99 protein-coding genes, 1 pseudogene and 3 riboswitches (1 of these 103 cut by a window edge) are annotated in these 113,017 nt (G+C 73.2%); of the genes and pseudogenes, 53 read left to right on the top strand and 47 right to left on the bottom strand.

All coding sequences use genetic code 11. The annotated features are described in order from the left end of the window. Positions 1–462, top strand: partial view of a hypothetical protein gene (locus ACGFN2_RS25070; RefSeq protein ID WP_393364076.1) — the 3' portion only. It extends 615 nt beyond the left edge of the window; 462 of the gene's 1,077 nt are visible here — the last part of the coding sequence; its start codon lies off the left edge, out of view; its stop codon occupies positions 460–462. A gap of 112 nt (positions 463–574) precedes the next feature. Here the strand turns inward: ACGFN2_RS25070 and ACGFN2_RS25065 are convergent, their stop codons facing one another. Beyond that, positions 575–1,162 carry a nucleoside deaminase gene (locus tag ACGFN2_RS25065; RefSeq protein WP_393364073.1) on the bottom strand — a complete coding sequence of 196 codons (588 nt, stop codon included), beginning with the start codon at positions 1,160–1,162 and terminating at the stop codon, positions 575–577. A 75-nt stretch (positions 1,163–1,237) separates the two neighbouring features. Here ACGFN2_RS25065 and ACGFN2_RS25060 point away from each other — a divergent pair, with 75 nt between their 5' ends. The 5 genes from ACGFN2_RS25060 (at position 1,238) to ACGFN2_RS25040 (ending at position 6,913) form a co-directional block, all read left to right on the top strand. Beyond that, complete coding sequence (locus ACGFN2_RS25060; RefSeq protein WP_393364071.1) at positions 1,238–2,227, top strand: antibiotic biosynthesis monooxygenase; 990 nt, start codon at positions 1,238–1,240, stop codon at positions 2,225–2,227. Between the two features lie 10 nt (positions 2,228–2,237). Beyond that, positions 2,238–3,635, top strand: a complete 1,398-nt coding sequence (locus ACGFN2_RS25055) for an FAD-binding oxidoreductase (protein WP_393364068.1) — start codon at positions 2,238–2,240, stop codon at positions 3,633–3,635. 72 nt (positions 3,636–3,707) lie between these two features. After that, entirely contained in the window at positions 3,708–5,255 is a 1,548-nt protein-coding gene (locus ACGFN2_RS25050) for an ATP-dependent DNA ligase (RefSeq protein ID WP_393364065.1), read from the top strand. Positions 5,256–5,260: 5 nt separating this feature from the next. After that, positions 5,261–5,734 (top strand): NUDIX domain-containing protein, encoded by a 474-nt coding sequence (locus ACGFN2_RS25045; RefSeq protein WP_393364062.1) that lies wholly within the window; start codon positions 5,261–5,263, stop codon positions 5,732–5,734. A 165-nt stretch (positions 5,735–5,899) separates the two neighbouring features. Continuing rightward, the gene (locus tag ACGFN2_RS25040; RefSeq protein ID WP_362603486.1) at positions 5,900–6,913 is read left to right on the top strand and encodes a winged helix-turn-helix domain-containing protein; all 1,014 of its coding nucleotides are present in this window, start codon (positions 5,900–5,902) and stop codon (positions 6,911–6,913) included. A 27-nt stretch (positions 6,914–6,940) separates the two neighbouring features. Here the strand turns inward: ACGFN2_RS25040 and ACGFN2_RS25035 are convergent, their stop codons facing one another. From ACGFN2_RS25035 to ACGFN2_RS25010, 6 genes are all read right to left on the bottom strand, one after another. Beyond that, complete coding sequence (locus ACGFN2_RS25035) at positions 6,941–8,416, bottom strand: membrane-associated oxidoreductase (protein ID WP_393364058.1); 1,476 nt, start codon at positions 8,414–8,416, stop codon at positions 6,941–6,943. 132 nt (positions 8,417–8,548) lie between these two features. Further along, positions 8,549–9,541: a zinc-dependent alcohol dehydrogenase family protein gene (locus ACGFN2_RS25030; protein ID WP_393364055.1), complete on the bottom strand. Its 993-nt coding sequence runs from the start codon at positions 9,539–9,541 to the stop codon at positions 8,549–8,551. Further along, positions 9,538–10,413, bottom strand: coding sequence for a carbohydrate ABC transporter permease (locus ACGFN2_RS25025; protein ID WP_393364052.1), 876 nt, complete (start codon positions 10,411–10,413; stop codon positions 9,538–9,540). The genes ACGFN2_RS25030 and ACGFN2_RS25025 overlap by 4 nt, the downstream gene beginning before the upstream one ends. Next, positions 10,410–11,393 carry a carbohydrate ABC transporter permease gene (locus ACGFN2_RS25020; protein WP_393364049.1) on the bottom strand — a complete coding sequence of 328 codons (984 nt, stop codon included), beginning with the start codon at positions 11,391–11,393 and terminating at the stop codon, positions 10,410–10,412. Before ACGFN2_RS25020 ends, ACGFN2_RS25025 begins: the two co-directional genes overlap by 4 nt. After that, positions 11,374–12,789 (bottom strand): ABC transporter substrate-binding protein, encoded by a 1,416-nt coding sequence (locus ACGFN2_RS25015; protein ID WP_393364046.1) that lies wholly within the window; start codon positions 12,787–12,789, stop codon positions 11,374–11,376. Before ACGFN2_RS25015 ends, ACGFN2_RS25020 begins: the two co-directional genes overlap by 20 nt. 168 nt (positions 12,790–12,957) lie before the next feature. Next, complete coding sequence (locus tag ACGFN2_RS25010) at positions 12,958–13,719, bottom strand: DeoR/GlpR family DNA-binding transcription regulator (protein ID WP_362603475.1); 762 nt, start codon at positions 13,717–13,719, stop codon at positions 12,958–12,960. Positions 13,720–14,038: 319 nt separating this feature from the next. Here ACGFN2_RS25010 and ACGFN2_RS25005 point away from each other — a divergent pair, with 319 nt between their 5' ends. Continuing rightward, entirely contained in the window at positions 14,039–14,461 is a 423-nt protein-coding gene (locus ACGFN2_RS25005; protein WP_362603474.1) for an STAS domain-containing protein, read from the top strand. Positions 14,462–14,513: 52 nt separating this feature from the next. On the opposite strand, the gene ACGFN2_RS25000 is transcribed toward ACGFN2_RS25005, so the two are convergent. After that, on the bottom strand, positions 14,514–15,263 hold the full coding sequence (locus ACGFN2_RS25000; RefSeq protein WP_362603472.1) for a hypothetical protein: 750 nt from the start codon (positions 15,261–15,263) through the stop codon (positions 14,514–14,516). Positions 15,264–15,265: 2 nt separating this feature from the next. Then, on the bottom strand, positions 15,266–15,910 hold the full coding sequence (locus tag ACGFN2_RS24995; protein ID WP_362603470.1) for a sigma factor-like helix-turn-helix DNA-binding protein: 645 nt from the start codon (positions 15,908–15,910) through the stop codon (positions 15,266–15,268). A gap of 381 nt (positions 15,911–16,291) precedes the next feature. Between ACGFN2_RS24995 and ACGFN2_RS24990 the strand changes: the two genes are divergently transcribed. Further along, positions 16,292–17,110, top strand: a complete 819-nt coding sequence (locus tag ACGFN2_RS24990; protein WP_362603468.1) for an SAM-dependent methyltransferase — start codon at positions 16,292–16,294, stop codon at positions 17,108–17,110. Positions 17,111–17,131: 21 nt separating this feature from the next. Here the strand turns inward: ACGFN2_RS24990 and dhaM are convergent, their stop codons facing one another. The 4 genes from dhaM to ACGFN2_RS24970 form a co-directional block, all read right to left on the bottom strand. Then, positions 17,132–17,557, bottom strand: a complete 426-nt coding sequence (gene dhaM, locus ACGFN2_RS24985; protein WP_393364041.1) for a dihydroxyacetone kinase phosphoryl donor subunit DhaM — start codon at positions 17,555–17,557, stop codon at positions 17,132–17,134. Further along, positions 17,554–18,150, bottom strand: a complete 597-nt coding sequence (dhaL, locus tag ACGFN2_RS24980) for a dihydroxyacetone kinase subunit DhaL (protein WP_362603590.1) — start codon at positions 18,148–18,150, stop codon at positions 17,554–17,556. Before dhaL ends, dhaM begins: the two co-directional genes overlap by 4 nt. 87 nt (positions 18,151–18,237) lie before the next feature. After that, positions 18,238–19,230 carry a dihydroxyacetone kinase subunit DhaK gene (dhaK, locus tag ACGFN2_RS24975; protein ID WP_362603464.1) on the bottom strand — a complete coding sequence of 331 codons (993 nt, stop codon included), beginning with the start codon at positions 19,228–19,230 and terminating at the stop codon, positions 18,238–18,240. A 144-nt stretch (positions 19,231–19,374) separates the two neighbouring features. Continuing rightward, complete coding sequence (locus ACGFN2_RS24970) at positions 19,375–19,941, bottom strand: TetR/AcrR family transcriptional regulator (RefSeq protein ID WP_393364038.1); 567 nt, start codon at positions 19,939–19,941, stop codon at positions 19,375–19,377. A gap of 192 nt (positions 19,942–20,133) precedes the next feature. Here ACGFN2_RS24970 and ACGFN2_RS24965 point away from each other — a divergent pair, with 192 nt between their 5' ends. Then, on the top strand, positions 20,134–20,925 hold the full coding sequence (locus tag ACGFN2_RS24965; protein WP_393364035.1) for an SDR family NAD(P)-dependent oxidoreductase: 792 nt from the start codon (positions 20,134–20,136) through the stop codon (positions 20,923–20,925). A 126-nt stretch (positions 20,926–21,051) separates the two neighbouring features. Here ACGFN2_RS24965 and cycA read toward each other — a convergent pair whose 3' ends face one another. Continuing rightward, entirely contained in the window at positions 21,052–22,527 is a 1,476-nt protein-coding gene (cycA, locus tag ACGFN2_RS24960) for a D-serine/D-alanine/glycine transporter (RefSeq protein WP_393364032.1), read from the bottom strand. 275 nt (positions 22,528–22,802) lie between these two features. Continuing rightward, a riboswitch (glycine riboswitch) is annotated at positions 22,803–22,894 on the bottom strand. After that, positions 22,895–22,991, bottom strand: a riboswitch (glycine riboswitch). It abuts the riboswitch before it with no gap. A 356-nt stretch (positions 22,992–23,347) separates the two neighbouring features. After that, positions 23,348–23,443: riboswitch (glycine riboswitch) on the top strand. Positions 23,444–23,593: 150 nt separating this feature from the next. On the opposite strand from cycA, the gene gcvP reads away from it, so the two are divergent. The 5 genes from gcvP to lpdA all read left to right on the top strand — a co-directional run bounded on the left by gcvP (position 23,594) and on the right by lpdA (position 31,557). Then, entirely contained in the window at positions 23,594–26,452 is a 2,859-nt protein-coding gene (gene gcvP / locus ACGFN2_RS24955; protein ID WP_393364029.1) for an aminomethyl-transferring glycine dehydrogenase, read from the top strand. Between the two features lie 60 nt (positions 26,453–26,512). After that, the gene (gene lipA / locus ACGFN2_RS24950; RefSeq protein WP_393364026.1) at positions 26,513–27,463 is read left to right on the top strand and encodes a lipoyl synthase; all 951 of its coding nucleotides are present in this window, start codon (positions 26,513–26,515) and stop codon (positions 27,461–27,463) included. Between the two features lie 70 nt (positions 27,464–27,533). Beyond that, positions 27,534–28,931 carry an L-serine ammonia-lyase gene (locus tag ACGFN2_RS24945; protein WP_393364023.1) on the top strand — a complete coding sequence of 466 codons (1,398 nt, stop codon included), beginning with the start codon at positions 27,534–27,536 and terminating at the stop codon, positions 28,929–28,931. A 20-nt stretch (positions 28,932–28,951) separates the two neighbouring features. Further along, positions 28,952–30,079: a serine hydroxymethyltransferase gene (locus ACGFN2_RS24940; RefSeq protein WP_393364020.1), complete on the top strand. Its 1,128-nt coding sequence runs from the start codon at positions 28,952–28,954 to the stop codon at positions 30,077–30,079. Continuing rightward, positions 30,076–31,557, top strand: coding sequence for a dihydrolipoyl dehydrogenase (lpdA, locus tag ACGFN2_RS24935; protein ID WP_393364017.1), 1,482 nt, complete (start codon positions 30,076–30,078; stop codon positions 31,555–31,557). The genes ACGFN2_RS24940 and lpdA overlap by 4 nt, the downstream gene beginning before the upstream one ends. An 82-nt stretch (positions 31,558–31,639) precedes the next feature. On the opposite strand, the gene ACGFN2_RS24930 is transcribed toward lpdA, so the two are convergent. Beyond that, entirely contained in the window at positions 31,640–32,128 is a 489-nt protein-coding gene (locus tag ACGFN2_RS24930; protein WP_362603446.1) for a hypothetical protein, read from the bottom strand. Between the two features lie 190 nt (positions 32,129–32,318). Here ACGFN2_RS24930 and ACGFN2_RS24925 point away from each other — a divergent pair. After that, positions 32,319–32,555, top strand: a pseudogene (locus ACGFN2_RS24925) (SDR family NAD(P)-dependent oxidoreductase); the annotation flags it as partial. Here ACGFN2_RS24925 and ACGFN2_RS24920 read toward each other — a convergent pair. Continuing rightward, complete coding sequence (locus tag ACGFN2_RS24920; protein ID WP_393364014.1) at positions 32,536–32,772, bottom strand: DUF6193 family natural product biosynthesis protein; 237 nt, start codon at positions 32,770–32,772, stop codon at positions 32,536–32,538. The pseudogene ACGFN2_RS24925 and the gene ACGFN2_RS24920 sit on opposite strands and share 20 nt — an antisense overlap. A gap of 145 nt (positions 32,773–32,917) precedes the next feature. On the opposite strand from ACGFN2_RS24920, the gene ACGFN2_RS24915 reads away from it, so the two are divergent. The 3 genes from ACGFN2_RS24915 (at position 32,918) to ACGFN2_RS24905 (ending at position 37,473) form a co-directional block, all read left to right on the top strand. Further along, positions 32,918–35,239 carry a CDP-glycerol glycerophosphotransferase family protein gene (locus ACGFN2_RS24915; RefSeq protein WP_393364011.1) on the top strand — a complete coding sequence of 774 codons (2,322 nt, stop codon included), beginning with the start codon at positions 32,918–32,920 and terminating at the stop codon, positions 35,237–35,239. Positions 35,240–35,346: 107 nt separating this feature from the next. After that, positions 35,347–35,682, top strand: a complete 336-nt coding sequence (locus ACGFN2_RS24910; RefSeq protein ID WP_362603440.1) for a hypothetical protein — start codon at positions 35,347–35,349, stop codon at positions 35,680–35,682. A 138-nt stretch (positions 35,683–35,820) separates the two neighbouring features. Next, the gene (locus tag ACGFN2_RS24905; RefSeq protein ID WP_393364007.1) at positions 35,821–37,473 is read left to right on the top strand and encodes a phytoene desaturase family protein; all 1,653 of its coding nucleotides are present in this window, start codon (positions 35,821–35,823) and stop codon (positions 37,471–37,473) included. A 47-nt stretch (positions 37,474–37,520) separates the two neighbouring features. Here ACGFN2_RS24905 and ACGFN2_RS24900 read toward each other — a convergent pair whose 3' ends face one another. Next, positions 37,521–39,650 (bottom strand): SpoIIE family protein phosphatase, encoded by a 2,130-nt coding sequence (locus ACGFN2_RS24900; protein ID WP_393364004.1) that lies wholly within the window; start codon positions 39,648–39,650, stop codon positions 37,521–37,523. A gap of 268 nt (positions 39,651–39,918) precedes the next feature. Between ACGFN2_RS24900 and ACGFN2_RS24895 the strand changes: the two genes are divergently transcribed. The 9 genes from ACGFN2_RS24895 (at position 39,919) to ACGFN2_RS24855 (ending at position 44,140) form a co-directional block, all read left to right on the top strand. Then, positions 39,919–40,341 carry a gas vesicle protein gene (locus tag ACGFN2_RS24895; protein WP_362603434.1) on the top strand — a complete coding sequence of 141 codons (423 nt, stop codon included), beginning with the start codon at positions 39,919–39,921 and terminating at the stop codon, positions 40,339–40,341. Positions 40,342–40,427: 86 nt separating this feature from the next. Beyond that, positions 40,428–40,883, top strand: a complete 456-nt coding sequence (locus ACGFN2_RS24890; RefSeq protein ID WP_393364001.1) for a gas vesicle structural protein GvpA — start codon at positions 40,428–40,430, stop codon at positions 40,881–40,883. Between the two features lie 3 nt (positions 40,884–40,886). Continuing rightward, positions 40,887–41,600, top strand: a complete 714-nt coding sequence (locus tag ACGFN2_RS24885) for a GvpL/GvpF family gas vesicle protein (protein ID WP_393363998.1) — start codon at positions 40,887–40,889, stop codon at positions 41,598–41,600. Between the two features lie 9 nt (positions 41,601–41,609). Continuing rightward, positions 41,610–41,861, top strand: a complete 252-nt coding sequence (locus tag ACGFN2_RS24880) for a gas vesicle protein GvpG (protein WP_362603427.1) — start codon at positions 41,610–41,612, stop codon at positions 41,859–41,861. Positions 41,862–41,936: 75 nt separating this feature from the next. Continuing rightward, positions 41,937–42,497 (top strand): gas vesicle protein, encoded by a 561-nt coding sequence (locus ACGFN2_RS24875; protein WP_393363995.1) that lies wholly within the window; start codon positions 41,937–41,939, stop codon positions 42,495–42,497. Continuing rightward, complete coding sequence (locus ACGFN2_RS24870) at positions 42,494–43,309, top strand: GvpL/GvpF family gas vesicle protein (protein ID WP_393363993.1); 816 nt, start codon at positions 42,494–42,496, stop codon at positions 43,307–43,309. The genes ACGFN2_RS24875 and ACGFN2_RS24870 overlap by 4 nt, the downstream gene beginning before the upstream one ends. Beyond that, positions 43,306–43,554 (top strand): gas vesicle protein, encoded by a 249-nt coding sequence (locus ACGFN2_RS24865; RefSeq protein WP_362603421.1) that lies wholly within the window; start codon positions 43,306–43,308, stop codon positions 43,552–43,554. The genes ACGFN2_RS24870 and ACGFN2_RS24865 overlap by 4 nt, the downstream gene beginning before the upstream one ends. Further along, positions 43,544–43,954: a gas vesicle protein K gene (locus ACGFN2_RS24860; RefSeq protein ID WP_362603418.1), complete on the top strand. Its 411-nt coding sequence runs from the start codon at positions 43,544–43,546 to the stop codon at positions 43,952–43,954. The genes ACGFN2_RS24865 and ACGFN2_RS24860 overlap by 11 nt, the downstream gene beginning before the upstream one ends. A gap of 12 nt (positions 43,955–43,966) precedes the next feature. Beyond that, positions 43,967–44,140, top strand: a complete 174-nt coding sequence (locus tag ACGFN2_RS24855) for a CsbD family protein (RefSeq protein ID WP_362603416.1) — start codon at positions 43,967–43,969, stop codon at positions 44,138–44,140. A 62-nt stretch (positions 44,141–44,202) separates the two neighbouring features. Here the strand turns inward: ACGFN2_RS24855 and ACGFN2_RS24850 are convergent, their stop codons facing one another. From ACGFN2_RS24850 to ACGFN2_RS24835, 4 genes are all read right to left on the bottom strand, one after another. Continuing rightward, complete coding sequence (locus ACGFN2_RS24850) at positions 44,203–45,171, bottom strand: SDR family NAD(P)-dependent oxidoreductase (RefSeq protein WP_393363988.1); 969 nt, start codon at positions 45,169–45,171, stop codon at positions 44,203–44,205. 270 nt (positions 45,172–45,441) lie between these two features. Further along, on the bottom strand, positions 45,442–46,305 hold the full coding sequence (locus ACGFN2_RS24845) for a Rieske (2Fe-2S) protein (RefSeq protein ID WP_362603410.1): 864 nt from the start codon (positions 46,303–46,305) through the stop codon (positions 45,442–45,444). Continuing rightward, on the bottom strand, positions 46,302–47,336 hold the full coding sequence (locus tag ACGFN2_RS24840) for an SRPBCC family protein (RefSeq protein ID WP_393363984.1): 1,035 nt from the start codon (positions 47,334–47,336) through the stop codon (positions 46,302–46,304). The genes ACGFN2_RS24845 and ACGFN2_RS24840 overlap by 4 nt, the downstream gene beginning before the upstream one ends. A gap of 6 nt (positions 47,337–47,342) precedes the next feature. Further along, on the bottom strand, positions 47,343–48,233 hold the full coding sequence (locus ACGFN2_RS24835; protein ID WP_393363981.1) for a histone protein: 891 nt from the start codon (positions 48,231–48,233) through the stop codon (positions 47,343–47,345). A 348-nt stretch (positions 48,234–48,581) separates the two neighbouring features. Here ACGFN2_RS24835 and ACGFN2_RS24830 point away from each other — a divergent pair, with 348 nt between their 5' ends. After that, positions 48,582–50,108 (top strand): alpha/beta hydrolase, encoded by a 1,527-nt coding sequence (locus ACGFN2_RS24830; RefSeq protein ID WP_393363978.1) that lies wholly within the window; start codon positions 48,582–48,584, stop codon positions 50,106–50,108. An 80-nt stretch (positions 50,109–50,188) separates the two neighbouring features. Here ACGFN2_RS24830 and ACGFN2_RS24825 read toward each other — a convergent pair whose 3' ends face one another. From ACGFN2_RS24825 to ACGFN2_RS24805, 5 genes are all read right to left on the bottom strand, one after another. After that, complete coding sequence (locus ACGFN2_RS24825) at positions 50,189–50,416, bottom strand: DUF6458 family protein (RefSeq protein WP_327227699.1); 228 nt, start codon at positions 50,414–50,416, stop codon at positions 50,189–50,191. A gap of 125 nt (positions 50,417–50,541) precedes the next feature. Then, the gene (locus tag ACGFN2_RS24820; RefSeq protein ID WP_393363973.1) at positions 50,542–51,519 is read right to left on the bottom strand and encodes a Ku protein; all 978 of its coding nucleotides are present in this window, start codon (positions 51,517–51,519) and stop codon (positions 50,542–50,544) included. A gap of 141 nt (positions 51,520–51,660) precedes the next feature. After that, positions 51,661–53,052, bottom strand: coding sequence for a DUF2252 domain-containing protein (locus tag ACGFN2_RS24815; protein WP_393363970.1), 1,392 nt, complete (start codon positions 53,050–53,052; stop codon positions 51,661–51,663). 20 nt (positions 53,053–53,072) lie between these two features. After that, positions 53,073–53,471 carry a hypothetical protein gene (locus ACGFN2_RS24810; RefSeq protein WP_362603394.1) on the bottom strand — a complete coding sequence of 133 codons (399 nt, stop codon included), beginning with the start codon at positions 53,469–53,471 and terminating at the stop codon, positions 53,073–53,075. A gap of 97 nt (positions 53,472–53,568) precedes the next feature. Then, on the bottom strand, positions 53,569–54,408 hold the full coding sequence (locus ACGFN2_RS24805) for a hypothetical protein (protein ID WP_393363967.1): 840 nt from the start codon (positions 54,406–54,408) through the stop codon (positions 53,569–53,571). Between the two features lie 796 nt (positions 54,409–55,204). On the opposite strand from ACGFN2_RS24805, the gene ACGFN2_RS24800 reads away from it, so the two are divergent. Further along, positions 55,205–55,864 (top strand): endonuclease, encoded by a 660-nt coding sequence (locus tag ACGFN2_RS24800; protein ID WP_393363964.1) that lies wholly within the window; start codon positions 55,205–55,207, stop codon positions 55,862–55,864. 141 nt (positions 55,865–56,005) lie between these two features. Here the strand turns inward: ACGFN2_RS24800 and ACGFN2_RS24795 are convergent, their stop codons facing one another. The 13 genes from ACGFN2_RS24795 to ACGFN2_RS24735 form a co-directional block, all read right to left on the bottom strand. Next, complete coding sequence (locus tag ACGFN2_RS24795) at positions 56,006–56,215, bottom strand: hypothetical protein (RefSeq protein ID WP_362603385.1); 210 nt, start codon at positions 56,213–56,215, stop codon at positions 56,006–56,008. 168 nt (positions 56,216–56,383) lie between these two features. Continuing rightward, positions 56,384–60,643 carry a molybdopterin-dependent oxidoreductase gene (locus tag ACGFN2_RS24790; protein ID WP_393363961.1) on the bottom strand — a complete coding sequence of 1,420 codons (4,260 nt, stop codon included), beginning with the start codon at positions 60,641–60,643 and terminating at the stop codon, positions 56,384–56,386. A gap of 140 nt (positions 60,644–60,783) precedes the next feature. Next, the gene (locus ACGFN2_RS24785) at positions 60,784–62,016 is read right to left on the bottom strand and encodes an NAD(P)/FAD-dependent oxidoreductase (protein WP_393363958.1); all 1,233 of its coding nucleotides are present in this window, start codon (positions 62,014–62,016) and stop codon (positions 60,784–60,786) included. An 86-nt stretch (positions 62,017–62,102) separates the two neighbouring features. Beyond that, positions 62,103–62,873 carry an HpcH/HpaI aldolase/citrate lyase family protein gene (locus ACGFN2_RS24780; RefSeq protein WP_393363955.1) on the bottom strand — a complete coding sequence of 257 codons (771 nt, stop codon included), beginning with the start codon at positions 62,871–62,873 and terminating at the stop codon, positions 62,103–62,105. Position 62,874: 1 nt separating this feature from the next. Beyond that, a complete protein-coding gene (locus ACGFN2_RS24775; RefSeq protein WP_393363952.1) occupies positions 62,875–64,122 on the bottom strand; it encodes a type III PLP-dependent enzyme in 1,248 nt (415 codons plus the stop codon). Then, positions 64,119–65,900: an IucA/IucC family protein gene (locus tag ACGFN2_RS24770; RefSeq protein WP_393363949.1), complete on the bottom strand. Its 1,782-nt coding sequence runs from the start codon at positions 65,898–65,900 to the stop codon at positions 64,119–64,121. Before ACGFN2_RS24770 ends, ACGFN2_RS24775 begins: the two co-directional genes overlap by 4 nt. Continuing rightward, entirely contained in the window at positions 65,888–67,195 is a 1,308-nt protein-coding gene (locus tag ACGFN2_RS24765) for an MFS transporter (RefSeq protein ID WP_393363946.1), read from the bottom strand. The genes ACGFN2_RS24770 and ACGFN2_RS24765 overlap by 13 nt, the downstream gene beginning before the upstream one ends. After that, positions 67,195–68,991 (bottom strand): IucA/IucC family protein, encoded by a 1,797-nt coding sequence (locus tag ACGFN2_RS24760; protein WP_393363943.1) that lies wholly within the window; start codon positions 68,989–68,991, stop codon positions 67,195–67,197. The genes ACGFN2_RS24765 and ACGFN2_RS24760 overlap by 1 nt, the downstream gene beginning before the upstream one ends. Then, on the bottom strand, positions 68,988–70,178 hold the full coding sequence (locus ACGFN2_RS24755) for an acetyl-CoA carboxylase biotin carboxylase subunit family protein (RefSeq protein WP_393363940.1): 1,191 nt from the start codon (positions 70,176–70,178) through the stop codon (positions 68,988–68,990). The genes ACGFN2_RS24760 and ACGFN2_RS24755 overlap by 4 nt, the downstream gene beginning before the upstream one ends. A gap of 110 nt (positions 70,179–70,288) precedes the next feature. Next, positions 70,289–71,299 (bottom strand): iron-siderophore ABC transporter substrate-binding protein, encoded by a 1,011-nt coding sequence (locus ACGFN2_RS24750; protein ID WP_362603360.1) that lies wholly within the window; start codon positions 71,297–71,299, stop codon positions 70,289–70,291. Between the two features lie 69 nt (positions 71,300–71,368). After that, on the bottom strand, positions 71,369–72,178 hold the full coding sequence (locus ACGFN2_RS24745; protein ID WP_362603357.1) for an ABC transporter ATP-binding protein: 810 nt from the start codon (positions 72,176–72,178) through the stop codon (positions 71,369–71,371). Next, positions 72,175–73,245, bottom strand: a complete 1,071-nt coding sequence (locus ACGFN2_RS24740) for a FecCD family ABC transporter permease (RefSeq protein ID WP_393363937.1) — start codon at positions 73,243–73,245, stop codon at positions 72,175–72,177. The genes ACGFN2_RS24745 and ACGFN2_RS24740 overlap by 4 nt, the downstream gene beginning before the upstream one ends. Then, a complete protein-coding gene (locus tag ACGFN2_RS24735) occupies positions 73,242–74,252 on the bottom strand; it encodes a FecCD family ABC transporter permease (protein WP_393363934.1) in 1,011 nt (336 codons plus the stop codon). Before ACGFN2_RS24735 ends, ACGFN2_RS24740 begins: the two co-directional genes overlap by 4 nt. Positions 74,253–74,591: 339 nt before the next feature. Between ACGFN2_RS24735 and ACGFN2_RS24730 the strand changes: the two genes are divergently transcribed. The 6 genes from ACGFN2_RS24730 (at position 74,592) to ACGFN2_RS24705 (ending at position 81,888) form a co-directional block, all read left to right on the top strand. Continuing rightward, on the top strand, positions 74,592–75,776 hold the full coding sequence (locus tag ACGFN2_RS24730) for an FAD-dependent oxidoreductase (RefSeq protein ID WP_393363931.1): 1,185 nt from the start codon (positions 74,592–74,594) through the stop codon (positions 75,774–75,776). Between the two features lie 144 nt (positions 75,777–75,920). Then, positions 75,921–76,685, top strand: a complete 765-nt coding sequence (locus tag ACGFN2_RS24725; RefSeq protein WP_393363928.1) for a VOC family protein — start codon at positions 75,921–75,923, stop codon at positions 76,683–76,685. A 198-nt stretch (positions 76,686–76,883) separates the two neighbouring features. Next, positions 76,884–77,327 carry an SH3 domain-containing protein gene (locus ACGFN2_RS24720; RefSeq protein ID WP_362603343.1) on the top strand — a complete coding sequence of 148 codons (444 nt, stop codon included), beginning with the start codon at positions 76,884–76,886 and terminating at the stop codon, positions 77,325–77,327. 232 nt (positions 77,328–77,559) lie between these two features. Beyond that, positions 77,560–78,777: an acyl-CoA dehydrogenase family protein gene (locus tag ACGFN2_RS24715; protein ID WP_393363925.1), complete on the top strand. Its 1,218-nt coding sequence runs from the start codon at positions 77,560–77,562 to the stop codon at positions 78,775–78,777. A gap of 19 nt (positions 78,778–78,796) precedes the next feature. Continuing rightward, on the top strand, positions 78,797–79,717 hold the full coding sequence (locus ACGFN2_RS24710; RefSeq protein WP_362603337.1) for an oxygenase MpaB family protein: 921 nt from the start codon (positions 78,797–78,799) through the stop codon (positions 79,715–79,717). Between the two features lie 35 nt (positions 79,718–79,752). Continuing rightward, positions 79,753–81,888, top strand: a complete 2,136-nt coding sequence (locus tag ACGFN2_RS24705; protein ID WP_393363922.1) for a tetratricopeptide repeat protein — start codon at positions 79,753–79,755, stop codon at positions 81,886–81,888. Positions 81,889–81,900: 12 nt separating this feature from the next. Here the strand turns inward: ACGFN2_RS24705 and ACGFN2_RS24700 are convergent, their stop codons facing one another. Further along, positions 81,901–83,205, bottom strand: a complete 1,305-nt coding sequence (locus ACGFN2_RS24700) for a glycoside hydrolase family 27 protein (protein ID WP_393363919.1) — start codon at positions 83,203–83,205, stop codon at positions 81,901–81,903. A gap of 182 nt (positions 83,206–83,387) precedes the next feature. Between ACGFN2_RS24700 and ACGFN2_RS24695 the strand changes: the two genes are divergently transcribed. The 6 genes from ACGFN2_RS24695 to ACGFN2_RS24670 all read left to right on the top strand — a co-directional run bounded on the left by ACGFN2_RS24695 (position 83,388) and on the right by ACGFN2_RS24670 (position 91,463). Continuing rightward, positions 83,388–84,950 carry a phytoene desaturase family protein gene (locus tag ACGFN2_RS24695; protein ID WP_393363916.1) on the top strand — a complete coding sequence of 521 codons (1,563 nt, stop codon included), beginning with the start codon at positions 83,388–83,390 and terminating at the stop codon, positions 84,948–84,950. Between the two features lie 277 nt (positions 84,951–85,227). Beyond that, on the top strand, positions 85,228–86,331 hold the full coding sequence (locus ACGFN2_RS24690) for an NAD(P)H-dependent flavin oxidoreductase (protein ID WP_393363913.1): 1,104 nt from the start codon (positions 85,228–85,230) through the stop codon (positions 86,329–86,331). 19 nt (positions 86,332–86,350) lie between these two features. Further along, complete coding sequence (locus ACGFN2_RS24685) at positions 86,351–87,910, top strand: acyl-CoA synthetase (protein ID WP_393363910.1); 1,560 nt, start codon at positions 86,351–86,353, stop codon at positions 87,908–87,910. 91 nt (positions 87,911–88,001) lie between these two features. Then, entirely contained in the window at positions 88,002–89,561 is a 1,560-nt protein-coding gene (locus tag ACGFN2_RS24680) for a fatty acyl-CoA synthetase (RefSeq protein WP_393363907.1), read from the top strand. Between the two features lie 112 nt (positions 89,562–89,673). Further along, positions 89,674–90,474 (top strand): VOC family protein, encoded by an 801-nt coding sequence (locus ACGFN2_RS24675; protein ID WP_362603316.1) that lies wholly within the window; start codon positions 89,674–89,676, stop codon positions 90,472–90,474. Positions 90,475–90,623: 149 nt separating this feature from the next. Then, positions 90,624–91,463 carry an alpha/beta fold hydrolase gene (locus ACGFN2_RS24670; RefSeq protein ID WP_393363904.1) on the top strand — a complete coding sequence of 280 codons (840 nt, stop codon included), beginning with the start codon at positions 90,624–90,626 and terminating at the stop codon, positions 91,461–91,463. Between the two features lie 11 nt (positions 91,464–91,474). Here the strand turns inward: ACGFN2_RS24670 and paaK are convergent, their stop codons facing one another. Continuing rightward, positions 91,475–92,791: a phenylacetate--CoA ligase PaaK gene (gene paaK, locus ACGFN2_RS24665; protein ID WP_393363901.1), complete on the bottom strand. Its 1,317-nt coding sequence runs from the start codon at positions 92,789–92,791 to the stop codon at positions 91,475–91,477. Positions 92,792–92,912: 121 nt separating this feature from the next. On the opposite strand from paaK, the gene ACGFN2_RS24660 reads away from it, so the two are divergent. Both ACGFN2_RS24660 and ACGFN2_RS24655 read left to right on the top strand, forming a co-directional pair. After that, complete coding sequence (locus ACGFN2_RS24660) at positions 92,913–93,611, top strand: alpha/beta fold hydrolase (RefSeq protein WP_393363898.1); 699 nt, start codon at positions 92,913–92,915, stop codon at positions 93,609–93,611. A gap of 106 nt (positions 93,612–93,717) precedes the next feature. Next, positions 93,718–94,374, top strand: a complete 657-nt coding sequence (locus tag ACGFN2_RS24655; RefSeq protein WP_393363895.1) for a chorismate mutase — start codon at positions 93,718–93,720, stop codon at positions 94,372–94,374. Positions 94,375–94,482: 108 nt separating this feature from the next. On the opposite strand, the gene ACGFN2_RS24650 is transcribed toward ACGFN2_RS24655, so the two are convergent. Further along, a complete protein-coding gene (locus tag ACGFN2_RS24650; RefSeq protein WP_393363892.1) occupies positions 94,483–96,111 on the bottom strand; it encodes an acyl-CoA synthetase in 1,629 nt (542 codons plus the stop codon). A 207-nt stretch (positions 96,112–96,318) separates the two neighbouring features. Here ACGFN2_RS24650 and ACGFN2_RS24645 point away from each other — a divergent pair, with 207 nt between their 5' ends. The 5 genes from ACGFN2_RS24645 (at position 96,319) to ACGFN2_RS24625 (ending at position 100,675) form a co-directional block, all read left to right on the top strand. Continuing rightward, entirely contained in the window at positions 96,319–97,119 is an 801-nt protein-coding gene (locus tag ACGFN2_RS24645; protein WP_393363889.1) for a crotonase/enoyl-CoA hydratase family protein, read from the top strand. A 15-nt stretch (positions 97,120–97,134) separates the two neighbouring features. Next, positions 97,135–98,082, top strand: coding sequence for a Zn-ribbon domain-containing OB-fold protein (locus tag ACGFN2_RS24640; RefSeq protein WP_393363886.1), 948 nt, complete (start codon positions 97,135–97,137; stop codon positions 98,080–98,082). Next, entirely contained in the window at positions 98,082–99,131 is a 1,050-nt protein-coding gene (locus tag ACGFN2_RS24635; protein WP_362603292.1) for a thiolase domain-containing protein, read from the top strand. The genes ACGFN2_RS24640 and ACGFN2_RS24635 overlap by 1 nt, the downstream gene beginning before the upstream one ends. Next, positions 99,131–100,297 carry a thiolase domain-containing protein gene (locus tag ACGFN2_RS24630; protein WP_362603289.1) on the top strand — a complete coding sequence of 389 codons (1,167 nt, stop codon included), beginning with the start codon at positions 99,131–99,133 and terminating at the stop codon, positions 100,295–100,297. Before ACGFN2_RS24635 ends, ACGFN2_RS24630 begins: the two co-directional genes overlap by 1 nt. 138 nt (positions 100,298–100,435) lie before the next feature. Then, positions 100,436–100,675 carry a DUF397 domain-containing protein gene (locus ACGFN2_RS24625; protein WP_362603287.1) on the top strand — a complete coding sequence of 80 codons (240 nt, stop codon included), beginning with the start codon at positions 100,436–100,438 and terminating at the stop codon, positions 100,673–100,675. 91 nt (positions 100,676–100,766) lie between these two features. Here the strand turns inward: ACGFN2_RS24625 and ACGFN2_RS24620 are convergent, their stop codons facing one another. Together ACGFN2_RS24620 and ACGFN2_RS24615 are read right to left on the bottom strand one after the other, a co-directional pair. Then, entirely contained in the window at positions 100,767–101,507 is a 741-nt protein-coding gene (locus ACGFN2_RS24620; protein ID WP_393363882.1) for a leucine-rich repeat domain-containing protein, read from the bottom strand. A gap of 35 nt (positions 101,508–101,542) precedes the next feature. Then, on the bottom strand, positions 101,543–102,277 hold the full coding sequence (locus tag ACGFN2_RS24615; RefSeq protein WP_393363880.1) for a maleylpyruvate isomerase family mycothiol-dependent enzyme: 735 nt from the start codon (positions 102,275–102,277) through the stop codon (positions 101,543–101,545). A gap of 202 nt (positions 102,278–102,479) precedes the next feature. Between ACGFN2_RS24615 and ACGFN2_RS24610 the strand changes: the two genes are divergently transcribed. The 3 genes from ACGFN2_RS24610 (at position 102,480) to ACGFN2_RS24600 (ending at position 104,092) form a co-directional block, all read left to right on the top strand. Continuing rightward, a complete protein-coding gene (locus ACGFN2_RS24610) occupies positions 102,480–103,088 on the top strand; it encodes a CGNR zinc finger domain-containing protein (RefSeq protein WP_362603278.1) in 609 nt (202 codons plus the stop codon). A 9-nt stretch (positions 103,089–103,097) separates the two neighbouring features. Further along, on the top strand, positions 103,098–103,493 hold the full coding sequence (locus tag ACGFN2_RS24605) for an ACT domain-containing protein (protein ID WP_393363876.1): 396 nt from the start codon (positions 103,098–103,100) through the stop codon (positions 103,491–103,493). A gap of 98 nt (positions 103,494–103,591) precedes the next feature. After that, the gene (locus ACGFN2_RS24600) at positions 103,592–104,092 is read left to right on the top strand and encodes a hypothetical protein (RefSeq protein WP_393363874.1); all 501 of its coding nucleotides are present in this window, start codon (positions 103,592–103,594) and stop codon (positions 104,090–104,092) included. Between the two features lie 87 nt (positions 104,093–104,179). Here the strand turns inward: ACGFN2_RS24600 and ACGFN2_RS24595 are convergent, their stop codons facing one another. After that, positions 104,180–106,183 (bottom strand): N-acetylmuramoyl-L-alanine amidase, encoded by a 2,004-nt coding sequence (locus ACGFN2_RS24595; protein WP_393363871.1) that lies wholly within the window; start codon positions 106,181–106,183, stop codon positions 104,180–104,182. A 334-nt stretch (positions 106,184–106,517) separates the two neighbouring features. After that, positions 106,518–107,654 carry an aminoglycoside phosphotransferase family protein gene (locus ACGFN2_RS24590; RefSeq protein WP_362603266.1) on the bottom strand — a complete coding sequence of 379 codons (1,137 nt, stop codon included), beginning with the start codon at positions 107,652–107,654 and terminating at the stop codon, positions 106,518–106,520. Positions 107,655–107,939: 285 nt separating this feature from the next. Between ACGFN2_RS24590 and ACGFN2_RS24585 the strand changes: the two genes are divergently transcribed. Continuing rightward, positions 107,940–109,469: a hypothetical protein gene (locus tag ACGFN2_RS24585; RefSeq protein WP_393363868.1), complete on the top strand. Its 1,530-nt coding sequence runs from the start codon at positions 107,940–107,942 to the stop codon at positions 109,467–109,469. Between the two features lie 173 nt (positions 109,470–109,642). Here the strand turns inward: ACGFN2_RS24585 and ACGFN2_RS24580 are convergent, their stop codons facing one another. After that, positions 109,643–111,091 carry a PP2C family protein-serine/threonine phosphatase gene (locus ACGFN2_RS24580; RefSeq protein ID WP_393363865.1) on the bottom strand — a complete coding sequence of 483 codons (1,449 nt, stop codon included), beginning with the start codon at positions 111,089–111,091 and terminating at the stop codon, positions 109,643–109,645. A gap of 311 nt (positions 111,092–111,402) precedes the next feature. Here ACGFN2_RS24580 and ACGFN2_RS24575 point away from each other — a divergent pair, with 311 nt between their 5' ends. Next, entirely contained in the window at positions 111,403–112,809 is a 1,407-nt protein-coding gene (locus ACGFN2_RS24575) for a HEAT repeat domain-containing protein (protein ID WP_393363862.1), read from the top strand. Positions 112,810–113,017 lie beyond the last annotated feature (208 nt).

Raw genomic sequence — 113,017 nt, 5'->3', positions numbered from 1 at the left:
CTCGACGAGGTCAAGGCGCTGCGCGACTGGCTCGTGCACCCGGACGTGGGCATCGCCCTCGACCCGGAGTGGGAGATGGGCCCCGACGAGGTGCCGGGCGACACCTACGGGCACACCGACGGCCATGAACTGACGAAGGTCGCCCGCTATCTGTCCGGGCTGGTCGAGAAGCACGACCTGCCCGAGAAGCCGCTGGTCTTCCACCAGGTCGCCACGTCCGTCGTGGGCAAGCAGTCGGCGCTCCGCCCGCAGCCCGGGGTCGCGCTGATCAAGAGCGCCGACGGCATCGGCTCGCCCGGCCTCAAGCGCGGCACCTGGCACGAGCTGGTCGACGACCTGCCCGACGGCCTGCACACCGGTTTCAAGCTCTTCTACGAGGAGGACGCCGAGGGCAGCCGCCTCATGACGCCGAAGGAGGTGCTGGCCCTCCGTCCGCAGCCGGAGTACGTGATGTACGAGTGAGCCGCCCGGAGCGCTTCGGGTCCGGACGGCTCGGGCGCCGGGCGGGGCGGCGGCCCGCCGCACGACGGTCACCGGTCCGCCCGCGGTGCGCGCGGCGGCCGGTGATGCTCCGTCAGTACGGGTGCTTGTCGGGCCGGTTGGTCCATGCCGCGTAGGCGGTGGCGCCCAGCTCGGGGTAGATCTGTGCGATCTTGATCCGCCGCTCGTCGAGGGGCCGCTGGAAGTCCTCGTACTGGAACGTGTCGTCGAAGCCGATCCGCGCGGTGTCCGCCAGGTCGCAGCTGTAGTACACCGCGTCGATCCGCGACCAGTAGATGGCGCTCATGCACATCGGGCAGGGCGCGCCGCTGATGTAGATCGAGCATCCCTGGAGCATCCGGGCGCGCTCCGCCACCGGGTCCGGTGACCCCTCGGGCCGGGGGACGTATTCGAGCGTGCTCTCGTTCTGGTGCTCCACGGCGATGGACGGCGCCTCGGGGTTGAGGACCTGGATGGCTTTCCGGATCGTCTCCACCTCGGCGTGCGCGGTGGGGTCGCCGGTCAGCAGCACGCGGTTCTGTCCACGGGCGACGATGTCCCCGTTGCGCGTGAGCACCGCGCCGAACGGGCCGCCCCAGCCGTTCTCCACGGATTCCGTGGCCAGCCGTACGGCCTCTGCGAGGAGTTCTTTGTCTTCCATCACGGACTCTCCGATCGGCATGGATTCCTCTGCGGAACGGATGGATAAAGATGCCCAATTTGCCCCGTAATTCCCTTATGTACTAGGCTACTCGATGTGAGTGCCCGTGCAAGCCGTGGCTCCACGGCCGTCAACGCCACCGTCGTGACCTCGCAGAAGGTGCACGAGGGCCGGGCCGACGAGTACCAGCACTGGCAGGAAAGAACGAATCAGGCAGCCCGCGAATTCGAGGGTTTTGTGGGCGCCGAGGTATATCCGCCCGGCGCTGGTGAACCCAATGAATGGGTGACCGTATTCCGCTTTTCCGCCATGGATTACCTGACCGCCTGGCTGGATTCGGACGTACGCCACGCGTTGCTGGACGAAGCGCGCGGACTGTTCGAGGGGTCCCCCACGCAGGAGGTGCTCCAGGGCGGCAGCCCCGCCCGGCAACTGGCTCCCGAGGTGGTCACGGCCGTGATCTCCCACGAGGTCAAGCCGGGCTGTGAACAGGGATTCCTGAACTGGCAGGAGAAGACGCTCCGGGAGCAGGAGAAGGCACCCGGCTTCATGGGCTCCGAACTCTTCGAGCCGGTGGCGGGTGTGCAGAGCAACTGGGTCGTCGTCTTCCGGTTCGAGACGCGGGCGTACCTCGACGACTGGCTCGCCTCCGACGTCCGCACCACGCTGTTGGAGGAGGGGAGCAAGTACTTCACCTCCTACGACGTGCGCAAGGTCGGCTCCTCGTTCAGCGGCTGGTTCCGGTTCGACCACGGCGAGGACCGGAGCGCCCCGCCCAACTGGAAACAGGCGATGGCCGTTCTGCTGGCGCTCTATCCGACGGTGATGGTGCTCAACCTCACCGTCGGATACGGCCTGGAGAAGCTCGACATCCGCGAGTACATCGGCCTGTTCCTCTCCAACGTGCTCAGCGTCAGCGCGCTGACCTGGCTGCTGATGCCCACGGTGAACCGGCTGCTCGCCTTCTGGCTGGTGCCCGCCCGGGTCCGCACCCGCCGGACGCAGGTGCTGGGGACCGCCCTGGTGGTGTTCTGCTACGCGGTGTTCATCGGTGTCTTCGGCCTGATCACCGGTCAGATCTTCTGAGGAGGCCGTGATGCGCCCACGGGCACCGGGAGCGGCGGCGGACGCCGAGGGCACGCTGATCCGGCGGGACGACCCCGGCTACGAGGACACCCGGACCGGCGCGGTGTGGAACGAGGTCACGCCCCGGCGGTTCCCCGCGTTCCTGGCGCGGGCTGCCACGGAGGCGGACGTGGTGCACACCGTCACCTGGGCCCGTGCCCGGGGACTGCGGGTCGCGATCCGCTCCGGCGGGCACAACTGGTCCGGCTCCCCCCTCCGCGACGGGGGCCTGCTGCTCGACCTCGCCGGGCTCCGGCAGTGCGCCGTCACCCCCGCGCACGGCACCGAACCGGCGACCGCCACGGTGGGCCCCGCCGTCACCGGCCAAGACCTGGTCGCCGCCCTCACCCCGCACGACCTCGCCTTCCCCGTCGGCCACTGCCCCACGGTGGCGGTCGGCGGATTCCTGCTCAGCGGCGGCCTCGGCTGGAACTCCCGCGCCTGGGGCGCGTCCTGCGCCGACGTACGGGAGATCCGGGCCGTCACGGCCGACGGGCGGACGGTCACCTGCAGCGACACCGAGCACCCTGACCTCTTCTGGGCCGCCCGGGGCGCCGGACCGGGCTTCTGCGCCGCCGTCACCGGCTTCCGCCTCGCCCTGCACCCCCACCCCGCCTCGGTCATGACCACCTCCCTCACCTTCCCGTCGGCCGATGTGGCCCGGGTGACGGACTGGGCGGAGCCGCTCGCGCGCCGCCTCCCGCCGTACGTCGAGACGGCCTTCGTCCTCGCGGCCTCCGGTCCGCCGGCCGCCGGTGCCGGGCGCGGGCCCCGGATCACGGTCGGTGCCACCGCGTTCGCCGCGACGGAACGGGAGGCCCGCCGGGCGCTGGAGCCGTTCGCCGACTGCCCCTTCGGGGAGTGCGCCGTCAGCCGGCGGCTGCCCGCCCCGGTGTCGTTCGCCGGGCTGCACGAGGGCGCGGCAGCGATCTGGCCCCCCGCGCACCGGTACGCGGCGGACACCCTGTGGTCGCCGGAGAGCCACACCACCCAGCTGACCCGGATCGCCGACGCGGTCGCCCACGCCCCCTCCGGGAAGTCCCTGGTGCTCTCGCCCGTCCAGCCCGTCTCCCAGGAGCCCGCGCTGCTGCGGAACATGGCCTTCGCCCCGCTCGGCGCCTCCTACCTCGTGTGCTACGCCGTCTGGGACGACCCCGCCGACGACCGGGCCAACGCCCGCTGGCTGCGGGACGCCATGGCCGCGGCGGACCCGCGGGACGACGGCGGCCACTACATCGCCGAGACGGACCTGGAGGCCGGTGCCGCACGGGCCCGGCGCTCCTACACCCCCGCCACCTGGGACCGGCTGCAGGAGATCAAGGCCCAGTGGGACCCGGAAAACCTCTTCCACTCGTACCTCGCCCCGTGACGGGACGGGACGCGGCACGGTTCCCGCCCGCTCGGGGGAGCGGGAACCGTGCCACGGGGGCACCATGGCCCTATGCTGCTGGCGCAACTCGCACAGGTGTCGGGGGAGGTCGCCGCGACATCGGCGCGTTCGCGGAAGACTGCGCTGCTGGCCGGGCTGTTCCGGGCCGCGGCGCCGGAGGACGTCCCGGTGGTCATCCCCTACCTCGCCGGGCGGCTGCCCCAGGGGCGGATCGGGGTCGGCTGGAGCGTGCTGCGCGAGCCGGTGCCGCCCGCCGGCGCCGCCACGCTGACCGTCCGTGACGTCGACGCCGCGCTGACCGCCTTGGCACGCGTCTCCGGAGCCGGGGCGCAGGGGGAGCGGCGCCGCCGCGTCCGGGAGCTGCTGGCCGCGGCGACGGCGGAGGAACAGCGGTTCCTGACCGGCCTGCTCACCGGCGAGGTACGGCAGGGCGCGCTGGACGCCCTCGCGGCCGAGGGGCTCGCCGCCGCGACCGGGGTGCCCCCGGCGGACGTACGGCGGGCCGTGATGCTGGCGGGATCGCTGCCGGACGTGGCGCGGGCCCTGCTCGCCGGGGGAGCGCCGGCGCTCGCGGAGTTCCGGCTCACCGTCGGCCGGCCCGTCGGGCCGATGCTCGCCCACAGCGCCGCGTCGGTCGCCGAGGCCGTCGACCGGCTCGGCGCCTGCGCCGTGGAGGAGAAGCTCGACGGCATCCGCGTCCAGGTGCACCGCGACGGACCGGACGTCCGCATCCACACCCGCACCCTGGACGAGGTCACCGACCGGCTGCCCGAGGTCACCGCGGTCGCCCGGGACCTGCCGGCCACCCGCTTCATCCTCGACGGCGAGGTCATCGCCCTGGACGGTAGGGGCCGGCCGGTGCCGTTCCAGCGGGTCGCGGGACGGTTCGGCTCGCGGGTGGACGTCTCCGCCGCGCGGGCCGCGCTGCCGCTGTCCCCGGTCTTCTTCGACCTGCTCGCGGTCGACGGCCGGGACCTGCTCGAACTCTCCGGCGAGCAGCGGCACGCGGAGCTGGCCCGGCTGGTTCCCGAACCGCTGCGGGTGCGCCGCCGGGTGGTCGCCGACCCGGCCGACCCGGCTGCCCGCGCCGCCGTGCAGGAGTTCTGGGCCGAGACGCTGCGCCGGGGCCACGAGGGCGTGGTGGTCAAGGCGCTGGACGCCCCCTACAGCGCGGGCCGCCGCGGCGCCGCCTGGCTGAAGGTCAAACCCGTGCACACCCTGGACCTGGTGGTGCTGGCCGCCGAGTGGGGACACGGCCGCCGCACCGGGAAGCTGTCCAACCTCCACCTCGGCGCGCGGGCGGCGGACGGCGGCTTCGTCATGCTGGGCAAGACCTTCAAGGGCCTCACCGACGCCACCCTCGGCTGGCAGACCGAGCGGCTCAGGGAACTCGCGGTGGCGGACGACGGCCATGTCGTGACGGTGCGTCCGGAACTCGTCGTCGAGATCGCCTACGACGGGCTGCAGACCTCCTCGCGCTACCCGGCGGGGGTGACCCTGCGCTTCGCACGGGTGGTGCGCTACCGGGAGGACAAGACGGCGGCCGAGGCGGACACCGTCGAGACGGTGCTCACCGCGCACGACGGCGGGGCGGCGTAGCCGCCGTGGCCGGGAAGCGCAGCGCCGGACTGCTGCTGTACCGGAGCACGCCGGCCGGAGTCGAGGTGCTGCTGGCACACATGGGCGGGCCGTTGTGGGAGCGGCGGGACGCGGCGGCGTGGTCGGTGCCCAAGGGCGAGTACGTACCGCCGGAGGAGGCATGGGACGCGGCCCGGCGGGAGTTCGAGGAGGAGCTGGGCCTGCTGCCGCCGGAGGGGTCGTGTCTCCCGCTGGGCGAGGCGCGGCAGGCGAGCGGCAAGGTGGTCACCGTCTGGGCCGTCGAGAGCGACCTCGACCCGGAGCGGGTGGTGCCCGGCACCTTCGAGATGGAGTGGCCGCGCGGGTCCGGGATGCGCGGCACCTTCCCGGAGATCGACCGGGTGGCCTGGTTCGCGCCGCACGAGGCACGGGAACGGCTGGTGGCGGGGCAGCGGGTGTTCCTGGAGCGGCTGGCGGAGCGGCTCGCCGCCGCGGACTGACCGCGGGCGCCGCGCGCTCCCCGGCTTCACCACCCGCGCAGGCGACGTGCCACCGGCCGCCCTGGACACCTCCGTTCCGCACCGGCAGTCTGGCGGCGGGGCCGTTCGACCCGGCCCCGAACGGGGGCCCTGGCGACAGGGTCATGAGCATGCCGCGGGGGCCGCATGTTACGTCTGCACTTCGAGGACCGGGATCTCGCACGGGTACAGATAGCCGCCGAACCCGATCCGCTCTGGGAGACGGTGCTCGCCCTGCACCACGTCGCGACCGCCGGGCGCGGAGTGCCGGTGTACGGCGCCTGGTGCGCCCGGGCCCGCAGCGAACTGGACGCCCGGGGGCTGACCCGCGCCGCCCGGCTGATCAGTGCGCTGGCCCCGGCCGACGCCCGCTACTTCCCGGACTTCCTCACCCCCGACGCGGCCCGCGACGGGCTGGCCGCCGGTCTCGCGGCGCTGCGGGACACCTCCCCGGTCCGGCTGACGGCGGAGTCCGCGCGGGCCGCGCTGCCGGACCGGCTCCCGCGCTGGACCGCCGCGCTGACCGCCGGGAGCCGGGAGCCGCTCGACGAACTGGCCCGCGCGTTCCGGGAGGTGCACCGCGCGGTGATCGCGCCCGACTGGACGGAGGCGGCCGCCACGGTCGACTCCGACCGCGGCACCCGTGCCCGCATCCTCTGCCGGAACGGGGTCGACGCCCTGCTCAACAGCCTCCGCCCCGCGCTCCGTTGGGAGCCTCCGGTGCTGCACGTCGACTATCCCCAGGACCGCGATCTGCGGCTGGGCGGCCGGGGACTGCGGCTGATCCCCTCGCACTTCTGCTGGGGCAGACCCATCGCCCTCGCCGACCCCGCACTGCCGCCGGTCCTGGTCTACCCCGTGGAACACTCCACCGCCTGGGCGCCGGCCGCCACCCGCAGCTGTCATCCGCAGGCGCTGTCCACCCTCCTGGGCCGCACCCGCGCCCGCATCCTCGCCGCGCTCGACGCGCCGACCACCACCGGCGAACTGGCCCGCCGCCTACGGGTCTCCGCCCCCTCCGCCAGCGAGCACGTGAGCGCCCTGCGCGAGGCCAACCTGGCCCGCAGCCGCCGCGACGGGGGCTCGGTCGTCCACGCCCTCACCCCGCTCGGCACGGCCCTGCTGCACGGCGAACTCGCCCCCGTCCGCCTGCCGCACTGAGAGGTCCCGGGGCGGCGGGGGACTCCGCTACTGGCGGGCCAGGGAGCGGGTGATGCCCGTCGCGATCGTCGTGGCCAGCGTCCAGCCCGTGACGACCAGCAGATACGAGAGCCACTGGTACCACCCCCGCGGCGCGAAGGCCCCCTCCTGCCCGAAACCGATGATCGGCATCAGCAGGTCGAGGGTGTAGAAGAACGGGTTGAAGTCGGGAGCCTCGTCGGTCTTCAGCGGGCGCGGCGGGTGCAGGGCGAAGGCGAGGGCACCGACGAGCAACAGGGCCAGCAGCCAGCCGGCGGCGCGCATCGGACGGAAGCCGTAGCCCACCGTGGCGTCCTGAAGGTGACCCCAGACCTTGGCGTACCAGGGCAGGGTGCGGCGGTGGCGGCGGAGCTTGGCCAACAGGACGGTGCGGGCGGCGGCTTCGTCCCCGGCCGTGCGGTAGGCGCCGGCGAGCTGCTCGTACGAGTACGACACATAGCCCGCGCGCTCGCGCTCCAGCACCGGCAGCCGTTCCTCGGCGGGGAGGTGCGGGAGCAGCGAGCCATAGGTGAGCCGGTCGAGCTTGACCTCGTCCGGCCAGACCTCCGGCGGGACGTACAGCACGTCGAACTGGGCGCGGCGCAGATTGACCGTGCCCACCACGGGCTGCGCCTCGCGCAGCCACATCTCGCCCGCGACACAGCTGCTGACGCGTAACGCGACCCCGCCCGGGTTGGCGAGGGCGGCGTAGGCGAAGTTGAGCTGGCCACCGATCCGGGCACCGCGCAGGTCGACCCGGCCGTGCGCCCGCAGCCGCATCGCGTGCACGTCGGTGCCGACGCCGAGCGTCTGGGCCTCCAGCGCGTGACCGCCGGGGGCGGTGAGCCGTGCGTCGTCGAGCGTGACCTGACCGCCGACGGTGGCGCCGTTCAGGCGGATCTCGCCGTGGGTGACCAGGCCGGGCGCCCAGAGGTCGGTGCCGATGCCGGCGTGGTTCAGCTGGAGAACGGGTTCCCCGGGCGGCTCCGCGCGGGCCGGATCACCGAAGTGGGCCCCGTTCGCGAAGACCGCACCGGAGATCTGCGCCCCGGCCAGCCGCACCGGCCCCTTGACACGGCAACAGGTCAGGCGCAGCACGCCGTCGACGTGGAGGTGTCCGGCCGTGAGCCCCGGCAGGACCGAGTCGTTCAGCGCCAGGATGCGCAGCTGCGCGCCGTACAGCTCCGGCGTCTCCTCGAAGTAGCAGGACCGCAGCCGCACCGGGTGCGCGACCTCGCCGTACTTGAGGTTCAGCTCCCCGGTGATACGGGCGCCCCACAGCTTCAGGCCCGCTATCTCGCCGTCCCGTGACGGCCCGTTGAGCAGCAGCACCCGGAGCACCGCGGCGCGCACGGTCCGCTCGGGGCCCCAGCCGGCGCCGTCGGCGGGGTCTTCGCCGGCGTCCGCCCGGAAGTCGACGCCCTCGCCGAGGGGGAAGGCCTGCCAGACGCGGTGTTCCGCCGGGGTCAGCTCGGTGATCTCCACCGGCCGGATGCTGTCGCGCGGGTGTATGTACTGTCAACCAAGAACCGGGAGGCCAGGGCTGCTTCGGGCTCCCGCGCCCCTCGCCGGAGCCGCGCGCCGGGGCGGTCCGCCGAGGACCGCCCCGGGCCGCGCTCATGGCCGTACGAGGATCTTCCGCCCCTCGCCGGCCCGGAAGCGGCCCAGTGCCTCCGCGTACCGGTCCAGCGGGAGCCGGTCGCTGATGAAGACCTCCGGGTCCAGGGCGCCCGCCGCGAAGAGTTCCGCGGCGCGTTCGTAGCTGTGCAGGACGGCCATCGAGCCGGTGATGGTGATCTCCTGGTTGTAGATGCGGTAGGGCTCGATGGTGGCGCGCGCCGCGTAGTCGGCGACGCCGAACTGGAGGAAGGTGCCGCCCCTGCCGACCCGTCCCAGGGCGTCCTGGATGGCGCGTTCGTTGCCGGTGGCGTCGATCACCACGTCCCAGCCGCGCGGGCGGTCCAGCTCGTCGGCGGAACCGGCCGCGTTGCTGCAGCCCAGGGTGCGGGCGGTAGCCAGCCGCTGCGGGTTGATGTCGACGACGTCGACCCCGGCCGCGCCGGTGCGCTTGGCGAGTTCGAGCATCATCAGGCCCATGGTGCCGGAGCCGTAGATGAGCACCCGGGTGCCCAGCTGCTGGGAGCGCAGGATGTCGTAGCCGCGTACGGCGCAGGAGAGCGGCTCGATCAGCGCCGCGTCCTCGGTGCGGATGTGATCGGGCAGCTTGACGCAGTTCCCGACGGGGGCCACGGCGAACTCGGCGGCGCCGCCCGCCGTGGTCACGCCGATGGCGGCCCAGCGCTCACAGAGGTTGTTGCGGCCGATGCGGCAGTAGTGGCACTCGAAGCAGTAGAGGGACGGGTCGACGGCCACCCGGTCGCCCTCGGTGAGTTCGGTGACGGCGCTGCCGGTCGCCACGACCGTACCGGCGAACTCGTGGCCCGGCACGACCGGCAGGGTGGGCGCGAACTCGCCCTGGAGGATGTGCAGATCGGTGCCGCACAGCCCGCAGGCGGCGACCGAGACCACGACCTCGCGGGGGCCGGGCGCCGGGTCGTCGACGGTGGTGACCTCGACCGTGCCGGGGGCGCTGATCACTGCGGCTTTCATTTCACGGCTCCAAGCGACAGGCCCTGGACGAGTTTGTCCTGGGCGGCGAACCCGGCGACGATCACCGGGAGGGAGATGACGGTGGCGGCGGCGCACACCTTGGCCAGGAACAGGCCCTGGCTGGTCACGAGTCCGGTCAGGAACACCGGCGAGGTACCGGCCACGATGCCGGTCAGGACCCGGGCGAACAGCAGCTCGTTCCAGCTGAAGATGAAGGAGATCAGGGCGGTGGCCGCGATGCCCGGCATGGCGACCGGCGCCACGATCCGGGTCAGCGTGGTCGTCAGCCCCGCCCCGTCGATCGAGGCGGCCTCCAGCATCTCCACCGGGACCTCGGCGAGGAACGAACGCATCATCCACACCGCGATCGGCAGGTTCATCGAGGTGTAGAGCAGCACCAGCAGCCAGATGCTGTCGAGCATCCCGGTGTTCTGCGCGACGAGGTAGACCGGCAGCAGCCCGGCCACCAGCGGCAGCATCTTGGTGGACAGGAAGAAGAAGAGGACATCGCTCCACTTGCGCACCGGCTTGATGGCGAGGGCGTAGGCGGCGGGCACCGCCAGCAGCAGCACCAGCAGGGTGGAGACGACGGACGCGGTCAGCGAGTTGACCAGCGGCGGCCAGGGGCTGACGCCGCTGCCCGCGCCGAAGAACTCGCGGTAGCCGTGCAGGCTCAGCCCGGCGCCGACGCTCGGCGGGTTGGTCGCCGCGTCCGTCTCGCTGTGGAAGGACGTCAGCACCATCCAGGCGACGGGCAGGAAGAAGCCGATCCCGCACAGCCAGGCCGTCAGGCCCAGCAGGGTGCCGGTGCGGCGCCGGCGCCGGGCGGCGGGGGAACCGGGGCGGCGCGGGGCCAGGGGAGCGCGGTTCATTTCGTGACCTCCTCGCGCAGCAGGGACGAGACGGTGCGCAGCGCGAAGGTCGCCACCAGCAGCGAGCACAGCACCACGACGACGCCCTGTGCGGACGCCCGTCCGTAGTCATGGGCCTGATAGAAGGTCTGGTAGATGGTGTACGGCAGGTTGGCCGTGCCCAGGCCGCCGGACGTGATGGTGAACACCGCGTCGAAGTTCTGCACCACGTACACCGTGCCCAGCAGCGCGGCCAGTTCGAGGTAGCGGCGCAGGTGCGGCAGGGTCAGATAGCGGAAGATGTCGAAGGCGGAGGCGCCGTCCATCCGGGCCGCCTCGATGGCGTCGGTGGCCCGGCTCTGGAGTCCGGCCAGCAGGATCAGCATCATGAACGGCGTCCACTGCCAGATCAGCGACACCTCCACCGCGGCCAGCGGGGAGTCGGTCATCCAGTCCGGCTGCGGCGGGTCGTCGCTGCCGAACAGCCGCCAGATCCAGGTCAGCGAGCCGTTGAGCAGCCCGTACGAGGCGTTGTACAGCGCGTGCTTCCACAACAGCGCGGAGGCGACGGGGACGACCAGGAACGGCGTGATGAGCAGCGTGCGGACGATGCCGCGGCCGCGGAAGCCCCGGTCGAGCAGCAGCGCCAGAACCAGCCCGAGCAGCAGGCTGACCAGCACCACGGTGACCGTCAGCAGCACCGTCGTGCCCACCGAGGCGCGCATCGCGGGATCGGTGAAGACGGCCCGGTAGTTGTCGAGGGCGGCGAAGCCGCGGTTCTCGGGGGCCAGGGCGTTCCAGCGGGTGAAGGAGATCACCACGGTCGCCACGAACGGGAGCTGGGTGACGATGATCAGGAAGACCAGTGCGGGAAGCAGCGGGGCGCGGCGGGCCCAGTTCCTCGCCCGTTCGGAGCGGCGGGCGCGGGCCGCGGGGCCGCCACCGCGGGGTGTGGCGGTCACCTCGGCCGCGGGGGCCGGCTCAGTGGTCGGTATAGGCATCGGACACCTCCTGCGCCGGTCGCCGGCTGTTCCTCAGGGCTTCGGACACGCTCTGCTTCCCGGCGATGGCCGAGCTGATCTCGTGGGAGACCTTGGTGCCCAGGTCGGCGAACTCGGGAATGCCGAGGAACTGGATGCCGGGGGCCGGGCGCCGCTGTACGCCGGGGTCGTCCGGCCGGGCCGAGCGGATGGCCCGCTCGGTCGGTCCGGCGAACGCCCCGGACGCCTTGACGTAGGCCGGGTCGCGGTAGAGGGAGGCCCGCTTCCCGCCGGGCACCCTCGACCAGCCCAGCTCGCGGCCCACCAGCCGCTCGTAGCCCTTGCCGGAGGCCCAGCGGATGAACTTCCAGGCCGCTTCCTGGTGCGTACTGGCCTTCTGCACGCCCCACGCCCAGGTGTAGAGCCAGCCCGCGTCCCGGGTCCGCTCCACCGGTGCCGGTGCGTAGCCGACCTTGCCCGCGACCTTGGAGTCGGCGCTCTCCAGCGAACCGGCGCCGGCCGTCGCGTCGTACCACATGGCGACCTTGCCCTGCTGCATGTCGTTGAGGCACTCGGTGTAGCCGGCCTGCGGGGCGCCCGCCTCCCCGTGCCTGCGGACCAGGTCCACGTAGAACCGGGTGGCCCGGGTGAACTCCGGGCTGTCGACCTGCTGTTTCCAGTCCTTGGTGAACCAGGTCCCCCCGAAGGTGTTCACCACGGTCGTCAGCGGGGCGCCCAGCTGCCCCCAGCCCGGCTGGCCGCGCAGACAGATCCCCTTCATGCCCTTCCGGAACCCGTCCAACTTCGCGGCCAGGGCGGCCACCTGGTGCCAGGTGGGCCGGGCGGGCATGGTCAGCCCGGCCTGCTGGAGCAGGTCCTTGCGGTACATCAGGAACGAGGACTCGCCGTAGAAGGGCTCCGCGTAGACCTTGCCGTCGGCGGCCGTGAGGGAGGAGCGGACCGGCGCGAGGATGTCGTCCTGGTCGAACTCGCGGTCCTCGGCGGCACGGGAGCCCAGCTCGGCCAGCCAGCCGTTGCGGGCGTAGATCGGCGTCTCGTAGTTGCTGACGCTCGCCACGTCGTACTGCCCGGCCTGGCTGGAGAAGTCCTGGCTCATCTTGTCGCGCAGGTCGTCCTCCGGCAGCACGGTGAAGTTGACCTTGATGCCGGTCTCCTTGGTGAAGTGCTCGGCGGTGAGCCGCTGCAGATCCACCATCTGCGGGTTGTTGACCATCAGGACATTGATGCTGTCGCGGCTCTCGTTGCCCGCGTCGCCGGCGCCGCGGTAACAGCCGGCGGTGGACAGCGCGAGGGCCACGGCGAGGGCGGTCAGCGCTGCGGAGCGGCCGCCGCGGCCTGGTCCGGGGGGTCGTGCTCTCACGGCTCGTACCTTTCTGGGGACAAGGGGGGCGTGCATGTCCGGCGAATGCCGCACAAGCGGCGGTTCCGGGGCGTACGGCGCCGTCTCGCGGGTACGCCGGGGAACCGTCCGACGGCCGGCGGTGCGGGCCCGGCCTTCGGCGGTCTGCTGTGGGGGATGTGGTGCCGCGGTGCGGGGCCGGTCGTCCGGCGGCCCCGGCCGCGGTCAGACCCGGAGCACCTGCGGCCCCAGGAGCGAGTAGCGATGCGCCTCCGGCGCGGACAGCCCCGCGTCGGTGACGATCGTGTCGAAATCACGTACCTCGGCGAAGCGGCAGAAGCTGCTGGCGCCGAACTTGCTGTGCACCCCGACCAGCACCCGCCGCCGCGAGGAGCGGACGGCCTGCTCCTTCACCTCCGCGACCGCCGGGTCCGGGGTGGTCAGGCCGTGCTCCCGGGAGACGCCGTTCGCCCCCAGGAAGGCCAGATCGATCACGAAGCGGGCGCACATGTCCCGGGCCCAGGAGCCCACCGTGGCCTGCGTCCCGGCGCGGACCCGGCCGCCGGCCAGCAGGACGGTGGTCGATTCGGACGCCGCGACCAGCGAGGCGGTCCGCAGCGAGGCGGTGAGCACGGTCAGCGGGCGGTCGGTGGGCAGCAGCGTGGCGACCAGCTCGGGGGTGTAGCCCTCGTCGACGAACACCGTCTCGGCCTCGCCGACCAGCGCCGCGGCCGCCGCCGCGATCCGGCGCTTCTCATCCACCTGCTGGGTCTCCCGCCGGGCCAGCGTGGTCTCGAAACCGGCGCTCTCGACCGGATACGCCGCGCCGTGCGTCCGCCGTACCAGGCCCCGGCGCTCCAGGTCGCTCAGATCGCGCCGGACGGTCTCCCGGGCGACCCCGAACTCCGCCGCGGCCCCGGCGACCTCGACCCGGCCGGACTGCCGGGCGAGCGCGAGGATGCGGTGCTGGCGTTCCTCGGCCCTCATGGCTCACTCCTGCCGCTTCCTGGTGGTTTCCGGTCTGCGTTCGGTCACGGAGCTGCCCGTTTCCGCCCGCATCAGGTTTATAGCAACCGGGGCGGCGCGCAATGCCGCCCGTCACAGCAGAAAACCTGACCGTTTCTGCCCGCTCCTGGGCGCTGTCAGCCTGGCTCTCTGCACGAACGGGTGCCCGTACGGGCGCTGCGGCGGGTCCGTTCGGGCACCGCGGGCCGGGGCTCCGTGCGGGGCGGTGTCCGGGCCGGCGGTCGTGCGCCGGCCGGCCACCGCGGTGGTGCAGCCGGCCGGGGCGCTTAGTCTGGACGGCATGAGCTCGGAGATGCGGTCGTTGGCGGTCACTGCGATCGTGCAGGCGGAGGAGTGCGCGGTGCTGCGCGTGAGCGGAGAACTGGACCTCCGCACCGAGCAGGCGTTCCTCGCCGAGGCACGGGAGGTGGTCTCGGCCGGGCACCGCTTTCTGGTGCTCGACCTGACCGCGCTGCGCTTCTGCGACTCGCGGGGACTGAGCTGCCTGCTCGCCCTGGAATGGCTCTGCCGGCGCCTGGAGGGCAGGCTCCTGCTGGCCTCGCTCGGCGTACGGATGCTGCGGCTGCTGGTCGGCACCCAGTCGCTCAACGTCTTCTCCTGCTACCCCACCGTCGGCCATGCGCTGACCGCGGTCCCCGACGCCAGCCGCCCGGCCTGGCCGCCCGCCGTGGACGAGCCGCCCGCCGACCCCACCGACCTCTGAGGACGGCGGGCACCGGGCGGTCCACAGGACCCCGCGGGCGCGCGAGGGGTGACTACTCGGCCCGGCCGAGGTCCTGGACGAGCGTGGGGGAGGGGCGCGGGATCTCGCCGAAGTCCTCGTCGTCGCCGTCCACGACGAGACGGTTGATCACATGCTCCAGCGCGGACGGCAGGGTCGGGGCGAGCCCGCTGTGCCACTGGACCAGGAGGTTGTGCCGGGCCGCGTCCGGCAGCAGCTGCTTCTCGTCGAACGCGGCCACCGAGCGGCGCTCCTCGTCCGGCGCGTGGGCGGCCTGCTCCCGCCAGTAGGCGGCGTCGCGGTACTCCCCGTTGCGGCGGTGCGAGAGGTACAGGCAGTAGGCGGCCGTCCGGCTGCCGGCGCCGGCCCCGAAGTGCCACCAGAAGTGCGCCGCGTCGGTACGCCCGGTGATGTGCAGCAGACAGGCGAAGACCAGCGCGCCCTCGGGGTCGATGTGATGGTCGTCGACCAGCCGCTCCAGGCTCGCCGCTGCCGCCGCGGCGTTCACCACCAGCGCACAGGCCAGCTGCAGCTCCTGGGTGGCCTCGTCCCGGGCGCTGGGATACGGGCTGGGCGCGCCGCGGCCGTCCCGGACCGGCCGCACCGCCGTCCGCGGGCCGTCCGCCGCCGTCCCCGCGCACAGGGACGCGCCGAGGCCGCCGAGCGCGCCCGCGTCGTCGAGGTCGCGGAACCCGGCCAGATCGTCGATGCCGGACACCGCGGCGGCCGCGCTGAGCAGCGTCTCCACGGTCTCCCGGCGGTCGGTGGGACGGGTGTGCCACATGGTCAGTTCCCCCTTGCGTTTCCCTGGTCGATGCCGAGCGCGGCGGCGAGCTTGCGCTTGCCCCGGCTCGCGTAGGAGCGGACGGTGACCTCGTCGACGCCGAGGAGGGCACCGATCTGCGCGTCGCTGTATCCGATGACATGGCGCAGCACGATCACGTCGCACTGCCGCTCCGGCAGCCGGGCGATGGCTGCGTACAGCCCCAACTGGCCTTCCAGCATGGCGAACTGCTGCTGGCACTCGCGCAGCAGCGCATGGGTGACGACCGCGAAGGCGGCGGTCTCGGTGAGCGCGGTGGGCTGGTGGTGGTCGTAGAGCCACTCCACCACGCGTTCCTTGAGGACCGACCAGGCGTACGCCTCCACCGACGCCTGCCGCAGCGCATGCGGCCACAGCCGGCCGAGCTGCCCGTAGGCCGCCCGGGTGACCTCACGGGCCGCGGCCTCGCTGCCCGTGTGCAGATAGGCGTACGTCAGCCACTTCCGCGCATGGGTGGCCAGGAACGCCTCGAAGGTGATCGACAGCCGGTGGTCGAGCGGGTCCGACGGAGAGGGCGGGAGCGCACCGCGGGGGAGTGGGGCTAACTCCGCGGTGCGGACATGCGCCGGAGCGCACGCGGGTAGCGGTCGGTCCCGGTCTGCACTCACGAGCCGTCCTCGTTCCGTTTGACGTGCACCGAGCCGGACGCCGAGGCGCCGCGGGCAGCGGGAGAGCGGTTGCTCTCACCTTCCAATGAACCGGAAAACGACCCCGTTTGTGGCATCGGTGGGGCAAAAATCTGCCGCTGCGTATTCATATGACTACGCATGACCGTGGCATGTGACCCGTCCTGACGGTGGCGCGGCGCGGCGTCGCGGCCTTCTCCGGCGCGCACCGGCCCGTCCCGGGACATTCGGGGCATCGCCCGCCAACAACCGCGCGTGTGGCGGCATTTGGTGCGCTATCCGGAGCGCGCGGCTCACGGAACGGGCATCATGGTGCGCGGGGGAGGCGCCGGGCCGGATGCCGAATCGGGGAGGCAACGCACGATGACCGAGCACGATTCCGTGGTGGACTTACGGCTGGACCGGGCCCACTCGTCCCGGATCTACGACTACTTCCTGGGCGGCAAGACCAACTTCCTCGCCGACCGGATGGCCGCCGGAAGCGTGCTGGGAGTCTTCCCCGCCGCGCTGGTCGCCGCCCGCATCAACCGCGAGTTCATGCACCGCGCCACCCGCGTCCTCGCCGCGTCCGGGCTGCGGCAGTTCCTCGACATCGGCACCGGCATCCCGACCCCGCCGAACCTCCACGACATCGCCCAGGGCCTCGCCCCCGACGCCCGGGTGGTCTACACCGACAACGACCCGATCGTCCTCGCGCACGCCGCGGCCCTGCTGATCGGCACCGCCGAGGGCCGCACGGCGTACGTCCAGGCCGACGTCAACGACCCCGCGGGCATCCTCGCCGCGCCGCAGCTCCTCGACACCCTCGATCTGACCCGCCCGGTCGCGCTCAGCCTGAACGCGCTGATGCACTTCGTCCCCGACGACGGCGAGGACCGCGCCCACACCATCGTCGAGACCCTCAAGGCCGCGCTGCCCAGCGGCAGCGCCCTGGCGCTGAGCCATGCCACACCGGACTTCAGCCCCGAGGCGATGCGGCAGATCATCGAGATCTACGGCGATGCGGGCACCCGGCTCCAGTTCCGCTCCCGCGCCGAGATCCTGCGCTTCTTCGACGGCTGGGAACTGCTGGAGCCGGGCCTCACGCTCTCCCACCAGTGGCGCCCCGACCGCCCCGAGGACGCCACCCATGTGACCGACGCGGAGGCCGCCTGTTACGCGGGCGTGGCCCGCAAACCCTGACGGCCCCAGCGCGCGGCGGCCTCACTCCTTGCGGTAGCCGTAGGCCTCCCCGGCCGCCGCCGCGACCGCGTCCAGATCCGCACCGGCCGCCGCGGTCACCACCGCGGCCACCGCGCCCTCCACGAACGGCGCGTCCACCAGCCGTGCGCCCTCAGGGAGTTCGTCCCCCTCGGCGATCAGTGCCTTCACGGTCAGGACGGCGCTGCCCAGGTCGACCAGGATCGCCACCCCCGCACCGCGGTCCACCGTCCGCGCCGCCTCGGTGATCAGCTCCGCGCTCGTGCCGAGCCCGCCGTCCGGGGTGCCGCCCGCGGCGGCCACCGGCACCGTGTCACCGCCGCCGGCCAGCCCGGTCGCCAGCGTCGCCACCGACTCCGCGACCGGCCCGCTGTGCGACACCAGCACCACCCCGACCGGCACGGCCCCGCCCGTCGTCGCCGCGCTCACTTCGCCACCTCCGCGAGGGCCGCGAACAGCAGCGCCGAGGACGTCGCCCCCGGGTCCTGGTGCCCGATACTGCGTTCCCCGAGGTAGCTGGCCCGGCCCTTCCTGGCCTGCATCGGCACGGTCGCCAGCGCACCCTCCCCGGCCGCCGCGGCCGCCGCGTCGAAGGACTCCGCCAGCGCCGCCACGGCCGGCGTCAGCGCGTCGAGCATCGTCTTGTCGCCCGGCGCCGAACCGCCGAGCTGCCCCACCGCGGCCACCCCGGCGGCCAGCGCCGCGCGCAGTTCCTCCACCGAGGGCTGCGGCGCGTCGCCCAGCGTCTTGCCGGACCGCCGCAGCAGCGTCCCGTAGAGCGGTCCGGACGCCCCGCCCACGCTGGAGATCAACTGCCGTCCGGCGGCGGTCAGCACGGCGCCGGGCGTCACCGGCGGCTCCGCCTCCAGCGTCGTGACCACGGCAGCGAAGCCACGCTGCATGTTCCTTCCGTGGTCGGCGTCACCGATGGGGGAGTCCAGCTCGGTGAGCCGGTCGGCCTCCCGGTCGATGACGGCGGCCGCCGCCGTCATCCAGCGTACGAAGAACGCGGCATCCAGCACCGTTTCGGACACGGGCTACTCTCCTTGGTTGTTCAGGCACTGAGCAAGAAAGCGACAGGGGCAGGGGATACGGGAACGGCGGAGCGCTCACCGCCCCCAGCGGAGCCCCGCCGTCTGCACGGGCGCGTCCCACAGCCGCAGCAGCTCCCCGTCGACCTGGCACAGCGTCACCGAGCAGCCCGCCATGTCCAGCGACGTCACGTAGTTCCCGACGAGCGTACGGGCCACCGCCACGCCCCGCTCGTCGAGCACCCGGCGGACCTCCGCGTTGAAGCCGTACAGCTCCAGCAGCGGCGTCGCCCCCATGCCGTTGACCAGTACCAGCACCGGCAGCCGCGGGTCGAGATCCTCCAGGATCGCGTCCACCGCGAAGTCGGCGATCTCGTGCGAGGTCATCATGGCCCGGCGCTCCCGCCCCGGCTCGCCGTGAATCCCGACCCCCAACTCCAGCTCCCCGGCCGGGAGATCGAACGTCGGGCTGCCCTTCGCCGGGGTCGTACAGGGGCTCAGCGCCACTCCGAAGCTGCGGGACGAGGCCACCACCTGCCGGGCCAGGGCCTCCACCCGCTCCAGTGGCATGCCCTCCTCGGCCGCGGCGCCGGCGATCTTCTCCACGAACAGGGTCGCCCCGGTGCCGCGCCGCCCCGCCGTGAACGTCGAGTCGGTCACCGCGACATCGTCATCGATGAGCACGCTGGCGACCTGCACTCCCTCGTCCTCCGCCAGCTCCGCCGCCATCTGGAAGTTGAGCACGTCCCCGGTGTAGTTCTTCACGAGGAACAGCACGCCATGGCCGCTGTCCACGGCCGCCGCCGCCCGCACCATCTGATCGGGCACCGGCGAGGTGAAGACCTCACCCGGGCAGGCGGCGTCCAGCATGCCCGGTCCGACGAACCCGCCGTGCAGCGGCTCGTGCCCGCTGCCGCCGCCGGACACCAGCGCCACCTTCTCCGCCACCGGCGCGTCCCGCCGCACGATCACCCGGTTCTCGGCATCCACCACCAGCTCGGGATGCGCCGCGGCCATCCCCCGCAGCGCATCGGTGACCACGGTCTCGGCTACGTTGATCAGCATCTTCACGGGTACCTCCGGGTGGGATTTGCAGCCGGGTCTCTGCCCTGTGTTCTACCAGGTGAGAGTCCGTTTGTCTGGTGTCGATCTTGACCGGAGCAGTCACCGCCGACCGGAGCGCGAACGGCGTACCCGGAGCCCGGCCCCCGGGGGTCAGGACTGCTGTGCCCCGCGCGCCAGCAGCATCAGGGCGTCGACGAGTTCCTCGGCGGGCCGGCCGGTGGCGAGGCTGCGCAGCTGCAGCCCGAAGACCATGGCGACGGCGCTGCTCGCCAGCCGTTCGGCGTCCGGGACCCCGAGGCCGGCGAAGATCCGGGTGACCAGCTGGTCGTATGCGGCGAAGGACTCGGTGGCGGCGGTACGCAGCCGCTCGTCACGGCCGGCCTGGATGTAGAGCTCGAAGGGGGCGAGGTGCCTGCTGTCGGTCTGTGTGCACCCGGCGACCTGGCTGACGGTGGCGGACGCCCGGTCGATGTCCATCCCGTCGGTCTGGCACTGGTCGGCGAGTTCGGTGAAGCGCCGGGTCTCCTCCGCGACGAAGTGCAGCAGGCTCTCCCGCAGCATCTCGTGCTGGGTCGCGAAGTGGTACGTGACCGAGCCGAGCGAGACCTGAGCCTCCTTGGCGATCCGCCGGTTGGTGACCGCGGCGATGCCGTCCTCACCGATGATGCGCAGGACGGCGTCGATGATGCTCTGCCGGGTTCCGGGGGACTTGGCCATGGCAGTCATTGTGCCAGCGGCTTCCGCCCGGCACGGCGGGAGGGCGGGGGCCGCTCTGACCAGCGCGGATCGCCCGCCGGCCGGGTCGTCGGCGCCGACGCGGCCAGCGGGTCCGGCGGCATCCGCTGTTGACACGGTCGCCCCTCCTCCATACTGTTCGTTCGAACGAACAGTTTTCTGGAGGCTCGTCCCATGCGCATCGCAGGATCAACCGTTCTCCTGACCGGGGCCGTAGGCGGCATCGGTCAGGCACTCGCCCGTGAACTGGCAGCCCAGGGAGCCAAGTTGGTGCTTTCCGGGCGCCGTCCCGATGCCCTGGAGGCGCTCGCCGGGGAACTCGGCGCCCGCGCGGTCACCGCCGATCTCGCCGACCCGGACCAGGTCGAGCAGCTCGCCGAGGCCTGCCCCGACACCGACATCCTGATCGCCAACGCCGCGCTGCCCTCCTCGGGGGCGCTCCTGGACTACACGCCCGAGCAGATCGACCGCGCGCTGACGGTGAACCTGCGGGCCCCCGTCATGCTGACCCGCGCGCTCGTCCCCCGGATGACCGAGCGGGGCCGGGGCCATATCGCCCTCGTCGGCTCGATCTCCGGGAAGGCCGCCACCAAGTACTCCTCGCTCTACAGCGCCGCCAAGTTCGGGCTGCGCGGCTTCGGGCTCTCCCTCCGCCAGGACCTGCACGGTACGGGGGTGGGTGTCTCCGTGGTCCAGCCCGGCGCCGTCAGCGAGGCGGGCATGTTCGCCGTCACGGGCGCCACGCCGCCGGCCGGCGTGCGCATGGTCTCCCCGGGCCAGGTGGTGGCGGGGGTGATCCGGGCCGTCGAGCGCGATCTGTGCGAAGTCAACGTGGCGCCGGTGGAGTTGAAGGTGCTCAGCGCCATCGCCGGGCAGTTCCCCGGCTTCGCGGAGAAGGTGCAGCGCGGCTCCGGCGCCGAGCGCACCATCAACCAGGTCGTGGCGGCCCAGCGGGAACGGCGGTAGCCGGGGGCCGGTACGCGCGGTGAAGGGGCCGTCGGCCGCGCGCCGTTCATGAAGACGCCCGGCCGGGAATCCCGGCCGGGCGTCTTCGCGGATTCCCCCGGAATCCCTGGCTCTGCGGTGGCCGGGTCAGTCCTGCCGTGCGCCGTCGCGGAGTGCGGCACGGAAGGCCGCCGCACGCGCGGAATGGTGCGGGCGGCGGCGGAGGCAGGCCCAGGCGACGCCGAGGACGACGAACCACACCGGCGTCACCACCAGGGCCCGCAGGGTGTCGGCCTCCTGGGTCAGTGCCCAGATGAGGAACGCGAAGAACGCGAGCACGACGTAGCACATGACGATGCCGCCGGGCATCTTGAACGCCGAGGCCTCGTGCAGGTGCGGACGGCGCCTGCGGTACACGAGGTAGCTGATCAGGATGATCGACCAGACGAAGATGAACAGCACGGCGGACACGGTGGTCACCAGGGTGAAGGCCTCGATGATCGAGTCGTCCATGGCGACCATCACCACACCGGCGAGCAGAAAGATCCCGGACAGGAGCAGGGCGTTGGCCGGTACCTTCCTGGAGGTGAGCCTGCCGAAGCGCCCCGGGGCGTCGCCCTCCTGGGCCAGCCCGTACACCATCCGGGAGGTGGAGTAGATGCCCGAGTTCGCCGACGAGGCGGCCGAGGTCAGCACCACGAAGTTGATCAGCGAGGCGGCGATCCCCAGACCGGCAAGGGTGAACATCACGACGAACGGGCTGCGGTCCGCGCTGATCTCGCGCCAGGGCGTCACCGAAATGATCACGGCCAGCGCGACGACGTAGAACAGCATCACGCGCACCGGGATCGAGTTGATCGCCTTGGGCAGGTTCCGTTCCGGGTTCTCCGCCTCGGCCGCCGTGGTGCCGACCAGTTCGATGCCGACGAAGGCGAAGGTCGCGATCTGGAATCCCGCGACGAACCCCATGGGGCCGGTGGGGAAGAACCCGCCGTCGTTCCAGAGGTTGGAGAAGCTCGCCGCCGCCCCACCGGGCGCCTGGAAGTGACTGAACACCATGACCAGCCCGACGACGATCAGCGCCACGATCGCGACGATCTTGATCAGCGCGAACCAGAACTCGGTCTCGCCGAAGGCCTTCACGGTGGGCAGGTTCAGGGCGATCAGCAGGACGACGGCGGCCAGCGCCGGTATCCACAGCGGCAGATCGTGCCACCAGTAGGCCACGTACCCGGAGATGGCGATGACGTCGGCGATGCCGGTGACGATCCAGCAGAACCAGTACGTCCAGCCGGTGAAGAAGCCGGCCCACGGGCCCAGCAGGTCGGCCGCGAAGTCGGCGAAGGACTTGTAGCGCAGGTTGGACAGCAGCAGCTCGCCCATCGCCCGCATCACGAAGAAGAGCATCACGCCGATGATCATGTAGACGAAGATCACCGAGGGCCCGGCCAGCGAGATGGTCTTGCCCGAGCCCATGAACAGGCCGGTGCCGATCGCCCCGCCGATCGCGATGAGCTGGATGTGCCGGTTGGACAGCTGGCGGGAGAGGTGCTGCTCACCCTCGGGCGGGGGTGTGGAGCCGGCCGGCGTGGTGGTCAGGCCGGTGTCACTGTGTTCAGGCATGGGTGAACCTCGCGGATCTCAAGCCCCGTGCGGGCACGGGACAGGGGGTCTCTCGGAGCATGACCACGCGCCCCAGGGGCGTGCGGCAGGGGCTGCGCGCGCAGACGCGGCAGCCGAACTGAAGGGTGTCAGTACGCTGAACGGGCCCACACAGAAGCCTGACCGTCAGCCCGGGAGCCGGCAGGCGGGTGGCGGTCGGGGGAGAGCGGCAGGAGAGCCATCAGGGGCTCCTCGAATGTCGAGCACGGGCAGGGGCCCGTGCGGCCGAGTGAGCCTCCCCCTCTGTCATGAGCCTGAGAGCTTCGCCGCGCTCAGGGCGCGGCTTGCACCGTCGGCGAGGCGCGTCGGCGCCTGCTTTCCAGAGTTGCCTGCCCGAGCGGTAGGGATGCCTGAGAGTTTCCGGGGAGGTGTTGCTCCTTCGGCGACCGGGTCTGGCTGATCCAGTGCTCTCCCGCTCCGGGGTGAACGGCGATGTGCGGTGAGGCTAGGGCCCCCTCAGCGGCCGGTCAAGGGACCGGCCGAAGGCTGGACGCTACTCCTGGGTAGCGCGGCGCTTCCCCGTAGGGGACGGCGTTTGTGCAGCTCACGGCCTCGCTTCCGGGACCGCCAGGTTACCGGCAGGTCCGTCGGCAGACCCTTGACGGCTGTGTTCCGGTGCCCGTACGTTGCCTCGGGAAAGATCCGGCAGCGTCTGCTCTGCTGACGGTTCCGCGGCGGGAGAGCCCACGTCGGGTGACGACGTGGCGCCGGAGGAGCACCTCCTCCCCGGAGCATCCCGGCCTCACCACCGCGCCGCCCGACAACTTCACATCGCGCTGTTCGAACCGAAGCGGGAGAGCCCTCGCCCACCCTTGGCGAGGCGCCGAAGGAGCAACTCTCCCCAGAATCTCTCAGGCCCCACTACCGCTTCGGCCAGGCGACTCTGGAAAGTCAGGACGTCCTGTCCTGCGCCCACGGTGCAAACCGCCGGACCCGGTGGTGAAGCTCTCAGGTACCGATGACAGAGCGGGGAGGCAACCCGTCCACGGCGCCGCATCCGCGGTGCCCCCACAGGGAGCCTCCCACCATGACCTACCCCGAGTCCTCCGCGCCGGGTGAGTTCGCCACCCGCCACATCGGCGTCGACGACGCCGACCGCACCACCATGCTGGCCGCAGTCGGCTACCCGACGCTGGCCGCCCTCATCGACGCCGCCGTCCCCGGCGGCATCCGGAGCACCTCCGGTCTGAACCTGCCCGCCGCCGCCACCGAGGCCGAAGCCCGCGCGGAGCTGCAGGAGTTCGCCGGACGGAACACCGTGACCGTCCCCATGAACGGACTGGGCTACCACGCGACCACCACCCCCGCGGTGATCCGGCGCAATGTGCTGGAAGACCCGTCGTGGTACACCGCCTACACGCCCTACCAGCCGGAGATCAGCCAGGGCCGGCTGGAGGCACTGATCAACTTCCAGACCATGGTCGGCGACCTCACCGGACTGCCGACCGCCAACGCGTCGCTGCTCGACGAGGCCACCGCGGTCGCCGAGGCCGTCACGGTGATGCGACGCGTCGCCGGCCGTAGCCGCCACCGCGTCCTGGTCGACCGTGACACCCTGCCGCAGACCCTCGACGTCCTGCGCACCCGGGCCTCCGCGGTCGGCATCGAGGTCGTCGGGATCGACGTCGCCGAGCCGCTGCCGCAGGAGGACTTCTTCGGGGTGGTGCTGTCCTACCCCGGCTGCTCGGGAGCCGTCCGCGACCTGCGCGGGGTGACCGCGGCGGCGCGCGAGCGCGGGGCGCTGGTCACCGTGACCGCCGACCTGCTGGCGCTCACCCTGCTCGTGCCACCGGGGGAGTTCGGCGCCGACCTCGTCGTGGGATCGTCCCAGCGGTTCGGCGTCCCCCTGTTCTACGGCGGACCGCACGCCGGCTACATCGCGGTCCGCGAAGGGCTCGAACGGCACCTGCCGGGCCGGCTCGTGGGCGTGTCCGTGGACGACGCCGGCCGGCCCGCCTACCGCCTCGCCCTGCAGACCCGCGAGCAGCACATCCGGCGCGACAAGGCGACCTCCAACATCTGCACCGCGCAGGTCCTGCTGGCCGTGGTCGCCTCGATGTACGCCGTGCACCACGGCCCCGAGGGGCTGACCGGGATCGCCCGGCGGACGCACCGGCACGCCGCGCGCATCGCCACCGGGCTGCGGAACAGCGGGATCACGGTGGTGCACCCCGAGTTCTTCGACACCCTGCTGGTGCGGGTCCCCGGCCGGGCCGGGGAGGTCGTCGCGGCCGCGCACGACAAGGGGCTGCTGCTGCGGCTGGTGGACACCGACCACGTCGGCGTCTCCTGCTCCGAGGCCACCTCGCACGACCACGTCCGGCTGGTGCTCGACGCCTTCGGCGCGGCGGGGGACGACCCGGACGGCCCGGCCGACGGCGCTTGTCCGGCGCTGCCCCCGGACCTGCGGCGCACCTCCCCGTTCCTCACCCACCCGGTCTTCCACCAGCACCGGTCGGAGACCGCGCTGCTGCGCTATCTGCGCCGGCTCTCCGACCGTGACTTCGCGCTGGACCGCGGGATGATCCCGCTCGGGTCCTGCACGATGAAGCTCAACGCGACCACGGAGATGGAACCGGTCAGCTGGCCCGGCTTCGCCGACCTGCACCCCTTCGCGCCGCTCACGGACGCTGCCGGGTATCTCGCCCTGGTCGGGCAGTTGGAGGGCTGGCTGGCGGAGGTCACCGGGTACGCCAAGGTCTCCCTCCAGCCGAACGCGGGCTCGCAGGGCGAACTCGCCGGCCTGCTGGCCATCCGCCGCTACCACCGGAGCAACGGCGAAGGCGGACGCGATGTGTGCCTCATCCCGGCAAGCGCGCACGGCACCAACGCGGCCTCGGCCGCCATGGCCGGGATGCGCGTCGTCGTGGTGGCCTCGCGGCCCGACGGCACGGTCGATCTCGACGATCTCGAAGCGAAGTGCGCGAAGCACTCCGACGACCTGGCCGCGATCATGGTGACCTACCCCTCCACGCACGGCGTCTACGAGGAGGGCATCACCCGGCTGTGCGAGCTGGTGCACGAGCACGGCGGACAGGTCTACGTCGACGGCGCCAACCTCAACGCGCTGCTCGGAGTCGCCAGGCCCGGCGAGTTCGGCGGCGATGTGTCACACCTCAACCTGCACAAGACGTTCTGCATCCCGCACGGCGGCGGCGGTCCGGGCGTCGGCCCGGTCGCGGTGGCCGCCCACCTCGCGCCGTACCTGCCCACCCACCCGCTGCACCCCGACACCGGGCGCCGCGACGGCATCGGGGCGGTGAGCGCCGCGCCGTTCGGCAGCGCCGGCATCCTGCCGATCCCATGGGCCTACATCCGGATGATGGGCGCCGAGGGGCTGACCGAGGCGACCCGGGTGGCCGTGCTGAGCGCCAACTACGTGGCCCGCCGCCTCGCGCCCCACTTCCCGGTCCTGTACGCCGGAGAGTCGGGCCTCGTCGCGCACGAGTGCATCCTCGACGTACGCCCCCTCACCGCCGCCACGGGGGTGACGGTCGACGACGTCGCCAAGCGCCTCATCGACCACGGCTTCCACGCGCCGACGATGAGCTTTCCGGTCCCCGGCACGCTGATGGTCGAGCCGACCGAGAGCGAGAGCCTCGCCGAACTGGACCGTTTCTGCGAGGCGATGATCGCGATCCGCGCCGAGATCGACCTGGTGGACCAGGGCGTCTGGTCGCTGGCGGACAGCCCGCTGCGCCAGGCGCCGCACACCGCCGCCGCCCTCGCCGGCGAGTGGACCCGCGCCTACTCACGCGAGCGGGCCGTCTTCCCGGCGGGCGTCACCCCCGACAAGTACTGGCCGCCGGTCGGCCGGGTCGACCAGGCGCACGGCGACCGCAACCTGGTCTGCTCCTGCCCGCCGCCCGAAGCGTTCGCGTCCTGACCCGCGCGGGCTCGCGCAGCCGTGCCCGCCGCCACCCCTCCCCGTACCCGGAGCAGTGCCATGAGTGACGCCCCCACCTCCCCCACCTCCCCCGACGGCCGCCGGCTGCTGCGGCTGGAGGTGCGCAACAGCCGGACCCCCGTGGAACGGAAGCCCGAGTGGATGAGGACCCGGGTGCGCATGGGGCCGGAGTACAACGCGCTGCGGTCGCAGGTGGCGGCCGAAGGGCTGCACACCGTGTGCCAGGAGGCCGGGTGCCCCAACATCTTCGAGTGCTGGGAGGACCGCGAGGCCACCTTCCTCATCGGCGGTGACCAGTGCACCCGGCGCTGTGACTTCTGCCAGATCGACACCGGCCGGCCCCAGCCGCTGGACCGGGAGGAGCCGCGCCGGGTGGCGGAGTCGGTGGCCACGATGCGGCTGCGGTACGCCACGATCACCGGGGTGGCCCGCGACGACCTGCCCGACGGCGGTGCCTGGCTGTACGCCGAGACGGTCCGGCAGATCCACGCACGGAACCCGGGCACCGGGGTGGAGAACCTGGTCCCGGACTTCAACGGCGTCCCCGAACTGCTGGCCCAGGTATTCGAGTCGCGCCCGGAGGTACTGGCCCACAACGTGGAGACGGTGCCGCGGATTTTCAAGCGCATCCGGCCCGCGTTCCGCTACGACAGATCGCTCGGAGTGCTCACCGCGGCACGGGAGTCCGGCCTGGTCACCAAGTCGAACCTGATCCTGGGAATGGGGGAGACCCGGGCGGAGATCTCCACCGCGCTGGCCGACCTGCACGCCGCCGGCTGCGACCTGGTCACCCTCACCCAGTACCTGCGCCCCTCGGTGCGGCACCACCCGGTCGAACGGTGGGTCCGGCCCGAGGAGTTCACCGAACTCGGGCAGGAGGCCGAGGAGATCGGCTTCGCCGGAGTGCTGTCCGGCCCGCTGGTCCGCTCCTCCTACCGTGCCGGACGGCTGTATCAGCAGGCACGCGACAAGAGGCCCCGGCAGACCTGACGGAGCAGGCGCGACCGCCCGCGCGGTCCGTGTCCCTTCCCCGACCACCTCTCGCAAAGGAGCCCTTCCCATGGCCCTCTCCGTCTTCGACCTGTTCTCCATCGGCATCGGCCCGTCCAGCTCGCACACGGTCGGACCGATGCGCGCCGCCCAGATGTTCGCCGGCCGTTTGCAGGAGGCCGGCCTGCTGGCGCGGACGGCCTCGGTGCGGGTGGAGCTGTTCGGCTCCCTGGGCGCCACCGGCCACGGCCACGGCACGCCGAAGGCCGTACTGCTCGGCCTGGAGGGCCACTCCCCGCGGACGGTGGACGTGGAGACGGCCGACGACGAGGTCGAACGGATTCGCCGCACCGGGCGCCTGCGCCTGCCTGCGGGGGATACCGGCCCCGCCCACGAGATCGGTTTCGACGTCTCCGACGATCTGGTCCTGCACCGCCGCCGCTCCCTGCCCTACCACGCCAACGGCATGACCCTGCTGGCCCGTGACACCGAGGGGGCGACGCTGCTGGAGAAGACGTACTACTCGGTCGGCGGCGGCTTCGTCGTCGACGAGGAGGCCGCCGGCGCGGACCGCGTCAAGCCCGATGACACGGTGCTCACCCACCCCTTCCGTACGGGCGACGAACTGCTGCGGCTGACCCGGGAGACCGGCCTGTCCATCTCGGCCCTGATGCTGGAGAACGAGAAGGCCTGGCGCACCGAGACCGAGATCCGCGAGGGGCTGCTGGAGATCTGGCGGGTGATGGAGGCGTGCGTGGCGCGCGGCCTGTCCCGCGAGGGCATCCTGCCCGGCGGGCTGAAGGTCCGCCGCCGGGCGGCCACTTCGGCCCGCGCACTGCGCGCCGAGGGCGACCCGGCCGGCCGCGCCATGGAGTGGGTCACGCTCTACGCGATGGCGGTCAACGAGGAGAACGCCGGCGGCGGCCGGGTCGTCACTGCCCCGACCAACGGTGCCGCCGGGATCATCCCGGCCGTGCTGGCCTACTACCTCAACTTCGCCGCGGGTGCGGTCTCCCGGGAGGAGAAGGAGGACGGCATCGTCCGCTTCCTGCTCGCGGCCGGCGCCGTCGGCATGCTCTTCAAGGAGAACGCGTCCATCTCCGGCGCCGAGGTCGGCTGCCAGGGCGAGGTCGGCTCCGCCTGCTCCATGGCCGCCGGCGGCCTCGCCGAGGTCCTGGGCGGCAGCCCCGAACGGGTGGAGAACGCCGCCGAGATCGGCATGGAGCACAACCTGGGCCTGACCTGCGACCCGGTCGGCGGCCTGGTGCAGATCCCGTGCATCGAGCGCAACGGCATGGCCGCGGTCAAGGCCGTCACCGCCGCCCGTATGGCGCTGCGCGGCGACGGCCGCCACCACGTCTCCCTCGACAAGGTCATCAAGACCATGAAGGACACCGGCGCCGACATGAAGGTCATCTACAAGGAGACCGCCCGCGGCGGCCTCGCCGTCAACGTCATCGAGTGCTGATCCCGCCGCGAGGAGCGACCATGACCGATCTTTTCGACGCGACGCCCACCGGCCCGGAACCGCGGCTCCCGGCCGCCGCATCCGCCGCTGCCGTCGAGCAGCTGGCCGCCGACCGCGCCAAGGCGCTGTTCGGTGCGGAGTACGCCCAGGTGTGGCACCGGACCGGGGACGAGGCCGTCTCGGCGGTGCTGTCCGCACTGCTCGCCCCGGGCGACACCGTGCTCGCGCCGGACCTGGCGCCGGCCGCCGGACCGGAGCGCCCGGCCCACACGGCCCCCTTGAGCGAGCGGTACGAGCTGGCCACCTATCAGGTCCGTCCGTCCGACTTCACGGTCGACATGGACCAGGTGCACCGGCTGGCCGTGCGGCGGCGCCCCAAGATGATCCTCGCGGGCTGGGCGGCGTACCCACGGCTCCTGGACTACGCGCGCTTCCGCCGGATCGCCGACGAGGCCGGTGCGCTGCTCCTGGTGGACATGGCGAACGTCGCGGGCCCGGTCGCGGCCGGGCTGCACCCCGGTCCCGTGCCCCACGCCCACGTCGTCACCACGGGCAGCCATCCGGTGCTCGGGGGCGCCGTCCTCACCGGTGATCCCCGCATCGCGCACCGACTCGACGCCGTCGCGCTCCCCGACCGGGAGACGGAGGCGTTCGCACACGGCATGGCGGCGAAGGCGGCCGCCTTCCGGTGCGCGGCCGTACCGGCCTTCCGCGAGCAGCAGGCAGCCGGGCTGCGGGCCGCCCGGATCATGGCCGGCCGGCTCCTGGCCGACGATGTCGCCGAAACCGGGGCCCGGGTGCTGACCGGTTCCACCGAGACGGACCGCGTCCTCGTCGACCTCCGGAGCACGGGCCTGGACGTGTGCGCGGCAGCAGAAGCTCTCCGATCCCTCGGCATCACCGTGGAGCGCACCACGCTCTCACTCAACTCCGGTACATCTACCGCGAGTTCAGGAGTGAGTGTCGGCGCCGACGCCCTCGCGGCCCGCGGCTGCGGCGAGGCCGGCTTCCGCGCGGCCGCCGAAGCGGTCGCCCGTGTGCTCACCCACCACCCCGGTGAACGCGTACCCACCCGACGGCCGGGGCGCGCCGTGGCGCCGGCGGACACCACCCCCACCCCTCCCTCCCCTGAGAAGAGCACACCATGAACCAGCAGTTCGACGTCCTCGTCATCGGCGGTGGCCCCGGTGGCTACGTCGCCGCGATCCGTGCGGCACAACTGGGCAAGAAGGTCGCCCTGGTGGACAAGGAGCGCCCCGGCGGGGTGTGCCTGAACTGGGGCTGCATCCCGACCAAGGCGATGCTGCGCTCGGCCGAGGTCCTGGAAACCGTACGCGGCGCCGACGAGTTCGGTGTCCTGGCCGACGACGTCCGGCTCGACTACGCGACGGTCCTCCGGCGCAAGGACCGCATCGTGCGCACGCTGACGGACGGCATCGCACACCTCCTCAAGGCCAACGGCGTGACCGTGGTGACCGGCCACGCCCGCTTCGTCGACGACCACACCGTCGCCGTGCACGAGGCCGGGCCCGCCCCTCTCGGCGACGACGGTCCGCGGTACGCGGCCCCGCCGGCCGAGGGCCCCGCCCGTGAACACCTCACCGCCCACCACCTCGTCGTCGCCACCGGCTCCCGGCCCGCCGTGCCGGCCGTTCCCGGCGCCGACCTGCCCGGAGTGGTCACCTCCGACGGGGCGTTCCTGCTGCCGCGGGTCCCCTCCCGGGTCCTCGTGGTCGGCGGCAGCGCGGTCGGCGCCGAGTGGGCGAGCATGTTCCACGCCTTCGGCGCCGAGGTCACCGTCGTCGAGATGATGCCGACGCTGCTGCCCGGCGAGGACCAGGACATCGGGCGCGCCCTCACCCGCTCCTTCACCAAGCGCGGCATCCGCGTCCTGACCCGCCACACGGTCGCGGCGATCGACGAGGGCTCCGACGGCGCCCCGCTGCGGGCGCACCTCACCGCCACGGACGGCCGGCCCGCCGAGACCGTGCCCGCCGACACGGTGCTGTTCGGCGTCGGCAGGCGGCCCAACACCGCGGCCCTGGACCTGGACACGGCCGGTGTGCGCACCGACGAACGCGGCTACCTCCCCGTCGACGATCAGTTGCGCACCAACGTCCCGCACATCCACGCGATCGGAGACGTCACCGGCCGCCTGCAGCTGGCGCACGTCGCCTCGCACCAGGGACTCGTCGCGGCCGCCGCGATCTGCGGCCACGACGAGCGCATCGCCTACGACGCCGTGCCCGCGGCGACGTTCACCCATCCCGAGGTGGCCAGTGTGGGCCTGACCGAGGCGGCGGCTGTGGCGGCGGGCCACGAGGTCACCAGCGCCCGCTTCCCCTTCGCCGCACTGGGCCGCGCCCACGCCTACGGTGCCACGGAAGGCATGGTCAAGATCGTCGCCGAGCGGGACGGCGGCCGGGTGCTCGGGACGCACATCATCGGGCCCGGCGCGAGCGACCTCATCGCCGAGGCGGCGCTCGCCCTGACCCACGGGGCGACGCTCACCACGCTCGCCGACACGGTGCACGCCCACCCGACCCTCGGCGAGGCGACCATGGAGGCCGCCATGTCGGCACTGGGCCTGCCCCTGCACACGGCGCCCTCTCCACGGAGGCGGTGAGCGAGGCGGTGAGCGAGGTCGTGAGCGGAGGTGGTGAGCCCCGAACCGCCGCTGCCCCGCGGGCTTGAAGGCTGTAAGACGCTCAGCGCCTCGCCCGTCTCTCTGCCCCGCCGCTGCCGGAGGCCTCGTAGCGGAGGTGCGAACAGCCGACGCCGGGGCGGTTGTTGGGGATACGCATGCGGGTGGCCAGGTCGCGGGTCATGCGCTGGGGGAGGCAGCTGCACCAGGTGATGTCGGGGTAGCAGGCTCGCAGGTGGGACACCGCACGGGTGCCCAGACCGCTGTCCTGCAAGGGCGTGGCGACGTGGACCTGGGTGATCACCCCGCTCGCGCAGCGTTCGCACACTTCGTAGGTGACCTCGCCGACGACGCGGCGGATGTACACCAGCAGCAGACTCTGCGCCCGCTCACTCGCCGGTGCCGGGGAATGGAAGATCACCACGTCCCGGTAGGCGAGCAGCCTCCGGTGGAGCTTGCCGCGTCGGCGGCCCCGGCGCGTGTGACGTGGTGGCCGACGGCGGTGCATGCCTTGCAGCAGCGCTCCTGACACGAAGTTACGTGTGGCAACCATGTACGGCGCCTACCCGGGCCGCGAGCGGACAGTCCCCTCGTCCGGTGGAGCAGGAGACCGCTCTGCGGCGCCGAGCCCCCGGCCGCCTCGATGGCCGGACGAGGGCGCCTACCGGTCGGGTCAGGCAGGAACAGGCCCCGCCGGGCTCCACTTGACCTTGCCACTGGCGGCAGGGTTGAACGATTCCCGCATGGACACCAGCACCGCATCGCAGCCCCGCAGGATCGTCGCCGTCACCGGCGCGGGCACCGGGATCGGCCGGGCCACCGCCCGTGCCTTCGCCGCCGAGGGCGCCCAGGTGCTCGCCCTCGGCCGGCGGGCCGCACCGCTGCACGAGACCGCCGCCGGTCACCGGCGGATCACCCCGCTCACCGCGGACATCACCGCCGCCGGCGAGCCCGAGCGCATCATCCGCACCGCACGGGAGCTGACCGAGGCCCGTGACCGCCTGGAAGCCGCACTGCGGCACACGACCGGCGACCGGCCCCGCCCGGTGGTGTGACGCCCCGCTCCGGGGCGCTGCACGCTTCCGGCCACGGGCCTTCGTCCGCGGGGCCGCAGTCCCCGGGCAGGTGCGCGACGACGAGCGCCGCGGCTTCCTGCGGAGTCTCCGCTCCACCCGCGCCCGTCCCCAACCCCCGCACAGTCCCAGAACGTTGTCTGTGACGGTCGTAACAGGTAAACCGCGCAGATCGGGCGCAACCCTTTCCGGGCGCCGGTTGTCCCACTGCCGTCACGGAAATTCAGGTCTTCGTCTTCAAGCCGACATCTTCGAGGAGCAACGCCGCCATGCCCGAGCCGGGCCTCAGATCCGCCCCACGCTTCAGCATCATCGTGCCGGTCTACAACGTGCAGGGATATCTTCGCGCGTGCCTGGACTCGTTGCTGGCGCAGGAATTCACCGATTTCGAGGTCATCGCGGTCGACGACTGCTCGCCGGACCGCAGCGGTGAGATCCTGGCGGAGTTCGCCGCCCGGGACCCGCGGGTGGTGCCGGTGCGCCACGAGGAGAACGGCGGCATCGGCGCGGCCCGGAACACCGGTGTGGCGCATGCGCGCGGCGACTACCTGCTCTTCCTCGACAGTGACGACACCCTCACGGCCGGCGCGCTGCAGGCCATGGCCGGCCGGCTGGCCGCGTCGGAGGACCCGGACCTCCTGCTCTTCGACCATGTGCGCTCCTACTGGTGGCACGAGGTCAAACCGAGCGCCGTCCGTGAACTCCTCGCCGCGGCGGGCAAGGACGTTTTCAAGCCCACCGAGCGCACCGAGTTCCTGCATATGTTCGCGGTGGTGTGGAACCGGGCCTTCCGGCGCGATTTCTTCGTGAACAACGGATTCCGGTACACCGACGGGCTCTATGAGGACGCCCTCATGGTCTACACGACCATGCTCACCGCCGAGCGTGCCGTGTGCCTGGAGCACGCCTGTGTGGAATACCGCCAGCGCCGGCACGGCAATTCCATGAAGACGCCGGGCCGGAAGCACTTCACGATATTCGAGCAGTACCAGCGGCTCTTCGACTTCCTCGACGGCCGCCCGGACCTCGACCGGCTGCGGCCGCTGTTCTTCGAGCGGATGGTCAGCCACTTCCTGTTCACCGGCGCGCGCGAGAGCCGGGTGCGGGTCCAGGACCGGCCGGAGTTCTTCCGCCGGGCCGCGGCGATGTACCGGCGGCACAAGCCCGCGGGATTCACCCCGCCCGTGGAGGCCGACGCCCTGCAGTTCCAGGCACTGGAACGCGGTTCGTACCGCGCCTTCCAGACGCTGAACCTGGTGAACCGCACCCGGCTGCGGGGGCAGCAGCGGGTGCGCAAGGCCCGGCGCGCCATGAGCAAGCGGGCCACGGCCGGCTTCTACCGGATGCAGCTGAAGCGCCCCATCGACCCGAACCTCGCCGTCTTCAGCGCCTACTGGAACCGCACGCCGTCCTGCAATCCGCTCGCGGTCTACGAGAAGGCCAGGGAACTGGCCCCGCATCTGCACGGGGTGTGGGTCGTGCGCGAGGACGTCGTGGACACCGTGCCGGACGGGATGGACCACGTCGTCGTCAACAGTCAGCGGTACTGGGAGCTGATGGCGCGCGCGAAGTACTTCGTCAACAACGTCAACTTCGCCGACGAGGTGGTCAAGCGCAAGGGGCAGGTCCACCTCCAGACCCACCACGGCACCCCGCTCAAGCGGATGGGCATCGACCAGCAGAAGTACCCCGCCGCGGTCAAGGGAATGAGCATGCGCAAGCTGCTCGAACGCGCCGACCGCTGGGACCTGTCGGTCTCCGCCAACCAGCACACCAGCGAGCAGTGGGAGCGGGTCTACCCCTGCGGCTTCGAGACCATCGACGCCGGCTATCCGCGCAACGACGTCTTCTTCCGGACCGGAGCCCGGGAGATCCTGGACATCCGCGAGCGGCTCGGTATCGCACCCGGCAGCACGGCCGTCCTGTACGCCCCGACGGTGCGCGACTACCAGGTCGGTTATGTGCCGCAGCTCGACCTGGAGAAGGTCACCGGCGCACTCGGCCCGGACTTCGTCCTGCTGGTCCGTACGCACTACTTCTACGGCCGCGACCCGCACCTCCAGCAGCTCCAGGAGCGGGGCGCGCTGATCGACGTCTCCCGGCACCCCTCGGTCGAGGAACTGTGTCTCGCCGCGGACGCGCTGATCACCGACTACTCGTCGATCATGTTCGACTACGCCGGCCTCGACCGGCCGATCATCACCTACGCCGACGACTGGGAGACCTATGTCCGTTCCCGCGGCGTCACCTTCGACCTGCTGTCGGGGAAGCCGGGAGACACCCCGGGGATCGTCGCCACCACCGAGGACGAGCTGATCGAGGCGTTCCGCAGCGGCCGCTGGCAGGGCGCCGAGGCCGGTGAGCTGCGGGCCGCGTTCCGTGCCCGCTTCTGCATGTGGGACGACGGCCACGCCGCCGAGCGGGTGGTCAACCGGGCCTTCCTCGGGCGGCACGACCTGCTCCCGGCCCCGCCGCCGCTGTCCCAGCGCACCGTCGCGCCGTCCCCGCGGGAGGCGGCCCGCGCGGGCGCCGTTCTCGCACCCGGGGCGGACGGCGCCCCCGGCCGGCCGGACGCCGGACCGACCGGCTGACGAGCGCGGAGTGCGGGGTGGCGGCCGGGTGCCACGGCCAGGTGTGAGCGGACGCGTACGGGGCACCCGCAGCCGTGAACCATGAGGCGACCGGAAGGAGCTGGCGCATGCTGACGGCACACCCCGTGCTGCTGACGGAGCTCACCGAGGAGCGGGAGGCGCGGACGGCGCCGTACGGGCGGCAGGGTCTCGCCGGGGCGCGCCGCGGTCCGGCAGACGGCGCGGCGCCCGAGCCGGGGCACAAGGTGCCCGACCCGCCCCCGCCGGGCCCGCTGGACCCGGTCCACCCCAAGCCCCAGCCGCCGCCGGCCCCCGCCCCCGACCGGGAGCCCGCACCCCGGCCCGGCCCCGGCTCGCACACGGCGCCGCAGCCCGTCGCGACCGGCGGGCACGGCCCGCACACTCGGGAGGCCGGGCCCGGAGGCCCGCTCTACGCTGGGTGAGGGAGCCGGACCCTCGGCCTCCTGCTGCAGCTGCGCCACCGCAGCATGCTCCGCAGGCCGGCCCGACGTGGCCGAGGAGACCCCGGCGCAGGCGGCCGCCGGAGCCTGACCGCCGCGCGGGGCGAACAGGAGGCAGCGATGCCGGACGCAGTGGTGATCGGTGCCGGGCCCAACGGACTTGTCGCGGCGAACCTGCTGGCCGACGCCGGGTGGACGGTGGAGGTGCTGGAGGAGCAGGAGGAACCGGGCGGCGCGGTCCGCAGCGACCGTGCGGTGCACCCCGACTTCGTCAACGACCTGTGCAGTTCGTTCTATCCGCTGGCCGCCGCCTCCCCGGTCCTCGCCGCCCTGGACCTGTACGAGGAGGGGCTGGTCTGGAGCCACGCGCCCCAGGTGCTGGCCCATCCGCTGACCGACGGCCGCTGTGCGCTGCTGGATCGCACCACCGCCGGCACGGCCGCCGGGCTGGAGACCTTCGGCACCGGTGACGGCGCGGCCTGGGAGGGGCTGTGCGAGACCTGGGACCGGGTCGGCGGCGACCTCCTCGACGCGCTGTTCACGCCCTTCCCGCCACTGCGCGCGGTGGCTCGGCTCGCCGCCCGCGCCCGTGGTGCCGGTGCGCTGCGGCTGGCGCGGACGATGCTGCTGCCCGTACGGCGCCTGGGCGAGGAGGAGTTCGCCGGCGAGGCGGGCCGGCTGCTGCTGGCGGGCACCGCGCTGCACGCCGACCTCGCCCCCGAGGCCGCGGGCAGCGGCGGCTTCGGATGGCTGATGTCGATGCTCGGCCAGCGCTACGGCTTCCCGGTGCCGGCCGGCGGTGCTCAGTCGCTCACCTCGGCCCTGGTACGGCGGTTGCAGCGCCGGGGTGGGGTGCTGCGCTGCGGGGAGCGGGTCGACGAGATCGTCGTACGGTCCGGGCGTGCGGTGGCGGTGCGTACCGCGATCGGGGAGACCGTGCCGGGCCGCCGCGCCGTGCTGGCCGATGTGTCCGTGCCCGCCCTGTACGGCCGGCTGGTCCACGCCCGGCACCTCCCGGCGCGGCTGCCGGCGGATCTGCGGCGCTTCCAGTGGGACCACGCCACCTTCAAGGTGGACTGGGCGCTCGGCGGCCCGGTGCCGTGGACCGCCGCGGCCGCCGCCGGCGCGGGCACCGTGCATCTGGCCGACGGCATGGACGAACTCACCCGCTTCACCGCCCAGATCGCCGCTGGGCAGGTGCCCGACCGGCCCTTCGTCCTGTTCGGCCAGATGACCACGGCGGACGCCACCCGCTCCCCGCCGGGCACCGAGGCGGCCTGGGCCTACACCCACGTACCGCACCGGATCACGGGGGACGCCGGGGAGGACGGCATCGGCGGAGCCTGGGGGCCGGGGGACCGGGAAGCGATGGCGGACCGGCTGGAGGAGCAGGTCGAGCGCTTCGCACCGGGTTTCCGGTCGCGCATCAAGGCGCGCCGCGTGCTCGCCCCGCCCACCTTCGAGGCGATGGACGCCAATCTGCACGGGGGCGCCCTCAACGGCGGTACCGCGGCCCTCCACCAGCAGCTGGTGTTCCGCCCGCTGCCGGGCCTCGCCCGCCCGGAGACCCCCGTGGTGGGGCTCTATCTGGCCTCCGCCGGGGCCCATCCGGGCGGCGGTGTGCACGGGGCGCCCGGTGCCAACGCGGCCCGCGCGGCGCTGCGCGCCCGCGCGCCGGGCGGCGCCCTGAGCCGGGCGCAGCGCACCCTCCACCGTGGCGGTGCACCACGGCGCCCGTCGGCCGGCCGCTCGTCCCTCGGCCGTGGAGTGTGAGCAACTCCCCGGCGAGGAAAGCGATGTGACGCTGAATCAGCTCCCGTTCAGGCAGCCGAGACCGGCGCCGTCGGGAGCGCGGCCAGCAGCATCAGGGCCACGTCGTCCTGCCGGTCCGCGTCGCCGTGCCGGTTCTGCAGGAGGGCGTCGGCGAGGCGGTCCGGGCCCAGGGGCGGCGCGTCGCTGAGGCGGGTGGCGAGGTCGGCGACGGAGCGGTCCGGATCGACCCCCGGCGTTTCGATCAGGCCGTCGGTGTAGAGCGCCAGCACGGACCGCGGCGGCAGGGTGATCTCCGTGGTGGAGTACCGGGCCCCGGGCTCGATGCCCAGCAGCAGGCCCGGCGGCACCCGCAGCACCGTGGTGTGCCGGTCGGGGTGGCGGAGCAGCGGCGGCGGATGGCCGGCGCCGGCCAGGCACGCCCGGCGGGTCCGCAGATCGATATGGACGTACAGACAGCTGGTGAACAGCCCCGGGTCCAGGCCGGTCAGCAGCCGGTTGGTGCGGGCCAGGACCTCGCCCGGCGCGGCACCTGCGGTGGCGTAGGCGCGGACCGCGGTGCGGACCTGCCCCATGAGGGCGGCGGCCGCCGCGTTGTGGCCCTGTACGTCGCCGATGACGGCGGCGACGCTGTGCTCGTCGAGGCGGAGCAGGTCGTAGAAGTCGCCGCCGATGTCCATGCCACGGGTCGACGGCAGGTAGCGGGCGGCGACGGCGAACCCCGGCACGGAGGGCAGCACATGCGGCAGCAGACCGGCCTGGAGGTCGTGCGCCAGCTGCTGCTTGGCGTCGTACAGACGCGCCCGGTCCAGCGCCTGGGCGATCAGCCCCGCCAGCGAGGTGAGGACCTGGCGCTCCTCCAGGTGGAAACTGCGGGGCCGGGTGTACGCGAGGATGCAGCAGCCGACCGGGCGGCCGGACACGATCAGCGGCAGCACCGCCCGCGCCGCCTTGCCGGTCAGCCGCGGCAGTCCCGGGTAGTCGTGCTCCATCTCCTCGGGGGTGCTGAAGAAGGTGGGCTCCCCGGTGGCGAGGGCGCGCACGGCGGGGCTGTTGGCGGCGCCGAGGGCGACCCCCTCGAAGGCGGCGACCGCCTCGGCGGAGTACCCGCGCTGCCCGATCGTCCGCAGCCGGCCCGCCTCCGCCACGTACATGAGCATGCCCTGGGCGCCGAACGCCGGCACGATCTGGTCGGCGACGAGATCGACCACGTCCTGTGTGCCCACGGCCTCGGTGAGGGCGGCCGCCAGATGCAGCACGTGGTAGATCTGGCCGGCCCGTACGGGCACCACCTCGCCCTCCGCGGGGGACGCCACCGGGCCGTAGTCCTTGCCCGACGGGCTGATCCACACACTCAGGCCCCGGCTGTCCGGGAACAGCCGGAAGGTGAGCCAGTGGTGCGGCGGCCGGCTGGCGGTGAACGACGTCGGCCGGCGGCTGATCACGGCGGCGCGGTAGCGGTCCTCGAAGACCGGGTCGCGCAGCCACGGCAGCACCTCCCAGGGGCGCGCGCCGAGCAGCCGGCCGTCCTCCTCGCCCAGCAGCTCCCGCGCGCCCTGCGTGACCAGCGTGATACGCCCCTCCAGGTCGAGGGCGCAGCAGCCGCCGGGCAGCCGTTCCAGGTAGTCGGCCGCCGCCAGGGCCTCCTCCGGGCGCACGGCCCGCACCGGCGGCGGGGCGAGCACCCGCGGCGCCCCGGACGGACCGCCGTCGGGCCGGGGGCGCCGCTCCAGCAGGGCCGCCAGCCGCTCGCACGCGGCCTCCACCGCCGCGCGCTCCGCCGCCGACAGCTGGGGCGCATGGCCGGCCGGCCACAGCAGCAGCAAGGCGCCCCCGCCGCGGTCCCGGCCGCCGACCGGGGCCGCGGCCAGCGAGAAGTCGTACGGCACCGCCACCGCGGTACGGGGGAAGTCGCGGGCCATCTGCTGCTGGCCGCCCGCCCACACCAGCCGCTGCTCGCGGGTGGCGACGGCGACCGGGATGGGCGCCGACAGCGCGACCCGGTCCCACGGCGCCAGGAACGGCGCCGGGACCCCGCTCATGACGGTCAGCTCCAGGACCGGCGCGTCGGCCGCCCGCACGTAGACCCCGCCGACCGACGCCCCGGTCTCCCGCATCGCGCGCAACAGGGCCCGGCCCACCGGGTCATCCACCGGGCCGGACCCGGTCCCGCCGGTCATCGCGCACCTGCACACAGCTGTCGTCGTGCCATCGAGACCCACTCCGGCCCGCCGTTTCCTCCCCGTGCCGAGACCCTCGTGACGTCTCTCCCGGGACAGTGCCGACGTTACGCCGCCCACCGGGCCGGGGCACTCGCTGCCGGGCCGTCCGGTGCCCGGGACCAGGCGTTTCCGCCCCGAGATGCGCTCGGCCCCGGCCGCGTATCATGTAGTGGCGCCTCTTTGTAGTGGCGCGGGCAGCATGTCGCCTCCGATTCCGGAGAGGAACATGGCCGCAGGCGAAGAGGACGAGACCGAACGAGTCCGGCGTCCTTCCAGTAAGAAGACCGCCAAGAAGACCGCCAGGAAAGCCGTCAGGAAAACCGCGGAACGGGCCGGCAGTGACCGGGCCGGCCGCCGGGAGAGCGAGAGCGAACCGCCGCCCGCGGGCCGCCGGGTCTCCGCACCACGTGCGATGCGGTACGCGGCGGAGCAGCTCAAGGAGCTGCTGGGGCGGGCCCCCGAGTCCGTCTCCTCGGTGAAGCCGACGGAGGACGGCTGGCAGGCGGAGGTGGAAGTCCTGGAGCTGGAACGTGTCCCCGGCACCACCAGCGTCATGGCGACCTACCGGGTGATGCTGGACAAGGAAGGCGAACTGGTGGCGTACGAGCGCACCCGCCGCTACACCCGGGGCCAGATCGACCGCCGATAGGGCCCGGAAGACCAGGCGGGACCGTTCGCCCGGCGAACGACACGGCCGCTCCGTAAGGCCGGAGCCAGCCGGTGAAGGGAGGCACCGTGTCTGTGGTGCCGCAAAGCGGAGGACCCGTCGCCGCAGGTGGCGGCGGAGGCTCCGGAAACCTCTACGACATCCTCGATCTGATCCTGGACCGCGGTCTGGTCATCGACGTCTTCGTGCGGGTGTCGCTGGTGGGTATCGAGATCCTCAAGATCGACGCCCGGATCGTCGTCGCGAGTGTCGACACCTACCTGCGCTTCGCCGAGGCCTGCAACCGCCTCGACCTGGAAGAGGGGCGCAAGGCCCCCTCCCAGCTGACCGACCTCGTCGGTGAGGTGACCGAGGGCGGCTCGCACGGCAAGGCCAAGGGCGCGCTGTCCGGCGCCGCGGAAGCGGTGACCGACGCCCTCAAGGGCGGCGGCGATGACGACGAGGAGCGCGAAACGAGGCACAAGGAGCCCGCCGAGCGGCGCGAGCGGCCTGCTCGCCGGCCGGCCCGGCGCCGGAAGGAGTGAGGGATGTCGGTCTACGTCTATTCCATCGTCGCGACCAGCCATCCGCAGGCCCTGGAGGGCCTCCAGGGGGTGGGCAACCCGCCGGCCGACCTGCGCACGGTGCAGAGCCGGAAGCTGTCCGCGGTCGTCAGTGACGCCCCGGAGGAGCTGCGGCCCAAACGGCGGGACCTCGGCGCACATCAGGCCGTCCAGGAACGGCTGATGGCCGACGGCACGGTCCTCCCCCTGCAGTTCGGCTTCACGACCACGGACGACGAGGCCGTACGGGCCGTCCTGAAGGAGCGGGCCGACGAGTTCTCCGAGCGGCTGGAGGCGCTGGAGGGCTGCACCGAATACCACCTGAAGGCCGCCCAGGACGAGGACTCCCTGCTGCGGCAGATCCTCACCGAGTCGGACCAGGCGCGGGAGCTCAACGACCAGATCCGCAGCGGCAACGCCTCCCCCGAACTCCCGCTCGCCCTCGGTGAACTCGTCTCCCAGGAGGTACAGGCACGGCAGGAGCAGCTCGCCGCCGGAGTCCTCGACGCGCTGCGCGGATTCGCGCAGGAGGAGAGCATCTCCGCGCCGGCCGGCAACGACTTCCTGAGCGTGTCCTTCCTCGTGGACCAGGACAACGAGAAGAGCTTCCTCGGTGCGGAGCGGGACCTCGCCAAGGAGCTGGGGGAGGACTTCGACCTCCGGCTGCTCGGCCCGCTGCCCGCCTACAGCTTCGTCTAGGGAGTCCCCATGGGACTGTTGAGTCAACTTGCCACCCTTCCGCTGGCACCGGTGCGCGGCGTGGCCTGGGTCATGGAACGCACGCTGGAGGCCGCGGAGAACGAGTACTACGACCCCGAACCCGTCGAGCGGGAACTCGCCGAGCTCGAACGCGCGTTGCTGGCGGGAGAGATCTCCGAGGAGACCTTCGACCGCCGCGAGGACGAGCTGCTGGACCGGTTGGACGAGATCAGGGCCCATGCCCAGGGCACCGACATCTGACCGCGGTGGCCGCCGCGGAACGGGAACGCCGCCCCGCGTTCCCGTCGCAACGCCGGGAATCGAGGTGCAGCGGCCGTGAACGAACCCCTCGCCAGGAGGATGGGCGACTCCCCGTCCCGGGCCGGCCCCTACGGCGGCCAGGGCTCCTCGGCCAACCTCGCCGACATCTTGGAGCGGGTCCTGGACAAGGGCATCGTCATTGCGGGCGACATCCAGATCAACCTGCTGGACATCGAACTCCTCACCATCAAACTGCGCCTGCTGGTCGCCTCGGTGGACAAGGCCAAGGAGATGGGCATCGACTGGTGGGAGCACGACCCCTCGCTCTCGTCCCACGCGTCCGACGGCTACCGCTCGCTCCGCGACGAGAACAAGCAGCTGCGCGCCGAGATCCAGGCCCTGCGCGAGGACGTACTGCCGGCGGCCGAGGACGAGGAGGACGAGGAGGACGAGGAGGAAGCCGAAGCCGAGGACGAGGTGGAGTACGAAGCCGAGGACGCGGCGGAGGACGACGGGGAGGACGAAGCCGAGGCCCGGGCGGCGGAGCGCCGCCGTGCCGCGCGCCGCTCCGCCCGTGGCGCCCGCGCCAAACGGGCCGCGTCCGGCTCCCGCACCAAGAAGCGGGACACGTCATGACCGAGGTCATCAGCTATGCGTACGCCGTCGCCCGGGACGACGACGGCTCGCTGGCGCAGGCGCTGTCCGGACTGCCGGGGGTCGCCGACGCACCGGTGCACCTGGTCCGCGCGGGCGACCGCGACGAGGTGGTGGTCGCCGTGAGCCCGGTGCCCGAACAGGACTTCCACGAGGCCGCGCTGCGCGCCAACCTGGAGGACCTGGACTGGCTGGAGTCGGTGGCCCGGGCCCATCACCGGGTGATCGAGGCGCTGGCCGCCCGCACCACCGTCCTGCCGCTCCGGCTCGCGACGGTCTACCTCGACGACGAGCGGGTGCGGCGGATGCTGGCCGACCGCCGGGCAGCGTTCGCCACGCGGCTGGCCGACCTGGCCGCGCACACGGAGTGGGGCGTCAAGATCTATGTCGCGGCGCCCGCGCCCACCGACCGTCCGGCCGCCCCGCCCGCGGAGGCGGAGGTGAGCCCCGGACGGGCCTACCTCAGCCACCGCAGGGCACAGCGGCACGCCCGGGAGGACGCCTACCGCGAGGCCCAGGAGGCCGCCCGCCGCATCGAGACCGCCGCCCGCGGCCATGCCGTCGACCGGGTCCAGCACCGGGTGCAGCAGGGCGAACTCGCCGGCGGGTCCGGCGAGAACGTCGTCAACGACGCCTACCTCGTGCCGCTCGGGCACGCCGACAGCTTCCGGGCCGACGTCACCCGGGCCGCCGAGGGCCTGCCCGGGGTGCGTGTGCAGGTCACCGGGCCGTGGGCCCCGTACTCCTTCGCCACGCCGCCCGAGGCCGAACCGCTGACGGACGCGGCACCATGAGACCGGCGGGCGGTCCGCCGGCGACGACGGACGAACCACTGCCCGACCGGCAGATCGCGCTGATCGATCTGCTGGACCGGCTGCTCAGTGGCGGCGTGGTCATCACCGGTGACGTCGTGCTCTCCATCGCCGACATCGACCTGGTCCGCATCTCGCTGCGCGCGCTGATCGTCTCCATCAGCGAGCAGAACCCCTCCCCGTGGTCCGCTCTCGCACCGTCCGTACGGGACGACCATGACGGCTGAGGACCGCCGGCCCGGCAGCCGCTTCGACGATGTCGCCGACGCGGCCCATCGGGCCTTCCGCATGCTGCCCGCGGCACCCCAGGACATCCCGCCGCCGGGCGGCCGGGCGAGCCGCCCCGCGCACCGGATCAGCGCCGACCCCGACACGGTGGAGCGGGACCTGATGAAGCTCGTACTGACCCTGGTCGAGCTGCTGCGCCAGCTCATGGAACGCCAGGCCCTGCAACGGGTCGACGCCGGAGACCTCACCGAGGAACAGGAGGAACGCCTGGGGGCGACGCTGATGATCCTGCACGACCGGATGGTGGAGCTCTGCGCCCGGTACGAGCTGAGGATGCAGGACCTCAATCTGGACCTCGGGCCGCTCGGAACCCTGCTGCCACCCGCCGAAGAGCCCTGAAGGGAGCACGACATGGGCATCGCGAAGAAGACCAGGAACATCGGCCAGATCGTCGAGGGCAAAGCCAAGGCGACGACCGGGAAGGCGCTCGGCAACAAGAGCCTCCAGAGGAGAGGCAGGGCGGAACTGGCCATGGGGAAGATGAAGCAGGCGGTGGAGAAGGGCCGGGACAGCTTCAAGCACTGACCGCCGTACGGCACCGCCCCCGATGAGCGGACCGCCCGTCCGGAGCCCGGCCGTACGGGCCGCTACCGCTGGTTGAAGCGGTCGGCCGCCCGTTCGTTGAGGGCGCCGAGGACACCGCGCAGCCGCCGGGCCGGCGGCTCTTCCCCGGCGGCGACCGTCGACCCGTCGACGGTGCCGCGCGCGCCGTTGCGGGGCAGCACCCGGGCGACCGCCGACGCCAGCCGGGTGGTGGTCACCGGGGCCAGCCCGTGCACCCTGGCACCGAGCCGGGCCGCCGGCGTCAGCACGATCCGGGGCCGCCGCCGCTGCAGCGCGGTCACGATGCGCTCCGCCGCCCGCTCGGCGTTCATGGACAGCACCGGGGCCCCGGCCAGCGCCGAGAACCAGGCGTACTCCCGGCGCCGGTCCCCGCCGAAGAGGGCGTGCACATGCGACCCGGTGCGCATCAGACCGGGGTGGACCGCGGTCACGGAGACACCGTGCGGCGACTCCTCCGCGTGCAGCCCTTCCGCCAGCGCGGCCACCGCGGACTTGGCGCAGGAGTACGGCAGCAGATGCGGCACCGCCACCAGGCCGCCGACGGACCCGACGAGGGCCAGCCGGCCGCCGGCCGGGCTGCGCCGCAGGTGGGGGAGGGCGGCGAGCGCGGTGTTCAGGGCCCCGTTGAAGACGGAGTCCATCGCCTCCTCGAAACCGTCGGAGCCCAGCGCGTCCGCGGGGCCGACCTGGATGATGCCGGCGTTGGCGATGACGATGTCCAGCCCGCCGTGGTCCCTGACGATCTCCGCGAGGCGGTCCCGCACCGCGGCCCGGTCCCGCACATCGCACACCACGGCCCGCACCGACCCGCCGCCCCACTGGCCCAGCTTGCCGACGGCCCGGCCGAGTTCGGCCTCGTCCCGGGCCAGCAGCACGACATCGCAGCCGCGCCGCAGCAGCTGGCGGGCCATGAGCAGCCCGAGCCCCCGTGAGCCGCCGGTGACGACGGCGGTGAGCCCCGTGATCGGGGGAGCGTCCGGCAGCACACGCATGAGGAGCCCTTCCACTGGGCGCGGATCGGCGCGGACGGGGCCCGGCCCCGCGGGACGCCGCACGCCTGCTGCCTTCGACGGTAGCGGGCGACGGACCCCGGCGGACCGGCGCACGCGCCGCTGAGCAGGGCTTTCGCGCCGCCGCACGGGGGGACGCCCGAGCGGTCAAGGGCGGGGGAGGCCCGCCGCGGGTACGCGGACCCGTGCGGGGGCGTTCGGCCGATCGGGTGACGGCCGCCGCCGCGCCCGTACCCGTACCCGCCCGGCGGTTCAGCCCGCGCCGGGCAGCCGCACGTACACGGAGCCGTCGCCCTCCACGGTCACCCGGAACGACGGCTGGGGAGCGGTCGCCGGGCCGGCGACGTTCGCGCCGTCCGCCAGCCGGAAGACGCTGCCGTGCCAGGGACACGTCACACAGCCACCGGAGATGACACCCTCCGTCAGAGGCCCGGACAGATGGCTGCACCGTCCGGCCAGGACATGGATCTCACCACCTGTCTGCCGGACCACCAGCAGGGGCACTTCACCGAGTTCCCGGCGCACGGCCTCACCGACCGGGAAGTCCTCCACCCGGCCCACGCGGTGCCAGCCCTCGTCCACCAGGCGCGGCACCGGCTCCGCCTTGTTGGCGCCCGCGCCCTGCCGGAAGGCGAGGTGCCCGCCGAGCATGGCACCGGCACCGGCCGCGGACAGCCCGGCGAACCCGAGCACCTTGCCGCGTACGGTGCCGCCCCGGCCGCGATGTACCCAGGACCGCGTGTACAGGCCGATGGCCACGGCGATCGACGCCGCATGCACCAGACCGGTACGCATCTGGTCCTCGTGCTGCTCGGCCCAGTCCACCCAGCCGGACCATGCGGCCGGCACCGCGGTCAGCACTCCCACCCCCACCAGCAGGCGGGCACCGCGCCGGGTACCAGGGACGAGGTCCAGCACCGCGGCGGACAGCCAGGCGCCCATCGGAAGCTGCACCAGCGCCGGGTGCAGCGGATGGCCGATCGGCAGGCCGTGCAGCACGTCACGGAAACGCCCCAGGGGCAGCCCGCGCACCACCCGCCGCACCGGGCCGATCACGGTGTCCAGCTGCTCCCAATGGGCGGGCGCGTCAAGCGCTTTCACGAGTGCGGACGTCATCTCTCCTCGTCCTCCTCGTACTCCGCGCCTTCCTCATCCTCGTCCCACTCGCCGTCTTCCTCTTCCTCTTCTTCCGCGTCCTCGTCGTACTCCGCGTCTTCGTCCTCGTCGTCCTCGTAAGCGCCCTCTTCGTCGTAGTCCTCGTCCTCGTCCGCGCGCTCGTCCTCGTCCGCGCGCTCGTCCTCGTCCGCGCGCTCGTCCTCGCCCTCGCGCTCCTCGGCTTCCTCGTCCTCGATGGCCTCTTCGTGGGTGCGTACGACCTCGCCCTCGCGGATCTCACCGCGCCAGCCCTCGGGCTCCTCGTCGGTGAGGGTGACGTAACGCTGGAAATGCTTGAAGTCCAGCCGCAGCCGCCGCCCTTGGACGCGCCAGATATTGCCGGTCTTCTCGAAGAATCCCGAGGCGTAGTACTCGACGACCAGCACGATGCGGGTCAGATTGGGCGCCAGTTCGTGGAAGCTGACGGCACCGCGGGTCGTTCCCTTGGCGCCCTCGGACGTCCAGATGATGCGCTCGTCCGGCACCTGCTCCTGGACGGTCGCCTTCCAGCCGCGCGTCGACGGGCCGACCTTGGCCTTCCAGTCGCTGGTCGTCTCGTCGTGCAGCGACACATTGCGCACGCCCTTGGTGAAGCCGCTGAACTTCTCGTACTGCGTCCAGTGGTCGTAGGCGGTGCGCAGCGGCACCCCGACATCGAGCACCTCGATGATGTTGGTGACCTTCTTGTCGCCCGACTTGCGCTTTCCGCCGCCGAAGAGTTCCTTGGCCTTCCCCGCGACGGTGTCCTTGACGTTCTCCGCCGTCCCCTTGACGGCGGCCTTGACGGGCGAGTCACCGCCCAGGAGATTGGACGCGATCTTGGAGAGCGAGCCGCCGTTCTCGGCGACATCGGTGAGCTGTCCGGTCACATCCATCAGCTTGTCGCCGGCCCGCTCGGCCAGGTTCCCGACCCATTGCGTCGCGTAGTTCCCCAGCTCTTCTCGCAGCCGATCGAGGCCCGAGTCCACGTTGTCCTGTCCCGTCTTGGCCATGACCGGTTACCTCCGGCGCTCGACGCGCGATGATGTCTTCTGGGCGGTCTTCCTGGCTGTCTTCTTCGCGGGAGCCGCCTTCTTCTGTGCGGCGGTCTTCTTCGCAGGAGCCTTCTTGGCGGCGGCCTTGCCTGCCGTCTTCTTCGCCGCTGTCTTCTTCGCGGTGGTCTTCTTGGCCGCGGCTTTCTTGGCCGGGGCCGCCTTCTTGGCGGGTGCCTTCTCAGCCGTCTTCTTGGCCGTCTTCTGCGCCGTGGTCTTCTTCGCCGCCGTCTTTCCGGCCGCCGCCTTCTTGGCGGGCGCGGCCTTCTTCGCCGCCGCCTTCTTCGCAGGAGCCTTCTTCGCGGCGGTCCTCCCGGCGGGCGGACGCTGCCCACCCCGCTTCTGTGCGGGGGCGCGTGACGCACGCCGCCGCGGCCGCTCCTCGGGCTCCTCCTCTTCTTCCTCCTCGGGCTCCTCTTCCCCCTCCTCGTACTCCTCCTCGGGCTCTTCCTCTTCCTCTTCTTCCTCCTCCTCCGGCTCCTCCTCGTCGTACTCGAACTCCCCCTCCTCTTCCTCCCCTTCCTCTTCCTCTTCGTCCTCCGGGCCGAATTCGAGCGCCGCCGTACGGTCGTGGAGGGTGTCGGCGAGCGTCTCCAGACGGCGGTTGGCGGCGGTCGTCAGGGCCTTGCGGCCGACGTCCAGCACTTCCCCGCGCAGCTGTTCACCCAGCTCCGCGACCTGGGGGATCTCGCCGAGCTTGCGCACCCCCTGTGCCACGAGCTGGCGTGGCTCCAGTCCGAGCTGACGCCCGGCGATGTAGGAAGCCATCGTGAGCGCGAACCGGCCCTTCTTGGTGCGGCCCAGCACATAGCCGCCGGCCAGGGCGGCTGCCAGCAGGACCTTGGTTCCGTCGTTCATGGGTGCGTCACCTTTTCCCGGACGTGCAGCCGATAGGCGTCTGTGCAGGGGCCGCCACACGGTGGCGTCGTTCGGCCCTATCTCCAGGGTGATCGGAGTCGCTGCCTCCGCATCTTGAGCGGACCGGGCCCCGTTCCCGGGACACGCTGCGGAAGGACCCGGCCCCGCTGCGTGGCCGGGTCAGGACACCGTGACCGTCGGTCGCCGCCCGCGCGGCAGGGGTTCCACGGGCCGCTCCACGGCAGGTGTGCGGGAGCTGTGCAACGGCCCTAGGCTCGAAACATGCCGGGAACACGCCGTGCACCGTCTCGTGTGGGAGTAGGGGGAGCGCGGTGTGTTCGCCGGCGCATGACCGCCCTGCGGGTCTCGGCGCTGGCGGCCGTGGTGGCGCTGCTCTGCGCCTTCGTGGGAACTCCGGCCGCGGCGGCCGTCGGTGACCCGGACCTGACGTCGTTCTACGAGCAGACGCTGTCCTGGGAGCCCTGCGGACAGGACCTGCAGAGCGGCGCGCAGAGCGACGCCTCCCAGCCGCCCGGGTTCCGGGAACGTCTGGAGTGCGCCCGGATGGAGGTGCCACGGGACTATGCCAACCCCACCCGCAGCACCATGGAGGTCCAGCTGATCCGGCTGAAGGCGACCGGGCCCGGCAAGCGCCTGGGCTCCCTGGTGCTCAACCCCGGCGGGCCGGGTGCTTCCGGCGTCAACTATCTGATCGACAGCGGCAATGCCTTCGCCCGGCTCGGGCAGCGCTACGACATCGTCAGCTTCGACCCGCGCGGCACCGGTCAGACCGAACCCATCTCCTGCGGCAGCAAACTCCCCTCGGGCGGCGACGAGAGCCTCGCCGCGAAGGAGAAGCGCATCAACGAGGCCTGCGGCCGCTACTCCGGCGGGCTGCTGCGCTGGGTCGGCACCCCCGACGTGGCCCGCGACATGGACGTCCTGCGCGCCGCGGTCCACGACGACAAGCTCAACTACCTGGGCTTCTCCTACGGCACCAAGCTGGGCGCGGTCTACGCCCACGAGTTCCCCGACAAGGTCGGCCGGATGGTGCTGGACAGCGTCGAGGACCCGACCAAGAACACCTGGCAGACCGCACTGGCCCAGGCCCGGGGCTTCCAGCGGGCCCTGGACGACTTCGCCGCCGACTGCCTGCGCGGCCCGGACTGCCCGCTGGGCACCGACCAGAGCAAGGCGCAGGATCAACTGCGCAACTGGTACCAGGAGTTGAGCGAACGACCGATGAAGGTGAAGGGCGAGACGGTGGACGAGACCACCTATGTGTACGCCCTGCGGGAGGCGCTCTACAGCAGAAGCGACTGGCCGGCGCTGCGCCAGGCGCTGACGCAGCTGCGCCGGGGGGACGCCGCCGGGATTCTCCGCATGAGCGAGGGCGGCGGCGGCAGTGCCACCCGCGCCGTCCCGGCACCGCCGGTGGGACGGGACGAGCTACCGCCCCAGGACCAGCTGGCCCTCCGGGCGATCGCCTGCCGGGACACCTCGGAACGCTACGACGCCGGCGACTACCCGCGGGCGGAGCGCGAACTCACCGCGGCCTCCCCGCTCTTCGGCCCGGACATCGCCCCGCTCCTGCTGGACTGCTACGGCTGGCCCGTCGCCGGCGACGACTCCTCCCGGGAGGTCGCGGCGCCCGACGCCCCGCCACTGCTGCTCGTCGCGACCAGCAACGACCCGGCGACCCCGTACGAGGGCGCGTTCAACATGGCCCGTGAGCTGGACAATTCCAGTGTCGTGCTGACCTACCACGGTGAGGGGCACGCCGCGTACACCACCGGGGACCTCTGCGTGCAGCGCCATGTCGACGACTTCCTGCTGAACGGCGAGCTGCCGGAGGCCGGGACCTCCTGCGGGTGAGCCGTGCCCCGGCGGCCGGGGGCGGGGTGCACGGCGGCGCGCACCGCGGAGGGGAGGCCGCATGACCGCATGGCCGGGGGCTACTTGTAGTAGCGGGTGTCCTCGACGTCGACGACCGGGGCGCCGGGGGACGGCGGCTGGACGCGCCGCCGCTTGAGGATGCTCACGTAGGTGGCGAGGCCGATGATGCCGACGATCATCATGATGATGCCGACCAGGTCGACGTTGATTCCGGCCATGTGCCAGTCCACCGCGAAGGTGAGGATCGCCCCGACTGCGAGCAGACCGATGCATCCGCCGATACCCATGGCGTCAGCCTCCATAACTGTATGGGCGATAAAGCCTGTTGACGGTTCGCGTACCCCGGGGCCGACGCCTTATGTGCACGGGCGGGCGGGCCACCGCGGTCCCGTCCCGCGGGGGGGGGGGAGGCTCAGCCGGCCCGCCGTCCGCCCCTGCCCGCGGTCTTCTTCGCCGTGGACTTCGCGGCGGCCTTCTTCGCGGCGGTCTTCTTGGCGGTGGCCTTCGAGGTGGCCTCCGTGGTGGTGGCCTTCTCCGCCGTGCTCTTCTTCGCCGCGGTCCGCTGCGCCGCACGGCCGGAGCGGGGCGCGGTCTCCTCGTCCTCGCCGCGGGACCGCTTTGCGGCCCGGACGCTGTCCTGGAGGGCCGCCATCAGGTCCATCACCTGGCCGGCGGGCTGCTCCTCGCCGGACGGGAACTCCGGCTCCCGGTCCGCCAGCTTGGCCGCCACGATCTCGTCCAGCGCCTCACGGTAGTGATCGTGCAGATCGTCCTCCGACAGCGCGCCGAAGGAGTCCATCAGGGCCTCGGCGGCCGACACCTCGTTGCGGGCGACCGCCGCCTGCCGCTCGGGCAGCACCCCGTCCATCGGACGGATCTGGTGCGGCCACAGCAGCACCTGCATGACCAGCGCGCCCTCCATCGGGCGGATCATGGCCAGGGTCTCCCGCCCGTGCAGCGCGATCTTGCCGAGCCCGACCCGCTGATGCCGCTCCATCGCCTCCCGCAGCAGCACATAGGGCTTGGCCGCGGCCGGACTGTCGATGCCGAGGTAGTAGCCCTTGCCCATCTGCAGCGGGTCGATGTCGCCGCCGGCGACGAACGCCAGGATGGTCAGGGTCTTCGCGGTGGGCAGCGGCAGCGCGTCCAGGTCCTCGTCGCTCAGCGGTACGACCGTGTCGCCGTCCCCCGGCTTGTAGCCCCGGCCGATCTCGTCCGGCAGGATCTCGACGCCCTCCAGGGAGCACACCGGCTGATTGCGCACCCGCCCGCCGTCCGCCGTGTGGATGCGTACGAAGCTGACCGACGCGGAGGTGTCCGTGGCGTTGTACGCGGCGACCGGGATCGTGACCAGGCCGAAGCTGATGGAGAACTTCGCCGTGGGGCGCATGGGGGCCGCCTTCGTCGGAGCCGTTCGCCACCATGCTAGGCGCGGCGGACGGGCCGTACACCCCGGGCGGCGACGGATGTGCCGATCGGGTGGCGGCGGCCGCGGACGCCGCTCAGCGGGGCGTTGCGGCGCCCCGTCGGGTCAGCCCGGCCGGGCGCTGACCCGGCCCTCCCGGACCGCCTCGGCGAGCGCCTGGTGATCACGCTCGTTCTGGTCCGCGTAGCGCTCCGCGAACCGCGCCAGCGCCTCGTCGAAGACCGCGCCCCGCCCGAGGTAGGCGGCGATCGCGATCCGGTCGCCGGACCGGGCGTGCGCGCGGGCCAGGGTGGCCCCGCAGCGGACGGCAAACCGCCGCATGCCCACCGGCACCATCATGTCCGCGGGCATGATGCCCTTCCAGTCGCGCAGCTGGCGCACATAGAAGTCGCGTTGGCGTCCGTCGATCCCGGTGACCCGTTCCCAGCCGAGGAAGATGTCACTGGCGGCCTGCATCAGCCGCTGGCCGGCCACCACGCGGGCGCCCTGGTTGGTCTCCGCGGCCGCTCCGGCGTACGCGGCGAGCGCCGACTCGTCGGCCTCCTTGGCCTGGAGCAGCAGCGGGTCGTCGGAGTCCTTGCCGAGCAGCAGCACGATCCAGCAGCGGGTGCCCACACTGCCGACGCCCACCACCTTGCGGGCCACGTCGACCACCCGGTACTGCTCCAGCAGCCGGCGGTGATCCGACCGCAGGGTGCCGGCGTAGCCCTGGATCAGCCCGCGGATCTGCTCCTGCAGCCGGTCCCGCTCGATGTCCGGCAGCAGATCGTCCAGCGGCACGATCAGCGGGGGATCGGCGGCGATCCGGACTTGGCCGCCGTGCTGCCGGGTCAGCTTGCGGAACGCCTGCACGGTGTCGTGCGTCCGCGCTTCCGCGATGACCCGGGACAGCCCCGCGCGGCCCCTGCTGCCCAGCTCCTGCGCCTCCTCGGCCTGGATGTCGGCCATGTCGGCACGGGCGTACCAGACCTCCAGGGTCCGCATCTCCGCGTACTCGCGCATCCGGTCGCGGTAGGACGCGCAGGCGGCCCGGACGATGCCGGTCCGGACCTGTTCGCTGAAACCGTTGCCGCGGCCGGCGATGGCGAAGCTGGCCGCCAGCCGTTTGACGTCCCACTCCCACGGGCCGGGCAGGGTCTCGTCGAAGTCGTTGATGTCGAACATCAGATGGCGCTCGGGGGAGGCCAGCAGCCGGAAGTTCAGCAGATGGGCGTCCCCGCACAGCTGGGTCCGCAGTCCGGTCGACGGGGTGGTGGCCAGGTCCGCCGCCATGATGGCGGCGGCGCCGCGATAGAAGCGGAACGGCGACTCCAGCATCCGCCCGTAGCGGATCGGCACCAACTCCGGTACGCGGACGGCTGACTGCCGCTCGATGAGGTCCACCGGGTCGGCGCGGCCGGCGTCGGGCGCGAAGTCGGCATGACAGGAGCGGGGCACTTCGGAGCGAAGTGCCCTGCCCTGTTCGGCGCGTTCCTGCGCGGTGGGTCCGGTGGCCATGGCCGGTCCGGGGGCTCAGCTCACCGTGTGGCGGTGTGCCGGTGGTTGTCCGTGCACAGCGCCCAGATGATGAAGATGTCGATGGCGATCAGCACGATGGCCCAGAAGGGGTAGTGCGGAATCCACAGGAAGTTCGCCAGCGCACCCAGGCCTGCCAGGATCACACCGATGATCCGGGCCCACATGGCCCCGGTCGACAGCAGTGCGACACCCGCGAGCAGGATGACGATGCCCAGGATGAGGTGAATCCAGCCCCAGCCCGTGAGGTCGAACGAGAAGACGTAGTTCCGCGTGGTGACGAAGACGTCGTCCTTGGCGATGGCGGAGATGCCTTCCAGGAAGGCCATCGCACCACCGAAGATCATCAGGACTGCAGCGAATGCGGTCCATCCGCTGACATAGTTCTTCTGAGTGGCCATGGGTCACTCCTCACTTGAGAAACCTGGCCGTCCTTGCCGGACCTGCCGGTGGCCATGCAGTGCATTCACCGTGGCACACGTCCCGGTCAGCCGCATGTCAAGGGCGTTCGAAGACCTGGAGCACCCCGGCCACCGCGAAGCACAGAGCCCCCGTCAGCGTGCCCCAGTTGGCGACGCCGACGCTGACCTCGCTGCCGGTCTCCGGAGGGGTGAACGCGGCCACCGCGGACACCATGAAGAGCACCGACCCCAGCTGGTTGACCGCGACGATCCACCAGCCGAGGCTGCGCCGGCGGAGGCAGGGCGGGCCGTGGCAGATCTCGGCGATCGCCAGATGACCCGAGATCAGGAAGAGCAGACAGCCGACCATGTCGGGCGTCCAGACCAGCCGGTTCTGCTGCTGGGCCGTGAGCCCCTGCAGGAAGGAGTCGAGCAGGTTGACGCCGAACACCAGCGTCCCCGCGAACAGCACGAACGTACTGACCCAGTCGATGCGCCCCGGCTCGTAGCTCCACCACCGGAAGCCGTGCGTGGTCAGCGCACCGGCCGTGCCCTCCCGGCGCGGCGCGTTGATGCTCTGAACGAGTGAGGCGTAGCCGCCCAGGGTGAAGAACACCCCGCCGGTGAAGTAGATCGTGGCGCTCGTGAGCGGGCGCTCCGCGCTGAACTGGGCGAGCGCCGCACCGAGGGCGAAGAGGGTCCCGCCGACCGTGAAGGAGACCGCGGCCACGTCGTTGAGCCGGCGCAGCCGGTCCAGCGCCACGGTGCCGGCCCGCCGCGCGCGGCTCTCGGCGGCCCCCGCGGGCCGTACGTCGAGCGTGCCGCGTTTACGGGCCGCCCGCGACTCCCAGACGGCGGTGCCGCCCTCTTCGAGGCGCCAGGTCAGCCGGGAGACGAACGGTCCCGCACCCTCGGCGCGCTCCTCGGAATTCCGCACCCGCCGAGCGTAGCGATCCGCCGCCGGATTGCCGGTAATGCCTCGTCAGCGGGTGCGGGAGTCCCCCGGGACGCCGACGCCCGCGGGGCCGTACCGGACTGCTGCCGGTACGGCCCCGCGGGCGTGACACCGGCCCCTGGGAGGCGGTGCCGTGGCGGGTGCTTCCTGGCTGCCTCAGGACCGCCCCGCGGTGCCCGGGGCCGGGAGCGGATCGGGTGCCGGGCCGGGCGCCGGTCCCGGCGTCGGTGGTGCCGGGGTGGGCGGGACCGGGTCCGGTTCGGGGCGCGGCGGCGACGGGGGCACCGGATCGGGGCCCGGTGCGGGGACCGGGCCGGGCCCCGGGCCCGGCGTGGGTCCTGGTGGCCCGGGGCCCGGACCCGGGGTCGGTGGGACCGGGTCCGGAGGGGTGATGCCCGGTGGTCCTGGCTGCTGTCGCACCGTCATGAGCTCCTCACACGTCGCTCTTCCGCGGCCGGCCGCCTGGCGCCCGTTCCGCGCGGCATGCTGTTCTCCTTGCCGGTCCCGCGCCGGCCATGCGGCCCGAGGCGCCCGGACTCCGCGAGGCACCCCCTCACTGTGCGGCGCCGCGGGCCCCCGGGCGACACGGGAGGCGAACGGACGTATCGCGCCCGGCCGCGCCTGCGGTGCGGCGTCGTTGCGCCCCACGGAGCAGTGGTGGTTGCCCGGCCCGCTGACCGGAGGCAGGGTGACTGCGGACCCCCTACGGGACGGACGGAGGACAGGGCGTGGCCGGAACTTCCCCTGACGAGGCGGCCCGCCGGTACCGGGGCGCGCCATGAGCCCCCGCGGCGGGCCGAGTGCACTGGCGCGCGCCCTGCTGGAGCGGCACGGGGAGACCTTCGCCGCACAGAGCGGCATCCGGATGGCGAACACCCCGCAGCCGCTCTACCAGGTGCTGGTGCTGGCCGGGCTGCTCAGCGCCCGGATTCGCGCCTCCGTGGCGGTGGCGGCCGCGCGGACGCTGTTCGGGGCGGGGCTGCGCACGCCCCGGCGGATGGCGGCGGCGACCTGGCAGCAACGGGTCGACGCCCTGGGCGAGGGCGGCTACCGGCGCTACGACGAGCGCACCGCCACCCAGCTCGGGGACGGTGCCACGCTGCTGCTGGAGGCGTACGGCGGAGATCTGCGGCGGATGCGGGACGCGGCCGGCGGTGACCTCGGTGCGCTGCGCCGCGCACTGCGGGAGGTGCCGGGCCTGGGCCCCGCGGGCTGCGACATCTTCCTGCGTGAGGTCCAGGGCGTCTGGCCCGAACTCGCCCCGTATCTCGACGCCAAGGCGGTCCAGGGCGCGGAGCGGCTGGGTCTGCCGGGCGACAGCGGGAAGCTGGCGCGGCTGGTCGGCACGGACGAGACGGCGGCCTTCGCCTCGGGGCTGGTGCGCGCCGCGCTGGACCGGTCCGTCGTCGAGGACGTACGGGAGGCCGCGGGGGCCTGAACCGGCCGCGGGTACCGGCTACTTGGCAGCGGCACGGCCGGCCACCGTCAGCCGCCCAGGCCCGCGACCGTGCCCGCCCCGAGGCCGGGCACCCGGCCGGGGCGTTCCCCTGGCCGGGCGCCCGGACGGCCGTGCCCGGTGTCAGTCGGGCGGCTCGGGTGCCGGGTGGTCGCCCGGCTCCGCGCCGGGCGGCTCCTCCGGTGCCGGTGCCGGCTCGTCCGGTTCCGGCGCGGCGGGGACCGGCTCGCCGGGGCCCGGGTCGTGCGGCACCGGTTCGGGGCCGCTCGGCACCGGCCCCGGCCCCTCGGGCGCCGGCTCGGTGGTCATGGCGTCAGCGGTCATCAGGGTCATAGCGCTCTCCTTCCTTCCCATCGTCCGTCCGATGCCCGGGGGCGGCCCGTTCAGGACAGCAGCGCGGGGCGGGCCCAGGAGCCGCGCGCCGGTACGGGGGAGACCGCCGGGCGGGCGAACGGCCCGGCCGGAAGGGAGTGTTACGAGGGGGCGGGCCCCGCGGACGCCTCAGTACACGTCGCGGACGTAGCGCTTGTCGGCGGCGAGCTGTTTGACGTAACCGGCGGCAGCCTCCTCCGCCAGGCCGCCGTGTGCGACGGCGATGTCCCGCAGCGCACGGTCGACGTCCTTGGCCATCCGGGACGCGTCACCGCACACATAGAAGTGGGCGCCGTCCTGGAGCCAGGACCACAGCTGGGCGCCGTGTTCGCGCATCCGGTCCTGGACGTAGACCTTGGCCCGCTGGTCGCGGGAGAAGGCGGTGTCCAGCCGGGTGAGCAGCCCGTCGCGGCGCAGCCGGTCCAGGGCGTCCTCGTAGTAGAAGTCCGTGGCGCGCCGCTGCTCACCGAAGAACAGCCAGTTGGGGGCGCGGTGACCGCGGGCGCGCCGCTCTTCCAGGAAGCCGAGGAAGGGCGCGACGCCGGTGCCGGGGCCCACCATCACCATCGGGGTGGCCGGATCGGCCGGCGGACGGAAGTGGGCGCTGCGCTGGACGAAGACCGGGACCGGGCTGCCGGGCCCGGCGTCGGCCAGGAAGGTGGAGGCCACGCCCTTGCGCGGACGGCCCTGCCGGTTCTCGTAGCGGACCACGGACACCGTCAGCCGGAGCAGACCGGGATCGGTCAGCGGGCTCGACGAGAGGGAGTACAGGCGGGGCTGCAGACGGGGGAGCAGGCCGGCCCACTCCGCAGCGCCGGCCCGGACCGGGTACTCGGCCAGGACGTCGACGGCCTGCCGGCTCCAGGCCCACTGGGCCAGCTCGCCCTTGTTGTCGGGCCGCAGCAGCTTCCTGAGGACCCGGTCACCGGTGCGTTCGGCGACGAGCCGGAGGAGCGCCGGGGTGATCCTCGTGAGGTCGAGATGGCGGTGCAGGGCCTCGCCCAGCGGCACCGTGCCAGGACCCTTGAGGTCGACGGCGGTGGCGGGGTCGAGTCCGGTGACGGCCAGCCACTCGTCGACGAGGTCCGGGCAGTTCCGGGGCAGCACCCCGAGCGCGTCCCCCACCTCGTACTCCAGTGGGGTGCCGTCGCCGTCCCGGGTGTCGAGGGTGAACTGCCGCACCTCCTTGGTGGCCCCGGCCCGGCTCAGCAGGTCGTTGCCGACGAGGCGGGCGGTGGCGGGGGCGGCCTTGGAAGGCCGGGAGGCGGTGCCCGGTGCCCGGTCCGGCGCCGCGGGAGCCGGGACGGCCGCCGGCGCGCCGGCCACGGCGTCCGCCTCCCCGCCGGTGTCCTCCTGCGCACCGCCGTCCTGCTCCGGGCCGGCGTCGTCCAGGGCCGTGAGGACCTGGTCGAGCCACTGGCCGGCCGGCTGCTCGTAGTCCGGTTCGCAGTCCGTACGGGGCGCCAGCCGCTCCGCGCCCAGCTCCGCCAGCCGGGCGTCGAGCCGGCGGCCGTGGCCGCAGAAGTCGTCGTACGACGAGTCGCCCAGCGCGAGGACGGAGTAGCGCACCCCGTCCAGCCGCGGGCTGTCCGGTGCGTTGAGGGTCTCCCAGAAGTCCGTCCCGTTGTCGGGGGCGTCGCCGTCGCCGAAGGTGCTGGTGACGATCAGCAGATCGGCGCCGCGCGGCAGGGCGGCCGGTGCGCTGTCGGCCATGCTCCGCAGCGTCGCCGTCCGTCCGCTGCCGGTCAGCCGGCGGGCCGTGTCGGCCGCGACCTCCTCCGCGTTGCCGGTCTGGGAGGCCCACAGGACCAGGACCGTACGGGCGGACGCGGCGCCGGCCGCCCCGGCGGGAACCTCCGCCGGGTCCGGCGCCGTCGCCTGCCGGGGGGCCGGAGCGCGGGAGAACATCCCGGCCAGGACGCCGTTGACCCACAGAGCACTCTCCGGACTGAACGGGGCGTGCGCGGGCAGCACCGGAGTGCCGGCGGCGGGCCCCGAGTCCAGCCCGGTGAGAAAGCCGGACAGATAGCGCCGTTCGTGCGCGGCCAGCACCGGCGGGGCGGTCTCGCCGAGCCCGAACACCCCGGCCAGCACGGCCGTCGCCCCTCCAGCTTCGCCGTCCCGGCCGGAGGCGGCGCCGCCCGCGTCGTCCGTCCGCCCGGCGCCCGGATCGTCCTGCGGCCGCCCCGGCGCGGCCGCGACCCGGGCCAGTGACACCGCACAGGCCTTGAACTCGGGCTGGAAGGAGACCGGGTCGACCGCGTCATGGGTCACCGCGTTGACGCTGAGGTACTCCCCGAACAGGTCGTTCCAGTGGAACGGCGCGAAGCAGTCGCCCGGCCGTACCCGGTCGGTCACCACGGCGGGCAGCACCGCCCGGCCGCGCCGCGAGGCCACCTCCACCGTGTCGCCCTCCGCCAGGCCCAGCGCCGCCGCGTCCTGCGGATGCAGCTCCACGAACGGACCGGGGTTGAGCCTGGTCAGCTTGCCGACCTTGCCGGTCTTGGTGAGGGTGTGCCACTGGTGGGGCAGCCGGCCGGTGTTCAGCACGTACGGGTAGTCGTCGTCGGGCAGCTCCGCAGCCGGGAGGTGCGGACGGGCGAAGAACACCGCCCGGCCGGTCGCGGTGGGGAAGGAGAGCCGGGGCCGGGTGCCGTCCGGGCGCTCGTCCAGGGTCTGGCTGACGCCGTCGTTGAGGTAGCGCACCGGGTTGCGGTCCGGTCCGTCGACGGCCGCGCTGGGCCACTGCACGGGGGTCTCCCGCAGCCGCTCGTAGGTCACTCCGCGCAGGTCATAGCCGGTCCGCGGGTTCCAGGCGCGTTTGATCTCCTCGAATATCTCCTCCGCGCTGTCATAGCTGAAGGCGTCCTCGTAGCCCATCTCGCAGGCGACCCGGGCGATGATCCGCCAGTCCGGCCAGGCCTCGCCCGGCGCGTCGGCGGCCTGCCGTACGAGCGTCAGACTGCGCTCCGAGTTGACCATCACGCCCTCGGACTCGCCCCACATGGCGGCGGGCAGCACGACATCGGCGTACGCGTTGGTCTCGGTCTCCGCGAAGACGTCCTGCGCGACCACGAACTGCGCCGCCTCCAGCCCCTCGATGACCGTCCGCCGGTTGGCGACCGAGGCGACGGGGTTGGTGCAGATGATCCAGCACGCCTTGATGTCGCCGTCCGCCATCCGCCGGAACATCTCGACGGTGCCCCGGCCGGGCTCGTCCGCCCGCAGTGTGCCCGGACCGAGGCCCCACAGCTCCTCCACGAAGGCCCGGTCCTCGGCCACCAGCGTGGACCGCTGGCCGGGCAGGCCCGGCCCCATGTAGCCCATCTCGCGGCCGCCCATCGCGTTGGGCTGGCCGGTGAGCGAGAACGGGCCGCTGCCGGGGCGGCAGATGGCACCGGTCGCCAGATGCAGGTTGACCAGCGCGTTGGTGTTCCAGGTGCCATGGGTGCTCTGGTTCAGGCCCATGGTCCAGCAGCTCATCCAGTCGTCCGCGGCACCGATCCATTCGGCGGCCCGGCGGAGGTCCTCCTCCGGTATCCCGGTGAGCTCCGCGACCCGCGCGGGCGGATAGTCCTGGAGGAAGGCCGGCATCGCCTCCCAGCCCTCGGTGTGCTCGGCGATGAACCCGGTGTCGATCCGGCCGTCCTCGGCCAGCAGATGCAGCAGACCGTTCAGCAGCGCCAGATCCGTGCCCGGCGCGATCTGCAGGAAGAGGTCGGCCTTGGCCGCGGTGGCGGTGCGCCGGGGATCGACCACGATCAGTTTGGCGCCCGCCTTCACCCGCTCCATCATCCGCAGGAAGAGGACCGGGTGGCAGTCGGCCATATTGGAGCCGATGACGAGGAAGACGTCGGCGTGCTCGAAGTCCTGGTACGAGCCGGGCGGACCGTCCGCCCCCAGGGACAGCTTGTAGCCGCTTCCCGCGCTCGCCATGCACAGCCGGGAGTTGGACTCGATGTGCCGGGTGCGGACGAAGCCCTTGGCGAGCTTGTTCGCCAAGTATTGGGCCTCCAGCGTCATCTGGCCGGAGACATACAGCGCGAGGGCGTCCGGGCCGTGGGTGTCGACGATGTCGCGCAGCCGCCCTGCGGTCCGCCTGACCGCCGCCGCCATCGGCTCGGCCGCGGGTTCGTCGCCGCGCTCCGCGCGCACCAGGGCGGCCGACAGCCGCCCCGGCGCGGCGAGCAGCTCGGCGCTGGTCGCGCCCTTGGTGCACAGCCGTCCGCCGTTCGCCGGGTGGGCCTTGTCACCGGCAGCCCGGCGGACCGTCCGCCGCCCCTCCGGGTCCGTCGCGACATCCAGCACGATCCCGCAGCCGACCCCGCAGTACGAGCACGCCGTCCGTACCTGCGTGATGCTCTCGGTCAGCGGTTCCGGTGCGGTCACGGACGGTCCCCTTCGTGGTCGGAAGCTCGCTCCGACCCTACGAACGGCCCGTTAACCGGGTGTCACGGCAAGCGATCACCCGTCGTTACGGCGGCCACACAGTCACCCGGGGCGCTCCGTGAGAACCGGGTCGCCGCAGCTCAGGGCAGCAGTTCGGGCAGCGGAACGGCCGGGTCGGCCAGCCGCTCGGGGTCCACCGCCCGCCCGCTCGTCACCAGCGCCCGGATCGGCTCGGTGACGTCCCAGACGTTCACGTTCATCCCGGCCAGCACCCGCCCCTCGGCGAGCCAGAAGGCGAGGAACTCACGGGTACCGGGGTCCCCGCGGAAGACGACCCGGTCATAGCCCTCCGGTTCGACGTAGCCGGTGTACTCCATGCCCAGGTCGTACTGGTCGGTGAAGAAGTAGGGCAGCCGGTCGTAGCGGACGTCCTGTCCCAGCATGGCGCGGGCGGCGGTCCGCGGCTGGTGCAGGGCGTTGGCCCAGTGCTCGACGCGCAGATGCCGGCCCAGCAGCGGGTGGTAGGCGTTGGCGACATCGCCCGCGGCGAAGACGTCCGGGTGGGAGGAGCACAGCCGCTCGTCCACGACGACGCCGTTGTCCACCTTGAGCCCCGCCGCGGCGGCCGGCTCGCTGTTGGGGGTGATCCCGACGCCGACGATCACCGCGTCGGCCCCGATGAGGCTGCCGTCCGCCAGCCGGACGCCATCCACCGCGCCGCCCGTGCCGGTGATCTCCGCGACCTGGACCCCGCAGCGCAGCTCGACCCCGTGGTCGGTGTGCAGGGTGGCGAAGACCCGGGCGACCTCGGGGCCCAGGACCCGCAGCAGGGGCAGCGCCGCGGCCTCCAGCACGGTCACCTCGGCGCCGGCCGCGCGGGCGGCGGCGGTGGTCTCCAGCCCGATCCAGCCGGCGCCGATCACCACGACCCGGGACGCGGACCCGAAGACCTCCTTGAGACGGTCGCTGTCCGCCAGCCGCCGCAGGTAGTGCACACCGCCGAGGTCGGCGCCGGGCACCGGCAGCGGGCGCGGACTGGAGCCGGTCGCCAGCAGCAGCTTGGCGTAGCCGAGCCGGCTGCCGTCCGCGAGGGTCACCTCGTGACCGGCCGGGTCGAGGGCGGTGACGGCCTGGCCCAGCCGCAGCTCGACCCCGTGCTCGGCGTACCACTCGGCCGGATGGACGAAGACCGACTCCCGCTCCTCGCTGCCCAGCAGATAGCCCTTGGACAGCGGCGGCCGCTCGTACGGCCGCTCGCGCTCGTCGCCCAGCAGCACCAGCGGGCCGTCGAAGCCCTCCTCGCGCAGGGTCTCCGCGGCTTTGGCACCGGCCAGCCCCGCGCCCGCGATCAAGAATGCCGTGTTCCGGTCCATCTCCCGCTCAGCTCCTTCGGACGATCGGATATCCCGTCATCCGTTCCCGGCCGGGGCCCCGGCCGGTACCGCCGATGGTGTTGCCGTCACTCCCGGCCCGCGGTCCGCGCCAGATGCCCGCGCAGCGCCCGCGCCGCCAGATCGCGGTCCTCGCCCACGACGAACGCCGTGACACCGTCGGCCCGCCACTGCGCGCGGCGCTCCGGCGTGGTGGACATGGCGCAGAACGGGACGTCATGGCGGGCGCAGGCCGCGCGGAGGGTACGGACCGCCTCCTGGACACGGGGGTGGCGGACCTCCCACGGCACCCCGTACGACTGCGAGAGGTCGCCGGGGCCGGGCAGCACGAGGTCGACGCCGCCGGGGGCGAGGATCTCATCGATGGCCTCGACGCCCTCGGCGTCCTCCAGCAGCGCGATGACCATGATCTCCGCGTTGGCCCGGCGCAGGTACTCGGCCGGGTCGATCCGGCCGAACCCCGGGCCGCGCCCGCCGTTGAGGGACCGCATCCCCTCGGGGGCGTAGCGGGCGGCCCGGATCGCGGCGTCGATGTCCGCGCGGCTCCGCACGTGCGGGACGACGATGCCCATCGCCCCGGCGTCCAGGGCGCGCAGCACGGCGCCGGGGTCGTCCTCGGGCACCCGGACGAAGGGGGTGAGCCCGGTCGTCTCGGCGGCCCGGATGAGGTTCTCCAGCCGCTGCGGGTCCACCAGGGTGTGCTCGGTGTCCAGGATGACGAAGTCGTACCCGGCGCAGCCGATCATCTCCACCATCGTGGGCTCGGGAAGCGTGCTGAACAGCCCGTACACCTCCTCGCCCGCACCGATCCTGCGCCGGACCTCGTTGGCGCGCAGCACCTCAGGCCTCCCCTGCCGCGCCGGACTCCGCACCGCCGAGGAAGTGGAAGCCGGGGCGCGGATGCATCAGGAAGTCGTGGTGCGAGATGTTCCAGGCGTACGCCCCGGCCACCCCGAACACCACCCGGTCACCGGCCCGCAGCCCCGGCGCCGGGACGTCGCGGGCGAGGACGTCCTTGGGGGTGCACAGCTGCCCCGTGACGGTGACCAGCTCGCCCTGTGCCGCCGACCGCGGCCAGGGGTGCGGCCAGGGCGCGTCGGACGGCAGCACCGTGCAGGGCTGGTCGTGGCCCTTGGTCGCGGGGGTCCGCAGATGGTGGGTGCCGCCGCGCACCACGGCGAACTCCTCGCCGTGGCTGTGCTTCACGTCCAGCACCTCGGTGGCGTACCAGCCGCAGTACGCGGTGAGCGCGCGCCCCGGCTCGATCCGCAGGGTGAGACCGGGGTGGGCCGCGGCGAGCCGGGCCAGGCCCGCGCCGTACGCGCGCCAGTCGAAACGGCGCTCCGGCGCGGCGTAGTCGACGGCCATCCCGCCGCCGACGACGACCTCGGACAGGGGGAACCGGTGCTCAGCGGCCAGTCCGGCGGCCCAGGTCACGATGGCCTCCGCCACCGCCAGCTGCTCCGGCGCCTCCAGTCCGCTCGCCAAGTGGGCGTGGATGCCGCGGAGTTCGAGCTGCGGGCAGGTGCCGTCGGTGAGGAGCGCGACGACCTCGGCGGCCTGGCCGGGGTCCAGTCCGAACGGGGTCGGACGGCCGCCCATGGCGAGCGAACTGCCGTCCAGGGAACCGTCGTCGACCGGCAGGTTGAAGCGGGCCAGCACCGCGATCCGGCGTTCCGGGGCGAGCCGGGCGGCCAGGCTCGCGAGCAGGTGGATCTCGTACACGCTCTCCACGTGGAAGCGCTCCACCCCGCTCTCCAGCGCCTGGGCGACCTCCGCCGGGGTCTTGCCCGGCCCGCCGAACGCGAGCGGGGCGCCGGGCACGGCCTTGCCGACGTGCGCCAGTTCGCCGCCCGAGGAGACCTCGTAGCCGTCGACGTACGGGCGCAGCGCGCCCAGCAGCTCCGGCTCGGGGTTGGCCTTGGCCGCGTAGTACAGCTCGATGCCCTCCGGCAGCGCGGCCCGGACCCCGGCAAGGTGGGTGCGCAGCGCCGCCAGGTCGTAGACGTAGGCGGGCAGTTCCTCGGGGGCGAGCCCCTGGACGCGGTCGCGGACCGCGGGGGTGGGGGCGAGGCCGGGGGTGGTCATCGTGCGCTCCAGGGGGTGGTGTCGTCGGCGCCGCCGGCGCCGGAGAGGACGGCCTCGGCCAGCGGCGAGGGCAGCAGGACATAGCCGGCCTCGCGGTCGGCCTTGCGCGCCCAGCGGGTGAGCAGATTGGCCTTGGCGGGCAGCGGGACACCGGCGAGCAGGGCGGCCAGCCGGGGCGGGCAGCCGTACCGGTCGGCGTGGGTCCGCAGGGTGCGGCGGACCTGCGCCCACAGCTCCGTCTCGGTGTCCGGGTGCAGGTCGGCGAGCGCGGCGAGCATCTCGGCGACGTGGTTGACCAGCAGGCAGTAAACGACCCGGTCCCAGCCGCGCTGGGCGTCGTAGGTCATCGGCGCCGCGACCTGCTCGGGCAGCGAGGCCAGCAGCTCGGCGTGGTGCTCGGGGACCAGCTTGGTGCCCTCCAGGTCGCGGAAGAGGACCTGGGCGGGCATTCCGTCACCGTCGACGCAGACCAGCACGTTCTGCAGGTGCGGCTCCAGCACCAGGCCGTGGTCGAAGTAGGCGGCGAGCACCGGCGGGAGGAGCAGGTTGAGGTAGGCGGCCCACCAGTCCAGCGCGGCCTGCGGCCCGGCGCCGTCCAGGAGGCGGGAGATATGGGCCGGGCCGGTGGGGTACTCGTCGGCGACGGCGGCCGCCAGCAGCGGGGTGGTGCCGGGCAGCAGCCGCTGGGACAGGCCCTCGCGGACGATGACGCCGAACCCTTCGAGCAGCTCGGTGTCCGGCCGGCCGTCGGCGCCGGGCAGCGCCAGGCTGCGGTAGGCGGGCTCGCGGAGCACCGCGCTGCCGGGGAAGCGGGTGGCGAGATCGGCGAGCGCCGGCGCCAGCAGCCGGGTCAGGGCCACCGCCCCGGACAGCTCGTAACTGGCGTTCTTCCGGAGGCAGTTGGTGATCCGGACATTCAGGCTGAACTTGAGGAACGCGTCACCGTCGTAGAGCGTGCGCACCGAGGCGGTGGCCGCGAACGGCGTCCCGCCGGTGCCCAGGACCCGGATGTCGTCGCGGTCCAGGGCCTCCTGCAGACCGGCGTGGTCGCGCAGCAGCTCGTACTGCCAGGGGTGGACGGGCAGCAGCCGGTAGCCCTCGGGGACCTCGGTGTGCAGTGCGTCCAGCGGGGCCGTGGCCCCGTCCTCGGCCGCCTCCTCGGCGATCAGCTCCTCGCGCACCGCGAGCAGCAGCAGCGGGAAGGCGGCCCCGGCCTCCGGCGCGTACGACTCCCAGGCGGCCGGGTCACCGGTACGCGCCTTGGGCGTCGGGTGGAAGCGGTGGCCGAGGATCAGCGACTGCTCGGAGCGGACATAGGTGCTCTGCCAGTCCTCCTCGCCGTAGGCCCCGGCGGCCGGCCGGTGCTCCGTACGGGCCGCCAGCGCCACCGAGACGGCCTGGTGGCTGGAGGCGATCTGCGCCAGGAACTCCTCGTTGTCCACACCGGTCCGCAGCGACAGCTCGGCATGCACGTACTCGGCCAGCCGGCGCCAGCCGACCTCGGCCCAGCCGTCGGCGGTCTGCTCGGACACCGGGCCGGTGAAGCGGTGCGCACCCAGCAGCGAGGTACGGCGCAGCGCGACCCGCAGCAGCACCCCGCGGCGCGGCAGCCGGATCAGCAGCCGGCCGTCGGCGGCGGCGGTCTGGTGCTCGGGTCCGGACACCTCGCGCAGCAGGCAGTTGAGGAGGGTGTGCGCCACGGCCTGGTCGGCGGTGGGCAGACCGGCGGGGGCGGCGTCCGCCGCGGCGGTGCCGGGGGAATTGGTCAGCGAGGGCATCGGGGGCTCCTGCGGGTGCGGAGAGTACGGGGAAGGCAGGGGACTGCGGTCGCGAGCACGGTGACCAGCGCTATCGCGGTACCGGTCAGGACGGGCGCGGTGGGACCGAACCAGTCGTTGCCGACCGCGGCGGCCACACCGGCGGCGACGGCACCGGCCTTGGAGAAGAATTCGATGGAGCCGAACAGCCCGCCCGGGGCACGGCCCTTGGCGCAGTCGGCGGCCAGCACCGACATACAGACCAGGCCCAGGGTGAGGCCTGCGCCGAGGACCAGCCGGACCGCGACGAAGGCGGTGAGCGAGTCGGCGACACCGTGCCCGGCCAGGCCCAGCGCGATACAGCCGAAGCCGAGGGATATGCCGAGTCGGGGGCGGCGCTGGAAGAGGGAGTGCACCGCGATCGCCGCGACCAGATAGCACAGGTGCGGCAGGGCGAACAGCACACCGGAGACCATCGGCCCGGTGCCCGGTATGCGCTCCTCGATGAGGGAGATCAGGTACGGGAAGGAGATGACGGTGGAGAAGACGAAGGCGAACTCCAGGGCGTACAGGGCCCGCAGCGACGCGTCCGGGGAGCGCCGGGACGGCCCGTCCCCGGCGGCCTCGGCCGCGGCCGCCTCGACCGCCGACGCCCCGTCCGTGTCGGCCTCCGCGGTCGCGGCCCGCGGCGCGGTGGGCTGGTGCCGCGGCGGCTCCGGGAGCGCCGCCAGCATCACGGCGGCGGTCAGCGGCAGCACGGCCAGCAGGGCGTACTGGCGGTGCGGCGACAGCCAGGGCGTCAGCGAGCCGACGACGATCGGCGCGCACACCAGGGCCGCCCGCGCGGCGCCCTGCATCAGCGTCAGCGCACGCGAGAGCGCATGGCCCTCCAGCGCCGCGCCCAGGTAGCCGTTCGAGGCGGCGAAGGTGCCGCCCAGCACGCCCTGGATCACCAGCGCCGCGGTGAAGGTGGCGAGCGAGTCGGCCCAGCCCGCCAGCAGGAACGCCGCGGCGAGCCCCAACTGCGCCCGCAGCAGCAGCCGTTTGCGGCCGAAGCGGTCGGCCAGCCGCCCCCACAGCGGCGCGCCGATGGCGCCGAAGATGGTGGGCACGATGTACAGCAGACCGGCCCAGCGGGCGGCGCCGTCGCCCAGCTCGGGCAAGATCTCGGTGAGGTACGGCGGCAGGCCCAGCGCGGCGAACGACGCCACGAAGTAGCAGCCGGCCACCGCGTACACCTGGCGGCGGGCGAGGCCCGGACGGACCTTGGTCTCGACGGCGGCGGGTTCGATCCGGTGGGAGGTGGCGGTGCGCATCAGGAAGTCCCCAGCGGAAGCAGGTAGTTGGGGCCGGTGGTGTAGTGCTTGTTGATGTCGGCCGCGCCGGAACGCTCCTTCGACAGCAGGCTGCCGGCGCTGACCATGGCCTTGACCGGCAGCTCCGGGGCGTCCAGGACGTGCGCGCGCAGCGCGGCGCCCGGCTCGCCCGGCGCGGTGCCCAGGCGTGCCACGGCCTCGGTGAGCCGGTCGCGGACCAGGTCCAGCAGCCGGCCCAGCGGGGCGCGCCCGTGCCGGGCCAGCCCGAAGGCGTAGGAGCCCGCGCACAGATGGACGGTGATGGTGGTGAACAGGTCCAGCACCGGCCGGTCGTCCTCAGCGAAGATCCGCGGGTCGGCGAAGTCCGCGGGGTCCGGGGCGTCCGCGCCCAGCGTCTCCCGCAGCCGCCCGGTGTGGAACCGCGGCGCGTCGTTGTCCTTGAACAGCAGCCGCAGCCGGGTGCCGTCCGCGGCCCGGTCCAGCACCAGCGAGATGTTCTGCTGGTGCGACTCCAGGCCGATGCCGTAGCCGAACAGCGTGGTCTGCCAGTCGAAGAGCAGCGTCAGCAGGGCGTCCAGCAGCGCCAGCGGATCGCCGCCGTAGAAACGGTCGGCGAGCCGGTCGATCACCAGCCGTCCGCCGGGCGCCCGGCCCAGCAGCGCGGCCAGCGGCACCACCGCGCTGCCGTCCAGACCGGCCGGGTAGCGGCGGCACAGCACGGCGAGCAGCTCGTGCCCGGCGTGTGCGTAGACCGTCTCGTCGGCCTGCAGCACCGACTCGGCGAACCGCGGCTCGCGGGCGATCACCCGCTCCAGCAGCCGCTGGCCCTCGGCGCCGTCGATGAGCGTACGGGGCTTGATGGTGCGCCGGTTGCGCAGCCCCAGCGTCGCGGTGGCCAGCGGCAGCTTGAGATGCAGCCGGGGATCGGCGGTCACCGCCACCGTCCGCATCGACAGCGTCGGCACCGTGTCGAGCAGCGCCCGCCCGGACAGCACCGCCGCGCCCGCCAGACCGGTCTCCCGCAGCGCCTCGTCCAGCGGCGCGCCGAGCGTCAACGGGTGGACGGGCAGCGCGAGATGGCTGCCGCCGAGGTCCGGCAGGCCCAGCTCGGCCGGGGACGGCCAGCAGTCGGGCAGCGCCGCCTCGCCGCCGCCCGCCACGGTGAGCGCGGACCGCGGCACGGCCAGCCAGCGCAGCGCGAAGTCCGGACGGAACTCCGGTGCGTACGCCCGTAGTTGGTCCTCGTCGAGGCCGGAGCGGCCGCGCGCGGTCGGGTACACGGGGTGGTCGAGGCGGGCGGCCAGCGCGTCGTACGCCAGCCCGCCGTCCAGGCCCGGCCAGCCCCCGTCCACCGCGCCATGACGCTCCGCCAGTCCCTGCTCGAACTCGTCCCGGGTACGGGCGTGCAGCCGCATCGTCGCCAGGGTCTGGCGGCACTCCTCGGCGAAGGCGTCGAAACCGGGCCGGTCGGCCGGGTCGGCCCGCTCCCGCAGCGCGGCGAGGATCTCGTCGGCCGTGGTCAGCCGGGCGCCGTCGGCCTCGCGGACCAGCAGCGGCAGCCGGGCCGCGTGGGTGCTCTGGTAGCCGTCCGGGCCCAGCGGCAGCAGCAGGGCACCGGCGTCCGGGCCGGCGGGCAGCCGCAGCCAGGGGCCGTCCGGGCGCTCCAGCAGCGTGCCGCGGGAGCGCAGCCCGACGACGTCCTCCCGCAGCAGCGCGCTCAGCACCCGCAGCAGCAGCTCGGACTCCTCGGCCTCCTGCGCGGCGGTGCCGGCGGTGGTGTCGAGGGCGGTGGTCACGAGGTGATCTCCCAGCGCTCGGTGGCGAAGAAGCCGTCCGCGGCCCGGTCCAGAGCCTGCCGGTCGGTGCCGGTGGCCCGCAGCACGCCCAGGTAGTCGCGGTTGGTGCGGTACAGCGGGTGCTCGGTGCCGGTCGCGCGCATCGGCCGGTAGCGCAGCCGCACGCCGTCCTCCTCGCGGTCCGTGGCGGCCGGCGCCGCGGTGAGCGTCCCGGCCCGGTCGGCGAGGGCGTACTCGACCCGGCCCGCACCGTCCTGCCGCGCGCCCAGATCGGCGGGCAGCGGCTCGCCCAGATGCGTACGGAGGATGTGCTCGAACAGCTCGATGCCCAGCACCTGCGCCAGCAGCAGATCGCACTGGTCGCCGATGACGCGGTAGTTCACCTCGATGAGCCGCGCCCGGCCCTCGTGCACCACGAACTCGGTGTGGCAGGCGCCGAACCCGACGCCCAGCGCGTCGAGCTGGGCCAGCACCTGGGCGACCACGGGCTCCGGGGGGACGGCGACGAAGTCGTGCCGCTCCTCGATGAAGGCGGGCGGCGCGGAGACCGTGGTGTGGAAGCCGCCCAGGACATGGCGCCGGCGGCCGTCGCCCAGGGTCTCCAGCGTGTACAGCTCACCGGCCAGGAACTCCTCGGCGACCAGCGCTGCCTGCGGGCGCCGCGCCTGGATCTCCGCGGCCCGCGCGATCAGTTCGTCCGGCGTGTTGGCCAGCATCACGTCCTCGCTGGCCACGCCCTCACGCGGTTTGACCACGCAGGGGTAGGGGAGCCCGGCGGCGGTCAGCGCGGCCGGGTCCTGGCCGGGCGCCAGCTCGGCGGAGCGCACGGTGTCGGCGCCGGCCGCGGCGAGGTGGCGGCGCATCTCGGCCTTGTTCTTGGCGCGCAGCGCGGCCCGCCAGTCCTTGCCGGGCAGCCCGAAGTAGTCGGCCGCCAGGGCCGCCTGGGTCTGCAGATGGTCGCTGTTGGTGAAGACCGCGGCGGCCGGGTGGTGGGTGGCTATTCGGGTGATGACGGCGCGGAAGTCATGGACGTCGCACTCCAGCACCTCGGTGCCGGGGGAGGTTCTCCGGTGCGCTTCGGGCTGGTCCGTCAGGACCGTGATGTCGAGACCGAGGCGGGCGGCGGCGGGGAGGAATCCCTCGGTGACCGAGTCGGTGGGGTTGAGGGCGAGCAGGTACATCCGCATGAGCGGGACCCCTTCGGGATCAAGGGTGGTGCGGGGGGACTGGCCGGCCCGGCGGACGGGGGCCGGGCCGTGGGGGGGGGCCGGGGGACGGCGGCCCACCCCCGGGTGGTTCAGCTCTTCGGCAGCTGCACGCCGGCGGCCTTCGCCACGTCGGCGAGCATGTGCTCGGCGGCCTGGATACCGATGCCGGACATCCAGGTCTCGTCCGGCACGTCGAAGACCTTGTCGTCCTTGACGGCCTTCAGGTCCTTCCAGACCGGGTTGGACGTGACGTCCTTCTGCTGGGTCTTGTCCGGGTCGTCCGCGAGGGTCACGAACACCAGGTCGGCGTCGGCCTTGTCGATCTGCTCCGGGCTGACGTCGAGCATCGTCTTGACCGGGTCGGTGGAGCTCTGCGACTTCGGCCGGGCCAGGCCGATGTCGTTCAGGACCACGCCGCTGTAGGACGACTTCTGGTAGAGGCGGGTCGGACCGGCCACGAAGCGGACCACGGACGCCGAGGGCATCTTGCCGTGGTTCTTCTTCTTGATGGCCTCGCCCAGCGCCTTGGCCCGGCTCTCGTACGCCTTGAGCTTCTGGTCGGCTTCCTTCTCCAGACCCAGGGCCTTGGCGTGGACCTTCAGGTTGGCCTTCCAGGGGCCGCCGGTGGTCTCGGTGAAGACGGTCGGTGCGATGGCCTTGAGCTTGTCGTAGATCTTCTCGTGCCGGACCTTGGAGGACAGGATCAGATCGGGCTTGAGCATCGCGATCTTCTCAAGGTTCGGCTCCAGCAGCGGGCCGACGTCCTTGACCCCGCCGATCTCGTCCTTGAGGTACTTGGGGAAGCCGCCCTCGGTCTTCATGTGCGGGGAGACCGCGCCGACGGGCTTGATGCCGAGCGTGGTGACGTCGTCCAGCTCACCGGTGTCCAGGACCACTACACGCTTGGGCTTGGCGGGGATCTTCACGTCGCCGCCCTGGACGCTCTTGACGGTGCGCGGGAAGCCGGCGCCGCCCTTCGCCGCGTCGTCGCCGTCCTTGGCGGCGCCGCCGCCGCACGCGGTCAGGGTCGCGGCACCCACGGTGGCGGCGAGCAGGGCGGCCGGCAGCCGGCGGGCGGAGAGAACAGATCTCGTGAACATGAGGGTTCGACTTCCTTGAGGGGAGAGGGGAGCGGAAAGGGACGGGCTCGTGGGGGAGAGCGGTGCGGGTCAGGCGACGGCGGTGTGCCGTTTCGCGCTGCCCTTGGGGACGACCAGCGGGGTGCCGGTCTCGGGGTCGGGGATCACCCGGCAGTCCACGTCGAACACGGACTTGACCAGCTCCGCGTCGAGGACGTCGGCCGGTGCGCCGGAGGCCGCCAGCTGCCCGTCCTTGAGGACCACGAGATGGTCCGCGTAACGGGCGGCCTGCCCGAGGTCGTGCAGCACCATCACCACGGTGCGGCCCGCCTCGGCGTGCAGCGCGGCGACCAGGTCGAGGACATCGAGCTGGTGCCGCAGATCCAGGAAGGTGGTGGGCTCGTCGAGCAGCAGCAGATCGGTGTCCTGGGCCAGCGCGAGCGCGATCCAGGCGCGCTGCCGCTGGCCGCCGGAGAGCTGGTCGACGGGCTGGTGGCGCAGTTCCACGGTGCCGGTGCGCCGCAACGCCTCCTCCACCGCCTGCTGGTCCGCCGTCGACCAGGGGCTCAGCAGCCGCTGGTGCGGGTAGCGGCCGAGCCGTACCAGCGCCTCGACGGTGATCGCGTCGGGGGTGACCGGCTGCTGGGGCAGCAGCCCCATCCGCAGGGCCAGCGCACGGGCCGGCATCCGGTGGATATCGGCGCCGTCCAGCGCGACGGTGCCCGCCGCGGGCGCCAGCAGCCGGGTCAGCCCGCGCAACAGGGTCGACTTCCCACAGGCGTTGGGGCCGACGACAGCGGTGACGGCGCCGCCGGGCAGCACCAGGTCGAGGCCGCCGACGATCAGCCGGTCGCCGTAGCGCAGGTCGAGTCCGTGGGTGGAGAGCTGGTTGGCGGTCATCGGACACTCCTGTTCACGGAACTGCTCTGACGGATCATCAGCACCAGCAGCCAGGGCGCCCCCAGAGTGGCGGTGACCACCCCGACCGGCAGGCCGCCGACCGGCAGCAGATACTGCGCGACGAGATCGGAGGCGAGCAGCAGTACGGCACCGCCCAGGGCGGACAGCGCCAGCGTCCCGGCGGTCGGCGGCCCCGCGAGGAACCGCACCATGTGCGGGACGGCCAGTGCCACGAAGGCGACCGGGCCGGTCAGCGCCGCGGCCAGCGAGGCCAGCACGATGGCGACGACCAGGATCTGCAGCCGGGCGGTGTGGGTGCGCAGGCCGAGCGTGCCGGCCGAGTCGTCGCCCAGGTCGAGGACGGCGAGCCGGCGGTGCAGGAGGAAGGCGAGGGTGAGGCCCACGGCCACCGCACCGCCCGCCGACCACACCTCGGTCCAGGTCCGCCCGTACACCGAGCCCGTGGTCCACTGGAGGGCCGAGCCGGCCAGCTCGGTGGGGAAGCTGACGACCATGAAGCTCACGGCGGCGGACAGTCCGGCCTGTACGGCGAGACCGACCAGCACCAGGCGGGTCACGCTGGTGCCGGAGCGCCAGCCGAACACCCCCAGCAGCACCGCGGCGAGCAGCCCGCCGCCGAGCGCGGCCAGCGGCATCAGCGCCTGCGAGGCCCCGGCGGCCAGCATCGCCACCGCGCCGAACGACGCCCCGCCGGTCACCCCCATCACATCGGGGGAGGCGAGCGGGTTGCGGAACAGCCGCTGGAGCAGGGCGCCGCCCACGGCCAGGCCCGCACCCGCGACGATCGCCGCGGCCATCCGCGGCGCCCGGAACTCCTGGACGATCAGCACCGTGCCGGCGTCCCCGGCGCCGAACAGGCCCTTGACCGCGTCGAGGGGCGGCAGCGGCATCTCGCCGTTGGCCACGGACACCGTCACCAGCGCGCCGAGCACCAGCAGACCGGCCAGGCCGAGCAGCGGGGTCCGGCCGCGTCCGGGCCGGCGCCCGGTGCCCGGGGCCGCCGACGGGGAGCCGAGCGGCGTCGCGTTGCGTAGGAGGTCGTTCACCGGGCCACCTTCCGGGCCAGCAGCGCCAGCAGCGGCGCGCCGAGGAACGCGCTGATGATGCCGACCTGCAGCTCGGACGGCCGGATGACGAGCCGTCCGAGGATGTCGGCGGTGAGCAGCAGCAGCGGTCCGGTGATCAGACAGCCCGGCACCAGCACCCGGTGGTCGGAGGTGCGCAGCAGCTGGCGGACCAGGTGTGGCGCGGCCAGCCCGATGAAGGCGAGCGGACCGGCCACCGCCACCGCGGACGCGGCGAGCAGCACGACGGCCAGGCCGCCGACGGTGCGGATGCGGGACACCGGCACCCCCAGCGCCTGCGCCGAATCGTCGCCCAGCGCCAGGGCGTTCAGGGAGGGAGCCAGGGCGAACGCCAGGACCAGGCCGATCACCAGGGTCGGCAGCACCGGGTAGAGCACCTCCAGCGGGCGCTCGGCCAGTGAACCGGCCAGCCAGAAGCGGGCCTCGTCCAGCGACCGCTTGCTGGCCAGCATGACCGTCGACGTCCAGGAGAGCAGCACGAGTTGCAGCACGGTGCCGCCCAGCGCGAGGCGTACCGGGTCGAGGTCACCGGCCCGCCGGGCCAGGGCCTGGGCGAACAGCGCGGCGGCCGCGGCGCCCGCGAACGCGAACCAGAGGTACTGGACGGGCCGGGTCAGATGCAGGGCATAGATCGCGGTGACCACCGCGAAACCCGCGCCCGCGTTGATGCCGAGCGTCGTCGGGGAGGCGAGCGGGTTGCGGGTGATGCCCTGGACGACCGCTCCGGCGACCCCGAGCGCGGCGCCCACCGCGAGTGCCACGACGGTCCGCGGTACCCGAAGTCCCGTCACCACCAGGGCATCCGGCCCGTGGGCGGCACCGGTCAGCGCCTCCCACACGGTGGACAGCGGTACGGAGCGGGCACCGAGGGCGAGGCTCAGAGCGGCACAGACCGCCAGTGCACCGAGCCCGGCCACGAACAGCGGGACGCGCCGCAGGGCGTTCGCGGCGGGACGCGGGTCGGGCACAGGGGGTGCAGTGGCGGGTGGTTTGGTCGTCGACACGCGTCGTTACATTAGGTTAGGCATACCTAAACCTGCAAGTGCGCGTTCGGTAAACGGTCAACTGTCCCATTTGTCGGCCGACCGGCACCCCGTCGTTCCCCGGATCTCCCGAGGGAGCGCCCCGGTCCTGGGGTGGCCTACCCGCTCCTCCGCTCGCCCACGCGCCGGACCCCCTGTATGACGGTTCGTCAAGAGCTTTCGAGCATTCTGGGTTGAGTCAGCCCGAAAACGTCTCGATTGCACCTCATATACCCCTGTGGTCTTCTGGGGAGAGGCTGTGATCCCGCCCGGCCGAGGAGCGTCATGCACCCCACCCCTCCGCGTATCGCGATCATCGGCGCCGGACCCGGCGGGCTGCTCTGTGCCCGGGTGCTCCAGCGCAGCGGCATCCCGGTCACCGTCTTCGCCCATGAGGCGTCGGTCGCCGGTGATCCCCAAGGCGCCGTCCTGGAACTGCGGATGACGACCGCTCGGCCCGCACTCCGGGCGGCGGGCCTGTACGAGGAGTTCACCGACCTCGCCCGCCCCGTCGGCCAGGGCATGCGGCTGCTCGACCACACCGCGACGGTGCTCCTCCAGGACATCCCCGAGGCGCCCGGGGTGCCCGGAGCCTCCGGGGCCCCCGATGCCTCCGGCGGGCCCGGCCGCGCCGAGGCCGACCGGGCCGGACTGCGCGGGCTGCTGCTGTCCTCCCTCGCCGAAGGGACCGTGCGCTGGGGCAGCTATCTGCGCACCCTGCATCCGTGCGGCGACGGCCGCCACCGGGCCGAGTTCGACGACGGCCACACCGAGACCTTCGACCTGGTCATCGGTGCCGACGGTGCCTGGTCCCGGGTGCGGCCGATGCTCTCCGACGGCACGCCCCACTACTCCGGTGTCACCTTCGTCGAGACCGGTGTCGCGGACGCCGGCCGCCGCCACCCGCACCTCGCGGAGCTGGCCGGCGACGGCGGCCTGCTGGCGCTGTCCGCAGGCAAGGGGCTGATCGCCCGCCGGCACGGCCGCGGCCGTCTCCAGGTGTACGCCGGTTTCCGCGGCTCCCAGGACTGGGCCCTGGAGGCCGGGGTGCGGATGACGGACACCGAGGCCGTCCGGGCCGTCCTGCTCGACGGGTTCGCGGGGTGGGGCGACCGGCTGCGGGCGCTGCTGGAGGAGAGCGACGGCGGGTTCGTCAGCCGGCCGCTGTTCGCACTCCCGGTGCCGCACGCCTGGACCCACACCCCGGGCCTGACCCTGCTCGGCGACGCCGCGCACCTGATGGCGCCGCTCTTCGGCGGGGGCGCCGGCCTCGCCCTGCTCGACGGCTGGGCGCTCGCCCGCGCCCTGGCCGATGGTGACGACCCGGACGCGGCGGTACGCGCCTACGAGGCGGCCATGCTGCCCCGCGCCGCCCAGGCCGCCGGATACGCCGCCCGCGCACTGGCCGCGGCCTTCGCCCCCGACGCCCCGGACAGCGCCCTGCGCTTTCTGCGCGCCGCCCGGGAGTGACCCGCCAAGGAGCGTCCGCCCTCCGGTTGCGGCCCCGCCGTGCCCGGCGGACGATCGGCAGCGTACGGACACCGGATCGGCGGCGTACGGAGACGAGCGCCGCACCGCCCGCCCGGCGCCCGGCGTGGAGGGACGGAACACACCGTGAAGATCACTGAGCCCACGACCGGCGCGCCCTGCTGGGTGGAGCTGGGCACCTCGGACGTGGACGCTGCCTCGGTGTACTACCGCCAGGTCTTCGGCTGGCGCGCCGAGACCGACCCGCGCCCGGAGGCGGGCGGCTACACCATGCTGTATCTGGGGGACGACCCGGTCGCCGCGCTGACCCCTCTCTACGCCCCCGGCCAGCCCACCGCCTGGACCGTGTCGTTCGCGGTCCGGGACGCCGACGCGACGGCCACGGCGGTCGCCGGGGCGGGCGGGCGGCGGCTGACGGGGCCGATGGACGTCTTCGACGTGGGCCGCTTCGCCGTACTGGCCGACCCGGAGGGCGCGGTCTTCTCGGTGTGGCAGGCCCGCTCGTTCGCCGGCGCCACGCTGTTCAACGCGCCGGGCTCACTCGGCTGGGTCGAGCTGGCCACCCGGGACGCCGAGGCCGCCAAGGCGTTCTACACGGGGGTCTTCGGCTGGACCGTGGGCACCCACGCGGACTATCCGCAGTGGGGCGTCGACGGCGCCGACTTCGGGGGCCTGAGCGCGCTGGACGAGTTCTACCCGGAGGACGTCCGGGCGCACTGGCTGCCGTACTTCGCGGTCGCCGACGTCGACGCGACCGCCGCCCGGGCCGCCGAGTCCGGCGGGATGCTGCTGGTGCCCCCGACGGAGGTCCCGCACGGCCCGAAGGTCGCGGTGATCCGGGACCCGCAGGGCGGCTCGTTCGGCATTCACCGCGTCGGCACCGAGGGCTGAAACCCGGGGCACCGAGGGCTGACACCCGGCCGTCACCGGCACACGGACCGAGAGCTGACGGCCCGTGACCCGGGCGCGCCCGCCCCGTCACACGATCGGCGGCCTGTTCGTCGTTTCACCACATCCCCATGGTGGTTTGCGCGTAATGTCCACTTCCCACCAGTGGGTGGTACTGCGCGTCAAGAACAGGAGACCCCTATGTCCACGACCGACATCCTCGCGGCGCGAGGCAGACAGCTGGCAGCCGGGACGGGCGCGCTGATCACGGCCGCCGCCCTCGGTGCGACGCTGTTCGCCGCGGCCCCGGCCCAGGCGACACAGGGCCCCGCCAAGCCCTACGGCGTGGTCACCGCCAAGGCGGGCCTGAGTGAGCGTCAGTACCCGAGCACGGACTCCTCCGTGCGGGGCTACCTCCGGCACCGCTCGCACGTCGGCCTGGTGTGCAAGGTGCGCACCCAGAGCGTGGGCGGCAACTCCGTCTGGTACCTGACCCGCGAGGGGCGGGGGACCTGGGTCGCGGCGAAGTACGTGACCAACAGCGGCCTCGTCAAGTACTGCAAGGACGTCCGCCGCACCCGGGTGCAGCCGAACCACCCGACGAACCACCCCACGAACCGCCCGACAAAGCACACCGTGGGCTGATGGAGCCCCGGGGAGGCCCGGTCCGGTGCCGCAGCGGTACCGGACCGGGCCTTCGTGTGTGCGCGTGAGCGGTGCCGTGACCGCCACCCGTCCTCCGGCCGCATGCGGGGCCGGCGCCCTTCCGTATTACTGGAACAAGTTCTACTGTGCCCTCGATCCGGCAGCCGACGGCCCGTCAGTTTCACCGGCCGCCCCGGAACCGGACGACCGGACCGGACGAACTGGAGGGGACGTGCACCTCGAATACACCCCCGAGCAGCAGCAGTTGCGCGCCGAGCTGCGCACATACTTCGCCGCGCTGGTGCCGGACAACACCTACGCCCGGGACCCCGAGGGCACCCGGGGCGCACCCCTCACCGACCCCGCCGCCCAGAAGCGCTTCTACCGTGAGACGGTGCGCCGGCTGGGGACCGACGGCTGGCTCGGTGTGGGCTGGCCCAAGGAGTTCGGCGGCCGCGGCCTGTCCCCGATGGAACAGTTCCTGTTCTTCGACGAGGCGGCACAGGCGGGGGTGCCGCTCCCGCTGATGGCGCTGAACACCGTCGGCCCGACGATCATGCAGTTCGGCACCGACGAGCAGAAGTCCTTCTTCCTGCCCCGCATCCTCTCCGGCGAGATCGACTTCGCCATCGGCTACAGCGAACCGGACGCCGGCACCGACCTGGCCGCCCTCAAGACCCGCGCCGTACGGGAGGGCGACGAGGACACCGGTCACTACGTCGTCAACGGGCAGAAGATCTGGACGACCAACGGTGACACCGCGGACTGGGTGTGGCTCGCGGTGCGCACCGACCCGGACGCCCCGCCCCACAAGGGCATCACCATGCTCCTCGTCCCCACCAGCGACCCCGGCTACTCCTGCACCGTGATCAACACCCTCGCCTCGCACGACACCACCGCCAGCTACTACGAGAACATCACCGTCCCCGCCTCCCGCCGCGTCGGCCAGGAGAACAAGGGCTGGCGGATCATCACCAACCAGCTCAACCACGAGCGGGTCACCCTCGCCGCCCACGGCACCATGGCCATCCGCGCCCTGCACAACGTCCAGCGCTGGGCCGCCGACACCGCGCTCTCCGACGGCCGCCGGGTCATCGACCTGGGCTGGGTACGCGGCCGGCTGGCCCGCACCCACACCCGGCTGGACGCCATGAAGCTGCTGAACTGGCAGATGGTCGACGCCCTCCAGCAGGGCACCCTCACCCCGCAGGACGCCTCGGCGGTCAAGGTCTACGGCTCCGAGGCCCGACGCGACGCCTACGCCTGGCTCATGGAGGTCGTCGGCGCCGCGGGTCCGCTCAAGGAGGGCTCGGCCGGCGCCGTCCTCCACGGCGAGCTGGAACGCGGCTACCGCTCCGCCGTCATCTTCACCTTCGGCGGCGGCAACAATGAGATCCAGCGCGAGATCATCTCGTGGATCGGCCTGGGAATGCCGCGGGTGCGGCGCTGAACCGCCATCAGGAGGTGCGGTGACCGCAGCCGACCCGGGGCTCTTCGGGCCCCGTTCCGTGACCTGGCAGATGCACGCGGACCCGATGATGTGGATCGCCGGGGTCCGGGCGCTGTACCTCCAGGCGCTGCACCCGCGCGCGGTGCGCGGCGTGTTCCAGAACTCCGCCGCCTTTCAGATGAACCGGCAGGGCAGACGGGACGCCTGGGGCCGGCTTATGCGGACCGCGGACTTCGTCGGCACGCTCACCTACGGCACCACCGAGGCCGCCGAACGGGCCGGCGCCGCGGTCCGCGGTATCCACCGCCGGCTGTCCGTCACCGATCCGGCCACCGGCGAGCGCTACGGCGTCGACGCACCGGACCTGCTGCTGTGGGTGCACTGCGCCGAGGTGGACTCCTACCTGCACGTACTGCGCCGCTCCGGCTACCCCGTCAGCGCCGCCCAGGCCGACGCCTACCTCGACGAACAGCGCGCGAGCGCCCGGCTCGTCGGACTCGACCCCGACGGGGTGCCCGGCAGCCGGGCCGCGCTCGCCGCCTACTTCGACCGCGTACGGCCCGCCCTGGCACCGACCCCCGAGGCCCGTGAGGTGGACGCGTTCCTGCGCCGGCCACCGACCCCGGCCGTGCTCGTCCCGGCCCGCGCCGTGATCTGGCGGCAGGTGGCACAGCTCGCCTACGGCGCACTCCCGGCGTACGCACACGAGCTCTACGGGCGCCCCGCACCCCCGCCGGACGCCGTCACCCGCCGGCTGCGCGCCACCGGCCGTCTGCTGCGCGCCGTTCCGCCCGCGGCCCGCTGGCGGCTCCCGCCCGGCCACATCCCGCGCGCCGTCGCACGGCTCGGTCCCGGCAGCCGCCCAGCGCCCTACAAGCTCCGCCGCTCCGCCGCCATACTGGACGGGCAGGAGGGCACGCAGGGGGAGCTGCGCGGCTGACCGCGGGGAAACGGGGACGGGGGCGGCGATACACGGTGGCGGAAAACAGACTGATTCAACAGCGGTACCGGCTTCTCGGCACCATCGGACGCGGGGGGATGGGGGAGGTGTGGCGGGCCCGCGACGAGTCGCTGGGCCGGCAGGTCGCGGTCAAGTGCCTCAAGCCGCTGGGCCCGCGGCACGAGCCCTCGTTCCTGCAGGTTCTGCGCGAACGTTTCCGCCGTGAGGCCCGGGTCGCGGCCGCGCTCCAGCACCGCGGCATCACCGTCGTCCATGACTTCGGCGAGGACGAGGGCACCCTCTTCCTCGTGATGGAGCTGCTCAGCGGCCGCAACCTCAGCCAGCTGCTGGACGACAACCGCCGCCAGCCGCTGCCCGTCCCGGACGTCATCGAGATCGCCGAACAGGTCACCGCCGCACTCGCCTACACCCATGAACAGGCCGTCGTGCACCGCGACCTGAAACCGGCGAACATCGTGCGGACCGCCGACGGCACGGTCAAGATCTGCGACTTCGGCATCGCCCGGCTCGGCCATGACATCGGCTTCACCGCCCGCCTCACCGGCACCGGTGTCGCCATGGGCAGCCCGCACTACATGTCGCCCGAGCAGATCGGCGCCCACGGGGTCGACCACCGCAGCGACCTCTACTCGCTGGGCTGTGTGCTCTACGAGATCGCCACCGGTGTGCCGCCGTTCGACCTGGGCGACGCCTGGGCGGTGCTCGTCGGGCACCGTGACCTGGCGCCGGAGCCGCCGCGTACGCTCCGCCCCGACCTGCCCGAGGCCCACGAGCGGATCATCCTCGAACTCCTCGCCAAGGACCCCGACGACCGCCCCCGGGACGCCGCCGAGCTGGGCAAGCGCCTCGCCGACGCCCGCCATCCGCACTCCGCCGGGGCCACCGCGGCCGCCGGCATCGAGGAGGCGACGGTCCCCGCCTGGGAGCTGCCGCCCTGGACCCACGGGATGCGGCCCGGTTCTGGTGCGGGAGCCACCCGGTGGCCGCAGCGGTATCCGGCCGGCGCGGCCACCACGGTCCTCACCGGCAGCTGGACCGGGGGCACCGACCCGCGGGACGGCGGCGCGTCCCCGGCCGCCGGTATCGCCAGCCCGGCGCCCCCGGACGACCGCCGCGCCGCCCTCGCCGAGCTGGCCGGCCGGCACACCGCCGCGCTGGACCTCGGGCGGCTGGGCCGCTGGGAGGAGGCGCGGGAGGCACACCACGCGCTCGCCGCCGCACGCGAGCGGCTGCTCGGCCCCGACCACCCCGACACCCTCACCAGCCGCCTGGAAGCCGGCCACGCGCTGGGCCGCCTCGGCCGGCACTTCGAGGCACACCAGGTCTACGCCGAGGTACTGGCGGGCCGCGAGCGCGCGCTGGGCCCGGACCACCCCGACGCGCTGAGCTGCCGCCACCACGTCGCCCGCAACCTGGGCCTGCTGGGACGGCTGGAGGACTGCCGCGCCCTGTCCCAGGAGGTGGCCGCCGCCCGGGCCCGGGTGCTCGGCGCCCAGCACCCCGACACCCTGGCCACCTGCTGTGAACTCGCCCATGTGTTGGGCAGGTTGGGCATGTGGGCGGAGGCGCTGTACACCTACCAGGAAGTCGTGGCGGCCCGTACCGCCACGCTCGGACCCGGCCACGAGGACACCCTGGCCGCCCGTTACGAGGTCGGCATCGGCCTCGGCCGGCTCGGGCGCAGCGCGGACGCCCTGGCCCTCTACCGCGGCCTGGTCGCGGACCGTACCCGCGCCCAGGGCGCCGACGATCCCGAGACCCTGCGCGCCCGGCACGGTCTGGGCGTCAACCTCGGGCGGCAGCACCGCTGGCAGGAGGCGCTGATGGAGGCCCGTGAGGTCGCCGCGGCCCGCGCCCGGGTGCTCGGCCCCGAGCACCCCGACACCCTGGTCAGCCGCCGGGAGACCGCGGTGGCGCTCGGCTGGCTCGGCCGCTGGAGCGAGGCGCTGGACCTCTACCGCCAGGTCGCCGGCGCCCGCGCACGGGTCCTGGGCGCCGCGCACCTCGACGCGCTGGCCAGTCAGGGCGACCTCGCCCAGTGCCTGGAACAGCTGGGCCGCGGCGACGAGGCGGCCGCGCTCCACCGCCGGGCCGCGGTGCTGCACCAGGAGCGCGCGGCACACCGGCGGGGGAAGCGGGACGGCAGCTGAGGGCGGTCCGGATCAGTCCGGGGTGACCCGGTAGAGCACGGTGCCGTGCGGCGGCACCTCGCGCGCCTCGATGGTCCGCTCGGCGTGCGTACGGCGGCCGGTGACCAGGTCGTGCAGCCGGTAGGAGCCGGCCTCCGGCAGCCCGGCCCTCCCGGCCGTGACGGACAGCGTGCGCGGGGTGGCGCCCGCGTTGAACAGGGCGACCGCCCGGTCGCCGTTCTTCAGCGGCTTGGACAGCACCGCGGAGCCGTCGTCCTGGGCGACGACGCGCCCCTGGACGCCGAGCGCGTCCTGGTCGACGGCGATGATCCGCTCGTTGCCGAGCACCTCGCGCGCCGCCGGGGGCAGATTGCCGACATCCGTACTGGAGATCAGCGGGGCGGCCATCACCGCCCACAGCGACATCTGGCTCTGCATCTCCTGCCGGGTCAGGCCCGACGCCCCGGCCAGCAGGAAGTCCGGGTCGTTCCAGCGGCCGGGCCGCTGGAGGCCCGCCAGGCGGGAGTTGTAGCGGAAGTTGTAGACGATGGAGGACCACTTCGCGGCCGGGGTGTTCTTCTGGAGGGCCACATCGCGGCCGCCCCGCCACAGGTTGCCGACCTCGGCCGACCAGCCGATCACCCGGTGCCAGACGCTGTCCCCGTCGAACTGGAAATAGGCCGGAGCCGACACCGAGAAGGTCATCGGGCGGCCGGTGGCGTGCAGCGCCCGGCTCATCCGCCCGTACAGGTCCCGGAAGGTCTCCTCCTTGGTGTGTCCCGGTGCGACCGGCACATTGCAGCCGTCCGCCTTGACGTAGTCCACCTTCCAGCGGGCGAACTGCTCCGCGTCCTGCCGGAAGTGCCCCAGGCTGCCGGGGAACTTCTCGCAGGTGTGCGTGCCGACGTCCGTGTAGATCCCGAACTCCAGCCCCATCCGGTGCAGCTGCCGCCCCAGGTACGCCATGCCGTGCGGGAACCTCGTCCGGTCCGCCAGCAGCTGCCCCTCGGCGCCGCGCTGTCGGCTCATCCAGCAGTCGTCGACGGTGACGGTGCGGTAGCCCTTGCCGGCCAGACCCGTACGGACCAGCGCCCGCGCGTTGTCGAGGACGGTCTTCTCGTCGAGGTCGCACATGTAGTACGACCAGTTGTTCCAGCCCATCGGGGGGCGCGGGGCCAGGTTCGGATACGTCCCGCTGCGCGGGGCGCCGGGGGCGCGGGCCGGGTCGGGGGTGGCGGAGGCGGGTCCGGGGGCCGCGAGGAGCCCGGCCGAGCAGGCGGCGACGGCGGTCAGTCCGGCGACGGTGCGGCCGATGCGGGGTACCGACGGATGGGGCACGGGTCACCTCACGGGTGGGCGGGACGGCTCGCGGAGCGGACGGCGGGAGCGGTGGCCGGGGCGGAGCACGGCCGGTGACGCTAGGAGCCGCTCCGTGCCCGGTCAAGAAGCCGCACCGCCCCGGGCGGAGGTTTCAGCCGCCTGCACCTGGCGACCGGGATCACCGCGTGCTACCAAGGGGCATGCCGGAACGGACTTCGTACGACGCGGTCATCGTCGGTGGCGGGCACAACGGACTGGTGGCCGCCGCCTATCTCGCACGCGCCGGGCGCAGCGTGCTGTTGCTGGAGCGGCTGGACCACACCGGTGGTGCGGCCGTGTCGACCCGGGCGTTCGCCGGGGTCGACGCCCGGCTGTCCCGCTACTCCTACCTCGTCAGCCTGCTGCCGCCGAAGATCGTGCAGGACCTCGGGCTGCGGTTCGCGGTCCGCAAGCGCACGGTCTCCTCGTACACCCCCGCCGTACGCGACGGCTGCCCCACCGGACTCCTGGTCGGCGGCGGCGAGGCCCGGACCCGTAAGGCCTTCGCCGAACTCACCGGTTCCGAAGCCGAGTTCACCGCCTGGCAGGGCTTCTACGGCCGTACGCAGCGGCTGGCCGAGCGGGTCTTCCCCACGCTGACCGAGCCGCTCCCTGCGCGCGGCGCGCTGCGCGCCCGTATCGACGACGACGCCCTCTGGGACGCGCTGTTCGAACGTCCCCTGGGTGAGCTGGTCGAGGAGACCTTCAGCGACGACCTGATCCGCGGGGTGGTGCTCACCGACGCTCTGATCGGCACCTTCGCCACCGCGCACGACCCGTCGCTGCGTCAGAACCGCTGTTTCCTCTACCACGTCATCGGTGGCGGCACCGGGGACTGGGACGTCCCCATCGGCGGCATGGGCGCCCTCACCGACGCGCTGGCCGACGCCGCCCGCCGGGCGGGGGCCGAGATCGTCACCGAGTGCGCGGTGACCGGCATCGCGACGGACGGCCGGACCGCGGAGGTGACCTGCGACCAGGGCACCGTCGGCGCCCGCCGGGTCCTGGTCAACGCCTCCCCGCGGGAGCTGGCCCGCCTCCTGGACGAGGCCCCGCCGCCGCCCGCCGAGGGCGCCCAGCTCAAGGTCAACATGCTGCTCACCCGGCTGCCGCGGCTACGGGACACCGAGGTGGACCCGAGGGAGGCCTTCTCCGGCACCTTCCACATCGCCGAGGGCTACCGCCAGCTGGAGGACGCCTACCAGCAGGCCGCGTCCGGCGCCCTGCCCACCGCCCCGCCCTCCGAGATCTACTGCCACTCCCTCACCGACCCCTCCATCCTCGGCCCCGACCTGGTCCGCCAGGGCTACCAGACGCTCACCCTCTTCGGTCTGCACGCCCCCGCGCGACTGTTCACCGCCGACAACGACACCACCCGCGACCGCCTCCTGGCGGCCACCCTCGCCGAACTCGACACCCACCTCGCCGAACCCCTCGCCGACTGCCTGGCCCACGACGCCGACGGCCGCCCCTGCATCGAGGCCAGATCCCCCCTCGACCTGGACCGTGAGCTGGGCCTGCCCGGCGGCAACATCTTCCACCGCGACCTGGCCTTCCCGTACGCGGAGGCCGAGCCCTCCGCCGAGGACACCGCCCCGGCCCGCTGGGGCGTGGCGACCGCCCACCCCACCGTCCTCCTGTGCGGCGCGGGCGCGCCGCGCGGCGGCGGAGTGAGCGGCATCCCGGGCCACAACGCGGCGATGGCGGTGCTGGAGGAGGGGTGAGCGGCGGGCCCGGCGCGGTGAGCGCCGCGTGGGCCACCGCGGCGATGTCCGCGGGGTGGACGGCGGGGAGTCCACCCCGCCGTCCAGGCGCGCCGACGTTGCTTCCCTGTGCGGAGGTCTTCGGCCCGTGGCCCGGTCCTCCGCACGGTAGGAACTCAAGTGCGGTTGAGGTCAACGGTGCTCGCCAGAACCGGTCAAGTCGCTGCCTGTGACGAGTTTCTGACGCTGCATCAGAAAATCTCTTCCCTCGTACGGCCCGCTGCGGCATCCTGCGCCCATGCAGACGGAGCTGAGCAACACGCTGGGAGCCGAGCACGCCGTCTTCGGGTTCACGCCCTTTCCCGCGGTCGCCGCGGCGATCACCCGGGCCGGCGGGTTCGGGGTGCTCGGGGCGGTCCGCTACACCGCGCCGGACGAACTGGCGCGCGACCTCGACTGGATGCAGGAGCACACCGACGGGCTGCCGTACGGGCTCGACGTGGTGATGCCCGCCAAGAAGGTGGCCGGAGTCAGCGAGGCCGAGGTCGAGGCGATGATCCCGGAGGGGCACCGCCGCTTCGTCGCCGATCTGCTGGACAAGCACCGGGTACCGGGGCTCGCGGCGGGCGAGGCGTCCGGCTGGCGGATCACCGGCTGGATGGAGGAGGTCGCCCGCACCCAGCTCGACGTGGCCTTCGACTACCCGATCAAGCTGCTGGCCAACGCCCTCGGCTCACCGCCGGCCGATGTCGTACGGCGCGCCCACGAGCACGGCGTCCTCGTCGCCGCGCTGGCCGGCAGCCCCCGGCACGCCCGGCACCACCGGGACGCCGGCATCGACATCGTCGTCGCCCAGGGCTACGAGGCGGGCGGGCACACCGGGGAGATCGCCACGATGGTGCTCACCCCGGAGGTGGTGGCCGCCGTGGACCCGCTGCCGGTGCTCGCCGCGGGCGGCATCGGCACCGGGGAGCAGATCGCCGCCGGACTCGCCCTCGGTGCGCAGGGCGTCTGGCTGGGCTCGCTCTGGCTGACGACCGAGGAGGCCCAGCTGCACTCCCGGCGGCTGACCGCGAAACTGCTCGCCGCGGGCCCCGGTGACACCGTCCGCTCCCGCGCCCTGACCGGCAAACCCGCCCGTCAGCTGCGCACCGAATGGACCGACGCCTGGGACGACCCGAGCGGGCCGGGAGCCCTGCCCATGCCGCTGCAGGGCCTGCTGGTCGCCGAGGCCAACTCCCGTATCCAGCGGCACGAGGTCGAACCGCTGCTGGGCACCCCGGTCGGCCAGATCGTCGGCCGGATGAACAGCGAGCGCAGCGTACAGGCCGTCTTCGACGAGCTGACCCGCGGCTTCGAGCGGGCCATCGACCGGATCAACCGCATCGCCGGACGCGCGTGAACCCGAGGAGGACAGCGGAATGAGCACCGACTCCCCACCGCCCAACGGCTTCTGGGCGCAGGCCGCCGCCGACCCGGACCGTACGGTCCTGATCGCCCCGGACGGCGAGGAGTGGACCGCGGGCCGGCTGCACGCCGCGTGCAACCAGCTGGTCCACGGGCTGCGCGCGGCGGGCCTGGAACGCGGCGACGCCTTCGCCGTGGTCCTCCCCAACGGCGTCGAGTTCTTCACCGCGTACCTCGCCGCGTCCCAGGCCGGTTTCTATCTCGTCCCCGTCAACCACCACTTGGTCGGCCCGGAGATCGCCTGGATCGTGGCCGACTCCGGCGCGAAGGTGCTGATCGCGCACGAGCGGTTCGCGCAGGCGGCCCGGGACGCCGCGGACGAGGCGGGGCTGCCCGCCTCCCACCGCTACGCCGTGGGGACGGCCGACGGCTTCCGGCCGTACGGCGAACTCCTCGGCGGGCAGCCGGAGTCCGCGCCCGCCGAGCGCACCCTGGGCTGGGTCATGAACTACACCTCGGGCACCACCGGACGCCCGCGCGGCATCCGCCGCCCGCTGCCCGGCACCCCGCCCGAGGACTCCCACCTCGGCGGCTTCCTCGGCATCTTCGGCATCACCCCGTTCGACGACAACGTCCACCTGGTCTGCTCGCCGCTCTACCACACGGCCGTGCTCCAATTCGCCGGCGCCTCCCTGCACATCGGCCACCGCCTCGTCCTGATGGACAAGTGGACACCGCAGCGCATGCTGGCCCTGATGGACGAGCGGCGCTGCACCCACACCCATATGGTGCCCACCCAGTTCCACCGGCTGCTCGCGCTGCCGGAGGCGACCCGGGCGGCGTTCGACGTGAGCGCGATGCGGCACGCCATCCACGGTGCGGCCCCCTGCCCCGACCACGTCAAACGCGCGATGATCGACTGGTGGGGCGCCTGCGTCGAGGAGTACTACGCGGCGAGCGAGGGCGGCGGCGCCTTCGCGACCGCCGAGGACTGGCTGAAGAAGCCCGGGACCGTCGGCAAGGCCTGGCCGATCAGTGAACTGGCCGTCTTCGACGACGACGGCAACCGCCTGCCCGCGGGCGAACTCGGCACCGTCTACATGAAGATGACCACCGGCGGCTTCCGCTACCACAAGGACGAGGGCAAGACCCGGAAGAACCGGATCGGTGACTTCTTCACCGTCGGTGACCTCGGCTACCTCGACGAGGACGGGTATCTCTTCCTCCGCGACCGCAAGATCGACATGATCATCTCGGGCGGGGTGAACATCTACCCCGCCGAGATCGAGTCCGCCCTGCTCAGCCACCCCGCGGTCGCCGACGCGGCCGCCTTCGGCATCCCGCACGACGACTGGGGCGAGGAGGTCAAGGCCGTCGTGGAACCCGCCGAGGGCCATCCGCCGTCGCCCGCACTGGCGGCGGAGATCCTGGACCACTGCGCCCGCCACCTGGCCGGCTACAAGCGGCCCAAGTCGCTCGACTTCACCGCCGCCATGCCGCGCGACCCCAACGGCAAGCTCTACAAGCGGCGGCTGCGTGAACCGTATTGGGAGGGCAGGGAGCGCGCCCTGTAACCGGCGCACCCCGCGCGCCCGTACGGCCGCGGATGCCGGACGCCCCGCCGGGTGCCTTGACCCGGCGGGGGGTCCGGCCCAGGATCGCGCCATGACGCAAGCGCGGAGCAACACGGTCGACGGAGTCCTGCGACGCAGCGCCCGCCGGGTGCCCGGACGGACCGCGGTGCGGTACGCGGACCGGTGCTGGACCTATCGCGAGCTGGACGACGCGGTGACCGCCGCGGCCCGGGTACTGCTGGCGGACGGCCTGCGGCCCGGCGACCGGGTCGCCTCCTACGGGCACAACTCCGACGCCTATCTGATCGGCTTCCTGGCCTGTGCCCGCGCCGGACTGGTGCACGTACCGGTCAACCACGGTCTGACCGGCGAGGATCTGCGCTACCTCCTGGACCAGTCGGGCAGCGCACTCGTGCTCACCGACGCCGCGCTCGCGCACCGGCTGCCGGACTCCGTACGCGCCATGCCCTTCCACGGCGCGCCCGGCGGACTGCTGGAGCGGCTCGCGGCCCGGCAGGAGCCGGCGGACGGCGGGCCGGTGGAGGCGGGGCCCGATGCCGCGGACCCGGTGGCCGGGGTGCCCGACGACGCCCTCGTCCAGCTCCTCTACACCTCCGGCACCACCGCGCTGCCCAAGGGCGCGATGATGACGCACCGCGCCCTGGTGCACGAGTACACCAGCGCCGTCGTCGCCCTCGACCTCAAGGAGACGGACCGGCCGGTGCACTCGCTGCCGCTCTACCACTCCGCGCAGATGCATGTGTTCCTGCTGCCGTATCTGGCGGTGGGCGCGGAGAACACCATCCTGGACGGGCCCGACCCGGAGCGGATCTTCGACCTGGTGGAAGCGGGCCTGGCCGACAGCCTGTTCGCGCCGCCGACCGTGTGGATCGCGCTCTCGCACCACCCCGGCTTCACCACCCGGGAGCTGAGCGGACTGCGCAAGGCCTACTACGGGGCCTCGATCATGCCGGTGCCGGTCCTGGAACGGCTCCGCGCCCGGCTGCCCGGCCTCGCCTTCTACAACTGCTTCGGGCAGAGCGAGATCGGGCCGCTGGCCACCGTGCTCGGCCCCGCGGAACACGAGGGCCGGATGGACTCCTGCGGGCGTCCGGTGCTGTTCGTCGAGGCACGCGTGGTGGACGAGGCCGGCCGGGAGGTGCCCGACGGCACCCGCGGTGAGGTCGTCTACCGGTCCCCCCAGCTGTGCACCGGCTACTGGGACAAGCCGGAGGAGACCGCCGAGGCGTTCCGGGACGGCTGGTTCCACTCCGGGGACCTCGCTGTCCGTGACGCGGACGGCTATTTCACCGTGGTCGACCGGGTCAAGGACGTCATCAACTCCGGTGGCGTCCTGGTCGCCTCGCGCCAGGTGGAGGACGTGCTCTACGAGCATCCGCAGGTGGCCGAGGTCGCGGTCATCGGGCTGCCGGACGAGCGCTGGATCGAGGCGGTGACGGCGGTGGTCGTACGGCGCGTGGACGGCGCGGACGGCGACGCGGTGGGGGAGCGGGAGCTGATCGACGCGGCCCGCGCCCGCCTGGCACCGTTCAAGGCGCCCAAACGGGTGGTGTTCGTGGACGCGCTGCCGCGCAACGCCAGCGGCAAGGTCCTCAAGCGGGAGCTGCGGGCACGGTTCGGCGCGCCCTGAGCCGGGCCCGGTGCGGCGTGCGTGAAGGGCGGCTGTCAGTGCCCCCTGCCATGCTGAGAAACGGCGCGCACACCGCCGTGCACGCCGTGATCCGTGCAACGGAGGCCCCGCCATGCTGACCACCGACTACGTCCCGGGCACCCCGAACTGGCTCGACCTGGGAGCCCCCGATATCGACGCCGCCGTCTCCTTCTACTCCGCCGTGTTCGGCTGGAGCTTCCAGTCGGCCGGCCCGGACGCCGGCGGGTACGGCTTCTTCCAGCTGGACGGCCGGACGGTGGCGGCCATCGGCCCGCTGACGGACGAGGGCGCCCGCTCCGCCTGGACGGTGTATTTCCACACGCCCGACGCGGACGCCACTGGCAAGGCGGTGGAGCAGGCCGGCGGCGCGGTGCGGGTCCCGCCGATGGACGTCTTCACCGCGGGCCGGCTGGCCGCCTTCACCGACCCGGCCGGCGGCGACTTCGCGGTGTGGCAGCCGGGTGATGTCCAGGGCCTGGAGCGGGTGATGGAGCCCAACACCCTGTGCTGGACGGAGCTGTACACCACCGACGCGGCCGCGGTGAAGGACTTCTACCGCTCCGTCTTCTCCTGGGACTGCCAGGACATGCCGATGGGCGGCGACCTCGTCTACTCCGTGGTGTCCGCACCGGGCGGCGGCCGGGGGGACGACTCGGGGCAGGGCGGCATCATGCAGCTGCCGGAGGAGAACCTGCGGGCCGGCTCGACCTCGGAGTGGCACCCGTACTTCGGCGTGACCGACTGTGACGCCACCTTCGCCGCGGCCACCGGCCATGGCGCCACGGTCCTGATCCCGCCCACCGACGCCTCCGGAGTCGGCCGCCTGGCCATGGTCATGGACCCGGCGGGCGCCCCGTTCGCACTGATCAAGGGCGACCCGACGATGACCTGACCCGGCCCGGCCCGCGCGTCCTGCGGCAGGCCGCGCACGGTGCGGCGTGCCCCGGCACCGTGCGCACAAATACCGTGCGCGCGACGGTCCGCGGCGCCTATCGTCCCCGGGCAGTGGACCGTTCGACGGCGGGAAGGAAGGGTGCGGCCGTGGTGGGAGCGGAGCGGCAGGAGCGGTGGACGGCGTCGGGAGTCCGGCTCCGCCAGGTCACCTCCGGTACGGGGCACGGAAACTGGCTCTTCGTGCCCGGCGGACCGGGACTGGGCTCCGAGTCCCTGCACGGCCTGGTGGCGGCGGCGCGGGTCCCCGGAACCGCCTGGCTGGTCGACCTGCCCGGCGACGGCTCCAACCGTCACCGTCCCGAGGTTCCCGTCGATCCCTACGCCCGCTGGCCGGGCGTGCTGACGGAGGCCGCGCAGGCGCTGGACGAGGTCGTGATGGTCGGTCACTCCACCGGCGGCATGTTCCTGCTGTCCGTCCCGGAACTGGCGGCGCAGCTCAGGGGCATGGCGTTGATCAGCAGCGCGCCGCATGCCGGCTGGCGCCCCGCCTTCGCCCAATACGCCCAGGACCACCCGCTCCCCGGCGTCGACACCGCCGCCGAGCGCTACGCCCGGCAGCCGGACGACCGGACCCTGCGTGCCCTGACGCTGGCCGCCGCGCCCTGGAACTTCACCCCGTCCGCGGTCGCCGACGGCCGGGCACTCCTTGCGGACCTCCCTTACTGTCATGACGCGGTGGCCTGGGCCGACGCCCACTTCGACGACGGCTACCGCGCACGCTGGACACCACGGAGCCTGCTGACCCTGATCGTCAGCGGCGACCGCGACCGCGTCGTCGACCAGCGGATCTGGCAGGACGAGCCCGGCTTCCACGGTCAGCGCATCCTGCACCGCCGGATCGGGGAGGCCGGTCATTTCCCCTGGATCGAGAACCCCGAAGCCGTCCGGGCGGCCTTCGCCGACCTCGCCGGCCTCCTGGGTCCCTGAAGGGCTGTCCCTCAGGCGGTGTCCCGCGGCCGGGTGTCCACCATGCGCTTGATCTTGCCGACCGAGCGCTCCAGGGTCTCCGGGTCGACGATCTCCACCGCGACCGAGACCCCGATGCCCTCCTTGACGCTGCGCGCGATCAGCCCGACGGCTGCCGCGCGTTCCTCGGAGGTCGCCTCCGCCCGGGCCTCGGCCCGCACCGTCAGTTGGTCCATCCGGCCCTCCCGGGCCAGCCTGAGCTGGAAGTGCGGGGCGATGCCGGGGGTGCGCAGCACGATCTCCTCGATCTGCGCGGGGAAGAGATTGACACCGCGCAGAATGATCATGTCGTCGCAGCGTCCGGTGATCTTCTCCATCCGGCGGAAGGCGGGGCGGGCGGTGCCCGGCAGCAGCCGGGTCAGATCCCGGGTGCGGTAGCGGATCACCGGCATCGCCTCCTTGGTGAGCGAGGTGAAGACCAGCTCGCCGTGCGCCCCGTCCGGCAGCACCTCACCGGTGAGCGGATCGACCACCTCCGGATAGAAGTGGTCCTCCCACACATGCAGCCCGTCCTTGGTCTCCACACACTCCTGGGCGACGCCAGGACCCATGACCTCCGACAGGCCGTAGATGTCCACGGCGTCGATCGCGAAGCGCTCCTCGATCTCACGGCGCATCTCCTGGGTCCAGGGTTCGGCGCCGAAGACGCCCACCCTGAGCGAGGTCGTACGGGGGTCGACGCCCTGCCGCTCGAACTCGTCCAGCAGGGTGAGCATGTACGAGGGCGTGACCATGATGATCTCGGGGCGGAAGTCCTGGATGATCTGCACCTGGCGGGCGGTCATCCCGCCGGAGGCCGGAACGACCGTACAGCCGAGCCGCTCCGCGCCGTAGTGGGCGCCCAGTCCACCCGTGAACAGCCCGTATCCGTAAGCGATATGGACGGTGTGGCCGGGCCGGCCGCCGGCCGCGTGCAGGGAGCGGGCGACCACCTCCGCCCAGTGCGCCAGATCGCGTTCGGTGTAGCCCACGACCGTCGGGCGGCCGGTGGTGCCGCTGGAGGCATGGAGCCGGCGCACCTGTTCCTTGGGGACGGCGAACATCCCGAAGGGGTACTGGGCGCGCAGATCGTCCTTGACGGTGAACGGGAAACGGGCGAGATCGCCGAGCGAGCGGCAGTCCTGCGGATGCACCCCGGCCCGGTCGAAGGACTCCCGGTAGAACGGGACGTGGTCATAGGCATGCTGCAACGAGGCGCGCAGCCGGGTCAGTTGCAGCGCGCGCAACGCGTCCCCGGAGAGCCGTTCCACCTCGTCGAAGGTCTCATGGCCCGTCGTCGCTTCCGGCATGGAGTTCACCGCCTCGTGTCCCTACCGATCATTCGGTAGCCGCATGCTGATCCAAGTAATCAGCGCGCGGCGAACACGTCAAGGGGCGTGGCGCAGCCGGCTCACGGGTAGCGTCCAGCGCATGAGTGACGTCCAGAAAGTGCAGGTCGGTGCGGTCCAGCTGGCATACCGGGTCTGGGGGGAGGAGGAGGCGCCCCCGGCGGTGCTGCTGCACTGCCTCGGTGAGGACGGCGAGGACTGGCGCGGCGTGGTCGGACGGCTCGCCGGCACCCATCGGGTGTTCGCCCTCGACCAGCGCGGCCACGGCCGCAGCGACTGGCCGGGCGACTACGGCGTCGCACAGTGGCGGGACGATGTGATCGGCTTCCTCCAGGCGCTCGGCCTGGAGCGGGTGGCCCTCATCGGACACTCGCTGGGCGCGCTGGCCGCCCTGCTGGTGGCGGCGGAGCGCCCGGAGCTGGTGTCCCAGCTGGTCCTGGAAGAGGTGCCGCCGCCGCTGCCCGCCGACCCGCCGCAGGAGGTGCCGGAGCCGCCGCGCGGCCCGCAGCCGTTCGACTGGCAGGCCAAGGTCGCGGTGGTGGCGGACCGCAACGCACCCGACCCCGTGTGGTGGGAGGCGCTGGGGAAGATCACCGCACCGACCCTGGTCATCGGAGGTGGCGAGACCAGCCACATCCCGCAGGGGCACCTCGGCGAGCTGGCCGAGCGGATTCCCGACGCCCGGCTGGTCACGGTCGAGGGCGCCGGGCACCTCGTCCATGAGGAGCGCCCCGGGGAGTTCCTCGCCGCGGTCAACTCCTTCCTCGCGCCGCGTCCGTAGCCTGCCGCGCGGTGCGTGGGGCCCGCCCGCCCGGTGTGCCCTGTGCTCGCCGCCGTACGCCCTCCCCTCGGCCCCCTCGGGCCCTGAGGTCCGAGAAAGGCCAACCGTGCAGCTGACCCCCTCGCTCTCGCTACGGAGTGCCCTGCTCGCCGGTGTCGCCGTGACCGCCCTCTGCGCCGGTGCCCCGGGGGCCGTCGCGGCACCGGACGCCCCGCGGTTCGCGGCCGCCCCGTCTTCCTTCGCCGACGCGCCGGCCATCGCCACCGCGCACGGCCCGTACGGCCGGCTCCGGCCGCTCGCCGCGCTGTCCGCCGAGCGGCTGGCCACCGGTGATCTGGTGGCCGCGGCGAAGTGGGGCACCGGCACGCCGGTCGACGACCCGGCCCGGGAGCGGGAGGTGCTGCGGTCGGTGGCGGCACAGGCCCGGGAGCTGGGCGCCGATCCGGCGGCCACGGTGCGGATCTTCCGGGACCAGATCGAGGCGAGCAAGGTCGTGCAGCGTGGTCTGCACCGCCTATGGGAGGCGGACCCCGGCCGGGCGCCCACCGAGCGGCCCGACCTCGGTGCGGTGCGGAAGGAGATCAACCGCGTCAACGGCGAGCTGGTCCGGGCCATCGCCGCCTCCCCGTCCGCCCGTTCGGCGCCGTACTGCGCTCCGCTGCTGACCACGGCCGCCGTGCGGGTGCGCCATGCGCGGCACCTGGACGGCCTGCACACGGCCGCCCTGGCCCGCTCCCTGCGGTCGGTCTGCGACGGGGGCTGAGGGCCGGGGCGACGCACTCCGGCCGGTCGGCCCACTGATCGGCCTGCCCGGTCGGCCCGCCTGGTCCCGCCGCCCGTCCGGCCCGCCGCTCCGGCCGCCCCCGCCCGCTCAGCCCGTCCGCTCGCCCGCCGCCACCGCCTTCGCCCAGCGGTAGTCCGCCTTGCCGCTGGGGGAGCGACGGATGTGGTCGGTGAGGACCACGGTCCGCGGGATCTTGTAACCGGCCAGCCGCGTCCGGCAGTGGAGCTGGATCTCCGGGAGGGCCAACTCAGCCGATCCCGGCCGGAGTTGGATCACGGCGGCGACCCGCTGGCCCCACCGCTCGTCCGGCACGCCCGCCACCAGCGCGTCATAGACGTCCGGGTGCGCCTTCAGTGCCTGCTCGACCTCCTCCGGATAGATCTTCTCGCCGCCGGAGTTGATGCACTGCGAGCCCCGGCCGAGGACGGTGACGATGCCGCCCTCGTCGACGGTGGCCAGGTCGCCCAGCAGCACCCACCGGTCGCCGTGCGCCTCGAAGAAGGTCTCGGCGGTCTTCTTCGGGTCGTTGTAATAGCCCAGTGGGACATGTCCGCGCAGCGCGATCCGGCCCACCTCGCCGACCGTGACCGGCTCGTACGTCGCCGGGTCGACCACCGCGGTACGGGAGTTGACCTGGAGGCGGAAGCCCTTGTCGGGGCCGGAGTCCTCGGTGGCGGTGCCGTTGAAGCCGGACTCGGAGGAGCCGAAGTTGTTGAGCAGCATGACGTCCGGGACCAGCGCGCTGAACTGGGCGCGTACGGTCTCCGAGAGGATCGCGCCGGAGCTGCTGACGCTGAACAGCGAGGAGCAGTCGGTGTCCCTGAGCGGCCCGCCGAGCGCGTCCACGAGCGGCCGCAGCATCGCGTCGCCGACCAGGGACACGCTGGTGACGCGCTCCCGCTCGATGGTCCGCAGCACCTCCTCGGGCACGTACTTGCGGTGGATGACCACCTTCTGGCCGAAGTGGAAGGCGATGAACGCGGTGAGGGTGGAGGTGCCGTGCATCAGCGGGGGCGTGGGGAAGAAGACCAGGCCGTCGCCCCCGGCCGCGACCCGCTCGGCCAGTTCCTCCGGCCGGCCGACCGGTTCGCCGGTCGGCGCCCCGCCGCCCATCCCGGAGAAGAAGATGTCCTCGTGGCGCCACATCACGCCCTTGGGCAGACCGGTGGTGCCGCCGGTGTAGATGACGATCCGGTCGTCGGCGGAGCGCGGGCCGAAGCCGCGGGCGGGGGAGCCGGCGGCCTCGGCGTCCGCGAGGGCGACGGGCGCGATCCGCGGCTCGGGGGCGCTGTCCGGCGGGGTGCCGACCCGGACGAGGTGCCGTAAACCGGGGGCCTGGGGGAGGGCGGCGGCCACCCGCGCGGTGAACTCCGCGTCGAAGACCAGCGCCGCCAGGTCCGCGTCCCGGTAGAGGTAGGCCAACTCCTCTTCCACGTAGCGGTAGTTGACGTTGACCGGGACGGCGCGGATCTTCAGGCAGGCGTAGACGGCCTGGAGGTACTCGATGCCGTTGTAGAGGTGCAGTCCGACGTGCCGGCCGGGGCCGATGCCGTGATCGGCGAGGTGATGGGCCAGGCGGTTGGCGGCGCGGTCCAGCTCCGCGTACGTCAGCCGCCGCTCGGCGCCGGTCCCGGGATGGTCGGCGTACACCAGGGCCTCGCGGTCGGGGACCGTGTCGACGATCGACTCGAAGAGGTCGGCAAGGTTGTACTCCACGTCTCCTCCAGACCGGGCGGGCGTCGGCTGGGGGCGTCTCTCCGGTCTCCGTGGGCCTGCGAGGCGCCCCCTCGGCGGTCATTAGAGCGCCGCCGCGAGGAGCAGGGAAGGGCCCCGGGCAAGAAATCTGACTGTCTGTCAGAAAAGCCTTGAAGTCGCCGTGCGGCTACTGCAACCTGTTCTCGTCGCGAGACGGGAGGACGGAACATGGGTGGTACGGAACATCTCTCGGTGGAGCGCGTCGGCGCGACACTGGTGCTCACCCTCAACCGGCCGGAGGCGAAGAACGCGCTCTCGCTGCCGATGCTGGTGGGCCTGTACGACGGCTGGACCGCCGCCGACGAGGACGACGCGATCCGCTCCATCGTCCTCACCGGCGCCGGCGGCACCTTCTGCGCCGGGATGGACCTCAAGGCCCTCGCGGGCGACGGGATGGCCGGCGCGGGGTACCGCGAACGGCTGCGCGCCGACCCGGACCTGCACTGGAAGGCGATGCTGCGCCACCACCGCCCCCGCAAACCCGTGATCGCCGCCGTCGAGGGGCACTGCGTCGCGGGCGGGACGGAGATCCTCCAGGGCACCGACATCCGGGTCGCCGGGGAGAGCGCCACCTTCGGGCTCTTCGAGGTCCGGCGCGGACTGTTCCCGATCGGCGGTTCCACCGTCCGCCTGGCCCGCCAGATCCCCCGCACCCACGCCCTGGAGATGCTGCTCACAGGCCGGCCCTACACCGCGGACGAGGCCGCGCGCATCGGCCTCATCGGCCAGGTGGTGCCGGCGGGGACCGCACGTGACAAGGCCCTGGAGATCGCCGAACTGATCAACGGCTGCGGACCGCTGGCCGTCGAGGCCGTCAAGGCCTCCGTCTACGAGACCGCCGGGATGACCGAGGCCGACGGGCTGGCGGCCGAACTCGCCCGCGGTTGGCCGGTCTTCGACACCGCCGACGCCAAAGAGGGCTCCCGGGCCTTCGCGGAGAAGCGCCCGCCCGTCTACCGGCGGGCCTGAGCCTAGGAGTCCCGTATGTCCGAGGCCCTCACGGCCCCCCTCGTCGTGGAGTTCCCCTTCACCCGCTCGCTCGGCCCGGTCCAGAGCGCCTTCCTCACCGGGCTGCGCGAGCGCACCGTCCTCGGTGTCACCGGGAGCGACGGCCGGGTGATCGTGCCGCCCACCGAGTACGACCCGGTCACCGCCGAGGAGATCCGCGAACTGGTCGAGGTGGGCAGCCGCGGCACCGTCACCACCTGGGCCTGGAACCCGTCCCCCCGCCGCGGCCAGCCGCTCACCACCCCCTTCGCCTGGGTCCTGGTCCGGCTCGACGGCGCCGACACCGCGCTGCTGCATGCGCTGGACGCCCCCGGCCCCGACGCCGTGCACACCGGCATGCGGGTCCGCGTCCGCTGGGCCGCCCACCGCACCGGCGCGATCACCGACCTCGCCTGCTTCGAACCGGACGACCGGCCCGGCACCGACGGCGAACCGGCCCCGCACGGCGCGGAGTTCGCCGATCCCGTCACCGGCATCACCGCCCCCGCCCGGCTCGACTACACCTACGCACCCGGCCGCGCCCAGTCCCGCTACCTCCAGGCCCTCGCGGACCACCGGATCACCGGCGAACGCTGCCCCTCCTGCCGCAAGGTCTACGTCCCGCCCCGCGGCGCCTGCCCCACCTGCGGCCTCGCCACCGACACCCAGGTCGAGGTCGGCCCCCGCGGCACCGTCACCACCTTCTGCATCGTCAACATCAAGGCCAAGAACCTCGACATCGAGGTCCCTTACGTCTACGCCCACATCGCCCTGGACGGCGCCGACCTGGCCCTGCACGCCCGGATCGGCGGCATCCCGTACGACCGGGTCCGCATGGGGCTGCGGGTGGAACCCGTATGGACCGGCGACGGCCGCTTCCCCGACCACTACCGCCCCACCGGCGAACCCGACGCCGACTACGACCGCTACAAGGAGCTGATCTGATGCGCGAGGTCGCCATCGTCGCCTTCGGGCAGAGCGATCACGTCCGCGACAGCGCGGAGACCTCCGAGGTCGAGATGCTGATGCCGGTCCTGCACGAGGTGCTGGACCGGACCGGCCTGGCGGCCCGGGACATCGGCTTCACCTGCTCCGGCTCCTCCGACTACCTCGCCGGCCGAGCCTTCTCCTTCACCATGGCCCTGGACGGCGTCGGCGCCTGGCCGCCGATCTCCGAGTCCCATGTCGAGATGGACGGCGCCTGGGCGCTGTACGAGGCCTGGGTGAAGCTCCTCACAGGCGAGGCGGACACCGCGCTGGTCTACGCGTACGGCAAGTCCTCGCCGGGCGACGTCCGCGAGGTCCTCACCCGCCAGCTCGACCCCTACTACGTGGCGCCGCTGTGGCCCGACGCGGTCGCGCTCGCCGCCCTCCAGGCCCAGGCGCTGATCGACGCGGGACTGACCGACGAGCGCGAGCTGACCGCGATCGCCGCCCGCAGCCGCGCCGACGCCGGCGACAACCCCCATGCCCAGCTGCGCGGCGCGGTCCCCACGGGCGAGCAGCTGGTCGCCCCGCTGCGCGCCGGCCACTGCCCGCCCATCGGCGACGGCGTGGCCGCCGTCGTACTCGCCGCCGGTGACACCGCCCGCCGGCTGACCGACCGCCCCGCCTGGATACGCGGCCTCGACCACCGCATCGAGGCACACGGCCTGGGCGTCCGCGACCTCACCGACTCACCCTCCACCCGGCTCGCCGCCGAACGCGCCGGAGCCTTCCAAGGGCCGGTCGACACCGCCGAGTTGCACGCCCCGTTCGCCTCCCAGGAGGTCGTGCTGCGCCGGGCGCTCAAGCTCGACGCGCCGGACAGCGCGGTCCGGATCAACCCGTCCGGCGGCGCGCTCGCCGCCAACCCCGTCATGGCCACCGGGCTGATCCGCCTGGGCGAGGCCGCCGCCCGCATCCAGAGCGGCGCGTCCGACCGCGCCCTCGCGCACGCCACCTCGGGGCCGTGCCTGCAGCAGAACCTGGTCGCCGTCCTGGAGGGTGAGTGATGAGCAAGGAGCCCGTGGCCGTCATCGGCATCGGACAGACCCGGCACGTCGCCGCCCGGCACGACGTCTCGCTCGCCGGACTCGTCCGCGAGGCCGCCCGGCGCGCCCTGGACGACGCCGAGCTGACCTGGGCGGACATCGATGCCGTGGTGATCGGCAAGGCCCCCGACTTCTTCGAGGGCGTGATGATGCCCGAGCTGTACCTCGCCGACGCCCTGGGCGCCGTCGGCAAGCCCATGCTGCGGGTGCACACCGCCGGCTCCGTCGGCGGCTCCACCGCCCTGGTCGCCACGAACCTCGTCGCCGCCCGCGTCCACCGCACCGTCCTGACCCTCGCCTTCGAGAAGCAGTCCGAGTCCAACGCCATGTGGGGCCTGTCCCTGCCGGTCCCCTTCCAGCAGCCGCTGCTCGCCGGCGCCGGCGGCTTCTTCGCCCCGCACGTCCGCGCGTACATGAGGCGCACCGGAGCCCCCGACAGCATCGGCTCCCTCGTCGCCTACAAGGACCGCCGCAACGCCCTCAAGAACCCCTACGCCCACCTCCACGAGAAGGACCTCACCCTGGAGAAGGTGCAGGCCTCACCGATGCTCTGGGACCCGATCCGCTACTCCGAGACCTGCCCGTCCTCCGACGGTGCCTGCGCCATGGTCCTCACCGACCGCGCCGGGGCCGCCCGCGCCCCGCACCCGGCGGCCTGGGTGCACGGCGGCGCCATGCGCAGCGAACCCACCCTCTTCGCCGGCAAGGACTTCGTCTCCCCGCAGGCCGGCAAGGACTGCGCCGCCGACGTCTACCGGCAGGCCGGGATCACCGACCCCCGGCGGCAGATCGACGCGGTGGAGATGTACGTCCCCTTCAGCTGGTACGAGCCGATGTGGCTGGAGAACCTGGGGTTCGCCGAGGAGGGCGAGGGCTGGAAACTCACCGAGTCCGGCGTCACCGAGCTCGACGGCGCGCTCCCCGTCAACCCCTCCGGCGGGGTGCTGTCCACCAACCCCATCGGCGCCTCCGGCATGATCCGCTTCGCGGAGGCCGCCCTCCAGGTACGCGGCCGGGCCGGCGAGCACCAAGTCGACGGCGCCCGCACGGCGTTGGGACACGCCTACGGCGGCGGCTCGCAGTTCTTCGCGATGTGGCTGGTGGGTGCCGACACGCCCGGCGGCTGACCACGGCCGGGGGCGGACGCGCCCGGCCGGCGCGCCCGCCCCCGGATCACCACTCCACCGCCTCGCCACGTCCTCTGTCCGTCCCCGGACACAGTGGTTAGGCTGACCGCGGACGACGAACCGGGAGGTGCGGGACAGGTGACCGACAGCATCACGGAGCAGCGGCTCGTGGGTGGACCCAGGCCCGATCTCGACCTGGCGCAGGCCGAGTGGCAGTCGAGCCCGCAGGGGGTGGGCGGTGTCCAGATCGCCTTCGTCGAGGGCTATATCGCGATGCGCAACCGCCGCAGCCCCGAGATCCCGCCGGTGATCTTCACGCCCGCCGAGTGGCGCGCCTTCGTCCTCGACGCGCGCGAGGGCGAGTTCGACCTCACATAGGGCATGTCGCCCGCTCACCCAGGGCGTGTCTCCCGGTGTCTACCGGAGCGCAGGACACGCCGTGACACGGGGACACGAGGCGCCGCGGTGGTCAGGTGAGGACCACGCACCCCCGCTCGCGGAGCGCCAGGACCGGTTCCGCCCCGTCCGGCACGGCGTTCCAGCGCAGATCGAGCTTCTCCAGCGACGGCAGCTCCGCGATCCAGGGCGGCAGCTCCGTGATCCGGTTGCCGCGCAGATCGATCCGGCGCAGCAGCGGCAGGCCGGACAGCGCTTCGGGGACATGACGGAGCGCGTTGTCCCGCAGTTCCAGCACCCGCAGCGCACCCAGTCCCGCGAGGCTCCCGGGCAGCGCCGTCAGCGCATTGCCGCCCAGCCACAGCTCCCGCAGCCGCCCGAGCCGCCCCAGCGACTCCGGAATCTCACCCAACTCCGCCCGCTGCGCCCGGAGTTCGACCAGCCCGCCCATCCCGCCGAGCGCCGCCGGCAACCGCCCGAGCGGATTCTCGCCGACGTTGAGATAGCCGAGCCGGTCCAGCCTGCCGAGGCTCTCCGGCAGCGCGGAGAGCCGGTTGTCGTGCAGGTAGAGGAAGCGGGTCAGCCCGGTGAGGTCACCGAGTGCGTCGGGGAGCGCGGTCAGTGCGTTGTGGCCGAGGTCGAGGGTGTGCAGCGCCCACAGCCGTCCGAGCGCCGCCGGGACCTCGGTCAGCGCGTTGTCGGCGAGGATCAGCACCTCCCAGTCCGTGTGCCGCCAGACCTCGGGCGGTACCGCCCGCAGACCCGCCTTCCAGAGGTCGAGTACGGGCGGCAGGCCGGGCTCGTCGTGCGGCATGGGCAGGATTCCTTCCGGAAGGCGGGGCCCGGCGGCTACGGCCAGTCGAGCAACTCGGGCAGCGGGGCCACCGCCCCCGACCGGCGGCAGTCGAGCGGGTGGTCCGGCCTGCGGCCGGCCAGCCAGGCCGCGAGACCGGTGAGCGGGCCGCGCACGGTGACCTCCGGCGCTCCGTCGGAACCGTACCGCCGGGCCGGCGTGCCGTCCGTGGCCGTCAGGACGAGGCGCAGGTCCCCGGGGACGCGGGGCGCCAGGTGGTCCAGGAGGTGGTGGCACAGCTCCCGGGGCCAGTCCCGCGGGCCGTGGCCGATCCGCGTGTCCGCCGTGTGGATCTCCAACTCCCGCCACCAGGCCAGCAGTGCGGCGCGCAGATCGCCGTTGCGATGCGCCACCGGCCGCGACCAGTCGGCCGGCCCGACCGCCGCCCAGGCCGCGGACGCCTCGGCCAGCGCGGCCCGTACGGCCTCCCGCAGCGCCGCCGCGTCCCGCAGCGCTCCGGCCTCGATCGCGGCGGCGCGCGCCGGACGGCCGCCGTCGTACGGCTCGATCAGCTCACCGCGCAGTCCGTAGCGGGCCTGCCGGGCCAGGGCCAGACCGACCCCCTCGATATGCGACAGGACATGGGCACGGGACCAGCCGGGCAGCTCGCTGGGCTCCCGCGCCGCCTCGTCGGTCAGCGCGGGCAGCAGGGCCCGCAGCCGCTCCTGCCCCGCCTCGATCCCGGCCCGTACCGCCTCGGCCGTCTTCGCGTACTCCGCCGTCGTGGTCACCGCAGCTCCTTCGTCCTGTCGGGCGGCTCGGGGCCGCGCCCGTCCGGCGCCGAGAGGCCAGGCATCTCACCGGGCGCCGGGCGCGGCGCGCATCCGGGCCGCCCGCCCGCGAACACCCGGAGAACGCACGGCAGTTGACGTAAGCCGGCCACTCCGCCCCCTCCACCGACTAATGGTGTGTGAGGAAGCTACCATTAGCTCCATGACCGCACCACGGCTCGCCCTCGACCTCGCCGTCACCATCCGCCACGACGGACACGGAGGCGTCGCCGACGACCTGGCCGACCGGGAAGGGCTCGCGGCCTGGGTGCGCGAGAGGGCCGCACCGCTGGACTGCGCCGAGCAGCCGGTCACCGTGGACGCGGCGCTGCACACCGCCGTACGGGAGGTGCGGGCCGCGGTCCGGTCGCTGTTCGCCCGCGCCGTCCGGCCGGGACCGCCCAGCTCCGCCGACGCCCACCGGCTCCTCCCGGAAGCGGAGGCGCTCGTCCGGCTGAACACCGCCGCGGCCCTGGTCCCCACGGTGCCCCGGCTCAGCTGGGGGCCGGACGCCCGGCCCACGCTCCGGCTGCACCCGGCCGGCTCCCCGCCGCCCGCCGACCGGATCGTCGCCGCGCTCGCCCGCGCCGCCCTCGCCTTCCTCGACGGCCCGGACCGCGCTCTCCTGCGGGCCTGCCCCGCCCCGCGCTGTGTGCGCTACTTCGTCAAGGACCACGCCCGCCAGGAGTGGTGCACCCCCTCCTGCGGCAACCGCGCCCGGGTCGCCCGCCACCACGAACGCCGCAGGGAAGGCCGGGAGGGTGCCCCGTAGGCTGGTGCCATGACGGGTGAACGCGATCTCCGGACCCTGCTGAGCGCGATGCGTCCCGAACGCAACGAGGGCCGCTACGTCTTCGCCGTCGTCCCCGGCGCGGTCCCCGAAGGACTGACGCCGGTGGTCACCGTCACCGAGCCCGAGGGCCGCACCCTCGTCGTCCACCAGGAAGAGGCCGACCGCGCCGGCCTGGCCTACGACTACGTCGCCGCCTGGATCACCCTCCGGGTGCACTCCGCACTGGACGCCGTCGGACTCACCGCGGCCGTAGCCACCGCACTCGCCCAGGCCGGCCTCAGCTGCAACGTCGTCGCGGGCTTCCACCACGATCACCTCTTCGTGCCGTATGACGCGGCCGACGAGGCGCTGCGCCGGCTGCGCGCCCTCGCCGACCAGGCCTGAGACCACCGGCCACCGGGCGGCCGACGGCGCCGCGCACCGGGTGTCGCCGACCCCGACGTCGGCGCGGCGCGCCCGGCCGGGCCACGTACGATGGCGGCATGTCCTTCCTCCGCCGCCGCAGCGCAGCCACGCCCGCCGGGCCTGACTTCGACGTCCTCGCCATGGACCCCGGGGACTGGCCGGGCAACCTCGGAGCCGGGCTGCTGCCCGCGCCCGACGGAAGCTGCCAGGGCGTCTTCCTCCGCTACGACCTGTTCGGCGGCCGCGGTCCCGCGATGATCATCGGCAATCTGCCGGAAGGCTCCCCGGCCCGCGAGCTCGACGACGACCAGGTGCCCTTCGAGGTCGCCCAACTCCTCGCCGCGCTCGGCAACGACGAACCGGTGACGGTCGTGGACACCGAGGACACCCCGGTGATGCACGAGGACAACCTGCTGATCGTCAAGCGCGTCAAGTGCTCCGAGAGCCGGATCTCCTGCGCCCAGTTCGACCGCAGCGACGGCGTGCTGGTCACCATCGCGAGCTGGGACCGGCCGATCACCGACGACCTCTACGCCCTGCTCAAGCCGCTGCCCGCGGAGCTCTTCCAGCAGGGCTGAACCCCGGCTCGGCACCGGAGCGGACACGGTCGCGCCCGGTGGACGGTTCCCCCGTCCACCGGGCGCGACGCGCTCACCCGCCGGCTCCTACGAACCCGAGTTCCGCACCTCGACATCGGCCGCCCGCACATAGCCGACCCGGTGCCCGAGCTGGATCTCGTAGTAGACGTCCTTGCCGCGCACGACCGCGTGCTTGGTGACGTCGAAGGTCGGGGAGTAGAAGTACTCGCCCCGCATCCGGCCCCCGACCGCGTACTGCTGCCCGGCGGTGAGCTTGTACGGCAGCGGGGAGACCGCCTGGTACGGGACCCCGGCCGGATAGGCCTCCTTCTCCGGGTACGCCCGGCCGTAGACCGGGATCTCCTGCCGGCCGTCCTTCGGCGTGGCGATCTGCCCCCTGGCGTGCACCGCCACCGGCTCGTCCGCCGGATTGTGGAACCACGCCTTCTGCCCGAGGTACCAGATCGCCGTCCAGTCGCCGGTCCGGCCCGCCACCGCGAACCGCTGCCCCGTCGTGGCGCGGGCGCCCGTGTCGTTCACCCCGGTCGTCGAGGCGCTGCCGTCCGGGTGCAGTCCGACGTCCTTGACCAGCGGCGCGTCCTCGTCCGGCGCGCTGTAGAGCCGGACCGCCGTGGAGCCGTGCGGCGCACAGGTGTCACCGGCCTTGGTGCAGCCCGTGTACACCGGCTGGTGCTCGTCGTAGTCGGGGCGGATGGTGACCAGTCCGCCCCGCTGGCCCGCGGTGGCCTTGAACGGCTTGCCCAGCAGGGTGAAGTAGTGCGCCCAGTCCCAGTACGGGCCGGGGTCGGTGTGCATGCCCGGGATCGTGGCCGTCGTCGTGCCGGGCACGTTGTCGTGCCCCAGGATGTGCTGCCGGTCGAGCGGCACGTCGTACTTGCGGCTCAGATACTTCACCAGCCGGGCCGAGGTGCGGTACATCGCCTCCGTGTACCAGGCGTCCGGCGCGGCCAGGAAGCCCTCGTGCTCGATACCGACCGAGTGCGAGTTGATGTACCAGTTGCCCGCGTGCCAGGCGACGTCCTTGGTGGGGACGTGCTGGGCGATCAGACCGTCCGCGGAGCGGATCGTGTAGTGCCAGGACACATAGGCCGGGTCCTTGATCAGCTTCAGCGTGGTCTCCCAGGACCCCTCGGTGTCATGGATGACGATGGCGCTGACCCGCTGGTCAGCGGGCCGGTCCGCCTTGTCGTGGTTGCCGTAGTCACCGTCCCCGAACTCCTCGTACGGGGCCGGGACCGACTCGCAGGCCACGTTCCGCGGGCACTCCGGCCGGCGGGCGGCGGCCGCCGGGGCCTGGGCGCCCGGCGCGCTGAGACGTTTCTGCTGCCCGCTGTCCGGCGCAAGACCCGGCGCGGCGGCCAGGGCGACCCGCTGCCCCGCGTCGGTGGTGCGCGCCTGGCCCTGCCGCATCACCGCGTACACCTCGTCCGCGAAGGCCCGGCCGCTGCGCGCGCTGTCCTGGCCGCCGTAGCGCGCCACCGCGGCGTACCACCGCGCCGGGTCGGCGACGGCGGCCGTGCCCAGCTTGCGCTGCTCGGCGGCGAGCAGCGCCGCACCGCCGAGCACGTTCGCCGCCGGGTCGGTGCGCAGCTTCCCGGCCGGAATCCCGGTCAGCCGTGCGGCCGTCGGCAAGGTACGCAGCCGCGCGGGGAGTTCGGCGGGCAGCGCGGCCCGCTGCGCCGCGCCGGACGGCACCCGCTTACGGCCCCGTGCCGCGTCGCCGCGCGCGTCCTCGTCGCCCTCGCTGAACTCCGGCATCCGGGTCAGGGCCGTACGGGCGTCGGTCAGATGCATCGGACCGTAGCCGCCCGAGACACTGGGCGCACCGCCGTGCGCGTCCCACCGCGACTCCAGGTACGAGACGCCGAGCAGCACACTGCGCGGCACATGGAAGCGGGCGGCGGCGTCGGTGAAGGCCTGTTGCAGCGCGTCCGTCCGGGGCTGCCCGGCCTGCGCGGACGGCGCTCCCGAGAGCGGCAACAGCAGTACCGCGGCAGCGACGGCGGTGGCGGATCTCCGCAGCGCGGGGCGGCGGACTCTCTTCTCGTCTTCCGGGGCGGATTCGTGCAAAGCAACCTCCTCGAGCCGGCCCGAGCCGGGACGGTGTGACGGTGGGTGCGCAAACGGCCGCACGGGCGGGACCCGAGACTAGAGCCCCTGTCGGCCCAGAGCCATACGTCTGCCGACAGTCCGTCAAACACCATGCCCGTTCGGGATTCCGCATGTCAGGGCGTCTCCAGAGGAGCCTTCCCACAGCGGTGCCGGGCCCGCGAAGCGTCAGTGGAATGGACCAACGACCCGGCTCCCGCGGACGGTGAGGAGAAGAGCCGGTGAGGGACCGGCGGACATGGGTGAGCGGCGCACCCCGTGCCCGGGCGCGCCGCTCACAGTCCCCCCTCGGCGGTCAGCGGGTGCCGACCGCCGCCCTTACCGCACGCCGCGCCATCTGGCAGTCGTCGTGCAGTCGGCGCAGGAGCAGCCGCTGCTCCTCGCCCGCCGCCGGCACACCGGGTTGTCCCGGAACCGGTGCGCCCGTCGGCGTGGGCTCGCGCATGGTCCGCTGGACCGCGGTCTCGTAGCGCCGGATCTCGCGGGTGAGCACCAGCATCAGATTCACCAGGAAGGCGTCCCGGGAGGCCGGTCCGGCGTTCTGGGCGAGCTGGCTGATGTGGCGGCGGGCCACCGGCGCGTCACCGAGCACCGACCACAGCGTCGCCAGGTCGTAGCCCGGCAGATACCAGCCCGCGCTGTCCCAGTCCAGCAGCACCGGGCCGGCGGGGGACAGCAGCACGTTGTTCAGCAGCGCGTCGCCGTGACAGAACTGGCCCTGGGTGTGCGACAGGCCGTGCATCAGCTTCTGCAGATCGCCCAGGTCCCGGTCGGTCAGCAGCCCCAGGTCGTGATAGCGGCCGATGCGGCCCGCGTAGTCCAGCGGGGTGTCGAACAGACCGGCCGGCGGACGCCAGAGGTTGATCCGGCAGATCGCGCTGAGCGCGGCCCGCACATCCGCACGGGGCGGGGCCTCGGACGGGTGCCGGGTCAGGGCCGCGACCCGGCCGGGCATCCGCTCCATCACGAGCGTGCAGTTGTCGGGGTCGGCCGCCACCAGCCGCGGCACCCGAACCGGCGGACGATGCCGGACGAATGCGCGGTATGCACTTATTTCCTGCCGGAACCGTTCAGCCCAGGCCGGGGACTGGTCCAGTAAACACTTGGCGACCGCGGTCATCCGGCCCGTCGTCCCCACGAGCAGGACGGATCTGCCGCTGCGCCGCAGCACCTGCACCGGGTTGAACTCCGGGCAGATGCGGTGCACCGAGGCGACGGCGGCGCGCAGCTGGGCGCCCTGGGGGCCGGACAAGTCGAGCCGGCCGCTGAGCGGTTGGGCGCTCGTCCCCTGTACCCGTCGCGTACGGCCGCCGGGGAGACCGCTGACCGATGCGCCCGTGGACGGTGACGGGTCGAGGTACGGCCCGCCTCCGGCCGGATGCGGGCGGTGCGGCCGGGTGGGGGTGGTCACGGCGGACGATGCTGCATACATGGGTGAGACAGATCCCTTCGTGCGCCGGCGAGTTGCGTGCGCTCCCCGGCCCGGTGGTGAGAACCCGTGAACGGGCCCCGTGCAGAAGGCCGATCCAGGGTCCCTGTGAAGGGCGCGCACCCTGGGGAATGCGGTCCCGCCACCAGGCCGGGGGCGGCATGTCTACAGAACACGTGGCTGCGGGTGGCAGACCATCTGGCGCAGGGTGGCGAACCCTGGCGAATGGACACAGCGCATGTCACGGGCCGTTACTGTCAAATGAGTCGAGGAACCTGGGGGCTTGACGTGGACAGGCAGCCGAACACCCGTCTCGCGGACCTTTTCGGCCTGGCCGGCTGGTCCAAGGGAGAGCTGGCGAGACTGGTCAACCGGCAGGCGGCGGCCATGGGCCATCCGCAGCTGGCGACCGACACCTCACGAGTGCGGCGCTGGATCGACATGGGGGAGACCCCGCGCGATCCGGTGCCGACGGTTCTGGCTTCCCTGTTCACCGAGCGCCTCGGCCGTGTCGTAACCATCGAGGACCTCGGGTTCGCGAGAACAGGCCGCTCGGGGAAGCGGCAGGCCATGGACGGTCTGCCGTGGGCTCCCGAACGGACCGCCGCGGTCCTCACGGAATTCACGGGAATGGACCTCATGCTCAACCGACGCGGCTTGGTGGGTGCGGGCGCTGCGCTCGCCGCGGGTTCCGCACTCACCGGCGCCATGTACGACTGGCTGCACACCGACCCGACACCGGCCGGCGCCCCACGCCACGACCACCCGTTCGCTTCCGACTCCGTCCACGAACTCGACCAGATCGGCCTCGACCGCTATGAGGCGGCCCCCGTGGGGTCGCAGGAGATCGACGCCCTGGAGCGCTCGGTCGAGGTCTTCCGCGCCTGGGACGCGGCCCGCGGTGGCGGGCTCCAGCGCAAGGCCGTGGTGGGCCAGCTCAACGAGGTCGGCGGCATGCTCGCCTACCGCCACCCCGACCATCTCCAGCGCAGGCTGTGGGGAGTGGCCGCCAACCTGGCGGTGCTGGCCGGCTGGATGTCCCATGACGTGGGCCTGGAGCCCACCGCCCAGAAGTACTTCATCATCGCCGCCCATGCGGCCCGCGAGGGCGGCGACCGCCCCCGTGCCGGCGAGGCGCTCTCCCGTGCCGCCCGTCAGATGGTGCATCTGGGCCGCCCGGACGATGCGCTCGATCTGATGAAGCTGGCCCAGTCCGGTTCCGGCGAGGAGACCCTGCCGCGCACCCGCGCCATGCTGCACACCATCGAGGCCTGGGCGCAGGCGTCCAAGGGGCACGGCCAGGCGATGCGCCGCACCCTGGGCGAGGCGGAGGACCTCTTCGTCTCGGACAAGGGAGATGTGCCGCCGCCGAGCTGGATGCAGATGTTCGACGAGGCGGATCTGCACGGCATGCAGGCGCTGGCGTTCCGTACCCTTGCCGACCACGACGCCTCGGCCGCCCGGGTCGCCCAGCACCACGCCAAGCGGGCGCTGACCCTGCGGGAGAACGGCCGCCAGCGGTCGCAGATCTTCGACTACATCTCGATGGCCTCGGCCTGCTTCATCGGCAACGACCCCGAACAGGCCGACCGTTACGCCCGGCTGGCGCTGGTGTCCATCGGGGAGAACTCCTCGCACCGGACATGGGACCGGCTCCGCGAGATGTTCCGGCTCACGGGGCAGTACGCGAACTACGCCAAGATCCAGGACCTGCGGGAGGAGATCCAGCATGTCCTGCCGAAGGCGAAGCCCAAGTCGAAGGGTTCGGGCCTGGGCCCCGGTATCGGGGCGGGCGTCGGAACGAACCTCTCGGCCTGAGGCGGGCGGCGACGCGGAGGGTGACGGTGCGTCATCCGTCTCCGCGGAGGGCGAACCGTCCTCCGCGGCCCGGCCGCCTCAGCCCACCGACGGTCCGCCGACGGACGTCACCGGGGTTGCCGTCACAGCACCGGTCCGGCCTCAAGCGGCCCCGACACGCCCCCGGAGGTGTGTCAGCCGCCGACCCGGGCGACCAGCACACAGGCGTCGTCCTCGCGCTCGGCCGTGCCGAACTCCTCGACGACGATGCGGACGCTGTCCTGCGCGGTGCGTGCGGCGGCGAACCGCGGCGCCAGGGCGAGGAGCCGCTCGGCACCCTCATGGGCGGTGTCCGCGCCCTGCGCACGCCGCGGGACGAGGCCGTCGGTGTGCAGGACGAGGAGGTCGCCGGGTTCCAGCTGCTCGGTGTGCTGGGTGTAGGCCGCACCCGAGGTCGCGCCGAGGAGGACGCCCTCGGGCGGGTCCAGCGCGCGCCCCGTGCCGCCGCGGAACAGCAGCGGTGCGGGGTGCCCCGCCTGGGCCCACTCCAGCGTCCGCGCCGTGGGGTCGAACCGGCCGCACACCGCGCTGCCCAGCGCCGGCTGGGTCGCGGTGTCCAGCAGTTGGTTGAGGAAGCCCATCAGCGGGCCCGGCCGGTGTCCGGCGACCGCCATCCCGCGCAGCGCGCCGAGCACCATCGCCATCCCGGACGTGGCGGTGACGCCGTGCCCGGTGAGGTCGCCGACACTCAACAGGGTGCTGCCGTCCGGGAGTTGCAGCGCGTCGTACCAGTCCCCGCCGATCAGGTCGCGGGTGCCGGCCGGCAGATAGCGCCCGGCGAGGTCGAGGGCCACCGGGCCGCCGTGCGGGAACCGCAGGGAGCCGCGCCACGGCGGCAGCACGGCCTCCTGCAGCTCGACCGCAAGCCGGTGCTCGGTCTGCGCGATCTGCCGCTCGCGGTGCAGCGAGTCACGGGTCTCGTGCACCGCCTGCTGGCTGCGGCGCAGCTCGCTGACGTCCCGCAGCACGGCCCACATGCAGGCGGTACTGCCGTCGGCGTCGAGCACCGGCTCGCCCACCATGTGCACCGTGCGCAGGCTCTCGTCCGGGCGCACGATGCGGAATTCGCCGTCGATCGGCCGGCCGTCCACCAGGCAGTCCGTGACCATCGTGGCCAGCCCGTCCTGGTCCTCGGGGTGCACCAGGGACGGCAGCTCGTCGAGGGTGAGGGGGCCGTCGGACGGGGCCCGGCCGAACATCGCGAACAGCTCGTCGGACCAGCTGACCTCGTCGGTGAGGAGGTTCCACTCGGCGCTGCCCACCCGGCGCAGCAGCGAGCCCCGCTCATGGGGCGCGGGCTCCGGCGGCGCGGCCGGCGGCTCGTCCGCACTCTCCGTGGGCAGACCCTCGCGCAGCTGGTCGAGATGGCCGCCGAGGTCGTCGAGGTGGTGCACCGCGAGATCGCACAGGGCGCGCTGCCAGCGCAGCTGGGGGCCGGCGGCGAGGCCGGTGTCCACCGAGGACTCCCGGCGGACCGCGTCGAGGCCGCCGCGCAGGCGGCGGGCCTGCGTGATGAGTGCCTCGACCGTTTCACGCTCGGGGGGCCGGTCGGCTGAGTGATCCGCGAAGAGAGGGGACGGCATGACGTACTCCGTGATCAGGCGGCGCCGGGCTGAAGGGCCGGTAACGACTGTTGCACAGGCGGCGACGGTCCGTAAGGGATTTGGCACTACCCGATACGGTGGTGCACCCGGCATATGCCGCCGGCCCTGCTGGGGCAACCCCGGGGCGAATCGGCGGAATAACAGCTTCCGCGCTAGGCTTCGGCCGCCGTACGCAGGCGTTCCCGTCGATCCATGGTGGGAACGAGGCATACGGCCCGTGGTCACCGGCAAGAATGCCGGTCAGCGGAAATCCCGTTGCCAGCCTGCCCCCCGCACCGGATGCTGACCTCATGTTCGATCCAGACATAGCGCCCAGTGGCACCCTGCTCGGCCTCCTTCAGCGAGGCCGCGGCGACGGGACCCTGCATGCCCTCGCGGCGCCGCGGGCCGAGGCGCTCGCGGCACTCAACGACAGCGTGCTGCGCGACCCCCGGCGCGACTGGCAGGTCGAGAACCGCTCGCTCTACTACGCCCGCCTCTACATGCAGCTCGACGGCGGCCTCGAGCAGATCGAACGCCACCTCTTCCACCCCGACGACCTCGTCGACACGGGCGAGGAGCGCACCGGTCTCGCCCTCGCCGTCCTCGGTCACCTCGCCGCGTACGGCAGGGACGCCGCCCGGCTGCTGCTGCGCAGCTACGCCGCGGCCGGCAGCAACTGGCGCTGGGCCCTGGACGAGCTCGCGCTGCGTGACGACGACGCCGGGCTGATGACCCTCGCCCACCCCGTGCTGGCCCGCTTCCCCGAGACCGAGCACGGCGAGGCCGAGCTGGCCGCCGCCGTCCGCGACGCCTTCGAGCCCCGGCCCTGGCGGCTGTGGGCCGAGGACCCCCGCTACGGCGCGCGCCTGGCCGCCGCCGGGGAACAGGGCTCCTTCGACCGCTGGCAGCGGCAGCTGCGGCCCAGCGGACCGCGCCCCGGGTGGAGCGTGACCGAGATCCTGGAGTGGGCGCAGCAGGAGCCCGCGGAGCAGCGGCACCACGCCGCGGCCCGCTGCCTGGGCGCCGTCGTCGGCCCCGAGGACCGCCCCGAGCTGCTGCGTGCCGCGCGCACCGGCCCGGACACGGCGCGCGCCGCCGTGCTCCACCACCTCGCCGAGCGCGGCGACCCGGACGCCTTCGACCTGATCGAGACCGCGGTGGCCGACCCCTTCTCCTCCGAGCCGCTGGTCTCCGCCGCGCTCGCCGCGTTCACGCGGATGCGCAGTGTGGCCGCGGTCGGGCGGGCCCGCCTCTGGGCGGCGCGCGCCGACCGGCTGGGTGCGGCCGCCGCCGCGGTGCTCGCCCGCCGCGGCGGGCGAGCCGACACCGAGCTGGTGCTGGCCGCGCTGCGCAGGACCGTACGCGAGGAGGGGCCGGACGCGGACGGCCTGTGGGAGCTGGTGGACGGCACCGGCCGCCTCGGCGTCACCTGTGCCGCCCCCGTCCTGCGGCACATCTACCGAGAGACCTCCTCCTCCCACCTCCGCGGCCGGGCCGCCGGGGCGCTCGCCGCCACCGACCCCGGGTTCGCGGCCGGCTTCGCCGTCGAGTGCCTGTGGGACTGCGAGGAGACCACCCGCGAACTAGCCGCTCGGCACGCGGCCACCGGCGACGACCGGGTCGTCGAACAACTCCGTCGGCTCGCCGCCGACCCCGCCGAGGAGGACGAGGTCCAGACGGCCGTCCGCAGCCGAATCGGACCCGAGGGGTCCTAGGTTCTTCCCACGTTTTCGGCTTTCCCGCCGTGGTGGCTCGCGCTGTTTCGGCTCCGCTGCGCGGGGCGTGGGTTGAGGTGGTGTTTGTTGCTGCCTCGCCGTTGCGCCTGCGGCGGGCGGGTCCGCTGCGCGGGGCTGTCGGGTGCGGTGACGGGCCTGCGCGGGTGGGGTGTGCCGGACTGCTTCGCTTTACGTCCGGCACACCCCA

This window comes from Streptomyces sp. NPDC048612 (assembly GCF_043199295.1).
Taxonomy (GTDB): Bacteria; Actinomycetota; Actinomycetes; order Streptomycetales; family Streptomycetaceae; genus Streptomyces.
This window is presented reverse-complemented; position numbering and strand designations above follow the sequence as displayed.

What these genes read in the sequence shown, in the direction of transcription:
- ACGFN2_RS25065 (WP_393364073.1), bottom strand. Translation starts at nt 1,162, where the DNA reads ATGCCGATCGGAGAGTCCGTGATGGAAGACAAAGAACTCCTCGCAGAG.
- ACGFN2_RS25055 (WP_393364068.1), top strand. Translation starts at nt 2,238, where the DNA reads ATGCGCCCACGGGCACCGGGAGCGGCGGCGGACGCCGAGGGCACGCTG.
- ACGFN2_RS25050 (WP_393364065.1), top strand. Translation starts at nt 3,708, where the DNA reads ATGCTGCTGGCGCAACTCGCACAGGTGTCGGGGGAGGTCGCCGCGACA.
- ACGFN2_RS25040 (WP_362603486.1), top strand. Translation starts at nt 5,900, where the DNA reads ATGTTACGTCTGCACTTCGAGGACCGGGATCTCGCACGGGTACAGATA.
- ACGFN2_RS25030 (WP_393364055.1), bottom strand. Translation starts at nt 9,541, where the DNA reads ATGAAAGCCGCAGTGATCAGCGCCCCCGGCACGGTCGAGGTCACCACC.
- ACGFN2_RS25025 (WP_393364052.1), bottom strand. Translation starts at nt 10,413, where the DNA reads ATGAACCGCGCTCCCCTGGCCCCGCGCCGCCCCGGTTCCCCCGCCGCC.
- ACGFN2_RS25020 (WP_393364049.1), bottom strand. Translation starts at nt 11,393, where the DNA reads ATGCCTATACCGACCACTGAGCCGGCCCCCGCGGCCGAGGTGACCGCC.
- ACGFN2_RS25015 (WP_393364046.1), bottom strand. Translation starts at nt 12,789, where the DNA reads ATGCACGCCCCCCTTGTCCCCAGAAAGGTACGAGCCGTGAGAGCACGA.
- ACGFN2_RS25010 (WP_362603475.1), bottom strand. Translation starts at nt 13,719, where the DNA reads ATGAGGGCCGAGGAACGCCAGCACCGCATCCTCGCGCTCGCCCGGCAG.
- ACGFN2_RS25005 (WP_362603474.1), top strand. Translation starts at nt 14,039, where the DNA reads ATGAGCTCGGAGATGCGGTCGTTGGCGGTCACTGCGATCGTGCAGGCG.
- ACGFN2_RS25000 (WP_362603472.1), bottom strand. Translation starts at nt 15,263, where the DNA reads ATGTGGCACACCCGTCCCACCGACCGCCGGGAGACCGTGGAGACGCTG.
- ACGFN2_RS24990 (WP_362603468.1), top strand. Translation starts at nt 16,292, where the DNA reads ATGACCGAGCACGATTCCGTGGTGGACTTACGGCTGGACCGGGCCCAC.
- ACGFN2_RS24970 (WP_393364038.1), bottom strand. Translation starts at nt 19,941, where the DNA reads ATGGCCAAGTCCCCCGGAACCCGGCAGAGCATCATCGACGCCGTCCTG.
- ACGFN2_RS24965 (WP_393364035.1), top strand. Translation starts at nt 20,134, where the DNA reads ATGCGCATCGCAGGATCAACCGTTCTCCTGACCGGGGCCGTAGGCGGC.
- cycA (WP_393364032.1), bottom strand. Translation starts at nt 22,527, where the DNA reads ATGCCTGAACACAGTGACACCGGCCTGACCACCACGCCGGCCGGCTCC.
- gcvP (WP_393364029.1), top strand. Translation starts at nt 23,594, where the DNA reads ATGACCTACCCCGAGTCCTCCGCGCCGGGTGAGTTCGCCACCCGCCAC.
- lipA (WP_393364026.1), top strand. Translation starts at nt 26,513, where the DNA reads ATGAGTGACGCCCCCACCTCCCCCACCTCCCCCGACGGCCGCCGGCTG.
- ACGFN2_RS24945 (WP_393364023.1), top strand. Translation starts at nt 27,534, where the DNA reads ATGGCCCTCTCCGTCTTCGACCTGTTCTCCATCGGCATCGGCCCGTCC.
- ACGFN2_RS24940 (WP_393364020.1), top strand. Translation starts at nt 28,952, where the DNA reads ATGACCGATCTTTTCGACGCGACGCCCACCGGCCCGGAACCGCGGCTC.
- lpdA (WP_393364017.1), top strand. Translation starts at nt 30,076, where the DNA reads ATGAACCAGCAGTTCGACGTCCTCGTCATCGGCGGTGGCCCCGGTGGC.
- ACGFN2_RS24930 (WP_362603446.1), bottom strand. Translation starts at nt 32,128, where the DNA reads ATGGTTGCCACACGTAACTTCGTGTCAGGAGCGCTGCTGCAAGGCATG.
- ACGFN2_RS24915 (WP_393364011.1), top strand. Translation starts at nt 32,918, where the DNA reads ATGCCCGAGCCGGGCCTCAGATCCGCCCCACGCTTCAGCATCATCGTG.
- ACGFN2_RS24910 (WP_362603440.1), top strand. Translation starts at nt 35,347, where the DNA reads ATGCTGACGGCACACCCCGTGCTGCTGACGGAGCTCACCGAGGAGCGG.
- ACGFN2_RS24905 (WP_393364007.1), top strand. Translation starts at nt 35,821, where the DNA reads ATGCCGGACGCAGTGGTGATCGGTGCCGGGCCCAACGGACTTGTCGCG.
- ACGFN2_RS24900 (WP_393364004.1), bottom strand. Translation starts at nt 39,650, where the DNA reads ATGACCGGCGGGACCGGGTCCGGCCCGGTGGATGACCCGGTGGGCCGG.
- ACGFN2_RS24895 (WP_362603434.1), top strand. Translation starts at nt 39,919, where the DNA reads ATGGCCGCAGGCGAAGAGGACGAGACCGAACGAGTCCGGCGTCCTTCC.
- ACGFN2_RS24885 (WP_393363998.1), top strand. Translation starts at nt 40,887, where the DNA reads ATGTCGGTCTACGTCTATTCCATCGTCGCGACCAGCCATCCGCAGGCC.
- ACGFN2_RS24880 (WP_362603427.1), top strand. Translation starts at nt 41,610, where the DNA reads ATGGGACTGTTGAGTCAACTTGCCACCCTTCCGCTGGCACCGGTGCGC.
- ACGFN2_RS24870 (WP_393363993.1), top strand. Translation starts at nt 42,494, where the DNA reads ATGACCGAGGTCATCAGCTATGCGTACGCCGTCGCCCGGGACGACGAC.
- ACGFN2_RS24865 (WP_362603421.1), top strand. Translation starts at nt 43,306, where the DNA reads ATGAGACCGGCGGGCGGTCCGCCGGCGACGACGGACGAACCACTGCCC.
- ACGFN2_RS24860 (WP_362603418.1), top strand. Translation starts at nt 43,544, where the DNA reads ATGACGGCTGAGGACCGCCGGCCCGGCAGCCGCTTCGACGATGTCGCC.
- ACGFN2_RS24855 (WP_362603416.1), top strand. Translation starts at nt 43,967, where the DNA reads ATGGGCATCGCGAAGAAGACCAGGAACATCGGCCAGATCGTCGAGGGC.
- ACGFN2_RS24850 (WP_393363988.1), bottom strand. Translation starts at nt 45,171, where the DNA reads ATGCGTGTGCTGCCGGACGCTCCCCCGATCACGGGGCTCACCGCCGTC.
- ACGFN2_RS24845 (WP_362603410.1), bottom strand. Translation starts at nt 46,305, where the DNA reads ATGACGTCCGCACTCGTGAAAGCGCTTGACGCGCCCGCCCATTGGGAG.
- ACGFN2_RS24840 (WP_393363984.1), bottom strand. Translation starts at nt 47,336, where the DNA reads ATGGCCAAGACGGGACAGGACAACGTGGACTCGGGCCTCGATCGGCTG.
- ACGFN2_RS24835 (WP_393363981.1), bottom strand. Translation starts at nt 48,233, where the DNA reads ATGAACGACGGAACCAAGGTCCTGCTGGCAGCCGCCCTGGCCGGCGGC.
- ACGFN2_RS24830 (WP_393363978.1), top strand. Translation starts at nt 48,582, where the DNA reads ATGACCGCCCTGCGGGTCTCGGCGCTGGCGGCCGTGGTGGCGCTGCTC.
- ACGFN2_RS24825 (WP_327227699.1), bottom strand. Translation starts at nt 50,416, where the DNA reads ATGGGTATCGGCGGATGCATCGGTCTGCTCGCAGTCGGGGCGATCCTC.
- ACGFN2_RS24820 (WP_393363973.1), bottom strand. Translation starts at nt 51,519, where the DNA reads ATGCGCCCCACGGCGAAGTTCTCCATCAGCTTCGGCCTGGTCACGATC.
- ACGFN2_RS24815 (WP_393363970.1), bottom strand. Translation starts at nt 53,052, where the DNA reads ATGGCCACCGGACCCACCGCGCAGGAACGCGCCGAACAGGGCAGGGCA.
- ACGFN2_RS24810 (WP_362603394.1), bottom strand. Translation starts at nt 53,471, where the DNA reads ATGGCCACTCAGAAGAACTATGTCAGCGGATGGACCGCATTCGCTGCA.
- ACGFN2_RS24800 (WP_393363964.1), top strand. Translation starts at nt 55,205, where the DNA reads ATGAGCCCCCGCGGCGGGCCGAGTGCACTGGCGCGCGCCCTGCTGGAG.
- ACGFN2_RS24795 (WP_362603385.1), bottom strand. Translation starts at nt 56,215, where the DNA reads ATGACCCTGATGACCGCTGACGCCATGACCACCGAGCCGGCGCCCGAG.
- ACGFN2_RS24785 (WP_393363958.1), bottom strand. Translation starts at nt 62,016, where the DNA reads ATGGACCGGAACACGGCATTCTTGATCGCGGGCGCGGGGCTGGCCGGT.
- ACGFN2_RS24775 (WP_393363952.1), bottom strand. Translation starts at nt 64,122, where the DNA reads ATGACCACCCCCGGCCTCGCCCCCACCCCCGCGGTCCGCGACCGCGTC.
- ACGFN2_RS24770 (WP_393363949.1), bottom strand. Translation starts at nt 65,900, where the DNA reads ATGCCCTCGCTGACCAATTCCCCCGGCACCGCCGCGGCGGACGCCGCC.
- ACGFN2_RS24765 (WP_393363946.1), bottom strand. Translation starts at nt 67,195, where the DNA reads ATGCGCACCGCCACCTCCCACCGGATCGAACCCGCCGCCGTCGAGACC.
- ACGFN2_RS24755 (WP_393363940.1), bottom strand. Translation starts at nt 70,178, where the DNA reads ATGCGGATGTACCTGCTCGCCCTCAACCCCACCGACTCGGTCACCGAG.
- ACGFN2_RS24750 (WP_362603360.1), bottom strand. Translation starts at nt 71,299, where the DNA reads ATGTTCACGAGATCTGTTCTCTCCGCCCGCCGGCTGCCGGCCGCCCTG.
- ACGFN2_RS24745 (WP_362603357.1), bottom strand. Translation starts at nt 72,178, where the DNA reads ATGACCGCCAACCAGCTCTCCACCCACGGACTCGACCTGCGCTACGGC.
- ACGFN2_RS24730 (WP_393363931.1), top strand. Translation starts at nt 74,592, where the DNA reads ATGCACCCCACCCCTCCGCGTATCGCGATCATCGGCGCCGGACCCGGC.
- ACGFN2_RS24720 (WP_362603343.1), top strand. Translation starts at nt 76,884, where the DNA reads ATGTCCACGACCGACATCCTCGCGGCGCGAGGCAGACAGCTGGCAGCC.
- ACGFN2_RS24695 (WP_393363916.1), top strand. Translation starts at nt 83,388, where the DNA reads ATGCCGGAACGGACTTCGTACGACGCGGTCATCGTCGGTGGCGGGCAC.
- ACGFN2_RS24690 (WP_393363913.1), top strand. Translation starts at nt 85,228, where the DNA reads ATGCAGACGGAGCTGAGCAACACGCTGGGAGCCGAGCACGCCGTCTTC.
- ACGFN2_RS24685 (WP_393363910.1), top strand. Translation starts at nt 86,351, where the DNA reads ATGAGCACCGACTCCCCACCGCCCAACGGCTTCTGGGCGCAGGCCGCC.
- ACGFN2_RS24680 (WP_393363907.1), top strand. Translation starts at nt 88,002, where the DNA reads ATGACGCAAGCGCGGAGCAACACGGTCGACGGAGTCCTGCGACGCAGC.
- ACGFN2_RS24675 (WP_362603316.1), top strand. Translation starts at nt 89,674, where the DNA reads ATGCTGACCACCGACTACGTCCCGGGCACCCCGAACTGGCTCGACCTG.
- paaK (WP_393363901.1), bottom strand. Translation starts at nt 92,791, where the DNA reads ATGCCGGAAGCGACGACGGGCCATGAGACCTTCGACGAGGTGGAACGG.
- ACGFN2_RS24660 (WP_393363898.1), top strand. Translation starts at nt 92,913, where the DNA reads ATGAGTGACGTCCAGAAAGTGCAGGTCGGTGCGGTCCAGCTGGCATAC.
- ACGFN2_RS24645 (WP_393363889.1), top strand. Translation starts at nt 96,319, where the DNA reads ATGGGTGGTACGGAACATCTCTCGGTGGAGCGCGTCGGCGCGACACTG.
- ACGFN2_RS24640 (WP_393363886.1), top strand. Translation starts at nt 97,135, where the DNA reads ATGTCCGAGGCCCTCACGGCCCCCCTCGTCGTGGAGTTCCCCTTCACC.
- ACGFN2_RS24635 (WP_362603292.1), top strand. Translation starts at nt 98,082, where the DNA reads ATGCGCGAGGTCGCCATCGTCGCCTTCGGGCAGAGCGATCACGTCCGC.
- ACGFN2_RS24630 (WP_362603289.1), top strand. Translation starts at nt 99,131, where the DNA reads ATGAGCAAGGAGCCCGTGGCCGTCATCGGCATCGGACAGACCCGGCAC.
- ACGFN2_RS24620 (WP_393363882.1), bottom strand. Translation starts at nt 101,507, where the DNA reads ATGCCGCACGACGAGCCCGGCCTGCCGCCCGTACTCGACCTCTGGAAG.
- ACGFN2_RS24610 (WP_362603278.1), top strand. Translation starts at nt 102,480, where the DNA reads ATGACCGCACCACGGCTCGCCCTCGACCTCGCCGTCACCATCCGCCAC.
- ACGFN2_RS24605 (WP_393363876.1), top strand. Translation starts at nt 103,098, where the DNA reads ATGACGGGTGAACGCGATCTCCGGACCCTGCTGAGCGCGATGCGTCCC.
- ACGFN2_RS24600 (WP_393363874.1), top strand. Translation starts at nt 103,592, where the DNA reads ATGTCCTTCCTCCGCCGCCGCAGCGCAGCCACGCCCGCCGGGCCTGAC.
- ACGFN2_RS24590 (WP_362603266.1), bottom strand. Translation starts at nt 107,654, where the DNA reads ATGTATGCAGCATCGTCCGCCGTGACCACCCCCACCCGGCCGCACCGC.
- ACGFN2_RS24580 (WP_393363865.1), bottom strand. Translation starts at nt 111,091, where the DNA reads ATGCCGTCCCCTCTCTTCGCGGATCACTCAGCCGACCGGCCCCCCGAG.
- ACGFN2_RS24575 (WP_393363862.1), top strand. Translation starts at nt 111,403, where the DNA reads ATGTTCGATCCAGACATAGCGCCCAGTGGCACCCTGCTCGGCCTCCTT.